The following is a 115,343-nucleotide window of genomic DNA, read 5'->3' as shown; positions in this document are numbered from 1 at the left end:
TAGAATAAAAAATAACGCTGTGCCATCGGCAAAACCTTGGCAGGCTCGCATGTGATAGCAGCTCCATCCACCTTGACCTCATAGGTTTCAGGATTTACATCAATCCGCGGTGTCTCTCCATTATGGATCATATCTTTTTTGGTGATCGACCGGCAATTTTTCACAGGCTCTATCCTTTTTTGCAGTCCCAGCTGTGTGTGAACACCAAGGTCAAAGGCCGCCTGAGATACAAAGGTAATACATTGATTCAACGCACGCCCATAAGCACCGAACATCGGACGACTCATGACTGGCTGTGGTGTTGGAATCGAAGCATTGGGGTCCCCCATCTGCGCATAGGCGATCATCCCGCCCTTCAATACGGTTTCCGGCTTCACACCAAAAAACATCGGATTCCAGAGCACAAGATCAGCCAGCTTGCCTACTTCCACTGAACCTATCAAATGAGAAACACCATGTGTAATTGCCGGGTTGATCGTATATTTGGCAATATAGCGCTTAATACGAAAATTATCCTGATCGTCCGCAGTAACCCCAGCTTGCCGCGGCAGTTCATCCGGAGCAGGTAAATATCCACGCTGCTGCTTCATTTTATCTGCTGTCTGCCACGTTCTTATGATCACTTCCCCAATCCGTCCCATCGCTTGCGAATCGGAGCTCAGCATGCTGAACACGCCCAAATCATGCAATATATCCTCGGCAGCAATCGTTTCCGGACGAATTCTGGAGTCAGCAAAAGCTACATCCTCAGGGATTCGACTATCCAAATGATGACATACCATCAGCATATCGAGATGCTCTTCGATTGTGTTCACCGTGTAAGGTCGGGTCGGATTCGTGGAGGATGGAAGCACGTTCAGCTCAGCGGAAGCTTTAATAATATCCGGTGCATGCCCTCCACCCGCACCCTCAGTATGATAAGTGTGAATTGTTCTGCCGCCAATAGCAGCCAATGTGTCCTCCACAAAGCCGGACTCGTTCAATGTATCCGTGTGGATCGCCACCTGCACATCGTACCGATCCGCCACCTGCAAGCACGTATCAATAGCAGCCGGAGTCGTTCCCCAATCCTCATGAAGCTTTAGTCCAATCGCTCCTGCCTCTACCTGTTCGATAAGCGGTTCTGGAAATGATGCATTTCCTTTACCCGTAAAGCCCAGGTTCATCGGAAAAGCCTCCGCCGCCTCCAACATACGGTGCATATGCCATATACCTGGTGTACAAGTAGTCGCGCTTGTTCCTGCAGCCGGACCCGTACCGCCACCGATCATCGTCGTGACGCCGGAAGCCAATGCGGTTTCTATCTGCTGTGGACATATATAATGAATATGAGTATCAATACCACCGGCCGTTATGATCTTGCCTTCACCGGCGATAACTTCCGTTCCTGCACCAACGATCATATTAGGTTGTACGCCATCCATCAGATCGGGATTGCCCGCTTTACCTATTCCTACTATAATACCGTCCTTAATCCCGATATCCGCTTTAACAATTCCCCAATGATCTATAATAATCGCATTGGTAATCAATGTATCCAGAACGCCCTGATCCCGCGTATGACGACTGGATTGTCCCATCCCATCGCGTATAACCTTGCCGCCGCCAAACTTGCATTCTTCTCCATATACAGTGTAGTCCTGCTCAATCTCTGCCCATAGCTGCGTATCCGCCAAACGAATGGCATCGCCTGTAGTCGGGCCGAACATTTGTGCATAAGCCTTACGATCCATCTTTGCCATAAAAGACCGGACCCTCCTTCCATACATCCAATCGCTGCTTGGTCGCCTCCGTCATCTGCCCGTGCGCAGCTTCGCCCTGAGATAAATGATTGAGGCCAAAGGACAGCTTCGCTCCGCCTAATTCAACAAGCTCCACCGGTTTCTCCTCTCCGGGTTCAAAGCGTACAGCTGTGCCCGCAGCGATACTGAGTCGCATACCAAAGGCAGTCTCTCTGTCAAAATGAAGCCCGCGGTTCACCTCAAAAAAATGAAAATGCGACCCAACCTGAATCGGCCGGTCTCCCATATTCGTTACCAATATACGTATCGTACGTTTTCCTTTATTTAATTCAATCTCGCCCGCCTTGATGCGATATTCACCAGGAATCATGGCAGCTCACTCCTTTATCAGAAAATCAGAATGGTTGAACTTAACCATGACCAATAGGCTGATGCACCGTAACCAGCTTGGTCCCATCGGGAAAGGTTGCTTCAACTTGTACCTCATGGATCATTTCAGGCACACCTTTCATCACTTGATCCACTTTCAATACCTTCGTGCCAAATTGCATCAGCTCCGCAACCGTCATTCCGTCTCGGGCACCTTCCATAATTTCCGATGTAATCAAAGCTATGCTCTCTGGATAATTCAACTTAAGCCCCCGATTCAATCGCCTTCGGGCAAGATCTGCCGCTACCGTTATCAGCAGCTTTTCCTTTTCTCTTTCCGTTAAATGCATTCCAGGTGAACCTCCTTCACACAAAACCTCGATGTGGAAAATAACATAACACGATAAAGGCGAATAATTAACATTTAATACGTTTATTATATTCGCAATCTAATCTGCTGTAAATCATCAACATCGATTTTTTTATGTACTCAATGATCAATCTTCCGTATTTTAAAGGTTTTTACGAACCATTTTAGCGAAAAAGTCGAATTATGTAAGATAATTTATCCAATTTATTCAAGTTATTTTATGTTATTTATATTGACATATATATCACATTTAAATTATGATGATAAACGTGAACTAACATCAATTGCATCGATTAGACAGAAAAATTCTGGTTTCAGATCAGAAATCATGTTACATGTTAGTATTCATCACATTCAGTATATTTAAAAGGAGTGGATGGAATGTTGGCAAAGAGAAAAGGGATCAACGTTTTAATGGCGGTAAGTATATCGCTCACCGTATTACTGGCAGGATGTGCTACTCAGACACAGCCGGCAGCAGCTCCAGCAGCAGCGGCAAGTACTACGGCCGAAGCCAAACCGGAAGCAGGTAAAGATGAAGCGATCCCTGTAGGCATTCTACATTCACTCACCGGAACGATGTCCATCAGTGAAGTATCCGTTAAAGATGCGGAAATGATGGCGATTGAAGAGATTAACAAAGCTGGGGGCGTACTTGGAAAACAATTAAAACCGATTGTCGAGGATGGGGCATCCGATTGGCCGACATTCGCAGAGAAAACGAAAAAATTACTGCAAAAAGACAAGGCAGCCGTTATTTTTGGAGGCTGGACCTCCTCCAGCCGCAAGGCCGTGCTTCCTGTCGTTGAACAAAACAAAGGACTTTTCTTCTACCCGGTTCAATATGAAGGCTTGGAATCATCCCCTTACATCTTCTACACAGGTGCAACAACTAACCAGCAAATCGTACCCGCAGTAACCTGGCTGCTGCAAAACAAGGGCAAGAAGTTTTTCCTCTTAGGCTCTGACTACGTATTCCCAAGAACCGCCAATAAAATCATCAAGGAACAGCTGAAAGCTGAAGGCGGCGAAACGGTTGCCGAAGAGTACACTCCACTCGGACATACCGACTACAATACAATTATTAGTAAAATCAAAAAAGATAAACCCGACGTCATTTTCAATACCCTGAATGGTGATAGCAACGTAGCTTTCTTCAAGCAATTGAAGGATGCCGGGATCAGCGCCAAGGATTTGACTACGTTATCGGTCAGTATCGCCGAAGAAGAAATTCGCGGCATCGGCGCTTCCGTATTGGAAGGGCACTATGCAGCATGGAACTATTATCAAACAACCGATACACCGGAGAACAAAAAATTCGTTGAAGCCTACAAAGCCAAATACGGCAAAGACCGCGTGACCGATGATCCGATTGAAGCAGGTTACTTTGGTGTTTACTTATGGGCTGAGGCTGTGAAAAAAGCCGGCTCCTTCGATGTGGAAAAAGTAAAGACCGCAGCTAAAGGTCTTGAATTTAATGCTCCTGGCGGTAAAGTCATGATCGATGGCGACAATCAGCACGTATACAAAACTGTTCGAATCGGTCAGGTTCAAGCTGACGGGCAATTTAAAGAAGTATGGAACTCTGGCAAGCCTGTCAAACCTGATCCATTCCTTAAAACTTACCCATGGGGCGCAGAGGTTACCAAGAAATAGTGAAACATGCTCCAGCCATCATGGACTAACCGGGTACACATTCTAAATTAGGACTGCCCGCTTAGGGCAGTCCTGCATTTTATAAGGGAGGCTGACTCCGATGGGCTTGTTACTGCTCCAACTTTTTAACGGTATTAGCTTGAGCTCCATTCTCCTGCTCATTGCGCTCGGACTCGCGATTACGTTCGGACTTATGAATGTCATTAATATGGCCCATGGGGAGTTTATCATGATTGGCGCCTATATGGCTTATACGATCCAGCAAATCTTTCAGAAATATGTGCCTGCATCAGCGTTCGGCTGGTATTTTATCATTTCGATCTTTGTTGCCTTTGGTGTGGCGTTTGTAATTGGTTGGCTGCTCGAAGTGACGCTCATTCGTTTTCTGTACGGCAGACCACTCGACAGCCTGCTCGCAACCTGGGGCGTCAGCCTCGTCCTGCAGCAGCTGGCAAGGCAGATTTTTGGCGCTCCCAACGTGGCTGTCAAAGCTCCTCAATGGCTCGAAGGCGGTCTTGCACTCGGTACGGACCTGATGCTTCCCTACAAAAGATTGTTCATCATCGGACTTGTTATCGTCTGCATTACCATTATTTATTTGTATCAGTACCACAGCCGCGGCGGACGCAATATGCAGGCCGTTATGCAAAATCGCAGTATGGCTTCCTGCCTAGGAATCTCAACCCGACGCATCGACGGTCAGGCGTTCGCTTTTGGCTCCGGTATGGCGGGGATCGCCGGCTGCGCACTCACCTTGGTTGGACCTATAGGACCTACTATCGGCACTTATTATATTGTCGACGCCTTTATGGTTGTTGTTCTTGGTGGTATCGGCAAAATCATTGGTACCATTGCCGGCGCTCTGGGCATCGGTGTGCTAAGCACCGTATTCGAGTATACAACCAGCGCTACCTTAGGCAAGGTTATTGTCTTCACTCTCATTATTGCATTCCTGCAATGGAAGCCTTCAGGTCTGGTTACGATAAAATCGCGGGCTTTGGATTAGAGGTTACGGTGAATAAGTGCCGCTGCGTGGTTAATGTATGAACTAGAGAATGTCCAAAAAAGTGGGTCGCTATAGAGAAGGGGTATGCCTCCAAGCATATGCTTCCGAAGCCAGTTTGCTTTTGCAAACTCTTAGCTGTTGAATTCGTGAAAATTGATTATATTAGGTGGTATATTCACGATTTCAAAGGCGAACGCTGCGCTCCTACTCCACACCCCTATCTCCTCTGCTAATTTTTTGAACACACTCTAATACATTGACTACTCCGCTTTTTTATCACCGGGTTTTGGAGGATGAAACGAAGTCAGTTTTGCTACGCAAAACTCAGTTTATGCTTTCGAAGTAAGCTTCCTAAAGGAAGCTCAGCTTATGCTTACGAAGTCAGTTTTGCTACGCAAAACTCTTAGGAGTTGATAAAATGGCCATCACCAACACGAAGATGAAAATCGTATTTACCGTCATCCTGCTCGCCGTGATGCTGGCGGCGCCGATGTTTTTATCAGAGTTCAGACTCTCACTCTTGGGCAAATTTCTGTGCTACGCCATTATCGCCATGGGACTTGATCTGATTTGGGGCTATACGGGCATTCTTAGTTTAGGGCACGGTGTTTATTTTGGACTTGGCGCTTATTGTATGGCGATGCACTTGAAGCTCGTTGCTTCGCATGGAGAGCTTCCTGACTTCATGTCGTGGAGCGGAGTGGATAAGCTTCCGTGGTTCTGGGCGCCATTTCAATCGGCTGGAGTTACCCTGTTACTCGCGATTTTGGTTCCAGTAGCCGTAGCGTTCGTCCTTGGCTATTTGACCTTTCGCAATCGAATTAAAGGCTCTTTTTTCGCTATCCTCTCACAAGCTCTTGTTATCATTACCGTTACCTTGTTTGTCGGTCAGCAGGGCTATACCGGCGGGACGAACGGCTTAACCAACTTTGAAACGTTTCTCGGGATGAATGTTGGTGAGCCGTCGACAAAATTGATTTTTTACTACATTACCGCCTTCGTCGTCATCGGAACTCTGATCCTGTGTCAATGGATGGTCTCCAGTCGTCTTGGCAAAATTCTCGTCGCCATTCGCGATGCCGAGAACCGTGTACGCTTTATCGGCTACAATCCGGTTACGTACAAGGTGTTCATTTACTGCTTTTCCGCTGCACTCTCCGGATTGGCAGGCATCCTGTTTGTCTTACAGGAAGGCATTGTCTCCCCGGCCCAGATGGGCATCGTACCATCGATTGAAATGGTGCTGTGGGTAGCTATTGGAGGACGCGGCACGGTATACGGTGCTGTACTGGGTGCTGTGATTACCAACTCGGCGAAAACCTCTTTCAGCGAAGCTTATCCCGAGTGGTGGCCGATTATTCTCGGCGCGATGTTCATCGTTGCCGTACTCTTTTTCCCAAAAGGACTTGTCGGTACCATTCAAGACTATTGTGAAAAATGGGGCTTATATCCGTTCAAAAAATCGAATCTGCTGAAACCGCCCTCTTCCTTGGCCAAATATTCAGAGCTGCAAAGCGATAAAGAGCCCGCCCACACGACCAAGTAAAATGATAAAAACTCCAAGGAGGTTGTTCCCAGGATGGAAACATCACCAAGAAAAGAAACAGCTGGCGAATTGGTCCGTATTGAACAGTTAGAGGTAGATTTCGATGGCTTCAAAGCCATTCGTGGACTAGACTTCTCTCTCTCATCCGGTGAGCTGCGTTTCCTGATCGGACCCAACGGCGCCGGCAAAACGACATTGCTTGACGTTTTATGCGGCAAGGTTAAGCCTTCAAAAGGGAAAGTCATGTTTCGCAACCACGTGGATCTGACTAAACATCAGGAGCACCAGATCGCACAGCTTGGAATCGGGCGTAAATTCCAGGCTCCTTCCATCTTCGTTACGTTAACGGTATTGGAAAATCTGCTTTTGTCCATGCGGCAAAAACGCGGTTTGCTCAGTTCTCTTATTGCTCAAACGACTGTCGAGCAGCGCGATCGCATGAAATATTACTTGCATATGATCGGATTGGAGAAAAAGTCCAAGGATAAAGCAGGCTCACTCTCCCATGGTGAGAAGCAGTGGCTGGAGATCGGGATGCTGCTCATTCAGCAGCCTGAGCTTCTGCTGCTTGATGAGCCAGCCGCCGGAATGACAGACAGTGAGACCGAGAAAACAGGTGAGCTGCTGCACAAGATCAGCGACCAACAAACCATTATCGTTGTCGAGCACGACATGGACTTTGTCCGGCAATTTGCCAAAACCGTTACGGTCATGCATGAAGGCTCTGTACTGTGTGAAGGTACGATGCAGGAAGTTCAAAATGATGATAAGGTCGCCGAAGTTTATTTGGGAAGACGGGGTGAGCGATAATGCTGAGTATACATGAACTGGAGGCGGGTTACGGGGAAAGCATGATTCTGCGGAACGTTACGATGAAGGTTGAGCCAGGGCAAGTGATCTGCCTGATGGGTCGTAATGGCGTCGGCAAAACAACATTAATGAAGACCATTATGGGCCTTATCAAACCCAAAAAAGGATCGATCCATTATGGGCCGAACGATATGACTCCATTCCCTCCGGATCGCAGAGCCAAAAGTGGCATTGGCTATGTCCCTCAAGGACGCGATATTTTTCCACAGCTGACTGTAGAGGAGAACCTGATGCTCGGTCTGGAAGCAAGCCGTATACGCAAGAGCAAGGTTCCTGACAACGTATATGAGATGTTTCCTGTACTCAAGGAAATGATACGCCGCAAAGGCGGGGACCTCAGTGGAGGACAGCAGCAGCAGCTATCCATCGCACGCGCCTTAGTGTCTGAACCTGAGCTGCTGCTGCTCGACGAACCCATGGAGGGTATTCAGCCTTCGATCGTTATGGAAATTGAGCACGTCATCGAAACGATCAAAGCAAGCAAACAAATGTCGGTGCTTCTTGTCGAACAAAGCTTATCCTTTGCCACAAGCATTGCTGATTACTATTACGTTCTGGATAAAGGCGTAATCGTCGCCGAAGGAAGCTCCTCCACACTCAGCGAGGAGCAGGTAAAGAAACATCTTGCCGTATAACTCATACAGAAGAAAATTACAGCCGCGGTACACGCGAGCTGTTTTTCTTTTGTGCCTTTTATCCAAATTTCAGTGAACACTTGGGTTACAGTAGAATTTTCCATTCACGGTGCGCAGTGTTATAATGAGAACCGGCAGAAGATTCAGAAAATAAAATTCTGCTTAGCGAACAAAACTTTTGGAGGGAATGAATACGATGACTGTATCTATTACGGAGAGCGTAGAGTTACATAATGGAATCAAAATGCCGCTTCTAGGCTTGGGCGTTTGGAAAACCAAGGATGGCGACGAGGTCATTAATGCCGTGAAGTCCTCTATTCAAGCAGGTTATCGCAGCATCGATACCGCAGCCGCCTATGGCAACGAGGATGGTGTCGGTATTGGCATCAAGGAAAGCGGAATCGCACGCGAAGAGCTGTTCATTACCACTAAAGTCTGGAACGCCTCGCAGGGCTATGATTCTACTCTACAAGCATTTGATGAAAGCCGCAAAAAACTCGGTCTGGACGTAATCGATCTATATCTGATTCACTGGCCGGTAAAAGGCAAATATAAAGACACCTGGCGCGCCTTGGAAAAGCTCTATAAAGACGGCGCTGTCAGAGCTATTGGTGTCAGCAATTTCCAGGTGCATCATTTGGAGGATGTGATCAAGGGGAGCGAAATCGTCCCGATGGTCAACCAAATCGAGCTGCATCCCCGCCTGACTCAGCTGGAGCTGCGCAGCTTCTGCCAATCTCATAAGATTCAGGTTGAAGCCTGGAGCCCATTAATGCAAGGGAATCTGGATATTCCCGTGCTTGCCAAGCTTGCTGACAAATATAACAAATCTGCGGCGCAAATTATTCTCCGCTGGGGACTTCAGCATGGTATTGTCGTGATTCCCAAATCCGTCAATCCCAAACGAATCCAGGAAAATGCGGCGATCTTTGATTTCACTTTATCCGCTGAGGACTCTGCTCTGCTCGATGGCTTGAACGAGAATCATCGCTTCGGACCTGATCCGGACAATTTCAATTTCTAACCATTTTGATTATCACAACTCATGTAAGTAGAGAGTCAACATTCACCTTTTATAAAAGGTGGCGTTGGCTCTTTTCTTGCTGCTGCAGTCTCAGAAACAGTCGGACTGCTGTGATACAACTGTCTCAAAAAAGCATGTTTTTTTTCGCCAACTAGTACTAATCGTCCAAGCCGTAATAATACTTATAAATATAGAAGAGGCATGAGCCATATGAAGGAGGAATACGTTAATGATTAACTACCCATATCGAAGCGGCACACCACCGTACACCGGTTATCCTGGATATGTTCAAATGCCTATGGGGACACCACAAGGCCAGATGGGCCAGTTCCCCCCTGCCGGACCCAGTGGTTCTTTCATCCCCAGCGCACCCACTACTCCGTCACAGGGGGCGCCAACTGTCCCCGGGCTGCTGCCTCTGGAGCAGTCCTTCATCGAGAATATTTTACGATTAAACCTGGGCAAGACAGCCACAATCTACATGACCTACGAGAACAACAGCGAATGGAATGCCAAAATATTCAAAGGCAGACTGGAAGCAGCCGGACGAGATCATATCATCATCAGTGATCCCAAAACTGGAATGAGGTATTTGCTGTTAATGGTCAATCTCGACTACATCACATTCGACGAGGAATTGAACTATACATATCCTTATGGAAATCCTATGCCAGCACGTTGATCATTTCAGACATGGCCTAGGTCTGTATTTCCCATTCAAAGGCTTTATCCCGAAATGGTTTGGGGATAAGGCTTTTTTTCGTCGAGCGGAAGCCAGAGACTGGATACTTGTCTAACCCCATACTTGGGTGCGTTGAGGAGGACATGGGTATGGGGTTCCAGACTTTGTTGCATCAAAAAAAGAACCTTCCGTTTGAAGGTTCTTCGGTATCCACTTTGGGTATTTGAACTAGGCTTATCCAAGCTGACTTTCGCGCAGCTTTCTGGCAATTTCGATATTATCATAAAAGTCACGGCTTGCGCTGATGATCCAATTGCGATGCAATACTGCGGTCTCATCCTTTTCGATCTCGCCATAAGGCCATGCATTCATGACACCCACCGCATAGTCCTTCATAAGCATGAGCAGCGCTATGCTCCATTGACGGGTTCCGCGAATACCGGGAACGAGTGGATAATATTGGTCGTAAGCGGATCGAATCAAGGCATGCACGACCTCTTGAAGCACACTTGGAACGTCCGCTTGCTCCAGCTTGTCAGCGAGCTCGGCTGGAAGCTCCACTTCGTCTGTAGAAGCGTGTTGTTCATACTCCTCTTCCGTGACGACACCCTGCTGCTTCGCAATCCAAAGCTTCATACGGTCCAGCACAGGCTTGTAGGCAGCAGGAACTGATACCGTCAATTCAGGTACGGGATTGTCAAGATTGATAACGAACGATTCTTCCATCTTATGTATGCGAGCGTTGCCTCGTACACCGAGCCACCGAAGTGCGAGCAGCGCATGGGTTCTTGTTTTGCCATCCACTTCTTCATTACGGCATACTCTGCGCAGCAGCTTTTCACTACGCACATCCGGCATCATACACAGCATTCTAACCGCGGATAACACCGATTCCGGGTCTTCCAGCCATGTTTGAATCACTCCGTATACCGTATCAATCGGCTCTGACATCAACCAGTCCAGCTCGATTCTGCGGTCCGCAAACTCTTCCAGGCTGAACATACCCTGCTCCTTTAATACCTCTTCCCCATGGCGTGATACCAAATCAGTGTAATTAAGCTCCAAATCATCAGCCATTTGTGTAAAAGCTTCCCGCTCCTGAGCATTGACGCCAAACCTTACTGACATCGCGCGTACCCACTCCGACATCGCCAATGGGCTTTGCTGATACATCATCAAGGCAAAGGTAACCATATCCTTGTCATAAGGCAATGGGTGCCGGGCAAATCGGGCCAAAATCGTCTGCGCATCATTTTCCCGACGCATTAAGCTGAGTGAAAGCACAAGTCCATTCCAGGCGCTGCCATTGTTAGGATCCTCAAGAATGGCTCGATAAAAACAGAATGCAGAAGCACCATAAGACTCTGCTTGTAAATAATGACGGCCCAAGCCGTTGACGTCTTGACTCATTGTAAGTTCAACCCCCGTGTCATGTTACCAACAAGTATACAATACTCGCCAGATCAATCAAAATCTTTTATTTGCTGTCCACAAGATATTCGGCATTAATTGACACATTTCCTGCTTATCCTTCTTTTCCTATGTTGTCTATGTTGGCGGATTTCCCGGTTCGCCCAATATACAGCAGCATCAGGACGGCACTCCATATAAATGCGGCGATAATAAGGATAAAAGGAAGCCTCGGATCAATCGAATAGGTCCAGCCGCCGATCAAACCTGCGGGTGAAATAAAGATCAGAATCAGTACGGATAAAATCGAAAAAATACTCGCTCGCTTATCATCATCAATTGCATTCTGTACAGCTGCCTCCAAGTTCGGGTACACAATAATACTGCCTGCTGCCGTGAGCACCGTGCTGAACAGGATCGGCATGACTGCGCCGGGCGGCGTCGCAATCTGTATAAGATAGGCGGCTGTACAAATGAACAGACCGACCAGCATATACGCATTCATGCGATCCCGATTCAATCTCGGAATATAGAAGAACAGCAGCAGCAGCGTCGCTACAGATGTCACAGCAGGCAGCCAGGCGATCCACACCGCATCGAATTCCAGTGATTGCACCAGATAAATCGATAAATACGTGTTGCGCATCGTCAGCTGAAATTGATACAGCACGTAAATACCGAATACAAGCAGCAGCGGCTTGTTGGTGACGATCGCCCTCAATACACCAATGTACTCCTGTAAAAGCGCTTTCCATTGAAAAGAAGCATGCTCCTTCATTTTCCTGATCCCGATTTCGGTCTCATAGGTCGCAAAATGACGGCAAAAGAACATCGCTGTCATACTGACAAAGGCTAATCCATACATCATTCGCTCGGCAGAAACCAACGTGTAACGCTCTACCAGAAGTCCTCCCAGCGGTGCGAATAGCCCACTTGCCACACTAATAAATTGCAGCGTTGAGAAAATATAAGCACGATCCTTGGGATGCGTTCCTTCAACGAGCAGACAATACCACGCGGTATTGGGTACCTTTTGAAAGCTGTTGAACGCTGCGGCTATCACAAAAAACCAGACGTTGTGGGCAGTCATCCACAGCAGCGTAGCCACACTCCAGCTAACCAAATCATAGATCAATAATGCGCGCCTGCGTCCCATGCGATCCGTTAAATAGCCGCTGATTAATGAAGTGAATATTTGCAGCACCAGCCCCAGTGAAGTCACGAGCCCGATTTGGGTCTCTGTAAGTCCAAGCTCCAGCATGTAGATGGAAGCATAGGTGAGATACAGGCTATAGGGAATAATAAACATCGGCTCATAAATCATACATCCGCGGGCGTTCCCTTGCAGTTTATTGAACAACGTGCTCGCCTCTTTTACATTCAGACTAACAACCAACTGAATCGTTGCCTATTCCCAATTGAAGGATTTAATAATATTTCCGATTTGATATCATTTTGACTTAAAAATTTCATTAAATCATTACTCAGCTGCACAATCTCATTGTAAGCATTATTCGCATAATCCGGCAACATCATATCCCTAACCATTTTTGTTCGTAGCCATGTCATAAAGAAAAGGTCCAAAAATAAGTTTGGGAATTTAAGCACCAGTTTAAGCATTGGTGGATCAATTGAAACGCCAGCTTTTTGTATTGCCCTTAGATACGCTTTTAAAGTGACTGTTATTTTTCGTGCCTCTTTCTGGTTCTGACTGTTTTTTTGTCAATTATCTTATTCTCAGAATGCAAAACGCTCAACATGGCAATGTCTGATACGGAATGTGTGATTAGATACGCTTGCATATCCTTTTTAATAACGTAGGGAAGCTTTGCTGTTTTAAATAATTTTGCGAGGTTTTCTATGCGTTCTGTCACTACACCATTAATTTCTCCAAATGCAGTTGCCGCTATAATCTTTGGTAGAAATCGAGCATGCAATACTCCATCTTTAATCTGTCCGCCGAAGCCGGGAAAAGCTGATAAAAGTCTATCACCTACGATAAGCCACGAAGAAAATCCAATTGAATTACTAGTCATCGTAACTATATTTTTGCTCTGATTATCTTTTAGCGCTAACAACGCTGATTCGGACCGATCATAACGAACGGTAACGAAAATAAAATCGTATACATCGTCATTTTCGAGCGTATCAATGACATTCACTTGTATCGATCTAACTGTACCTTTTTCTTTATATTGCAGGCCATTTTCTCTTAATGATTTAAATCTATTAGAATGTGCAAACAGGCTAACGTCATTTTTGATTATCAAACAACATGTTGTATGATGTGATTATAAATCTTCATTATTCCTTGATCAACCATCAGTATTTTAGTATTTGTCGGATGATATTCTTATTCGCTAGTAGGAGGGAAACATGAAAAAGCAACCCCAAATTACGGAGAAAACAAGACAAAAGTTTGTAGAAGTTTTTTGTGAGTTATATAGCCAAAAGCCGATTGAGAAAATTTCGGTTCAGGAAATTGCGAATAAGTCAGGATATAACCGCAGCACCTTTTATCAATACTTTACTGACATTTACGAATTGTTAGACTCTGTTGAAAATGACTTATTGAATGACATGAAAAAAGAATTGGCGAATAAAGAGCTATCGATGCATACGGTTCAAGATACGCTCTATTGTCTGGACAAAAGAGAACATCTCCTGGTTCTTAATGCCCTTTTGGGTGATTATGGAAGTGCCCGTTTTTTAAAACGCTTAAAAAAAGAAATCACTTTGGATCAATTAGAATTAAACGTTCCGCAAAACCATTCCTTAACGCCATACTTAATTGAGTTTTACCTGACAACTTCCCTTTCTTTATTTCGTCTTTGGCTCCAGCGTCAACAGGATTTATCGTCAGAAGAATTTTTCAAGTTAGTGGAGAACCTGTATTCAAGAGGGATTACGCCCTATTTTAAAGAATAAACTTTATTTTCTCCTTACAGTATTCAGCTCCGCTGAAAGCCATGTATCCTGATATTAACACCAAAGACCCGCCTTTCGGCAGGTCTGAATAATACGATATGATTGCAGCCTCTTCTACAGCCGCTTTGCCCCTATGTATCTGGAACCCCAGTAACCGCTGTTCAAGCTGGCTACCGTGACACCACCATAGGTAGTGGCCGAGATGAATTGGTCATTGCCAATATAAATGCCGACATGGGAGGTTCTTCGGCCTTCAGCAAAAAACACCAGGTCACCTTCTTGAATATCCATAACCCGAGTACCTGCCGAGCTGTACATTTCTGCCGATGTTCGGGGTAACTGAACTCCGCTTAATTGAAAAATATATCCTACATATCCTGAGCAATCAAATCCATTCGGCGTGCTGCCTCCCCACACATAAGGAACACCCAAATAGTTATATGCTGATTGCAAAATCGATGCCTTGGGCTTAGGGGCGTACCAGACCGGAGCATGGTACTGACCATCCGCATCTATGATCGCAAGCTTATTGACCGCATCCCATTGAATTTGATAACCAAACGTATCCGATACGAATCGGAGGGGAACATACACCGTTTGCTGAGACAACAGCGGGGGTGATTCCAACGTAACGGCCTTTTCATTCACAAGCGCTTGACGGTCTCCCGTTTGAAATACGACCTTCTGCTGCTTGCTGCTTAGCGTAACCTGTATCGCCTGTTCATTCTTGCTCCATTCCATCTGATACCCTAATTGTTCAATCAGTACTCTTAGAGGCACCTGCAAATTATTGCTGCTATCGATGTAGGGCTTGGCGTCTGGGAAGGTCACCAGGTAATCGTTAATTTGTATCCTGACTTCATCTGACGCTGCCTGAGCAGTTCCTGCCTGCATAACAGCCAACAAACCAAACGCAAAAAAAGCACAAAACCAAATAAACTTCTTCCGTAATAATATCAAGTTGTTCCTCCTGCGGCCTTCGAGGTTAGTTGACGGATTCGGGAAGAGGTTTTCCCTAGTTCAAGACAGAACATTCACCCCATGTAAAGAATCCCCCGTACCAGCTCTTGTGATGAACTGGATTCGGCCTTTTTTTAACAGAGTAGCACACCCTCTACCCAAATTTCAAATTTTCAAACCGATCAATTTGAATTATTATCCAATTAATTACATGTTTATTTTGTTTTTCGACAAACTTTTACCATTTAATTAGCAATTAAAGGCCGGCTGCTGCTCCATTGATATCATCCAAAACCTGTTGGGTCAAAGGGAAAACAAGCTGCTCTTCCTTAGCCAAATGCTCCTGTAAAATATGACAAGCTTGAACCAGATAGGCAGCGGCCTGATTGTAGCCCATAGCACCCGGATTTGCTTTTAACAAATGAACCGATCTCAGAAAGGCCTGCATATGCTCATCAGCCAGCTCATGATCTTTCTCTAGCGACCAGAAGGAAGGCAGTATGGAAGGAGCCATTTTCCGCTCTATATAAGTGCTCAGGAAGGGAAACAATTCTTGCTCCTCCCAATTGGAATGCCGTTCAAGCTCTTCCTGAAATGCAAGTGCCCATAGTCTTAGATTCAGCAGCGACTGCAGCGCTCCCAAGCTCTCTGGTGCGGACTCAACCTGCTTCGCTTGTTTTTCCATTTCCATTAAAACCTGCTTGAGCTCCCCATGCTCTTGCTTCAAGCGCTCCAGTCCTTCTGATATGGCTGTCATCGGTGCCTTAGTCATCTCTACTCGCGGCTTTTGATACATGTTCATTGTTGATTCCTCCTAAGGTTTTTGCTTTAGCGAAAACCAGCATCGTAAGCATAATCTTTGGGTTTCACTTTAGTAAAACCAGCATCGTAAGCGTGGTCATGAAAATTCGCTTTCACTTTTACTAACATGTATATTTATCCGGACCGCACCTTAGTCTTCTCCAGATACTGTTGCGCAAGAAAGTAATCATCCCTTGTCTTAATCGTGTTGACAAAGCTGCAATCGATGCCAGCTGATTGAAACTCGGACTCCACTGCTTCCTGCCATAATAAACCCTTCCTCAGAGAGGATAATTCTGTATCCTGGTGTTTCAATAATGTCCAAATGTGTCCCGCACAGTCCCTGTCATAAACAGCATGCAGAGGATGCATGACACCTTGAAGCCAGGGGATGATTGCGTCCAGGCCACTCCTTTTTTTGCGCAGCATCAGCTCAGCCGCAGCGGGCGATAGAAATGGCATGTCGCAGCCAACTACCCATGCGCTTCGGTTGCGGGATAAGGTAAGACCAGCATGCATTCCGCTTAAAGGTCCTTTTCCCGGTATATAATCCGTTATGATTCTCACCGAGGTATCCACCAACCGCAGGAATAGCTTTGGCGTGTTGGTCACAATAATGACCTCACTGCACAGCTCCCGCATAATTCGGATCTGGCGCAGAACCAAGGTTTCATTGTCCAGGCTGAGCAAGCTTTTATTTTCACCGTTCATACGCAAGCTGTCTCCGCCTGCCAAAATAATTCCTGACAGCATATCCATCCTCTCCTTTCGAAGGTGGCCCGTTTATACAAAGAGACTGGAAGCACAGCCAAGCTCGACTGTACTCCAGCTCTTATATGTGTCCATTCAACCATGAGCAGTTAAGCATGCGCTCGTTTGTGCGTTCTCCCGGCTGTTGGATGAACTGGTCTGTCTTTTTTGTATTTGTCGATGAGCTTACGGGCCATTGGTGCCAGATAATGGTCAATACCGAACCGCCCTGCATTCGTGCCAGCCATAAAAATAATCCCACCGAGCAGGATTAACCACGGGTTGGTGCTAACCGTTCCTGCAAACATAAACATAAAGTTCATGAGCAGCCCGAAAAATGCAGCTGCAGTCGTCAGCGCACCGACGATAAGTCCCACTCCGACCAGCAGCTCCCCAATAGGGATTACCACATTGAATACCGCTGCATTCGGCAGTGCAAAATGCTCAAGAAATGCCGTAAAGGTCGGATATATCAGCTCATTGGTCGCCTTATCGATGACTGGCTTGGTCACAGCCCCTTTGATAAATCCGGTAGCGTCAAACCTGCCTGTCAGCTTATGCAAACCTGCTGTCGCCCATTCCCAGCCCAGGTAAATCCGAAGCAAACATAAAATTCCTGCCGCGTATACATTTTCCCTCATCCATTTCATCATCTTAACCATCTCCTAATTGGTAGTGAATGACATTCTGCTGATACTTGATTCACTGCTTAGGTTTATTTGTTCTCCATGGCTATAATTTACTACTCCGAGGTAACCAACGCTGTTAAATAGATCACAGTGATATAAGAAATATATTATATAATCAAATAATTATATAATGATTTACAATATAAGTTGAATATGCGAAAATGATAAATGATTATTGCTGGAAAGGAGCACATATGAGTCAAATTCAAGAAATAGCAGACGTTTTAAAGCTGCTGGGAGATAAGAACCGATTAACGATCATCGCCTTGCTGAAGGAAAGGGAATTATGTGTATGTGAAATTGTCGAATTTTTGCAAACCAGCCAGCCCAACATCAGTCAGCATATGCGCAAATTAAAAGATGGCGGTCTCGTCAAGGAGACGAAAAAAGGCCAATGGGTTTACTATTCGTTATATGTTCAAGACAAGCCTTATGTGTCCGAAATTCTTAAGCATATCCCTTCACAGAAAGAACAGCTTAAGCCGCTGGGATGTGAAGATAACGAGTGCTGCACTTAAGCTCAGGAGGTTGGTATGGCTTACATAGCTTTTCTTATTTTTGTGGTCACCCTGGTTTTTGTCATCTGGCAGCCTAAGGGGCTAAGCATCGGGTGGTCTGCCGTAGGAGGAGCGGTCCTTGCGCTGCTGTGCGGAGTCGTCAGCTTCATGGACGTGAGGGATGTAACGCTAATCGTGTGGAATGCTACGCTCGCATTTGTCGGAATTATTCTCTTTTCTATTATTCTTGATGAGATTGGTTTCTTCGAATGGGCAGCGCTGCATGTCGTGAGGATGGCCAAAGGGAACGGTATGGTCATGTTCGTGTATGTGGTTTTGCTCGGGGCTGCTGTATCCGCATTGTTCGCTAATGATGGGGCCGCACTGATCCTGACCCCTATCGTGCTTGCCATGGTCCGGGCGCTGAAATTCGAGGACCGGAAGATTCTGCCGTTCATTATGGCCAGCGGCTTTATCGCAGACACTACCTCATTGCCTCTGGTCGTAAGCAATCTGGTGAATATCGTCTCGGCTGATTATTTTGGCATTGGCTTTGTGGAGTATGCAAGCCGGATGATCGTTCCTAATTTCTTTTCTCTAACTGCGAGTACACTTGTGCTATACCTGGTATTTCGCAAAGGTATTCCCAAGCATTACGATGCACAACAGCTGAAGCAACCCCGTGAAGCAATCAAAGATATCCGCCTGTTTCGTATATCCTGGATCATTCTGGCGGTGCTTCTGTTCGGTTATCTGCTCAGTGAATTTCTCCATGTGCCCGTCTCGATCATTGCCGGCATTGCCGCTGTTTCATTTGTTATTGCTGCTCATCGAAGTCCGGCGATTGACACCAAGCGGGTCATTCATCAGGCTCCATGGTCTGTCGTTGTATTCTCCATCGGGATGTATGTTGTCGTCTATGGTCTGCGTAACGCAGGTCTCACAGATCAATTGGGAGCACTCATCCAGGCGATTGCGGATCAAGGGTTGCTTACGGCTACACTGGGTATGGGATTTATTGCGGCCCTGCTGTCATCTGTGATGAACAACCTGCCGACAGTGATGATTGATGCGCTGGCAATTAAAGGTACGAACACAGGAGGGGTTACGCGCGAAGCTTTAATTTATGCCAATGTGATCGGTTCCGATCTGGGCCCCAAAATTACTCCCATCGGTTCATTGGCTACGCTCCTATGGCTGCATGTGCTGGCTCGAAAAGGTGTTACCATCACATGGGGCTACTATTTTAAAATCGGTGTTATCCTTACGATTCCTACACTTTTGATTACGTTAATCGGGCTGTATGGTTGGCTTTGGCTAATCTCATGATCCCATCACTTAACTGAACCCACTTCACGGATACGGGACTACCAATAGTACACGAGTCCCCTCTCCGGGTTCCGAATGAATTGTTAACTGACCTCCTACAGCACGGGCACGTTCTTCCATACTAAATAAACCGACACCTCGGGTCACCACCTCGCGCACAAAACCTTTCCCTGCATCGACGATTTCAACTCTTAAGCTGTTGTCAACAAGCACCTGCAGACTGACCCTGACCTCATCGACATCCGCATATTTTCCTACATTGGTCAAGGCCTCTTGTATAGTTCGATAAATAGTCGTTTCTTCCGGCGCTCCCAGCCTTTTGCGCAGATTGGTGTCAAAGCTGACCTTGATTCCATAATGCTCGGAAAAATTATCGATATACGTGCGAATCGCCGGCACGACGCCGAGATCATCCAGTACCGAGGGTCTCAATTCCCAGGCCAGTTCACGTACGTCCTCAATAATATGCGAGACATGCGTGCGAATGGCTCCCAGATCGGAATGAACATCCTCCCCAATCAACCGATCCATCTGAATGATCAGCGAAAACAAGCTTTGACCGATACCATCATGAAGCTCTCGGGAAAACCGCCGCCGTTCCTCCTCCTGTATGTGCATAACCTGCTTCATCATCTGCTGCAATTCTTCCTGCACCCGCTTCAGCTCGGTCACTTCATTACGAATCGCCCAATACTGATAAGGCTTCCCCTGCTCGCCGATAAAAGGAACAATCGTCGTATTTACCCAATAAAAGCTGCCATCCTTGGACCGATTCTTGATGTCGCCGCGCCAGACCCTACCTGCAGTTATCGTACCCCATAAATCATTCATAAAAGCTTTATCATGATAACCTGAGTTGATAATCCGATGATCCCGCCCAATCAGTTCTTCCCGATCATATTTGGAAATCTTACAAAATTTATCGTTCACATAGCGAATAATACCCTTGTCGTCTGTCATGGCTACAATCGACGATTCATCCAGAGCAAATTTTAGATCAGCCAGCTGTTTCAAAGCATCCGTATGCAGCTCCATCATGTTGGGCGTATTTCCTTGTTCCGGATAACCGGGATCAGGCTTGTTATTCAAAATTCAGCAGCCCCTTTTTCATTGCATATTTAACAAGCTCCGGCCTTGTCTTGAGACCGAGCTTTTCCATCACGTTCGCTTTATGCGATTCAACGGTTTTCACACTGATCACAAGCTGCTCCGCCACTTCCTTGTTACTGTAGCCCTTGGCGACCAGAGATACCACTTCCGTTTCACGCTCCGAGAGTGTCTCCATACTGCTGCCATCTCCATCACGAAGTCGATCTACATATTCAATCATTAATCGCTTGGTTGCTGTCGGATATAAATACGCGTTACCCGCGGCAACCGAACGGATTGCCGTTAACAGCTCGTCGTGTGGGGCTGTTTTGAGAATATATCCTGAAGCTCCGGCATGAATCGCCCGGAATAAATATTCGTCATCATCATGCATCGTCAATATAAGAACAGCTATGTCAGGTAACACCTGCTTCAATTCCTTGGCTGCCGTTAGCCCGTCCTTGCCGTGAGGCATACTTAAATCCATCAGCACGACATCCGGACGCAAGCTCAATGCCAATTCAATAGCCTCATTCCCTTCGGACGCTTCCCCGATGACCTCCATATCTTCCTTGGTATTCAAGAGCATCATGAGTCCGGAACGAACGACCGCATGGTCATCGACAATACATAGCTTGATCATGTTATCCTCCTTAGAGTTTGCAGAGCAAACTTACTTCGTAAGCTTCATCCCTGAGTTTGCGAAGCAAACTTTCTTCGTAAGCTTCATCCTTAGAGTTTGCGTAGCAAACTTCTTCCTTTAATTATCGTAACAAAAAAAACGAACCCCTACAACGATGCAGCCAGCTCCAGCAACAATTTATTATTTATCGGGCAGGCACTGTGCGTAATGCATTGACAATATTAGTTGCCTTAAATATAATTGTTTAAACAACTATATGGCGATTACAACAGAAAAGGAAGGATTACAATGACAACTAACTATAACGGTTTAGATCGTTCAGTCGGCTTCATCATGGGCATGACCTATCGTAAATTAACGAATCTCCTGCAGCACAGACTAAAAGAGTATGACATTACGCCTGAGCAATGGTCTGTATTGTACCAGATCGACAAAACTAACGGCATGATCCAAAAGGATATTGCCATGCTTTCAGGAAAAGATAAACCGACGACAACCCGCATTCTCGATCATTTGGAGGGCAAGGGCTTGATCTATAAGAAAATCGGCGAAAACGATCGACGCTCGTTTCTCGTTCATATCACGGATAAAGGCAAATCGGTGATCCTGAAGACGACCCCGATCGAGCATAAAGTCTCTGAGGATGTCAAGCAATGTGTATCGGATGACGAATATGATCTGCTTATTGAGCTTCTTCTTCGAATTAACAATCACGCAAACGAATTAACAGAAAGAAAGTAGGCGCCACCGCTATGCCGAATCCTGTTCAACCACAAAAATTATGGACAAAATCGTTTATTTCTTTAACCATCTGCTCGTTGCTATTATTTTTAAATCTGCAAATGATGCTTTCTTCTTTCCCCGCGTATGTCAAAAATGAATTTCATGTAGGCGACCTATCCGTCAGCCTTGTGACCAGCGTGTTTGCGATAACTGCCATCCTGTCGCGCTTTTTGAGTGCGGTATTAATGCGCAGGATACATCGTAATGTGATTTTGTTTGCCGGACTGGCCATTGCTTCCGTGATGACCGGCATTACGATATGGGCTGGCTCTATAGGTTCGATGCTTGTTATGCGCGTAGGCTTCGGCATCGGTTTCGGGATAGTGAGCACGATTATCCCTACATTAGTATCGCAAATTATTCCATCGAAAAGAATCGGAGAAGGTATCGGCTATTTTGGCCTTTCTACCAGCCTCGCCATGTCGATAGGACCGATGATTGGATTAAATGTGATGAAGCATTATGGTTTCAGTATGTTGGCTGTCATCAGCACCGCTGCCATTATTTTGATTTTCCCGATCATTCTGCTGTCCCGCGCGATTCCACCTGCTCCCAGCACGAATCGTGCCACAGGTGAAGGCTCGCAATCCAAACCAGCTTTTAACACGAAGCTGTTGTTTCCCTCACTGCTGAACGTCATACTGGCAGTGACCTACAGCGGTCTACTTAGCTTTATTGCCTTGTACGGCGAAATGAGGCATCTCGATCAGGTTGGTTTGTTTTTCTTGTTTAATGCCTTTACGATTATTTTGATCCGCCCTATTTCCGGTAAAGTTTTTGACAGAAAAGGACCTGCGGCTGTTCTTATTCCAGCGGCTACCAGTGTCGTGGCAAGCTTGACAGTGCTTTCCTATACGACATCGATGTCCATGCTCATCGTGTCTGCTCTATTATATGGACTCGGCTTTGGTGCGATCCAGCCAACCCTTCAAGCCTGGATGCTCCGGTCCTCAACCAAGGAGCAGTATGGAATGGCAAACAGTATGTTCTATAACACCACTGACTTTGGTATTGCAATAGGTGCGTTAATTCTCGGGGCCATCTCGTCCATGTCCGATTACGCGATCATGTATCGTTATTCGGCAGGATTCATGATCTTGTTTCTTATTGTGTATGTGGTGGTTCAATGGGTATCCGCTACAAAAAGAACTCAGCCGGCTGTTACCAAATAACCTACTCATTATGGCTACCAACCATTTTCTAAATAGGTCCAGTCTCAAAAGCGGATGACTGTTGAGTACCGCCCTGTTCCGTAGGGACTCCATGATTGTGAAGCTGAATAGCACGACCAACCTCAATGGCGCAGGAATCCAGGTATTGCAGCTCGGTTGTCGTGTACAGCCGGGCTTGACGGGCTCCTACCATAATAATTCCGTTCGGGGCTGCTAACGGACCTATCGGTACGGCTGCTGCAGCGTGCAGTCCTTCCGCAGTCATTAAAGCACAATTCAGCTTCTCTCCACCTGTATTTCTTGATGAGGAATCGCTAATAACGGCTTCACCAAGCCTCAAAGCTAGACCTGGAAGCCCTTTTCCCCGTTTCACGACCATCCCCTTATAGCGATGATTCATATTACCGCTGGCGTAATACCAGGCATAGGTTCGTCCGTCCTCCCGCGGGAGCGCCAAAGCTGCAAAGTCATGGGACGAGCTGATTCGCAGATGATCGATAAGTCTTCTCATAGGATCCTCTTCGTATTCCACCATGCCGCCGCCCCCTTAAAAGTGATGTCCTTCGTTGTGCTGTCCGATACCATTCCCTGCGTGTTGTTCTATTGTAACGCTGTGGCCCTTCCTTGTATGTCAGGGAATTCCCTGAAAACGTGTAAGGGAGTATCATGGGGGTATATTGGGCTTTAACATAGCACATTCACGGTTATCCCTGAGCTGTCTTGTGATTTTCCTCACAGTAAAAGGTCATTTTCCCCTTTCCAAAAATCAGGAGATCCCCCGATGCCTTTTTACGAGCGTTCGCGCTATGATAAGAATATCCAAAACGGAGAGGGGATGGCTGGAATGGCCATTGATGAATATATGCAAACAGCTTCCATAGAAGGAAATACGAAAGAGGGAATTTCCAATTTCTTTTCACCCGAAAATATGGAGAGACTGCACAGCATTATGTACACCAAGCACGCCAAGGCAGATACCTTGCTGTTCTGGGAGGGTGACCCCGCTGATTACCTGTATTACATTAAAAAAGGTCTCGTCAAGCTGACGAAGACTACGGATGCTGGCACAAAGGTTACGCTTTATCTGCATCATACCGATGATATGTTCGGACAGATTGATCCTTTTCAGGAATCTGCGCATACCTTTAATGCAGAGGTCATGGAGGACGCAGAGTTCGGCATCATCCAGCAAAAGGATTTGGAAACCTTGCTGTGGCAGCATGGTGATCTCGCCATTGAGTTTATGAAGTGGATGGGCATGATGCATCGGATGACGCAAACCAAATTCCGTGATCTCATGCTGTACGGAAAACCAGGCGCACTCTGCTCGCTGCTCATCCGGTTAAGCAATTCCTATGGTGTCGCTGCAGGGGATTGCATCAAGATCACCAAAAAAATTAACAATTCAGAAATGGCCGAAATGATAGGCGCAACCCGTGAAAGTGTGAACCGGATGCTGAGTGACCTGCGTAAACAAGAAGCGATCTCAATGGAAAACGGTACGCTCACGATCAATGATGTCCACTATCTTCAGGATATTTGCAAATGTGAAAATTGCCCTAAGGAAATTTGCCGCGTGTAAGGGGCTTGCATACACAACAAATAAACCTCCTACGAATTTAAGGAGGTTATTTGCCCTAGCGGCTGTTATTCAATTGCACTCAATTTCCTGCTTATTCAGCCTCGGACACTACCGTAAATCGCTGATTGACATGCTGAGGCTTTTCAATTTCATCTACAACTGCAATCGCATAATCGGCATAGCTGATATAGCTGTCTCCTTTAGAATTAACCAGCAGGTGATCCTGACCTTTTTGATAGGCTCCTGTGCGTTTGCCCTCTGGTGAGAAGAAAGCAGACGGACTAATAAATGTCCACTGAATCGAATCGGTTTGCTGCAAAATTCTTAAGTTTTCTCCTTGATTCCTGGCAGTAGGTAAATATTGTGCTGGAAACTCCGGTGTATTGTACAGTTGCAGCTTTTTATCCGGATCAACGAACAAGCTTCCCGCACCTCCTACTACGATCAAACGGGTGTTAGGTGCTTGCTTTAAAGCTTCAATTAACACATTGCCTGCTTCTACATGAAGATGTTCTTTCCCGGCTGGTGCGCCAAACGCATTCACCACGACATCAAATGACAACAGATCTTCAGAAGTAAGCTCGAACACTTCTTTTTGCAAAACCATGACATGGTCAGTCTACGGAAATTTTTGATGCATTTCTGACAATAGCTGTTACCTGATGTCCTCTGTCCACAGCTTCTTTAGCAATAAGACTGCCTGCTTTACCGCTGGCCCCAACAATTCCGATTCTCATCATGATCCCATCCTTCTTGTCTTTATTTATTTACAACTAATCTGATTTCAATACCGGTAGGGTCCTTCAGCGCCCAGGCTCCGTTAGCCTCGGTCACGGCAATACCTGCTTGGTTAACCCGCTCAATGACAGCTTGCAGCTCGGCCTGATTCGGAACAACGATGGTGAAGTAAGCCAATCCGGTCCCTTCTGCAGGTGCCAGAGGTGCGCCGACACCCGCCCAAATATTCAGTCCGATATGATGGTGGTAACCTCCCGCTGCTATAAATAATGCTCCCATGTTGGCCGCCCCATTCAGTTCGACCGTAAACCCGAGGACGTCGATATAAAAGGCTTTCGACTGCTGCAAATCGCTCACATGCAGATGAATATGCCCGATAATAGTGCCAGGCGGCAGCCCTGTCCAAGACTCGTCACCTGCTTCGGCAAGCAAGCCGTCCCAATCAATCGGGTCTGTTGCCATCTTATAATTCCCCTGCGCATCACGTTTCCAGCTCTCGCGAGGACGGTCTCTGTAAATTTCAATACCGTTGTTATCCGGGTCAGCAATATATAATGCCTCACTCACCAGATGATCCGCCTGCCCGATATGAATACCGGACTGAATCAGGTTTCTTAATGATAACCCCAGAGTCTTACGATCCGGAACGAGAATTGCAAAATGATACAGACCTGCCGAGGATCTGCGCGGTACTATAGCGCCTGTTACTTCTTGAATCGCTAACAAGACCTGATGCCCATCTACAGTAAATCTTGCACGGTCAGCCGTTTGATCCAATACCTGTAAACCGACAACTTCCTTATAAAACTGAATAGAGCTTGCCAGATTGCTAACCTTTAAATGAACCTCGCCGAGTACCGTATTAGGATGAATGGAATCTTTCATTGTGCAGCTCCCCTTTAAGAATAGAATCACGCATATAAGTTACTTTTCGTAACTAAATATACAATTATAACTTTTTAATGTCAAGTTTAATATTTACTTTTTGTAACTTAATAATAAATAGTATATAATAAAAGAAAATCTACAACAATGCGAGGTGATCATACCTATGAATACGCCTGTGATTCCATTTTCATTATGTCCGAGAGTCGAAAAAGGAATGCAGTTGTTAAGCAAACGCTGGTCAATCCTCATTATTTATCAATTGATGAGCGGCACCCAGCGATTTCACTCCCTAGAGACTGCGCTTCCTGTTAGCGGTAGACTGCTGTCAGAACGTCTTAAAGAATTAGAGCAGGAGGGGATCGTCCTGAGAGAAGTGTTTCCGGAAACCCCTGTACGCATCCAATATTCATTAACAGACAAGGGACATGCTTTAGCCCCGTTGATCAAAGAAATCGAAATATGGTCGGAGAATTGGATTCAAGTTGTAGCCGATGATGAGACAATGCTTGAATAATGCAAAAGAAGAACCTTCAGACCCACTATTGTGACAGGCTGAAGGTTCTTTTTTATCTAATTCATGCTTATCTATGCTGCTCAGCCTTTGGTAGCTCCTGATGCGATGCCTTTGACAAAGTACTGCTGCAAGAACAGAAACGCTGCCAGCACCGGGATCATGGAAATGATCGTTCCGGCAAATACCATATCCCACCGAGTCGAAAATTCGCCTACATAAGTGAAGATTTCCACCGTTACCGTCTTCGGCTGGTCTGAAGGCAATACGAGCATCGGCATCAGAAAATCGTTCCAGATCCCCAACCCATTCAACACGACCATGCTGACCGTACAAGGCCCAAGCAGTGGAAAGACGATTTTCCAAAAGATGCCGTACTTGGTGCAGCCGTCGATTTCTGCCGCTTCCTCAATCTCACGTGGAATGCCCTTGAGAAAGCTCGTATAGAGCAGCACCCCAAAGCTTACCGAGCCCGCTACATAAATGACAATCGGTCCCAGCAGCGAGCCATACAGACCTAACAGCTTTAACTCCTTGAATAAGGGAATCATATACACCTGAAACGGGATCATAATACCAGCTAGAAAAAAGCCATACATCCAGCTTGTCCAAGCCTTGTTCGTTCTTTCCAACGCATAAGCTGCCATTGGAATGACCACGATCATCATCACGGTACCACCTATCGTCAAAATCGCCGAGTTCATCGTAGCCGTTGGAAAGTCCGTTTTGGCCCACAGGAACTTGAAGCTCTCCAAATAAAAGGTTTTCGGAAATGAAACCGCATCCCGCAAAATTTGCCCGTTGCTTTTGAAAGCAGAAATCAGACTGAAATAAAATGGAAACAAAAATATTACAGCCAAAATGATCGTTACAGCCAGAAGCAGCAGTTCAAAAATCAGCTGTTGTTTGCGCATTACAACTGCACCTCTCTTTTACGCAGCAGGGCCACCTGAATCAATGACACGACCAGAATCAATCCGAATAAAGCCAGTGCAAGGGCAGTTCCATAGCCTTGACGCATTTCCCCGAATCCAACCTTGTAAACGATATAGGTTAAGGTTTCTGTTGCGAAGCCTGGGCCTCCGTCCGTCATAACCGCAATCTGATCGAACACCTTCAATGAATTAATCATCGATAATGTCATACATACCGTCACGGCTCCAGCCAACAACGGGAAAGTAATATGACAGAACTGCTGCCAGCGGTTAGCTCCATCGATCCGGGCAGCCTCTATCAGTTCCTGTGGTACGCTTTGCAGCGCGGCCAAATAAATGATCATATAATAGCCGGCTGACTTCCATACAATCGAGACAATGATCGCAATCATCGTATAACGGGTATCGCCGAGCCAATCTATTTTTAATGCTGCCAGTCCCCAGCTGTCGAACAGTTGATTCAGCACACCGAAATTATAATTGTAGATGACAGTCCATATAAAGCTCATGACCACACCGCTTAACAGCACCGGCAAGTAAAAGGCACTGCGAAAAAAATTACGAAACCAACGAACCTGATCAACCAGCATGGCGAGTACGATCGCTGCGGCATTTTCCAGAATGACCAGAGCTACCGATAGCAACAAGGTATTCTTCAACGCATTATGAACCCGCTCACTCTTCCACAGCTCCACGAAATTATCCAGACCAATGAACCGGATATCGGGACTGACGCCATCCCAGGAGGTGAGGCTGAGGTAAACGCTGCTGAGCGTCGGAACCACAACGAACAGCACATAAAAGATAAATGCAGGCAGTATGAATATGAGCGAATACGAGATTCGGAATTTTCTTGGTTTAGTTGACAGTGCAGCAGACATAAGCTCTACTCCTTTATACAACGGAACCCCCTTGCGGGGGTCCAATTATGCTTTATTTTTTCAGTGCTTTAACCTCGGTGTTCCACTCTTCATCAGACTTCTTCATAGCCTCTTCCACCGTTAATTTACCGCTTGCCCAGTCTTGTGACAGCTTGTAGAACCAGTTGCGGAAGGAAGCCGGCATCGTATTGTCTCCCCAGAAGCCGTTAATTTGCATCGAATGCCCGGTATTCGGGTCACTCACAACCTTCAAAACGGTTTGCAGCGGCTCTATGGCTTTATAAGTAATGTTTTCCTTGGTAGTCGGGATGCCGCTAACAAGCTCCAGATAATGAGCGTACTGCTCCTTGGCGAAGAAGAACTGAATGAACTGCTTCATAGCAGCTGCTTTTTCCGGATTTTTGGCCGCTTCCGTGGTCATCGACCAGCCCTGCTGGTTAGGCAATGTAGCCAGATTGATTTTACCGTCAGTGCCGGGAAGTGCATAGAAGCCCAGTTCAAAGGAAGGGTCGGCATCAAGAATCTGCTTGAACATCCAAGGTCCTGAATACAGCATGGCTGCTTTATTCGTAACGAGCAGGGACGTTGTCTGATTATCCGCAGTGCTCAGGAAGCCTTTTTCCACATAGCCTTTTTCGAACAGCTGCGTGAAGTCCTTCATTGCTTTGGTAGGTCCTGCATCCGTGAAGCTGACCTCTCCTTTATTGCGCTTGGCGTTCCAGTTCGGGTCCTTGATGAACACATCATCGATCAGAAACTTATTGATCAGAAAACCCATATGCCAGATGTCCTTGCCGCCAACGACCAGCGGTGCAATCCCTTTGGCTTTCAGCTTTTCGCAAATTTCCAGAAATTCGGCATATGTCTTGGGCTCCTGTGTGATACCGGCATCCTTATACATTTTCTTGTTGTAAATAATGCCCTGCGGGGCAGAGCCTGCAATCGGCGCGGTGTAGAATTTGCCATTCACCTGTGCGGTGAGCTTGAACAAATCCTTGAGGTCGGCTGGCAGCTCAGCCAGCTTGCCTGCATCCGCATATAATTGGGTATCACGCATCTCCACAAAATCCGGAAACTCGCCAACAGCATCCTTGGTTTTCAAATACTCCAGATAAGTCGCCGATGAGTTATTTGATACATCAACAATCTTGATATTTGGATTCGCTTTGTTAAAGGCGGCAATGGTGTCCACAACGCCCTGCTTATGGGCAGGATCTCCTGCGGCGTACGCCAGTGTGAAGGAAACCGGCTTCTTGGCTTCCATCTGCGCTGCCGGCGCTGCTCCGGCTCCTGCTGTCTTGTCAGCAGGCTTCTGCTCCTGAGAACAAGCAGCAAGTGCCGGAATTATTGCCATGCTTAGTGCCAACAGTCCACCTAATGTTTGCTTTTTCAATAATATGACCCCCTGTTTATCATTCATTTCATCGGATTGAAGCTTGCAATGAAAGTGCTTTCTTCCATATATTAAGACTAACATACGGCTTAAAAGCAGAGAATGAAGTTTTTTAAGCGAGTTATGACCCTTTTTTAAGATGTTTATTTATGGGCTTTGTACTCCTGTGGAAGCTTGCCGAATTGCTTTTTGAACATATCACTGAAATGTCTGGGGTTATTGTAGCCAACCCGCTCGGCAATTTCATATACGAGCAGATCTGTATGAAGAAGCAGCTTGACCGCGTGCTTCATGCGAATATCCGTGATGTAATGCTTGAAATTGACATGCGTATGCTTTTTGAAAAAGCTGCTGAAATAGTAAGGGTTCATATACAGCATAGCAGCCATGCTTTCCAGAGTAATATTTTCATTGAAATGCTGCTCAATGTAATCCTTAACCTGCTTTAGCTGCTGGCCTTCCTTGCCCATAAACAGCAGTTTGTCCGCCAGCTCCCTCACTCTTCCTGCCACATAGTGCTTCAATTCATCGAAATTATGAATTTGCTGCATCTCCAATAGCCACATCTGCTGCTCCTGCTCCAACTCCTGCATCGCCATGCTGATTCCATTGATTTCCTCTATGAGTTCACGGATCATGGCAAAGCAGGTTGTAACCGCGATTTCCTTGCTTCCTTGCGAGGTCGCAGCGATCATCAGGAACAGCTCCTCCAGCTCATCATTCAGCCTGACATCATCCCTAATAAGCATGGCCTGAAATAAAGCGGCTACCCGTTCCTTCAGCTTTCTTTCGGTAACCGGGTGATGGTGCAAATTGAACGTCCACGGAATAACAGACTGCTTGCCGGTAAAATATTGATTCTTGAGCGCATCTATCGCCGACATGTACGAGGTTCTCAGTTGTTCGAGCTGGTGTACAGGACATCCGTTACCTATGGAAATATGTATTTTCAAATAATAATAAATTTGCTTCACTATATCTTCTGCCAACGCTTGCATCCATTGCCCATCCGAATGATTGACTATGACACACAGACTGTCATGCTTGCGCATTACGAAGCCGCCTGCCTGCTGCTGAAGCATTTCTTCAATTACATTCGTGATCGCGAACATGACCAATCGATTCTCATGATCGCCCCAACGACCGTCGTCTTCCTGCTTGACGAAGCTTACCGCCATTACGGTTACTAATAGCTCACGAGAAACCTGAAGGCTCAGCTCCTGCAGCTTACGGGTCGCTTCATGACCGCGAATATCGCCTTCCAGCAACCGATCCAGCAGCTCCTCAATTTGCGTTGTACGATCCTTCTGCTCATAAACCGCCAGCTTATGCTTAGAGGATTGTTCTTCATGATGCTCCCGAAGCAGCAGCAGCGCTTTGTTCACGGCATCGATCAGCAGACCTTTATCAATCGGCTTCACCAAATATTCGACAGCACCATAAGCAAGGGCATCCTTGGCATAGGAAAACTCCTGATAAGCACTAATAAAAATGACCCGCGTCCGTAGATCGCGCTTTTCAATCTCCTTAATGACATCAATTCCACTGCCGTCCGGCATGCTGATATCCGTGATCACGAGGTCTGGCTGATGCTCTTCAATCTGCTGCAGCAACCCGCTGCCTGTCCAGGCCTCGCCCACAATTTGAACCCCCATTGCTTCCCATGGGATCAGTTTTTTCAAGCCTTTAATAATGATCGGTTCATCATCGGCTATTACGGCTTTCAGCAAGGCTGTTCAACTCCCTTATGAGTGGAATGGTCATTCGTACAGAGGTTCCAATCGACGGTTTACTGTTCATTTCAAGGCCGTACTCATCGCCATACAACGCTACAATACGGTCATGAACATTTTTCATGCCGATGCTGGTAGCCGCTTGCTCTTGATCAACCTGCCCCGCAAGCTTCTGTCTGATCGATAGCAGCCTATCCTCAGCTATGCCAACTCCGTCATCATCTACGATAATCGCAATCTTGTCCTTGGCGACCAGCTCCACCGATATTCGAATTTTACCTTTACCTGCTTTGGGCATGATGCCATGATAAACGGCGTTCTCAACTATTGGCTGCAAAGACAGCTTAGGCATGCTGCAGTTCAAATAATCCGGGTCGATTCGAAACTCGATTTCGAGCTTATGCTCGCCATAGCGCATGACCATCAAGCGAAAATATTGCTCGATGTTCGTTTTTTCGTCAAGCACGGTTACACTTTCTTCACCTGAATTCAATACATATTTGAGCTGATTGGACAACGAATGAATCATATCGCCAACCTCGTTATCATCATTAGCAACAGCACTCATTCGAATCACTTCCAAGGTGTTGTATAAATAATGAGGGCGAATCTGGCTTTTCAATGCATTCAGCTCTGCCTGCTTCTGCTTGATTTGGGCCACATATACTTCATCAATGAAGCTTCGCAGTCGAATGACCATTTTGTTGAAGCCGCGGGCCAGCAGCCCCATCTCATCATTGCTCAACACCGTCACCTGAATATCCATATTACCCGACTCCATCTTGGCCATTTGCCGCGTAAGCATCCGAATCGGGATAGAGAATCGGTTAGAGAACCAGATAGCAACGGCAATCAGAGATATCATGCATATACAAATGACAATTGTAATGGATCGTATTATACGTTCCACAGCCAAAAACATTTCCTGTTTATAAAAATCGCCAACGACAAGCCAGCCGGTGCTCGCAATCTCGCGCTGCAAATGGAGATAACCATTGGAATCCTTCGCTATATAGTGACTGCCAATCTTGTCGGGTTGATTGCTGTATAAGCAGATGCCTTCATTATTCACCACATAAATCTCATCCTTGGCACCGAGCACCATTCGATTAAACACCTCGTCAAACGCACCGCTATTAACATCCATGTACATAGTGCCCAATACATGCGCTTGTGCATTAACAGGTCCGGTCACATCAAGCAAATTTCGTCCGAACGTCATCACATTGCGGCTGGAGCCGATAATGTACCTTTCCGGATGTGTTGGAATAAACAGAAGTCCTTTGGGATTATCGCTTAAACGTGCTTGCCAAGCCTCAGGCGGGAACATATATTGCGTGTCCAAGGTACGGCTCTCCCGATTCAGCATTTGAACTTGCCCGTTAGGCAGCACAAACAATACATTATTTAAATAGGGATCGGAATACAGAATCGAGAGGACAAAATCACTCAGGGTGTTACGCAAACGACGATCCTCCATCCTGCTCTGCACCATAATCGCCTCACCAAGTGGACCATATCCATCAACCGCATACGTATACATCCCTTTGGAGATGTTATTGTATCGCGTGTGCATATCCTCAACATTTTTGTTTGCGAACAACAGCATCTGTTCAAAATTACTGACAGCATAACGCTCCATATAACCGGAAAAAGTCGTTAGTGACATATAGCTGATAATGAGCAGCGGAATCAATCCAACCGTGATAAACGAAAACGTGAATTTGGCAAAAATGCTATTTTTCAAGCGAAACAGTTTGGTGCTCGCCATACCGTTCTCCGCCTCCAAGGTTATGATGATAAGTAATTATAGTTGTTACAGGATAAAGCCTGTCATTATCATACCAGCACCTATTGCAAAAACAAATCCCCGCATCCGAATCGGATACAGGGACGATCTCTTCATTATATAGGGTTGTACATGCCATTGAGAATGAAGCTATTTAAGGAAAAAGTCTGCTTTTTAAGATTGATTATACATGAGCCAGAATGTTAACCACCCTGCCAAATGGATCGCGAACGTAGAAGCGCCGCACGCCCCATGGCTCATCAACCGGCCCATATTGTATTGGAAAACCAGCCTTCTTCATGCGTTCAAGCGCATCATCGACATCATCAACCTCGATTGATAGGTCAGGCACAGGTGTCCCGCTGCCCCCCTGTGAGGCAAAGCTGATTTGAATGCTCATCTCCTCATCAGAGCCGTAGGTTCCAATCCAGCCATGGTCCATCAATAGCTCAAGTCCGAGCACATCCTGATAAAAGGATTTTGCCGCTGTAATATCCTTCGTTTCTATATTGGTGACGATGCGCTTTACCTTCATTTTTCCAGCCTCCAATCAATAACTTTTTTCATTTGATATAGTTAACATTCAGTATATAACAAATATCTCCTCTTCCTATCTACTAATCCATCTCCTTTTTTTGTGCATCCGTTTGTTTTGCAGCTATTCAGACAGAAAAAACCGCCGTTCATAACGGCGGCTTGCAATTTAGGTAACTCAGGCTTTCAGCTGCACTGGATTTGTATTCAATCCGACGACGATGCAAGATCGGTTCTGTATAGCCATTCGGCTGATGATATCCCTCAAATACGAGCTCACATGCGGCCTGAAAGGAAATCGACCGATCGAAATCCGCGGCCATCGGACGATAAACCGGATCGGCAGCATTTTGTCCATCAACTACAGCGGCCATCCGCTTCAGCGTTTCCTGAACCTGCTCCTTCGTACATATACCATGGTGCAGCCAATTGGCGATGTGCTGGCTGGAAATACGCAGCGTAGCGCGATCTTCCATCAGACCTATATTGTTAATATCCGGTACCTTGGAGCAGCCGATTCCCTGTTCGACCCAGCGAACCACGTAGCCCAATATCCCCTGAGCGTTATTATCCAACTCCTGTTGAATTTGTTCAGCGCTCCATTGCGGGTTATTTTCCAGTGGAATGTGCAAAATATCGTCGCGTAAATCGCTGATCGATTGCTTGAGGTGATCCTGAACCTGCTGCACATCGACCTGATGATAATGCAGTGCATGAAGGGCAGCCGCTGTTGGTGAAGGAACCCATGCCGTATTGGCACCTGCTTGTGGATGCCCGATCTTTTGCTTTAGCATATCGCTCATCAAATCCGGCATCGCCCACATCCCTTTACCAATCTGGGCGCGACCCTGAAGACCGCAATCCAAACCGACATTGACGTTCGATTTCTCGTAGCTTTGCAGCCACCGGGAAGTTTTCATTTCGCTTTTACGGATCATGGGGCCTGCTTCCATGGAAGTGTGCATTTCATCACCTGTACGGTCAAGGAAACCGGTATTGATGAAGACGATCCGTTCCTTGACTTCACGAATGCAATTTTTCAGATTCAATGAAGTGCGACGTTCTTCGTCCATCACCCCTATTTTAAGCGTGTTCCGCTTCAAGCCAAGCATATCCTCGACACGATCAAACAATTCATTGGCAAAAGCCGCTTCCGCCGAACCATGCATTTTGGGCTTCACGATATAGACGGATCCCTTCGCAGAATTCTGGTAAGGGCCGTTCCCGAGTAACGTATGCTTGGCAATCAAGCTGGTCATCACCGCATCCATAATGCCTTCGGGAATCTCCTGACCATCCTGATCAAGAATGGCATTGATCGTCATCAAGTGTCCCACATTCCGAACAAATAACAGGGAACGTCCGGGCAGGCTGATCGCTTCACCAGTTGGTGATGTATAGCTGCGGTCCGGGTTCATCGATCGTGTCACCGTGCTGCTGCCTTTGGTAAAAACCGCCTGCAGATCACCCTTCATCAGTCCCAGCCAGCTGCTGTATACAAGCACCTTATCCTCAGCATCGACCGCAGTTACCGAATCCTCACAGTCCATGATCGTGGTTAGCGCAGCTTCCATGACGATATCCTTCACTCCTGCACCATCCGTCCGGCCAATGGCATGAGTACGATCAATCTGAATTTCAAAATGAAGTCCATTATTGCGAAGCAGCACTGCAGAAGGACTTGCTGCTTGTCCTTGGTAGCCTGTAAATTGGGCAGCCTTGTGCAGTCCCGTTACCGTTCCATCCTTAAGCGATACCGATAATTGGCCATCTGCAACTGTGTAAGCAACCGCATCCTGATGAGAGCCTTCGCTGAGCGGTGCCGACTGATCGAGAAAATTTTTGGCAAAGGCAATAACTTTATCCCCACGTACCGGATTATAGGCAGCTTGACGTTCAGCTCCGCCCTCATCACTGATCGCATCTGTTCCATAAAGCGCATCATACAGGCTGCCCCAGCGAGCGTTCGCCGCATTCAGCGCATAACGGGCATTATTGACAGGTACAACCAGCTGAGGTCCGGCCTGTACGGCAATTTCATCATCGACATTTTCGGTTGTCACTTTGAAATCTGCTGCTATCGGCTCCAAATACCCGATTTCCTGCAAATAAGCCTTGTAGGCATCAAAATCAAAGTTGTTCTTATTATTGATATGCCAAACATTCAACAGCTGCTGAATCTCATCCCGTCTGACCAAAAGAGCCTTGTTCTTGGGGGCCAATTCATGGACTAATGTATCCAGCTCAGACCAAAAAAACGCACCATCTACACCTGTCCCGGGAAGCGCTTGCGAATTGATAAAATTATAAAGTACCGTAGCAACCTGAAGCTTTCCAACTTGAGTATAGTCTGCCATTGTTATTCCTCCTAAGGGCTTTTTTGTAGATAAACCAGTATTGCATTGTAGTTCATTATAATGAACTACGTTCATGAAATATTATAAACTCATTGTAGCACCAAATCACTTCAATGGTCAATTTAAAAGTATCTGATCTTCTTCATCCTACGGTGCTCAACATTATGTTACAATCAGAGAACATGAATTTTTATGGCTGGGGGATTTGTATGGGTGAGTTACTTGCGATCGGCGCGCTGCTGCTCTTTTCCTTAAATGTGATCATTACCAAGGTCGCCAGCGGCAGACTTGATTTAAATACCGGTTTTTTGATTTCCATTTCGATGAATGTGCTGTTTGCCGGTCTGATTTTTCTTGGACAGTGGGTCTATAACGGTTATTCGATCGAGTTTCACGGATGGGGCTTTTTCATGTTCATGTTATCCGGCTTATTTGCCTCCTATCTTGGCCGTTACCTGTACTTCGATTCGATTGCGAAATTGGGACCAGCCAAAGCCAGTACATTTATGATCAGTAATCCACTCTTCACCGTGATCATATCGTGGCTGTTTCTGCATGAACAGCTGCACGCTCTGGAACTGGCCGCGATGTTCGTCGTTTTGTTGGGGTTATTTATCGTAAGCTATAAGCCTGCCCAAGCAGGACAGGCTGTTAAGGCAGTATCAGCAGGAGGGGCTAACGCCACCTCAACCGACTCTATACAACATGCAGAGCAATCTGTCAAAAAACGTTGGGGCAGTCTCATTCACCCTGGAGTTTGGTTAGCCTTGATGGGCTCGATATCATATGCACTGGGTAACATTACAAGAGGAACGGCCATTCACGATTGGAATGAGCCTGTATTGGGAGGTTTTGTTGGGGCTTTAACCGGATTGCTGCTGCAGTTGCTGCTGAACAAAACAACAAGAACCTTCCTATCCGACCTGCGAGCCGCGGACAGAAAGGGTATATGGCTATATGCTGTGAGCGGGGTATTGACGATATCGGCACAGATCGGGCACATGGCAGCTATGCATTACATTCCGATTTCGGTCGCCACTTTGATCACCAACTCCCAGCCGCTGCTGGTCATACCACTCAGTTATTTTCTGCTCAAAAACCAAGAGGGCATTAACCTTCGTACGATAATGGGGAGCTTGCTCGTGCTGCTCGGGATTTCTGCTATTATTATGAATTAAGAATGGAATCCTCCCTGGATATGTCAATAATCATCTCCAAAGAAATTAAAAAAAGTGTAGCTGCATTCCCTGAATTTATCTTAATTTCACGCTAACTCCTAAGTCGAAGAATTTTTTATTTAACCGGTATCTGCACCGTATCACCCGTTTTCTTTAGGATAAGCTGCAAAGATTGAAGATTTTCCGGGAGGGCATCATACGCCAATGAAAAAGCTCCGGTCTGGGGATGCCATGAGCTGCTGAATAAAGATACCGAATCTTCATTGGCGATCAGATTCATTCCGTTCAGAACGGTTTGATTCAGTTGTTCATTTTCCGCTTGAAGTGTGCCTTTAATCAAAGTCATCGTCGGAGTTGCGGTAATCGTGCCGATGGTTATCGTTTGGCCATTAACGGTAACATTTACGGATTGTTTGATCTTGGTAGGCATCGCTTCATCCGGCCGGTAAGGGAACGTAATTTCCCCCTCTCGTAGTTGATTGCTTTCCGGCAGCTTATACCAATACGAAAGCGTTAATTTCTTGGCAAGCGGGCTGACAGGATCGAAAGCCACGTATCCTTTGGTCTTGGTAACCCCTCCGGTTGGCCCAGACGTTGCTCCACCTAGTATATTCTGGGAATCCGTTTGAAAACCTCTAATCCCAATAGGATCAAAACCGTCGCGACTCCGAAGCCCATTCGGGTTGCTCAAGGTATAGTACAAGATAAACTGATTTTCATCCGACATAAGGCCGTTGATGGTAAGCATAGTACCGTCCTCAAGTTGGAACCGCTCGTTAAGAGCCTGCCCCTTCCCCTGATTGTCTAGTTCACTAAGAGTGTCGTATACGGCTTCTTCAAAGCCGAGCAGCATTTTGCCGTAATAGGCTAACGCATGGTATTGATTACCCGCGAACAGCATAACCGCAAGGACAACTGCCGCGCTTGTCCAACTTCTTTTTACATTCCATTTCGCATTTCTTCTGGGGACTGCGGTGTTTAACGCCTTTCTTAATCTTGCTTCCAACTCTTCTGGGGCGGATAGTTCACTTAACCGCACTTTCTCTTCCAACAACCGATCTTCAATGTTGTTCACCTGAATTCCTCCCGTATAACGCTCTCAGTTTCTGAAGCCCTTGATAAATTCTTGATTTGACCGTTCCCGTCGAAACGCGGGTCATCGCAGCAATCGAACCATAATCCAGATCATGATAATATTTGAGTTGAATGGCTTCGCGTTGGTCAGCGTTTAGATGGGTCAGTAGCGCTTGCAGATCCATCTGCTCTTCCACTTGGCGGTAATCGGATATTCCGGTAGAGCTGATGTGCCCCTTATTCACATCTGGGTCTCCTAGTGGGATTACCTTATTTTTTCTTTTCAACGAGCGTTTGCATTGATTGACCAGGATGGTCTTACTCCAGGTGTAAAAGGACTCTTCTTTCTTCAATTGGCCGATTCGCTCATATAGCCTTACGATCATTTCCTCCAAGACATCCATAGCATCCGCTTCATTCTTCATGTAGGAATAAGCTAGCCGATAATACGCTTCTTTTTCTGCTAATATCAATTGAAGTAAGGCTTCCTTGTCCCCCTTTTTGGCTTTCTTAACTGCATTAACTACATCCATGTCTTCACCTCTATTACTAAGAGTCTCGAGCAGCTCAAAAGGTTCATTCCATCGCAAAACAAAAAGACACTCCAAAGCCCTTCATCAATGGTAAACACCACATGACGATGATTGACTTGGAAGACATCTTCCATTAATACTCGGCTCCATTCTTCCGTTTCGCCACAGGAGCAGGTTGTACAGAAGCGTCCTTTGCAGCGATACGGCACTCTCTTTATATCGTGGCAACCTTCGCAGACTAGAATTTTGAATCCATTTCTAGGATCCCCACAACCACGGAATTTTTGTACCTCTTTGAGGACATTGGGCCGGATATGTTCACTATGCTTTTGCACAAACGCATCCCAGTGTTGATGTCTATCGAAAAGATTTGTTTTAATATGTTCGAGTCCATTTCTGCATTTTACCAAAAATTTAAATAAGGGGTAAGCTTCGCTTACCCCAAAACCCAAAAACATATAAATTCTGCACAAAAACCGCCTATCAGCGGCTTTTATATCTACCATGTGTAAACTTCATCTATGAAATAAATTCCTGAACCCATTCCCCATTGTAATAACCAACACCAATTTTCGTATACGTATTATTCAAAATATTAGCTCGATGGCCTGGGCTGTTCATCCACTCATTCATAACTTGCTCGGGGCTGGTTTGGCCCTTGGCGATATTTTCACCTGCAGTGTTGTAAGAGATCTGGAACTTATCCATCATCTGAAACGGTGATCCGTATGTTGGAGAATTATGATCGAAGTAATTATTGTTGTACATATCTTGTGCTTTGGCGAGAGCCATTTGAGACAGCTTGTTGTCCATCATAAGTGCACCGAGTCCCGCATCTGTTCTTTGCTTATTTACTAGCTGCAATACTTGCTGCTCATACGGGCTTGATGCCGGTGTTTTATCTGCTGGGTTTGCTCCAGGATTTGTGATTGGGTTCGTCCCTGGGTTTGTTGTTGGACTTGCTCCTGGGTTCGTTATCGGATTTGTTATCGGATTTGTCCTTAGGTTTGCTTCTGGATTCGTTACTGGGCTAGTCCCCGGATTTGTCGTTGGGCTTGTACCTGGATTTGTTACCGGGTTTGTTCCTGTTCCTGGTACTTGTCCGCCTGCAAGCCATTGGGGAAGTGTAAATGGGTCCTGCTTCACGGTAATCGTGGAATGCTGGGCTTCCGTTGTAGATATGGATGATGCATGTGTAATGGCTTCTTTAGGGGTGGTCTGCTGTATACGTGTCATGCCGTCATTCTTCGCGCAGCCTGCTGCCAATATAATAGTAGCTATTATAAAAAATGTTTTCAATAATGTCCCCTCCATATGTTAGGTGGTAACGGTGACAGCACATTTGTAATATCACTCGTTACCTGCTTAACATACCCAATGGAGAGTCGCGTTAATGCTGGTAATTCCTAATCAATAACGAATAATTCAATCCATTCTAGATATCATTTAAATTCAGTGGTTTGTCTTCCTTACCCTCATTAAGATCATCCTTCATTAAATTTATCGAAGTTGCGCTTTTGGCATTTTCCAAGGTGTCATTCACAAAAGCCATATCCTGGTTGTCTACTTGTGTATTCGTAGTGCCTACGTAGTTATTTTTATGCTTCTTATTTTCCATTGTCAAATTCTCCTCTTAAGGTTGATTGTCAGTCCTAATGATAGGATGCCCAATTTTGCAAGCAACATTAAAAAAAGCACAACCTTTATGGCTGCGCTGCATTTTGGATCCTATTGACCCTGAATTGATCAGGATTTTACTTGTCAAATGTGTATCAGAATGCCCAATTCCCCTTTTGAAATACAGGCTCTCTGCTGCCTTCAGCTGTTACACCATAAATGTCCATCTCGGCGGAACCGATCATAAAGTCCACATGGGTAATGCTGGTGTTAAGTCCTTGAGCTTTCAGCTCATCCTGCGACATCTTTTTGCCATCCTTGAGACAAAAGGCATAAGCACTGCCAATGGCCAAGTGATTGGAGGCATTTTCGTCAAAAAGTGTATTGAAATAAAGGATATTCGACTCCGATATGGGAGAAGCATGGGGAACCAGGGCAACCTCGCCCAAATAATGCGATCCTTCATCCATATTAATCAAGTCCTTCAATGTGTCTTCACCCTGAGAAGCGGTACAATCAATAATGCGCCCATTCTCAAAGGTAATAGTAAATCCATCAATGAGCTGACCGCCATAGCTTAGAGGCTTTGTACTGGACACCTTGCCGTTAACCCCGCCAGCGTAAGGTGCAGTAAATACTTCCTCTGTTGGCATATTGGCCACAAATGCATTCCCGCGCTCGTCGATGCTGTCAGCAGCAACCCAGATGTGACCCTCTGGCAGTTCAATGGTCAGATCCGTTCCCGGGGCCAGATAGTGCAGTTTTTTGTACTTTTTAGCATTGAGATAGTCCGATTTTTGGTTCAATTTACTCACATGCTCTTCCCACGCCTTGACCGGATTCTCCCGATCAACACGTACGGTTTTGAAAATCGCTTCCCATAGCTTAGCTACCTGCTCATGCTCTGGCAGTTCAGGAAATACCTTAGCTGCCCAGTTTTTCGAAGGAGCCGCAATGACACACCAGCTGAATTTATCGGATTGCAAGTACTGCCGATACTTCGCCATCGCTTTGCCGTATGTTTTTTGATGATTGACAATACGTTCCTGAGATATTCCTTTGAGCAGGTCAGGGTCCGACGATACGACACTGATCACCGCGGCACCTTTCTCAACAAGCTCCAGCATTTCGCCGGCATACCATTTGGGTTCTTCCAAAAACGATTCGTCTGCCGCCAATTCGTATCGTAGACGGGATAGCGTATCATCGGTCCAATTAACCTTAACCGTGTGGGCTCCTGCTTCATAAGCCTTTTTTGCGATAATTCGAATCAACTCGGCTGCCTCAATTGTACCGTTAATAACGAGCGTTTGTCCCTTTTGAATATTCACACCGATCTTGACGACGAGCTCGGCATAGCTGCTTAGCTGTTGTTGGAATTCCAGCATTGAGGTTCCTCCTATGAATTCATGGTTTCACTATCCATTTTAATGTAAAAAAACAGAAAAGCAAAAAATTCATCCACAAAGGCTACGAATTCTATTCTTCATACATCAACAAAACGGATTACCCACAGTAGAGCAAAATCCGCTAATTCCTTACATTAGAGCTTACTATTCCTTACTTACCTTATTAATCAGCTTGCCAATTTGACTAACCTCGACTTCAACAACATCGCCCTGTTTCATATACACAGCGGGATTTCTTTTGGAGCCTACACCTCCCGGAGTTCCCGTAACAATGACATCTCCAGGCTCCAATTGGGTAAAGGTAGACACATAGCTGATTAGCTCTGGAATCGAAAACAACAGCATCTCCGTCGTTGCATGCTGCATCACTTCACCATTTAAACGAGTTTCCAACGTTAATTCCTGGCCATCGCCAATCTCCCCGCGAGTTACCATCCACGGACCGAAAGCGCCTGTACCAACGAAGTTTTTCCCTGGGCCCCATTGATGTGTATGCTGCTGCCAGTCTCTGACGGATCCATCGTTATAGCAAGAATATCCAGCCACGTACTCATATGCGTGCTCCTCAGCAATTCTTCTTCCCGAACGGCCAATAATGACAGCAATTTCTCCTTCATAATCAAGTTTAGCAGATTCATTGGGAATGATCATATCTTCCAGATGACCAATCTGGGAATTAGCAAATCTGAAAAAAATGGTCGGTTGAGCGGCTACTGCACGGTTAGCTTCAATACGGTGTTCATCATAATTGAGACCGATGCAAATAATTTTATCGGGATTCACAATGACCGGCAAATAAGTAATATTGGAGAGTGCGTAATCTATTTCATTGTATGTAAGATCAGACTCCAGCTTTTGAAGATCATGATTGGCAATAAAGGACTTTAAATCGTGAAATTGATTGTTGAAACGCTTTTTTAAATCAATGACCCCATTTTCCGTAATGACTCCATAAGATTGCGTATCTTTATACTTGTAACTTGCTAATTTCATTCCAACACTCCTCTACGAATGCTTATGCATGCTGCTTTCCGAGAAACTGATTCACAGGTCTTGCAAGCCCTAAATTTTCGCGTAATGTATGACCCTCGTATTCGGTGCGGAACAATCCTCGACTTTGAAGTATCGGTACGACTAAATCAACAAAGTCATCTATTCCTCCCGGAAAATAAGGCGGCATAATGTTAAAGCCATCTGCGCCACCCTGAACAAACCATTCCTCCAGTCGATCCGCTATTTCTTCTGCACTCCCAATCATGATGTGATGCCCTTTCGATCCGGCAACCTCTAAAGCAAGCTCACGAACGGTTAGCTGTTTTGTTCTGGCCAGATTAAGGACTAATTGTGCTCGACTCTTTAAGCCATTCGTCTCAGGAAATTCGGGGAGCAGCTCATCTAATGGGAAGGTAGACACATCCACTCCCAAAATAGCAGAAATGATGCGAAGCGCTTGTTCAATATGAATTAAGTCCTGAAGCTTTTGGTACTTACTTAATGCTTCTTCCCTTGTCTTTCCAATAATAGGCACAACACCCGGCATTACCTTTACGGCTTCCGGATCACGTCCTGCCAATCGCACTTTTTCTTTTACGCTTTTATAAAACTCAATCGCGCTCTCTAAATTATTCTGTGCAGTAAAAATAATCTCTGCAATATCGGCAGCAAAGGATTGCCCATCTTCAGATGAACCTGCTTGAATTAAAACAGGATAGCCCTGTGGAGATCTGGAGACATTAAGCGGCCCTTGTACTGAAAAGTATTTGCCCTTATGCTCCAGTGCATGGACCTTACTTGTATCTAAGTATTGGCCCGTCGCTTTATTCCGAATAAATGTATCTTCTTCCCAGCTATCCCACAATCCCTTTGCCACTTCAACAAATTCTTTGGCACGCTCGTATCTTTGAGGATGAGCCAAATGCACGTCCTGACTAAAATTCAATGCTGCCCTTGCGGCAGATGTAGTTACAATATTCCAGCCTGCTCTGCCTGAGCTTAAGTGGTCAAGTGAGGCGAATATTCGTGCTAAATGAAAAGGTTCACTGTATGTGGTTGATGCTGTGGCTATAAGTCCAATATGATGGGTAACCGTTGATATAGCCGTCAGTAGAGTTAAAGGTTCAAAACGAACGATATCTGAAGGTGGGGCAACTGCAGAACTGTCGAGAGCATCGCCTAAAAAGAACAAATCAAATTTCCCTGATTCCGCTTTTTTCACCATATTCTGAATAAATTTCAGATTTTCATTTGCACTTGCTTCTGCACTTGGATGTCTCCAACCTGCTATATGATGGCCAGCTGCTGCCCAAAACAAACCCAGTTTCATTGTTCTTGCCATGTTGTCTCCTCCATCTAAAATACCTGTTGTTCATTTACAGACGTTTGTCCAGTTTTCGAACGAAATAATTCCCAATAAATTGAAAGCCCTGCACAAAAAAAACAATGACAACAATAGTAAATCCCATCACATAGGTTTGATAACGATTATATCCATATTTAATAGCAAAATCCCCTAATCCGCCTCCACCAACAAGCCCTGCCATCGATGAATATGAAAAAAAGCTAACCGTGATAATGGTGATCGAGTTTGCAATACCTACTCGCCCTTCGGAATATAAAACTTTCCAGATCACTTGAAATTTATTTGCTCCCATAGCTTCAGCTGCTTCAATTAACCCACGATTGACCTCGAGTAAGGTCTGCTCAACAAAGCGGGCAAAATAGGGAATAGCATTGATCGTCAGTGGAACTATGACTGCAGTCGTCCCTAATGCTGTTCCGACAATGAGTCTGGTCAGTGGAATAATAGCAATCAGCAAGATGATAAATGGAAAGGACCTTATCAAATTAACGATACCATTTAAAATAAGGTACGTACGAGGAGCGTGTAAAGACGACCCTGGTCTAGTGTAATAAAGAAGTGTTCCTAAAGGGATTCCCAATAAAATAGTAAGAGGTATGGTAACAAGCAGCATATATAATGACTCACCCAACGCTACCCAAAAATCTGGAAGTGCCGCTACAATTTGTTCATACATAATGAGTTTCCCTGCTTTCCATGGTATCCTCTTGTTTATATAAATATTTTGCAATATTCGACTTAGGTATATATCCCGGATGATTCAAGCTGAAGTTTTCAACAACAGCGCCTTGCTCCATGACGGCTACATGGTTACATATTGATTTAATAACATCCATCTCATGTGTAACAATGACTATCGTAATACCTAATTGTGTATTAATTCCTTTTAAATAGTTTAATATACTCTCTGTTGTTTGCGGGTCTACGGAGGATGTCGGCTCATCACACAAAAGCACCTTTGGATTATTGGCAATAGCTCGTGCGATGGCCACTCTCTGCTTTTGCCCACCACTAAGTTTAGTTGGATAGGCATTCGATTTATCCTCCAACTCGAGAATTCGAAGACAATTATCTATGATAGGCTTGCGCTCTTTTTTACTAATACCAGCAATTTCAAGAGGAAACGAAATGTTTTCATAGACAGTTCGATTCGTTAATAACTGAAAATGTTGAAAAATCATCCCGATCGCTTGTCTTTCCTTAAGCAGTTCTTTTCTTGATAAAGAGGTAAAATCTTTTCCATCCACGATAACTTTACCGTGATCAGGCCTCTCTAATAAATTGATCGTCCGAAGCAATGTTGATTTACCTGCACCACTAAACCCTATTATCCCGAAAATATCCCCTTTTTCAATTTCTAAAGATGCAGACTTAACAGCATGCAGAGGTCCCGATGGAGTTGAATAAGTTTTATCAATTTCCTGTAGTGAAATCATCTTGTTCCCCCAATTTCTTATGACTCCCAAACCATCATTAAGCAGCTTAGGATTTATTTGATAAAATCCTAAGCTTGTCTAGTAAACTATGAGATGGTTTACCCTTGCTTTGTGTAACGGTTAACTGGAATCGGCAAATTTAAGTTCTCGTGAAATGTATCCGCCGCATAATCGGTTCTAAAAAGACCCCGTTCTTGTAAAATAGGAATCACGTAATCAACAAAATCAAAAAGTCCTTCAGGAGCAATCGGCCCAGTCCCAACAATAAACCCGTCTGCTGCTTCTGCTTCAAACCATTCCTGTAACTGATCGGCAACTTTATGTGGGGAGCCTATAAATAAACTATCTTTAGGCAGGATGTTCCACAATGCTACCTCTCGCAGCGTCATTGAATGTTCTCTAGCTACTTTATTTAACACCTCTGCTCTACCACGAAATGCATTATATCCGGTATCCCCCATATCCGGGAACGCTTCGTCTAAAGGATATGTGCCAAAATCAGTATTATCGTAATACTTGCTGAGATCTAAAAGAGCTTTATGAATGTCAATTAAATCTGTGAGCTCCTTATATTTGCGATCCGCATCGGCATCTGTTTCGCCAACAATGACTTTAATGCCAGGAAGAATGAGAATATCATCACGAGAACGTCCATTAGCTACAGATCTAGCCTTCACATCTTGATAAAACTCTTGAGATGAAGTCAAACTGTAAGCATGAGTAAACATAGCATCTGCCACTTTGGAAGCTAATTCCCTTGCAGCATCTGATGAGCCTGCCTGAAACAAAACAGGGCGACCTTGCCTGGATCTTGCAATCGGAATGGGTCCTTGAACAGAGAAAAACTCTCCCTTATGATTTAACTTATGTAATTTCTCACGATCAAAAAATATCCCTGTTTCTTTATCAACAATAAAAGCATCTTCTTCCCAAGAGTCCCATAACCCTTTAGCAACCTCAACAAATTCTTCTGCTAAATCATAACGACGATCATGCTCCAAATGCTCATCTTTGCTAAAGTTTGAGTTGGTTGCTGAAAAGGCCGATGTAACAATGTTCCAGCCTGCTCTACCATTACTAATATGATCCAATGAGGAAAATTGCCTAGCGACATTAAAAGGCTCACTGTACGTGGTTGAAGCTGTCCCAACTAAACCGATATGTGATGTAACTCCTGCTAAGCTGGATAGAACAGTTACGGGTTCAAGACGATTAAGAAGATTGGGATGGGAGTTTTCATTAACAAATAAGGTGTCTCCTAAAAATATAAAGTCCAATTTCCCTTCTTCAGCTTTGATGGCTGTTGTTTTATAGTAGTCCAGACTGATGTTGGAATTTGCCCAATTACGCGGATGCCTCCAGCTGGAATGATCAGCAGATCCATTACTTAAGCCAACACCAATAGTCAACTTTCTCCTTGTCACAACGCACTCCCCCTTCCCATGATGTCATGTTACCAAGCGAAACTTACGTCATCTTTTCCAAACTTTTTAATAAAGAAATCTTTAACCGTTTGACTATAATATGCTTTTTTCAGCGCTTCTGCTTTTGATGTATTTAATAATTCCGGGCGCGCTGCCGCTACAATCCAAAAACCCTTCGTCTTCGGTGATTCAACTGCCAAAGCATCTTTAAGTGTGAATTTAGCTGCATCACGTTGGGATGAATACAGTAATCCGGCATCAACATCATCTAGAGCTCTAAGAAGAAGTTTATAATTCACTTCTTTAAATTTGAAGTTTTTTGGGTTTTCAATAATATCCTTTGGTTTGGCACCATTTACAGAAAGCCCCTCCTTAAATTTAAGTAAACCGGCATCCTGCAGAATGAACAATGCGCGACCTCCATTCCTATCATCATCGGGAATACTAATTGTTGCGCCATTAGGCAAATCCGCAAGAGATTTATATTTATGAGAATAGACCCCGATAGGAGCAAATATTGTCGTAAAAGCTTCTCTTAAATCCGTTTTATTTTCCTTATTGTATTCCTTCAATGCAATCTCATGCATATTAATGACGAAATCATAGTTTTTTTCAAGAACCTCTTTATTGGCAATAATGCCGTCTTCAATAGCCTTTGCTTCTAATTGGAAACCAGACTTTTCAACCTCAGCCTTCAGGACAGGTAGAAGTTCATCATGAAAATTTGAGCTTGTAACAATAAGCTTGATATTTTTATCTTCCTTACTTGCAGTACTTTTTGCGGTAGGCGCCCCTTGGTTTGTGGCACTGCCATTTGCGGAGGCCCCTCCTTGCCCTTGACTAGCTGTTCCGCAAGCAGCAAGAACAAGTATAAATAAACTGATAATGATTACATAAAAACCTCTCATACGGCTCTCTCCCTTAGATTCATTTTCAACTATTCCGTCACACCTGGTCTATCACAGCTTACAGTATTGGTTCATATCAAGTTTGCGAACAAATACCCCCTTATTTAAAAAACCATTTTCATATTATCAAGTTTGTGTTTCCAGCAGCCTGGTCAACAGCTTAGAATTCATACTCAATTTCAAATTTATTCCATTAGTTTTAAGGTTAATTTTATATCCGACTATTCCAATGTGTTTTAAAAAATAACATGTTTTTTTAAGAAAGTCAAACATTATTGGACTTCTATTATACTGTCATACATATTCTTACAATCTGATAAAAATAAGGAAATTATCTGAGAAAAGGTCAAACTCATTATTATGCCATTATTGGATGATGCAAAGCTCTTTTCAGTCTTCTCTTTGCTTCTATACTTCTCGAAATGTTAAGCATCTTGAATCACGATCTCAAGCCCAGCTCCTTTTGAGTGATAAAAGAAACATATAAGCAACGATCAGTAGAAAACTAGGAACATTTCGTGGTACCATTATTTGGTAAACCCAATTAAATTTTAGATAGGAGCTGAACACATGACATCAAAAAAAGTATATGCCATTCTTATTGCTGGTCTCCTTAGCTTAACTCCAAACCTTCAGCTGCCTGTTTCTGCACAATCGCTAACGGATATGTCCCCCATCCAGATTAGCCATATGGAAGACATCCACATCGAAAAGTATGAGAACATGCGTAACTTCCCTAACCCATACTCGGATGAGGGAAAAGAGTGGCTGGAGAAAACGCTCGCTCCAAAAACGGAACAAAACGAAATCCAACTGCTCGATTATGATTATAGAGAGGACATTTATGAACAACTCGTTCAATACGAAGAAGAACATCCTTCTGCACATCCAAGGGAAGTGTACGATTTCTTTATTCAGTTGTGTAAACTGTACAATCGTCAGCACATGCAGCATCCCTTAAAGCAAGCTTCCCCGATAAAGTCTGATGGGTCTGATGGGTTCTACCCCATAGATCATGGAAGGATAAAGCTGGATGCCGATTTAACCCGCTTATATAATAGCGATCCGGTTACAGGATTCAAATCGCTGTTGGCCCGAGAAGAGGCTGTGAAGACGACAATATCGCTGTTCAAGCAAATCGGACATCAGGATCATACCGAGGCTTTTCTGGAAATGGCAACCAACGTATATTTAATCCGTTACACGAATAGTTACTTGTGGGCGAAGTATTGGACGAAGTATCCGGCCTTATCTGGAGATGAGAAAAATTCGGTGCACCGAAACCAGCAGCTTCAAGCGATGAATGCCAATAATGCATTGGTGGGAAGATTGGCGGCTTCCAATGCTAATATCACGATAAAAAGTACCCCCAATGAAATCAAAACTTTGCTGTTCCATATCTATTATAGCGGCGAATTGATGAAGCTCTACAAAAGCGATGTAGACGGTGAGGATTATGCTAAAACCTTTACCGGACATTTTGAGGATATTCCGTCAACGCGGAAGGTAACGAATTAGGTATACACTCTCCATCCACAGAAATACTGGACATCAAACTAAACATTCTTACAATATGTGAAAATGACAAAGGAGCTGCAACGGCAGCTCCTTTGTCCATACTTATGATCTGTTACCTCGCAGTCAGCAGAGGCTTTTGCTCTTTAAATTGCAGTTCATACAATCGGTGATAGTAGCCGCGCTGTGCCAATAATTGATAATGATTGCCGATTTCCCTTAGCTTGCCCTTATGCATTACGATAATTTGATCCGCATGCTGTATCGTTGACAAGCGGTGGGCAACAATGACGGTTGTACGACCAGCGGATATATTATGCAGCGCATCCTGCACGACCAGCTCGGTCTCGGTATCGATATTGGAGGTTGCCTCATCTAGGATCAATATTTGCGGTTTGAAGGCAATAGCCCGAGCGAACGATAACAGCTGCCGCTGTCCGAGTGATAGATTGATACCCCGCTCACCCAGTATCGTCTCATAGCCGTTGGGCAAGGTTTGAATATAATCATCCATATGAACCATCTTCGCTGCTTGGACAATCTGTTCTTGCGTAATGCTTGTATTGTTCAGACGAATATTCGATGAGATATCTCCAGTGAACAGGAAAACATCCTGCTGTACGATACTGATACAGTGGCGAAGCTCATCCAAAGGAATATCGCGAATGTCGATACCGTCCAGAAGGATACGACCTTTTTGAATATCGTAGAAGCGATTGATCAACTGGATAATAGAGCTTTTGCCTGCACCGGTTGCACCTACAAAGGCAATGGTTTGTCCAGGATAGATCGTGAAGCTGACGTCCTTCAGCACCCAATCCTCATTATTGTAAGCAAACCACACATGCTCGAACGTAATTTCACCGCGAACCGCTGCAGGCAGACTGGTCGTCTTCACAGCATCGACGATGGACGGTTTCTCATCCAGCATCTCAAAGATCCGCTCCGCACCTACCATAGCGGTCTGGATTTGGTTATATTTCTCGGCAAGACTTAACAAGGGCTGAAAGAACTGGCGAACATAGTGCGTAAATGCGTACACGATACCAAACGTAATGCTGCCGTCAATCACACTGCCGCCTCCGTACCAGAGGAGCAAGGCGATCGATAAATTCCCCATAAATCCAATGGACGGCTGAAATATCGAGTTGATTACTGTTCCGCGCATGCCTGCACGATAATAATCATTATTATGTTTATCGAACTGTTCACCCTGCCGCTCTTCACGGATGAACAGCTGAGTTATACGAATACCTGACAGGTTCTCAGCCAAAAATGAATTCAATCGGGACAAAATAACCCGGCTTGTTCGCTGCGCTTCCCGCATCATTCGGCGGAACCAGAAGGTCATTACAGCCAGCACCGGGATGACTGCAAAGGAAAGCAGCGCCAGCTTCATGCTCATCTGCATCATAATCAGGACAATGCCCATCAGAGTAATAACATCTTTAATCAGATTGACGATAACCTGAGAGTACAGCTGGTTTAATGCCTCTGTATCCTGCGTGACCCTGACCACAAGCCGACCTACCGGATTTCTGTCAAAATAGGACATCGACATCCGGCTCAGATGTTTGAACAGCATGTCACGGATGTTAAAAATAATTCGCTGGCCCGTATACTGCAGCAGGTTGCTTTGCAAATAGCTAAGCAGGGCTGCAGCTGTTACCGTGAGTAAAAATAGGACGCCAATTTTGGCAAATCCTATATAATCCTGCTTACGAAACAGCCCCATCGTAGCTTCATCAAGCGGAATGGCTGTGTAGATCTGATTTTCAGCTGAAATTGTTACCTTACCGGTCCCATCCTCAGGCAGCAGTCTGGCTTCACTCTCCTGAGTGGTTTTCCAGCCCTCTATCATATAATCCTTGTTGTCCACACTTACAATCTGAGCCTTCACTGCACCCTGCGGAAACTTTCCCGCTTCAACAGCCGAAGGTTCAATTCTTACATAATCGCGCCCATTCCATGACGTGACCGAATCGAATATTTGCAGCTGCTGTCCCTGCGTGCTTTCCATCGACAACATCGGCTTATTTAATCCATTAATATGTCCATCAATAGCTATTTTCATTAAATAAGGTCTTGCCAAATCGGAAACGACAATCAAAAAGGCCAGCACGATACAGAATACAATCATTTTCCAGTATGGCTTGGCGTAAGACATCAATCTGGAAAAAAGCTGGCTATCCTTCATTTGCTTGAGATCCTGCTCTGTATGGATATTCATTGGCTGACCCCTTCCTGAAGCACTGCAGCTTGCAGCCGTTCCATATCCTGTCCATCCTGACGCTCGGCTTCCTGATCCAGCTGCTGCTTATGATATAAGTCTGCATACAGCCCATTGCGACGGAGCAGCTGTTCATGTGTACCGCGCTCTATAATTTTCCCTTCGTCCATGACAACAATCTGATCGGCTCCCTGAACCGATGAAATCCGGTGTCCAATAATGATCGTTGTCCGTTTATTCATCACCGATTTCAAGCCTTCCAGTATCAAATCCTCCGTAATCGTATCAACAGCCGACAAGCTGTCATCAAAGATGAGAATCGACGGTTTTTTAATAATTGCCCTGGCAATACTTACCCGTTGGCGCTGTCCTCCTGACAATGACACTCCGCGTTCCCCAAGCGTCGTATCAAATTGATCCGGAAACTCTACAATATTGTCATACACCTGAGCCACCTTGGACGCTTCGACAACCTGCTCGTCCGTATAAGGTTTCGGGTCAAAGCCAATATTATCGCGAATCGTCGAGGAGAACAGAAATTGATCCTGCGGTACGATACCGATCTGTCCGCGGAGCGTGGTCAGAGGAATTTCGTGAATATCATGACCGTCTATGAATAAGGTTCCCACGGGTGGATTATGCAATCTGACCAATAAATTGGTTAGTGTGCTTTTTCCGCTGCCCACTCGGCCTACGATAGCGAGACTGCTGCCCTTTGGCACTTTTAAAGATATATTTTTCAGCATAGGCCGATCTTCTTCCTCGGGATATGCAAAGGTCAAATCGCGAAATTCAATTTCGCCCTCGATATGCTGAATATTCGGATTAGCAACCATATCATCAATAACCTGCGGCTGAGTATTAAATATTTCCATAATACGTACTTCCGACGCCTTGCCGCGCTGCATCAGGTTCACAACCTTGCCCAGGTTCTCAATCGGCCCCATCAACAGTGACAGATAAGTGTTAAAAGCAACGAATTGTCCGAGCGTTATTACATGATTGAGCACCATCACCCCACCCATGACAACCGATACCAAAAAGCTGAATCCGACTATACCTGTACTCAAAGAGCCAAATAATGAGTTGGTCCTAACAAAAATACGATTCATTTTGACAGCGTGTTCATTATCCTTTTCGAACAGCTTTTGTTCTTCTCTTTCTTGGACATAAGCCTTTACGACCCTAATACCTGCCGTAAACTCCTGCACGCGGCTCGTTAAATCGGAGATCGCACTTTGCATATCAGCCGATTGCTTTTGAATGCGGCCATTAAAGCGATATGCCAGAATGCTAAGCAGCGGCAAAGGAAGCATGGTTACCAGTGTCAGCCAAGGGTTAACTGTCGTTACCATTGCAACAACCGAGACGGCGATCAGCAGAATCGCTTCCATAATATTAAAGTACCCTTGCATCGTTACCTCGCGAATGACGCCAACATCACTGATCGCATGTGACATCAAATCACCGATTCGCTGATTATTGAAATATTGGGCCGACAGCTTTTCCCAATGCTTGAACAAATCGCCGCGAACACGTGTCTCCAGCATTCTTGACAAACGAAACAAATAAATACGGCTCGTGGAGCGAAAGAAGGCGATCCCGAGCCCGATTACGACCATCCAGACAGCAAATTGAATCGATTGCTGAACATTCAAAAGCGAGCTCTGCAGCTTATCGGTAAACTGCCCCAAAAGCACAGGGATCAATAATTGCAATAAGCTTGAAATGGACAATAATGCAAATCCGATCAGGTAGGACCATCGGTAATTCTTAATATGATTCCAAAAAATACTCGTTCTTTCCATCTTTATCCCCCCGCGTGTTCCCACTATTGTCAGCTATTTTAACCGATCCAATAATTAACTATAGTAAGATTACCGCGATTAATATAAAGTTACCATGGATTTATTGATCTCATATTATGGACTATCTAACTTTTTCAAAATGCCAAATATTTATTTTGGATACGCCCCCTTGAACCCAGGGATCCAGGCAGTGCCATTCAATCGTACGATATTGGGCTGTCTCCACTTTCCCCATATCTGTGGATGGATTCGGATTATTCCTTCTCATTGGCTTCATTTGTAAGTAGGTTTCGCGTGTCCAGCCACTCCAAACCTCAATAAACAAGCCTGGCTGATCCACACCTTCGAGCAGTTCCAGCTCTGGGCACTTGTCCCTGACAATTTGAATCCACTGTGAATAAACTGACCTGTGTTGGGGTAATATTTGATATTCAACAAAAACTTTGGACATTTTTTCACCTTCCAAGCTTTATTTTAAATCAAAAAATGATACACTAAAATGAAACCATTGTTAACGAAGCTAGTGTTCCATAAGGAACACTCAGCCCATGCTTACGAAGTTAGTTTTGCATACGCAAAACTCGGCTTATGCTTACGATGTTAGTTTTGCATACGCAAAACTCTTAGGAGGAAACCCCATGGATAGTGGAACACATCTAGTGATTGGATTCGGGTTGGCCGGACTGGCTTATATTGATCCTGTTGTAGCGGCAAATCCTGTGCTTTCCACAGCCATCCTCATCGGGACTGTTGTCGGGTCGCAAGCACCCGATATGGACACGCTCTTGCGTTTCAAAAGTAATGCCGCCTATATCAAAAATCACCGCGGACGCTCACACTCCATCCCTGCTGTGCTCATTTGGACGGCTCTGATTACGCTCGTATTAATGCTTTTGTTCGATGGCTTGCCTTTGGCTCATGTTGCCCTGTGGGTATTCATCGCCGTTGCCTTCCATGTGTTTACGGATTTATTCAATACATATGGGACTCAGGCATTCAGGCCATTTACGGAAAAATGGATTGCCTGGAACATTATCCATATTTTTGATCCGTTTATTTTCATCTCTCATATCGTAGCGATTTTATTATGGGCTGTCCATCTGGCTGCGCCCCAGATTATTTTTCCTATTTTATATGCATGCCTGGCAGTGTATTATATATGGAGATCGTGGTGGCATTATCGGCTGGAATCCAACCTGTATCATAAGGACCCCGATTATCATCCGGGTGACCGGTATATTTTGATTCCAACCTTTAACCTGAACTTTTGGCAAATTGTCAAAACAAAGAGCGATGGACGTTTTGCACTTGGTGAATACAAGAACAACCGGATCAAATGGATTGATGAGGTGTCCTGCACCTCACACCCTGCCGTTGAGGCATCCAGAGCGCACAGTGACATCGCCGCCTTTCTGTATTTTACTTCGTTCGCCTGCTCGGATTTACGCAGTCATGACTGGGGCTATGAGGTACGATGGGCCGATGTGCGCTATCGTCACCGCAAGCAATATCCTTTCGTCGCTGTATTACTGATGGATAACGAATTAAAGCCGATTGATTCGTATGTGGGCTGGGTCAATGACACACGTCTGGAGAAAAAGCTGCGGGTCAACACCTGATAGCTGGTTAACAGCTATCATTATCACCTGGACTTAATAACTTCCGGGCTGCTGCGGCAGCCCTTTCGTTATGAGGGTCGTCGCTATTCATGGCTTATGAAACGTTAAAAAGCCCAAGGATACAAGATCCTTGAGCTTCTATTGAAATTCAATGCCTTATTAGCGAGTTTGTCCGCCTGCCAAAGATTGCTCTGCAATCTGTACCAGACGACGAGTAATATGACCACCGATTGCGCCTGTATCACGAGTCGCCATGTATCCGTAATAGCCATCCTGAGGAATTTGGATACCCAACTCTTGCGCAACCTCATACTTCAATTGCTCTAGTGCAGAAGATGCCTGCGGTACCACTAATACATTACTGTTACGGGATTGTCCTTGTGCCATGATAATCAGCACTCCTCTCAAATCTGAATGAATAGCTTTGATGTATTTGCAAGCTTGCAAACTTATTATGTGACATCTGACAAAAAGTATACGCACCTGCTGAAAAATGTTTTTTAGATTTTCAAATATTCATAAAAGAGGCGGAATTCCAACAATGAACAAAGGCTTGGCACTCGTTTTTGCCGTGATCGGCACCCTGCTACTAACCGCAATCAGCTACGCCATGAGTATAGGCAATGTATGGCTTGTGGGGCTGTTTTCAATTCTCTCAATTGGCTTTATCGGCTTCGGCTTTGTGGTGAAGGCCAAATTAAGAAAACGCAATGGAGGCTGAGGTTCAGCACCATTGCGTTTTTTTGAGCTTGCTACGAAGAGTTCCCCTGTACAAGTTTTAGAGCACAAGAAAGCCCATTCTTTCTTTGGCGATTCGCAAGTTTTTCTCGGCCTGCTCTGCCGCTCGCTCTGCGCCTTGCCGCAGGATGTCATACAGCTCACCGGATTCACGAATCTCACGGTAACGCTGCTGCAGAGGCTCCAGCAAAGCAACTACACGCTCAGCCAGCTCCTTTTTGAATGGACCATAGCCTTGGCCCTCATATAGGGCTTCAATCTCGGCAATGGTCAAATCCGAGCAATTCGCATAGATACTGATTAAATTACTGACCTCTGGCTTCGCCTGAGGATCAAATTTCACTTCACGACCGGAGTCGGTAACCGCACGGCTTATTTTTTTGCGTATCACATCAGGCGAGTCCAACAAAGTAATGAAGCTGCCCGCATTCGTACTGCTTTTACTCATCTTTTTGGAAGCATCGTCCAATGACATGATCCTTGCACCGACTTGCGGAATATACGGCTCAGGAATCGTGAAGGTATCACCATACCGCTGATTAAAGCGCTGAGCCAGATCACGAGTCAGCTCCAAATGCTGCTTTTGGTCATCGCCAACAGGTACCAGGTCCGCATTGTACAGCAAGATATCAGCTGCCATCAACGAAGGATACGTAAACAAACCGGCTCCTACGGAATCCTTGCCTTCCGATTTGTCCTTGAACTGCGTCATCCGTTCCAGCTCGCCCATATACGTTAAAGTAGTGAACAACCAGCCCAGCTCAGCGTGCTGTCTGACGTGTGACTGCATGAATACTGTCGCCTTGGCCGGATCAATACCCGCCGCGATATACAGTGCCGTTACCGATTCACTTTGCTCTTTTAAAGCTGCCGGCTCCTGAGGTACCGTAATTGCATGTAGATCCACTACCATAAAGTAACAATCGTGCGTGTGCTGCAGAGTCACATAATTTTTCAAAGCCCCGATATAATTGCCCAATGTCAATTGACCGCTGGGCTGCATACCCGATAATACACGTTTCATTTGATTTCCCCCTCATTTATCTTCCATAATCTTTCCATGCCGCATTTGTTCCAGAAACGCAAAAAAGCCCCATTGTCAGGGACGGATAACCGTGGTGCCACCCTATTTCGCTGATAACCGACCTGCAGGTCGCGTACGTCATCAAGCCTTTATCTTCTGTAACGGGAAGTGCCCGGACCAGCGTTGGACTCCGAATGGCACACCTGCATCACACAGGTCTTCCTTCAAGTCGTTCAGCCGTCAGCTCAAGGATCCATTCAACGCAAGCTGTCTACCGGTTCACAGCGGCCACCGGCTTTCTGAAAGACATCACTGTCGTTTACTTGTTCCTGTCATTGCCTGTACCTCATTTGCCAACCATCAGGTATGCTTTGAAATGAGACAACATACTTTTGTACAGTATAAGATTTCAATATAGGAATGTCAACAAGCCAACTATTTACGTAATATGAAGATTTTTTTGCGCGCGGCATGTCCTATATACTAGCTTTGCTTCATAAGTTATAATAATAATTACGATTTAGAAAGGGAGATATGTCCATTGCAAACGCCATTACTTCGATGGAGCACGAATGTGCTCACGCTCATTTGCCTGGTTATGCTGTTTCTCATTTTCACACAAAAACAAACGCCAGATCTCTCCTTCCTGGACAGCACAACCGTGCAAAGCTTCAAAACGATATTTTTAAGTATTATTCTGGAGGCCTTTCCTTTTGTTCTGCTGGGGGTGCTCGTTTCCGGATTGCTTCAGATGTTCGTCAGCGAGCAGACAATCCGCCGTTTAATTCCCAAAAATCCGGTGCTTGGTATTTTGTTTGCCTGCCTGGTCGGTATTATTTTTCCATTATGTGAATGCGGTATGATTCCGGTTATTCGGCGTTTAATGAGAAAAGGCATGCCTGTTTATGTAGCTATCGTCTTTATTCTGGTAGGTCCGATTATTAATCCGGTCGTCTATGCTTCCACCTATATGGCCTTTCGCAGCCGCCCGGAAATCGCTTATTCCCGTATGGCACTGGCCTTTATTGTAGCGCTCGTTATGGGCCTGATCATTTACAAGTTTTTCAAAAGCAATCCATTGCGTGACCTGTCCTATCTAAGGACCTCAGATGATATGCATCACCATGAGCATCATGTTGTACATAAGCATGATCACCAGCACAGCCATCAACACGATGAGCATAAGCATGAACCTCATAACCACGGACCAGGCAGTCATGAGCATAAACACGATCACAGTCACACCCATAACCACGACCACGATCACGCTCATCCTGCTCCAACCACGATTGTCGGCCGTATTTTTGGTGTATTGGGTCATGCATCCGATGAGTTTTTCGATATGGGTAAATACTTATTATTCGGTGCCATCATTACGGCTGTTATTCAGACACTCGTGAACAGGGACAGCCTTGTTTCCATAGGTCAGGGAGAATTTTCGTCTCATTTGTTCATGATGGCGCTTGGTTTCGTGCTCTCGTTATGCTCCACATCGGATGCCTTTGTCGCTTCATCGTTCACTACGACCTTTTCTACAGGTTCATTACTAACGTTTCTCGTCTTTGGGCCTATGCTGGATATTAAGAGCCTGCTGATGCTGCTGTCTGCGTTCCGTACCCGATTTGTATTGGCTTTATCTGCGCTGATTATCGTTGTTGTCCTTGTATGCTCGCTTATTTTCGAAAAAATCGTGTTTCCATAGGAGTGTGCTGATGTGAGTACAAAATGGTTAAGCCTGCATCATTTCATTAAAGCGTCGATCTTATTCGGGTTTGCGATGTATATTGCCTATCTGGTCAAAACCGACAATATTTTATATTATATCGCTCCCCGCATGGTGGACTATGTGAAGTGGTCAGCCGTCGGCTTCTATGCGATAGCCGTTTATCAAGTTTACCAAGCGATTCGTGCCTTTACCGGCTCTGTCGCTGCATGCGATTGCGATCATGATCATACCCCGTCGCCCTCGGTATTAAAAAACACCTTGATCTACGGTTTGTTTTGCTTCCCTCTGCTGCTTGGCTTCCTGCTTCCTGACGCATCTATGGGCAGCAGTCTTGCAGCTAAAAAGGGGATGAATCTGAGCAGCGCAACAGCGGTCAAGAAAGATACAACGTCCACCCAGACTGCGCCGCCTGCTGCTGCCACATCACCTGCTCCAAGCAGTACTACAGGAGCTGGGACTGGCAGTGCAGCTGCCACTCCAAATCCAACAAGCAATACAGGTGCCGCTGGCTCCGCAGCAGCAACTCCTAAAGCGGGCGCTGCACCGGTCGATAAGCAGGATGAAATGTTTCCATCCGATAAATTCACCAAGCATTACGCTGCTTATGCCAAGGAGCTGTATCAGGAAAGTGTGATTCCTGTAAAAGAGGATTTGTATATGGAAACCTTGACTACCGTGGATCTGTATCTCGACAAATTTGTCGGTAAAAAAATGCAGCTCACCGGCTTCGTATATCGTCAGGATGATATGAAGCCAAGTCAATTCGTCGTCGGACGTTTTGCCATTCAGTGCTGCTCCGCTGATGCTGCTCCTTACGGCGTTCTCGTTGACTACGAGCGTGCCCAGCAATTTCCGAGTGATTCCTGGGTAACCGTAACAGGTACGATTCAGCAAACCAAATTCAATGATATGGATATTATGCTTTTGAAGGTCGAGAAAATCAGCAAAGCAGAGCCTGCAAAGGCACAGTATGTGTATCCAAATTTTGATTTTGGAGTTTAAATACGTATACCACTGCAAGCTTCCTTGTCCCTGCCATCGCACTTTATGCTACAATATAGCTGCAACAGGTCGCAAACGGGTGACCTTATCATCTATTAGCCATCACATTCATCCCAAATAAGGAGCTGATCCCATGATTAAACAAATCGACTGGCAGGGTACGCCTGCCCATGTACTGGAAAATGACTTTCTGATCGTCTCCATCTGCCCTGGAATTGGCAACAATGTATACAGCATCTGGGACAAGAAGCTCCAGCGGGAAATGCTGCGCACTCCTGAGGGTCCTGCAGCCTTATCCGAGCAGTTCGTGCAATTTGGAACACCAATTCTGATGCCGCCTAACCGTATCGATAAGGGGCAGTTTACCTTCGAAGGCCGCAGCTACCAATTTGATATCACCCAGCCTGCCACTGGCAATCATATTCACGGACTGGTCCGCCAGCAGCCTTGGGTCGTAAAGCAAGCAGGAGAAAAGGAAAACGGGCAATTATTCATCACTTCTACTATTAATCTGGCTGAGGATGAGCAGGTACAGCGCCAATACCCGCATGCCTTGGAGCTGGAGATTACTTATGTACTGGATGGCAGCAAGTTGACCCAAACGTTGAAGGCTACGAATAATGGAAACGATTCGGCTCCATTTGGTTATGGCCTGCATACCTGGTTTCTGCTTGACGGCAAACCTGAAAGCTGGAAGCTTCAACTGCCTGTAGAAGGCATCTGGGAGCTGAATGAAGTGAATATCCCGGTTGGCCATATAGGTCCGCTCGGTCGCTACGAAGCACTTATTAAGGGAGATTCACTGAAAGGCCACAATATGGATACCGTTTTTCAGATTGGCAGCAATCCGTGCACAGCCATCTTATCCAATGACCAGGTAGAGATTCGTTACAGCGGCTCTGATTTGTTCAAGCAGTGGGTGATCTTCACTAAAGGTGAAGCCCATGATTTTATTTGTCTGGAGCCTTACACCTGGGTCACCAATGCACCCAATATCGATCAGCCTGCCGAAGTGACAGGACTACAGGGCATCAAGCCCGGAGATACGCTGCAATTGGAAGTCACCCTGGAAATCAATCATTTCTAGAAGACCGGTGAATAAGTCCCGCTGCACGATCAAATATCCTTCCGATCGCTGTTGAAATCGTGAAATTGGATGAGAATAAGAGGTTTATTCACGATTTCAAAGGCGAACGCATACGCTTCTCCAGGATCATTTGGCCGCTCCGCTCTTTATTCACCGGTCTTCTAGAACAGCAACGATTCCAACCTCCTGAAGCTGCACGGCGGCTCAGGAGGTTTTTTGCTTCCTGTTTGCTTGATGACAGGAAGAAGCCGGATTGACTCCTGCATACCCCGATGCTAAGATAGCCTCATGCTTATGTAGCCTATTGAACTTATTTCCATATACGATATACGCAGGAGTGGAGTAATTATGGACAAAAAATACTGGGTGCCCGCTCTTGAAAAAGCGCATGCCGTCATCCGCCTTGTTGCCGAGGAGCCCTCAAGGCTCAAGCTGACCGAGCTATGCAAACGATTGGAAATCAGCAAAAGCTCGATGTTCTCTTTGCTGCAAACGATGGAAGCCTTGCAATGGATTACTCGCGATCGCTCAGATGCCTACACACTGGGTATGCATTTTGGCCGGATGGGTCATGCATTTTTCAGTCAGTATGATTTAATTGATGCCTTTCGGGCAGAGGCGCCTGCCTTTATGCAAGAAATCAATGAATCGATTCAACTGGCCAACAGGGATGGCAGCGAGATCGTGTATCTCGCCAAGGAAGCAGCCCCTTCGCTCGTTCAAATGGTTTCGGGTCCAGGCACACGTCTGCCAGCTCATGCGACTGGACTTGGCAAGATGCTGCTGTCGGGTCTCGAGGACTCAGAGCTGCAGCTATTGTATACCGAAGAGAATTTATCCAGTCTGACCCCTTTTACACTTCGAACTAAACGCGAGCTGCTTGAACAATTGGACATCATTCGCAAGCAAGGGTATGCAATCGATCTGCAGGAAGGCGTGATGGGCTTCAATTGTCTTGCAGCGCCGATCTATCACAGCGATGGTCACATGGTTGCCGCAGTCAGCTTCTCGATGCCGCTTCATCATTGGGAGGAAAAACGGGAGAAAGCGCTGAATGGCGTGCTTGCTTTGGCTAACAAGCTGTCGTTCAGCTCCCCTGTTTAAAACAACTGCCTGTCTACCAACCCCGCCCTTTATTCCCTATTGGAATGGAGGGCCTTTTTGCTTACATGCATGGGACGCATGCAATTATACATTGACCGATTTTTTATGAGGTGATACAATTAATTTATAATTAATGAACTTGGTTCATTATATTGAACTAATTTTAATCATTTTATAATCGGATAAGGAGTCAATTCCAATGAAATTTGCACGCTTTGCCTTAAAAGCCGACGGTTCGATTAAACAAGCTGTTCTAAGAGAACAGACCCTTTATGTAATTGAAGGAGATATTTTTGGACTTTGGAAATACAAAGGTTCCTCTTACGATCTAAACGAAGTTACACTGCTTGCTCCCCTTGAACCGCATTCCATTATCGGAGTAGGCAAAAATTACATCGCCGCTGGGGAAACCAAACCTGAGCAGCTGCCAAAGGTCCCGGTTTTTTTCTATAAGCCTGTTACTTCAGTCATTGGTACTGAAGCGGATATTGTCATTCCTTCAGGTGTCACCGAAGTTAAATTTGAATCCGAGCTTGCAGTCGTCATCGGTAAACAAGCCCGTAACATTCAGGAGCAGGAAGCACTGGATTATGTGTTTGGCTATACGATTGCCAATGATGTGACGGCACCACAGTTTAATCACCCTGACGGTCATTGGACGGTTAGCAAATCATTCGATACGTTTACACCGCTCGGACCTTATCTGGAAACCGAGCTGGATCTACAGCAGCTCCGAGTTCAAGCCCAGCATAATGGAGCACGTAAGCAGGACAGCGGTCTGGAATTGATGATTTTATCCATTCCGTTTTTGATTTCTTACTTATCTCGCGTACTAACTTTACAGCCGGGCGACGTCATTTTATCCGGTTCTCCTGCAGGAGCTGAATTCATGGCGGCTGGTGAGCAGATTGAATGCCAGATCGACGGAATCGGTATTTTGAGAAATTCAACGGTAGCGCCACCGCAGTCTTAATGGAAACATGCGATTAGTGACAGAACCAATAAGAAAAACCGTCCGAAAGAGTATCCGACACTCCTTTTATGTGCTGACCCCTACCTTTGAGCGTTGACGAGGACATGGGTATGGGGTTCCAGCCGCTGTTGAAGTTCGTGTTCTATTGAATATTTGAATCGGTAACAACACGTACTTCAAAGGCGGACGCTATCGCTCTTCCACACCACACCCATATCCTCTTTCATTCTTGTTTAGCCGCCTTCCACTTCTTTAACTCCAAGTCGATCTTGGACCCGGTATTCATAACTATGAACACCTTTATAGTATTCAGGATAGGATACATACCCCCTCCGCAGCTTTCGCAGGTGAATTGGGGGGGACTGCGGGATCTCCGGCGTCAATCCTGTCAAAATTACGTACCACTTGGAGTGGAATGGGTTCGGTTCCCGCCCTGTTGTTTGCTGCTTTTTCTCCCTCCAGCTTCTTCGTTTTAGTTCTCTCTGCGCTTTTACAATCCATTTCCGCGCTTCCTTCTGCCATGCTGTTACCATTTTTTTACATAGATTTTTGAGCCTACGTGAATAGACACCGTAATACCGAATCGTTTTAAATTTTCATCCAGAATATGGCGTATAACAAGAGCAATAGACTCTTCTACCGTTACCTTCTCTGTTTTTTCTTCCCCACTCATTTTATCGTGGTAACTAAATACCACGTGTTCCCCCGTCATACGTCTTGATCCTCCTCAGCGCAAGCGCGGGTCGTTTCATGTATCTCCCGATGTATCCCAGTTGCTGCTTTACATTCCCCTTTTGCTTCGGTGCATGCACGTAGAAGCCTTCTCCATTCGCGGAATAGGCCTTCTGTATTCTCGGTTGCACTTGCTTCTTCTCTTCCTCATTCAAGCTTGCCCGTATGAGCTTCAATACCACTTATCGAAAAATATTTGCTTGAGTAGGTTCGTCTCCATATTTCTATTTCATCAAAAATTTTAAATAAGGGGCAACCCTTCGGTCGCCCCTAGCCCAAAAACATATAAATTCTGGCGTGTAAATAAAGCCTGCCATCGAGGCAGGCCTAATACAGCTTGGCATTTTGACGTTAGCGCTTCACTTTTGTAATCTCATTACCCTCTTGATCCATAGAGCCGTGTAGCGTCGAAAGAAGGGGATTGCGATGAAATCGCTGCTATTCGGCCTTGAGCGACTCCGGCTTCGCTTCCAAAACCTCACCGTTCTTCAAATGTACGACTGCCTTCCATTCCCGGTCGCCGGGGCGCACCTTCCAAGCTAGTTGCCTCCAGTTATCGACGAAATAGACAGTGAACGGTTCCACGTAGCAGGTGTATACCTGTTCGCCATTACAATAAAAATCCACATAGTCGATGGTCTCTGGATACAGGCTGGCGAGGCGAATCCAACGCTGATCTTCAAATTCCATCTCTGGCTCCAGACCTTGCAGATAGAATCGATCTTCTTCTGGAATCTCCGGGACTCTGATGCCGAGACCCTCGGCCATCCGGTAAGCGAAAAATTGGTCTTCTCCACGGGTGATCCCCCAATCGCAAGGCGGCTCCTGCTTTGTAATATTGTTATAGTAGCCCCAAGAGGTACCGGTACGGTAAGCCACGCCCATATTGCCTATGGCCTGTGAATCCTCGTTGCAGACGACCGGTTTACCCGGTGCCCATTCGCGCACCTGACGAATGTGATTATAATAGTCTTGTCTAGTTAAATGGTTGCCATGAATAAGAATAACATCACTTTCTTTACACACCTCTTCATGGATGAACGGTCCTGTACCGCTGCTTCCGACCGGCAATCCACCGGACTCCTTCCGAGCTAAATCCATGAGTGCAACGATGCCTTCGGGCGTATAGATCAACGGATGCGGCTTCGCGATGTCGTGCTCATTGCATACCTCAATGATGACGTTGGTATATCCACCGTCCTTCAGGAATTTCGAAGCAACGCGTACTGCGTTAAGCACCGCACGGGCGTCCTTGAGTTGGAAAACTTGTCCAGGATAGAAATAGCTGACGATTACGATCATTCCCAGCTCATCGGCGGCACGAATCAAGCGATCCATACGTGCGGCATAGGCTGGATCGAGCTCGCTGCCGTCCGGACCGAATGGATTGTTGATAATGGTCTTGTTGTCCACCGTAAAGCAGGGACCTCCGCCTTGAAAGCCAACGGTAAACGCTCGTAGTCCGTATGCATACCATTGCGGCAATGCGGAAATTAAGTCGTCCGTATTCCGCTCGGGGTTGAATTCTCGCCCAAACCGGTTGTATCGGCTGCGATCGGCTTTATCGTCGAAGATACCCTGAATAAATCGGGCGTTCATCAATAGCCCATGCGCTTCAGGACGGCTTCCCGGAATTTCGGCGTATATCTTTTGCCCATTTATCATAAAATGCTCGCCTTGGATACTTAATACTGTTTTACTCATCCAACTCACTCCTTTAGTATGCTACTATTTTATCCTTTAATTGCTCCGGCAGCCATGCCGTTAATCAAACGTTCCTTAATCAACAGGTAAAAAATAATCATCGGAGTTATGGCAAAGATGATTGAGGCAGACATCATACCATAATCCACCGTATATTCGTCCTTAGCAAAAGCCAACGCTACTGTTAAAGTTCGAAATTCCGGGATAAGAATCAGCGCTTGAAGATAGTCATTCCAGTTAGCTACAAAAGATAGGATAAGGATCGTGATAATAGCGTTATTGGATAGTGGAACAATAATTCGGCTAAAGATGTTCCAAGTGCTGCAACCGTCGATAATGGCTGCTTCCTCCAATTCCCGCGGAATCCCTCTCATAAAAGTGACCAAGAGAAATATCGAAATAGGCAGCTGCTCTACCACATAGGCAAAAACGATCGGATACTTTTGTCCAAGAAAGCCAAGTTGGTTATATAACTTGTACAGCATCGGGAGCACCGTTATGGACGGAACGAATAACGCAAGTGACAAGAACATGTAAATAAAATGAGCTCCTCGAAAGCGGAACCGGGAAATGACGAAGGCTGCGGGCAATACCACGCATAACAGCAGCGTCAGACTCACAAGCGTAATACTCAACGAATGATAGAACGCAAGCGGAATGTTAGAAACAGTCAATACTTTGATGTAATTGGTAAGTTGAAAGCTCTCCGGGATCAATCGGATGTTTGTGAAAATTTGATCGTTATTCCTAAAGGAATTGCTCAATATCCATACGAGCGGAAGAATGGTGACCACGGAATGAAGAACTAGAACCATATATCGGATTATATTTATAATTGTTAACTTTAAGGATTTACCAGGCCGATGTACAACAGTTGACATTATAGTTTTCAACTCCTTTCCCATTCCCCGAGTTCATTTATTCGGGATGGTAATTTGTCAACTTTCGGAAAAGAAATACAATCATTAATGTGAATAGGAAGATTGTAAACGATATTGCCGTTCCGTAGCCGAACTTGAAGGCTGTAAAGATCGTATCGTACATATAGGTTGCCGGAACTTGAGTGGAAGTTCCAGGGCCTCCCTTGGTCATAATAAAGACATAATCGAAGTTCTTCATGGCTCCGGTAATCGCCAAAATAATGCAAAGCTGAAGCACCGGCCATATAAGAGGGAATGTAATACGACTGAACAATATCCAAGGATTGGCGCCGTCCATAATGGCTGCCTCGTAAATTTCCTCCGAGATATTCTTCATCCCTGCAAGCAGAATGACGAAGAAATAACCGATCGTATGGAAAATGGGTACCGCCACGACAGCGTAAAAGGCCGTATTCGCATCCCCGAGCCATGCTCGCGTCCAGCTATCGAGACCCACCACACGCAACAGCCAGTTGATGGTACCCACATCTTTGTCGTACATCAGAGTAAACATCAAGCAAAGTGCAGCCGTTGATAAAACCACCGGCATGAAAAACGCCGAAGTGAAGAATTTGGCCCCCTTCAATTGGGCACGCAACAAGGTTGCTAGCAATAATGAAATGCCAACTTTAAATATAATAGCTAACAACGCCCAAATGATAACCCGCCCAATTCCTTGTGTAAAAAATTCGTCCCGTACCAGCTCCAGGTAATTGCGAAATCCGACGAATTTAGGGATACCGAATCCGCTCCATTCGAACAAACTGTAGTAAAAGGTTTGGAGAAAGGGGACGACAAAAAACAAGCAATACAATAATAAAGCCGGAAGCAGATACAGCGTCAAAAGCGGTTTGAACTTAAGCTCCCCCATTGTTACCCTCCTTCAATACGTGCGACTGGAAATCGTATGCCCATCCCGCTATTAGAAAGGGCATCCCTTCCGTTCGAAGTTACTTTTTCTCGATGAACAGATCATCTAATTGCTTGGCAAATTGCTCCGGCGTAAATTGACCGTTGAGGAAACCGGCCAGCAGCGGTTCGAACTTCTTCCTTTTTTCCGCCTCCATAACCTTCAGAAGCCAACGATTAGCTTGAGCCTTCAAAGCAAGCTCCTGTGTCTCAAAAGCGAGTCGTCCAATGACCTTCGGATCGATGGTGAGTCCCTGAGTCGGCATGGGAACCTTAAGATCGGTCATTTCCTTGCTGGCTTCACGATTGGTCATACGCTTCATAAGTTCCTCAATATAAGTACGCTTATTTTTGTCCTTCCAGGATTCAGCGCTTGCATAAATTAGAGAGGTAAGGTCCTTCTCCACACGTTTCTCTTTTTGTGCGCCACCGGTAATTAACGGGAAATCGATGACCTCCATTTTATCAGCTAACTTGGCATCCACCTTATTGATGTTAAATGATCCGTCGATAATCAAAGCGGCTTTTTCCGTATTAATGTATTTCGCATACATCGGATCTCCATCGATTGCAATTGCATCCTCGGGAATGTTCCCAACGACTAATTTTTTCAGGTTGTCAAGAGCTTTGACCATATCCGGGACATTGATGGGCTCTTTACCTGCAAACATATTCATTGCCCGTTCATTAGTTAAAGTGCGTGCGATGACCAGATCGAACAGCCTCACTCCATGGTCCCCCTTCAAGCTTGCGCCCCAAGGGATAACTCCAGCCTTCTTCAGTGAAGGCATCGCAGCTAACCAATCTTCCCACGTCTTCGGAATTTGCACTCCTGCTTTGGCGAATGCGTCCTTATTGGCTAAAATGTGGATATAAAACATTTTGTATGGAATACCATAGACCTTACCGTTACGGGATGCTGTGTCCCATTCGCTCGGGGCGAACAGCTCTTTTACTTTCTGGTCGTTGGTCATTTCCGTAAGATCCGCTACCAAGCCGCTATCGATCATTTTATCGAGTCCATACGCAGGGTCGGGACGCCAATAACTGAATATGTCAGGCAAACGGTTACTCGTCGCATCCATCTGCATTTTCGTTTGCAGGTCGTACCCTGGGCTAACCTCAACTTTTATTGTAACGTTGGGATAATCCTCTTGAAACTTCTTGAAAATTTTCTCCACAACCGGATATTCGGGACTAGCCTCGGTTGCATTCGTGGCGTAACGCAGCACAATTTTCTTACCGTCTTTCGGCGGTTCCGCAGCTGTTTGTTGCGTACTGGAACAACCCGCTATGAGTACAATTACCAAGCTTAAAAACAACGCAATCCATTTTTTCATACCTTACCCCTCCTATTTTCATAATGAGACATCCCTGTGCTTAAAGCTGGATAATGCGATTATATTTCACCAGTGCGGCTGCTGGGCTGGCAACGGTACATTCCCCCTTTCACCATGTACTCGGAATAACTTACTTATGATCGATTACTGAAAGGAAACGCTTTCAGCAAAGTCATGTTCAAGCGCTACATTGCGCTTGACTGCATGGATTCATAACATGAGAATAGAATCCGCATATTAGTCAAATAATCCAACCCGGAAGTCTCAAATCCTCCTCCTAACGGAAGGCAGTTAACAAAGTGTTGCTGAGTGGCGATCGCGCTGCCTCCTTTATAGCCTCCGCCTATTTCATAAACATACTCTTGCTCTACGCCACCTCTATTTGTTAAGAATAGGCGTCCTTCCTCATCAAGCCGAAGCTTTCCTTCCGTGCCTTCGATCATCATGCAACCATAGGTTGGAGATCGGTTATTCGTTGTATAGGCAACGCGATTGGCATCGTAAACTGCGAGCATCCCATTTTTAAAATTAGCGAACATAATGGCCAAATCTTCTCCACTAATAACCGGATTAATCCTGCGGGATTGACAATATACACTGTTCATTTCTCCGAACAAAAACCGAAAAGTATCAATAAAATGGATTCCCGTTTCGAACATCAGAAACTTTTCCATTTTTTTAAAGTAAGGTTGAACAGGATATGGATCGTTTCCCCAACCATCACCAGGACGCATATTGAAATAGGCATAATAGACGTCGCCGAGATGTCTCTCATCCATAATTTTTTTGATATGACGATACCATGGCTGCCACCGCCAATTTTCGTTTATCATCAGAGGAACATTGCGTTCTGTGGCATAACGGACTAATTCCTCACTTTCCTCCAGCGTTGGCGCAAGAGGCTTTTGACACAAAATGGGCAGTCCCAAATCAGCTGCGTATCGAACATATTCAAAATGAGAAGCAGGCGGTGTACAAATATCTATAAAATCCGGATTAGCTTCCGATATCATCTGATAAAAATCATCAAAACTCCGAATGCCATATTTACCCGCAAGATGATCCGCTTTCGCAGCATTAATGTCATAAACCGCAACGATTTTCGCTCCGATAACGGACTGCCAAGCTTCCAGCTGTACATCAGAAAAGTGACCTGCTCCAATAATAACCCCTCGGTATGTCGGTTTCCTTTCCATCATTCCAATCACTTCCCCAATCGTTCGTTAACTGTGTACAATGCCCTGCGTGGCTTATAACCCGCATTATTCAAGAAATCTGCCGCCACATCAGAAGATAATGTTTGCAGGGAAAGACCACCTGTACGTGCCATAATGATCATTCGACTTGCCATCTCCAAGGTCTCAAGCGCCATTCTCGCTTCCTTGATGCTCGTATCGAAGACGATCACTCCATGGTTTCTTAAAATGATAATATGGGCCTCTTTACTTTTCTCACCGACAGCCGTCCCCAGCATTTGAGATCCCGGATGAAAATAATCAACGTAAGTTACCCGTTCCAAATAATACATAGACTCTACGAAAAGCTCAGACGCATAAGGTATATTCGTACAAGACATCATAGTAGACCAGAAAGGAGACGCATGAAGAATGACATTGGCATCCGGGCGATGCTTATAAATCTCGGAATGCATCGGAATTTCTTTGGACGGCTTCAGAGTCCCCTCCCATTCCATCTTCTCTATGTCCACTTGAACAAGGTCCGATGGAGAAAGCTGCCCCAAATCTGTGCCAGAACCCGTAATTATCATTTTGTTTTCTGACAATCGAGCGCTAATATTACCTGAGTTTCCCCACGCAAGCTGCCTATCTAGCATATATTCGCCCAAGCTGCATAGATTCTGCCTTAATTCAAGCTCTTTGCTTTTGAAATCATTCATTTAAAAGCCACTCCTTCCGACTGCCACCCTCATGAAATAATCCGGCTGTCCCAGCTGCCCGCCCTTCAGGGCGATTTGAATCCCATTTATCACCGGATCTTTAGAATATCCGCGGCATAAGGGTGCGCCAGGCGCAGTCCGCTGCAGTAATTCAAGCGCCTCTATCCCCATGGATAGCGCTGCAAATCCCGAAGTATCTCCGCCTGCCACAACAACCCGCCGAATACCAAGCATCTCTGCTAGGCGTTTCCCGAGTTCACCCAGTTTGCGCCCAATCAATTCACCTGTACTTGAAATGGGGACGCCTTGCCTGGAGAGCTTGTCGTGTAGCAATCGAATACTGCCGTCCTCCGGTCCGTCCGCGGTGTACAAGATCAAGCTTCTGCCTTCCGCCCACAATTGTTTAGCTTCCTGCAAAATACGATTACAAACGTCCTCGCTTTCACTGGCTTCCAACCAATGCAAAGCATCTACTTTGATTTTGCGAAATCCATGTTCTATGGCTTGGTCGATTTGAATATTGGTAACTGGCGAACAGCTTCCAGACAATACGAGAGTTTGCTGCTGTTCGAGGTCCGGCTCCTCACGATTTTCAAGGGAGTATCGAGCTTTCCAATAAGAACCAAGAGCTAGCGACATGCCTGAAGATCCGATAATAAACATCGGCTGCTGTTCCGCTGCTTCTCCAATCAGTTGGCCGATTGCGTCCGTATGCCCTTCATGTACCGAATCTAGCAGCAAGGTATTTTTCTCTTTCTGGAGCAAGCTCTCCCACCTGGCTGTTCGTTCATCTGCAGCAAGTTCAAGGTCCGTTAGCGAAAATAGAGATATCGTGCCCTTCATTTGTAGGGAAAAATGGCGCAGTAAATCGGCTTCCTTCATCGGTGTTACCGGATGTCTAGACATGGATGGATGTCGGTCTAAGCGATAAACATCCCCCTGGAATGCAGCAAAATGATTCCCGTATACCGTATACCTTTGCAATTGCGGCGCCGCCACTAAAATGGGGACCGCAGCTTGTTCACGGTACATCTCCTTGCCGAGTTCTACCACCTTCCCGATACTTCCAATCTCGGGCGAGGAATCGGCTGTAGAGCACATTTTATAGTGCAATACTTGCGCATTCAATTGTTTTAATTGGTGAAGGATCAGGCTTAAATCCTTATCCATAGCAGCCGGGCTCATGGTACGAGCAGTACCGGCTACACCTATGCACTGAACATGAGAAAAGACCTTCAGCATATCGTTTGTGGGAGGCTGTATAAACAAAACCGATTTGACGCCTTGCCCTTCTAATACTTCCATCGCATCCGTCGAACCGGTAAAGTCATCTCCGTAGAAGGCCATTAATAAGGGAGGAGCCGTCATTAATTACAATCCCTACTTTCACAAAGGAATTCGCGCCATGCCTGTTGCAGCGTTCTCTTGGCATTCGCAATGAGATCGGACGGTCTTTCTGTGGACGCGCAAATCAATTCGAAGCTTATCGAAGAAGCTCGGGTTTCATGAATATATCCCGCTCGCAAGAGTGAATGAAAATAAATTACAAGCTGCTCCCTATCATTCTCTCCTAAAGGATATCCGAAATAAGGATGAGAATCCCCATATCTGAAGTCGGCTGTCTGCATGACCGTGTTGCCGACATGCACATGACCAATCCATGGACTCAGCTCATGGACGGCAGCTGCGATATCAGCCCTTACCATTGGGATATGGCTTAAATCCAATAAGAGCTTTACATTGTCCGTTGGTTTTATCAATTGAAATAAACGAATCGTATCCTCCACAGAGCCAATCAGACGCTTCTTATCCACATCATAGTCGAACATTTCCACAAGAAGCTTTATATTGCGCGCTTGCGCTTGCTCGCCGAGATAGAGGGCTGATTCAGCGAATCGTTCAATAGCCAGGCTTCGATTTTCTTCGATATTCGGGCCGCTAATGATTTCAAACATATCGGCTCCGACGGCTTCCGCTTCGGCCAGGCCGTTCAGCATGTGTTCTAAAGCCTTCGAACGGACAGCTTCATCAAGGCTCCCCAAATCCAGTTGCTCTCGAAATATCGCCGGCTGCGCCAAATAGCTGTTTTTCATACGGCAGATGTCGAGTCGCTGTTTTAATTTAGCTCGGGAATCGGGATTACGAATACCTGAGACTTCAATTCTCTGAAAGTACATGTCATGCAAGATATGATCAACCGCTTGCAGCAAGGTTTCATCTTCTTGAACGGCATCCGGATACATTGCATTAATGACGATACCCATCTCTAAATGATCTTCAATCCTCGGCGTAAACATTATTTCGCCCACTCGCTCACAGAATGAATCAATGAGTCAACAACCGCATTACCGACATCAGATGTGCTGTTCTTCCCGCCGATGTCCGCAGTCTTCGCCCCGCCGTTTGCCAAAACACGTTTTACAGCCTGCTCCATTCCTTGGCCCGCAGCAATAAGGCTCTTATCCGCATGTTTATCTCCGAGCCAATCCAGCATCATGGAGAGAGACAGGATCATGGCGTACGGGTTGGCGATATTTTTACCGGCAATGGATGGCGCTGTGCCGTGAGCCGGTTGAAACAAGGCATGCCGATCACCGATATCGCCGGACGGAGCCATCCCAAGTCCCCCGACTGTAGCCGATGAAAGATCCGAGATGATATCGGCAAACATGTTTTCCGCTACAACGACATCAAACATTTGCGGATTCATAACTTGATACAAAGTCATAGCATCGACATACACATAATCCCGCCCGATATGCGGAAATTGATCTCCGACAGTATCATAAATTTTTCTGAAATAGGCATAGGAGCTCAGGACGTTTGCTTTATCCACGCATGTTACCATGGATGCTCCGTCTGAAATGCGTCCTTTTCTTTTCTCTGCCAGCCGAAACGCGTACCGCGATATTTTCTCAATACCTGTTTTGGTCATGATGATCGTATCCGTCGCCACCTCACCTCGAACATTGCAGCCGCCTGTGCGGGAAGCATAAAGACCCTCAATGTTCTCTCTTACGATGACGTAATCAATGCCCTGGCTCACATCTCGAAGCGGACTAAGGACGCCCTCGTAAAGCTTAACCGGTCTCACACCCGCGAACAAATCCAAGTCAAAACGCAAGCGGAAGATAACGTCTCCGTTCACTTCCCTGCCATCCGGATGACGTGCTTCCGGTAATCCGATTGCCCCCATAAGAATCGCATCCGCATCCTTACAGTGATCGAATGTGTCTTCCGGCATCGTGACCCCTGACCGCAAAAATCTTTCCGCACCGGCGTCGAACGACTCTAACTCAAACCGTACGTCGCTTAGATGTGATTCTACCGTTTTTAACACTTTTAAAGCCTCGTTGGTAATTTCCGTTCCGATTCCATCGCCCGGAAGGACCGCTATTTTATAAACCTTCATTTCATTCGCTCCTCACTTATAATTTAAAAATTCGCTTGGCATTGTTATGAAAAATATCGTCAAGTTGGACATCTGAAATACCGATAGAACGATATTTCATAATTTCCACAGGTAAATTCGTAACATGGTCCGACCCCATGATCATTCTATGGTCGCCTATCGCTTTAATCATTTTCACAACTGTATATGTAGGACACCAGGACGGCTCAAGAATTATATTGTCGCACGTTTTGGCAGCTACGATGGCTTCATCGGTGTATATCGCAAAGCCGGCATGCGCAAGAACGAAGGTCACATCCGGAAAATTTCGAGCTGGCTCAATTAATAAAGACGGTAAGGAAGATGGCGTACCAAGACCTGTATGAACGATTACCGGAATGTTCAACCTTCTTGCTGACTCATATATTTTATTGCAGCGATCCGACAACGGAGAGATGTTATGCCCGTAAGGATGCAGCTTCACCGCTATAAATCCAAGCTCCTTCACGCATTTTTCAAGCCGCAGGACATAGGGCTCCTCCTTCATCCATGGGTCCAAACTCGCGATCCCATAAAATTTCCCAGGATGTTCTATGGCCAGTCGGCCGATATTTTCATGAACATCATCGATATTTTCTAGCGTCGGTTGTGGCATAACCAAGCTCGTCGCGACGCCATTGCTTTCCATCGATTCCAGCAATTCTGTTTCTGTTGTCGTTACACCTGAAAATTTGGAGGTGCCTAAATGAACATGTGTATCGATGATGGGTAACATACGAATTCCTCCATTCATAGCAATCGCTTTCAAAATTTGTATTCGGTACACCGTATACGGTCGATGTTAAATTAAAATTCACCTATTGTTTTTCACAGCTTCTATGGATCGACGGATATGCGCGATAGCTGCCCGTTCGGCTTCATCCTCTGACCGATTTTTAATCGCTTGAATGATGTCCATATGATCGTTAATGGTTTCATGGGGCGGACGCATTAATCCTTTTAAATAGGTGATGCTCAAAACTTGATACTGATTAAGAATGCCTGAAAGCATAACACTGTTGGCATGCTTGGAAATCTGGTTATGAAACTCTCGATCAGCTTCACGATAGGCTGACCAATCTGTTTCCGTTATTTTCGTCATAGCTTCCTTAAACAGATTCTCCAATGCTTGAATATCTTCATCGGACATATATCGTACGCAAAGACGACTTGCTAAGCCTTCAAGTACAGCTCGGATTTCAAAAGCAGCAATCATCTCTTCAGTGGTGTATTGCTTAACGTATGTCCCTCTCCCGTTGGTTTCTAGTAGACACTCCTGGGTAAGCTGAGCAATCGCCTTGCGAAGCGGTGTTCTACTTACACCTAGAAGCTCGGCAAGATTGTCTTGAACGATCTTTTCTCCTTGTTTCAATTGGCCGTCAAGAATCATCTTTTTTATGGTCTTATATGTCAATTGGTCCAAATCTTCATACTCGATTTTTAGAATACTCAATTATGATGCCCCTCCTTTTTTTTCGATCACCCGCTTTTTCGTATACGGTGTACGACTGGTCGATTGATTAGAATTATATCTTTGTGCCCATAAAATTGCAAGCGTTATTTATGATGCCCTAAAATGCTTCCAATACAATATCATTAGCTATCAGCAATTCGTTTCCTTATCGACATTGCCAGCCTGCATCAAATTGATCTGCTGATAAGAAAAACCGTCCGAAAGTGAATTGCACCTCCAATTGTTAGACATCATCTAACAGTTGGAGGTGCAGTTCACTCGCCGGACGGCTTTTTGTGCTTCCAATCATCAGACAGGCTATCGGGAATACAAGTTCCACCAAGCCTGTCCTCTTTTAATAATAAGGGGAAATCAGCAAGTACACGATCACACCTGTCAAACTCACATATAACCAGATCGGCATAGTCCAACGGGCAATTTTTCGGTGACGTTCAATCTGCATATTCAATCCGCGGGTTACCGATAAAAGCGCCAGCGGCACATTCACAATCGCTAGAGTGACATGTGTGATCAGAATGAAGAAGTACACATACCGCATCATTTCACTTCCACCAAACTTGGCTGGCTCGGTCAGAAAGTGATAAATAACATAAGAAATCAAAAAAAGCGTCGTCGATCCAAAGGCTGCCATAATAAAGCTTTTATGCAGTGGAATGTTTCTTTTTTTGATGGCCACCAAAGCCAATACCAAAACAATAAACGTAAAACAATTGAAGATGGCATTCAGTAAGGGGAAAATCGTAACGTCAAAATCGAGATGCCCGTCATACCCCGGCAAGAAAAACAATAAAGCTATAATCGACACCAGCACAAACGAAAAAATCAGAATAAACGGTGTATAGTTTCGCTCTTTTACGAGCTTGTTGCGATTGTATTGCTCGCTCATTCATGAACCTCCACAGCAGCTATATTTTGGTTAAAAGAAATTTATCCAACGCGGTCTAGCTATACCATAAAGGATACTGAGGCCGACAACAAGTAGCTACGTTTCATTTTTATAACAATATTCCGAACTATTTGATCAATCCTCGATTTGCTTCAGCAGTCGCTCAACTACCTGGACCGTATCTGCATAATAGGGCCGATAATCGAGTCCCTGAATATGGGAAAGAAACTGCCTGGCCATCATCACAACCTCTGTCCGGTATCGTTGTAATGCGATTGTGTATGAACTATGCTCTCTCGGCTCCCCATGCTCCCGCTCCTCCAGCTCTGTTAGCTCCAGGCTCTCCTGATGACGATGACGGACTCGAAATGAAAAAGCTCTGCATTCCGGGTCACCGCATCCACAGCAAAAAAAGGGCATCCGCTCCCACTCATCAACCTTTCCCCAGCGGTTCGGCTCCACATCATGAGTCACACTGTACAGCAAAGCCGGAAGACCTACATCCACACAAAGCGGCTCGTCGATCAGGACATCTCCATCTATGTTCAGCAGTACATCCGCATGAATAATTTGCAAATCGGCATCCCAGGACCAGTTGGTGCAGCTTAAAGTAAACAATTTACTCCCCCCTTACTTCCCCAGTAGATCTGTTTCATGTTTTAATTATAAAGATTCTGAGGTGTGAAGTATACATGTTAACCCATAAATTTCCAATCATGTGCAGGTGTAGGATTTTGAAATTGTCACATACTACCTGTATGAACGGAGGTGATATCAATGGCACAAGGACAATCCAGCAACAGCAACACCTTAGTCGTACCTCAAGCCTCTCAAGCTTTAGAACAATTGAAGTATGAGGTGGCTCAAGAATTGGGTATTCAAATTCCTCAGGATGGTTACTACGGTTTCATGGCATCTCGCGACACCGGAGCAATCGGGGGACACATCACGCGCCGTCTGGTTCAAATCGCTGAGCAACAACTGGCAGGCAAATTTTCCAGATAATGAGTCGCTCCATATACTTAGATTAAGGTGATTCCGAGAGGAATCGCCTTTTTATTTGGTTTGCAGAAAAATAGGAATATTTGATGAGACAACGCGGAAATCTATGGTTGGAACAACCTGATGGCAGGAGCTGCCAAATACGGATTACCATATGATTACAATCCAGGAGGGCTATGGAATGACCAATGATCCGTCTAATCGTAATAAGCAGCAGTCAATTACCGAGGACACTAACACGTTGACAAACCGGCAAGGTCACCCTGTTACCAACAATCAGAGCATAAGAACAGTAGGTAATCGGGGTCCAGCTACTTTGGAAAATTACGATTTTATCGAAAAAATCAGCCACTTTGATCGGGAACGGATTCCAGAACGTGTCGTTCATGCGCGGGGTGCGGGTGCGCACGGCTATTTCGAAGCTTATGGAACTGTAGGCAACGAGCCGGTATCCAAATATACGCGTGCCAAATTGTTTCAGGAAAAAGGAAAACAGACACCTGTTTTTGTCCACTTTTCATCGGTTATTCATGGTGGTCATTCTCCGGAAACCCTTCGTGATCCCCGTGGTTTTGCTGTGAAATTTTATACGGAGGACGGAAACTGGGATTTGGTCGGGAACAACCTGAAAATTTTCTTTATACGCGATGCCATTAAGTTCCCAGACATGATTCACGCTTTTAAACCGGACCCGGTTACGAACATTCAGGATGCAGAACGTTTCTTCGACTTTTGTGCCAGCTCCCCTGAATCCTTTCACATGGTTACCTTTGTTTATTCACCCTGGGGCATTCCAGCCAACTATCGCATGATGCAGGGCTCTGGCGTTAATACATATAAATGGGTGAACAGCGACGGTCAAGCGGTGCTGGTTAAATATCATTGGGAACCGAAGCAGGGCATCAAAAATTTAACGCAAAAGGAAGCCAGCGAGATTCAGGCAACCAATTTTAATCATGCAACCCAAGACTTATATCAAGCCATAGAACGCAGTGATTATCCGGAATGGGAGCTGCTTGTCCAAATCCTCAGTGATGATGAGCATCCTGAGCTGGATTTCGATCCCCTTGACGATACCAAGCTATGGCCGGAGGAGCAGTTCCCATGGCTGCCGGTCGGAAAAATGATTTTAAACCGAAATCCGGTCAATTATTTCACTGAAGTGGAACAGGTAGCCTTCGGCACAGGTGTGCTAGTCGATGGTCTCGATTTTTCAGATGACAAAATGCTGCAGGGCCGAACGTTTTCTTACTCAGATACACAGCGTCATCGGGTAGGCGCCAATTATTTGCAATTGCCGATTAACGCTCCCAAAAAACGGGTTGCCACGAACCAAAGCGGCGGCCAAATGGAATATTATGTCGATAGGTCACCGAGCCACAATCCTCATATCAACTATGAGCCTTCCCTGCTGGGCGGCTTAATTGAAGCACAGCAAGCCGGAAAGGAATACACACCGCTCATTGAAGGAAGGCTCGTGCGTCAATCCATTGATAGATCGAACAATACGCAGCAAGCAGGCGATACTTATCGACGGTTCAAGGATTGGGAGCGTGATGAATTGATTTCCAATCTGGTGGGCGATCTCTCGCAGTGCGACGTCCGTATCCGTGATGCCATGATCGCACTTGCTGCAGAAGCCGACGAGGAATACGGGCGCCGATTACGAGAAGGTCTTGAAAATTCGCCCAAGGGTGGAACCGGCCAAAAACCGCTTGGCAATAAAAACGGTGATCAGGCACCAGATAAAGCCGTAAACATCGCTCACGGTGCAGAGCCTTATTAACATGTGAATAATCAGGGATTTGATGGGGAATTTATAGCCATCGAGTCGAAAAAAGGAGGAAGCTTTATGCCTAAGAAAGTACAGCATTCATTGGTCGATAAGATAGCCGATTTCGTAGAGAAAACAGTTGAAGATACCGTTGAGGATACGATAAATATGGCCAACCGTGCCGAAAAAGCGATGGGCAGGAGCAATAAAAGCAAAAAATTAGTTAGCCAAAAGCCTGCCATACAAGTCCGACAATATGACTGGTTCCATGTTGATTTGAAAAGCCCATTAGGGCTTTTTTCGTTTATAAACAAATTCATAGGCAAGCCTGGCAAATCATACTTATAAGAGAAAATCCCCCGGAAGGATGTGTTTTCTCTATATGCAACACTTATTTTCTCAGCGCGTAGAACTGTTGCTGCTGCTTGGAATGGCCTTTTTTTGGACAATCACCTACATACTTGTGATTTATAAAAGCTATCAGGATCGTACTAGCGGTATGCCAACCGCCGCCATTTGTGCCAATATCACTTGGGAGTTTTTATTTTCCTTCATCCTCCCCTTTGATCCGCTGCAACAAATCATAACCGTGATCTGGTTCTTCTTGGACTGTATCATTCTTCTGCAATGCTTGTACTACTCCAAGAAACAAAATCCCGGTTTTCCCGCCAAAGCCGTTATCTTTTCTTTAATGGCCATTGCCCTTCTACTGCACTATGGAATCGCGCAAGAATTTCATGATCTTGAGGGCAAATATTCAGCATTTGGCATCAACCTCATGATGTCCATCCTGTTTATCCGCATGCTGATGATAAAAAACTTCCAAGGCCAGTCCATATCCATCGCTTATTTTAAAATGATTGGTACGCTGTGCATCTCCGTTTTGTGTTATTCCCAATACCCGCACTCCCTTTTGCTAACGATGCTGTACATCCTCATTTTTATTGTTGATGTCGTTTACATCGTATTGATTACCCACAAGTCGGCAAATCTCATATACAAGCCCAACAAAATCATCGCAAAATAACATTAGGTGTTTTCTGGATAATCTGTTATTAACGTTTAAGCCTTAAAGGGTTTGAGGTAAAATGGTAGTATCGATATTCACAGGGGGGTTCTCAATGTGTGGAAGATACACGATCACCGTTACCGAGGAAGAATTGATGCTGCGATTTATGCTTGAAAGCTCAACACCCTTTTATGAGCCGCGGTACAATGTTGCGCCCGGACAAATGGTTCCAGCCATTATTAACAATGGAGTACAGAACAAGTTAGGCCAGCTGCGCTGGGGGCTAATCCCCTCTTGGGCCAAAGATGCCAAGATTGGTTATACCATGATCAACGCCCGGGTGGAAACCATTGCAGACAAGCCTGCATTTCGAACATCATTAAAGAGCAAGCGCTGCATCATTCCTGCAGATGGTTTTTATGAGTGGAAAGTAACTGAGGATGGTAAGCAACCGATGCGGATTGTGCAAAGAACCGGACAATTGTTTGCGATGGCGGGCCTTTATGATACCTGGATAAATCCAGAGGGTGACAAGATCAGCAGTTGTACGATTATTACGACAGTACCGAATAAGACGATGGCGGGCATTCACGATCGGATGCCGATCATTCTGAGGAAACAAGATGAGGCAGCATGGCTGGACCGCAGCATTCAGGATATTAGCCTGCTGCAATCTTTGATTGGAGAACCATATCCCGATGAGGAGCTGCGGGTGTACCCGGTGACCAAAGCTGTAGGGAATGTTAAGAATGATTCTCCAGATAATATAAAAGAGGTATCCTGATAAGCAATGGATGTTCCTCCCCGAATAGTAAGCTTGCTTACTGGGATACTAAATGGGACAGGAGGTGAGTTCTTATCATGGATGTTACCAAACCCGATTCGCCCAAAAGTCGAGACTTTAAAGAAAATAAATTTATAGAAGAAGAGGCTGAGCTTCGAGCTAATACGGCCGCAAAACGACCACCGAGTTTAAATGGAATTCCGAAACAAAATAATCCACAATAAACCGTAAGCAGCCCTCATTCCTTAATAAAGGTACGAGGGCTTTTGATATTTCCATATATACAATTTTTTGAAAGTCGAATCTTCCTTTACTTTGTGGGGAACCTAATTATAAACCACAAAAGGAGAATTCATGATGACCACTAAATTAGATCAGCTTATCGAGCGCATTGAGGAGCTTAGGCAGGAGCTAAATCGACTTTCCAGGAACAAGGACTTGGCGGACCCAGAACTGCTCACGGCAAGCAGAATGATGGATGCTGTATTGAATGAATATAACCGTCTGTTAATAGACAAGGCTAAGGAATAAAAAGAATCTACACCCTAAAATGGACAAGGTGATACAATGAGAATACAGTTGAAAGAGACACTGCTGCAGCAATTACATCCGCTATATGCTAAAGGAGATTGATCTTTATGACGAAAATCACGACGTTTTTAATGTTCGATGGTAAGGCTGAAGAAGCGATGAATTTGTATATCTCCTTATTCGATAAGTCAGAAATAACAAGTATTACACGTTATGGCGCGAATGAAGCTGGAGCTGAGGGCACAGTAGTACATGCTACCTTCTCTCTTAACGGACAAGAGTTTATGTGTATCGATAGCAACACACAGCATGCATTTACCTTTACTCCTTCAATGTCCTTGTATGTAACTTGTGATACCGAAGAAGATGTTAGTAGGGTCTTTGAGAAATTATCTCTGGAAGGATCTGTATTAATGCCTTTAGGAGCGTATCCTTTTAGTAAAAAATTTGGTTGGGTAGCAGATAAATTCGGGGTTTCGTGGCAGCTAAGCCTTGCTTCACAGGAATAGTTGAGGGGGAATTTGTAATGTCAAATAACAATTTTCAGGAAGAATCAGCGAGTGATCTTCCCATCAATTTGTCGAATCCGGCAAAACGAGCACTCATTGGGGTCGGCTATACGCGACTTGAACAGTTGACCAGGCTCACTGAAACAGAGGTTTTGAAGCTGCATGGTATGGGCCCGAAGGCAATTGACCAGCTCAAGCAAGCTCTTGCCGCAAAAGGAATGTCTTTTGCCAATAAATCTTAAGCCAGTTGGAGTAAAGCTTTTTTTGACTGACCCCATCTTGTTGCAATTACATAAGGAACGACCCATCATTACTGTGTTTCCACAAACCAAAAGGTTTTACCTGTTATTTTTACATTCATTAAAGACATACCCTTCTTGACCTTAAAAGATAGGATACCCTTCGATAGTATATTGCGTAATACGGACTTTTCCTGCTTGATTCGTTGTAATACGCTCCATAAATTGATGCCACTTATCCAAATTCGTCATTTTGAAGTTGTGGGGGTTTTGGTTTTGGAATTCTACGGGTGAAATTCTTGTTCTCTTTATTCTATTGGTTATTATTAGTCGTGCCTTTATCTAAATAAAGTTTTCAGCTCAAGTTGAAGATACTTACAACCTCTTCTGTAAAAAATAAAGCCCTCCTTCCTTTCGGACTGAGGGCTTTGATATCCAACGCATTTGTTGACTCAACGAAAATAAGCCACGGGATTATCTCCCCGGCTTTTTATCTTGTCCCAGCTGTAACGATTCGATCTCCAGACAGATTTCGTGCTGCCACTCCACATCTGCTGTTAACGATGCCATCATCGACACATTCTCCAAGTACGCCATATCCCAGCAAAGCTTGGCATTGAGCTTGAGGCACTGGTCCATTTCAATCTTTTCGTCGGCTGTGAGTTGTCGCTGCTGCTTTACCGTCCACAACTCTGCAAGCCTCTGATACATAGGCAAGAACGCCATAGCTGCCACCACCCTATACTCGCCAGTATAGCCAAGTTATTAACGAACTCATACGTTTGTTGTAAGTACGCCAAAATCAAATTATAATAGCTCTTGTGTAACCTCAACAGGAGAGGAGAATTATTGTGCTCGTAGCCACACACATGGCAGCAGCTTCCGCTATGTATATGCTATCTTCAGTCAAAAACACTTCCGGCATCCAAAAGGCAGTTGCGCTGCCAGCTATATTAGCATTATCCTTGTGCTCGCATTTTGCTTTAGATGCAGTACCCCATTTTGAGCTGCAAATGTTGAGCAATGTGCTCATCGGCTCCCTGATCATCTTGTTTTTGCTATACATAGCCTGGCGTGATAAAGATGTACTTGTCCTGGTAACGGCTTTCCTGGGCGCACTTCCAGATGTCATGTGGGTGCTTAAAATAAGTCCCAAGTTTGATGAAATGCACAGTTTTTTACATTCCACAGTGACGAATGCGCCGCCTTATTCAATCCTCTTTGAGTTGTTGGCATTAGCTAGTATTGTTTTTATCATTTACAAGGTACCGAGAAAAATCTAGGATTCAACTATATCCGTCATTCAACAAAACTACTATGTCACTACCTTGAAGTTATACCACAACCAGTTAATAAGCAGAAAAAGCCTTGGGGTTGGTTCCAGGCTTTTTCTACTTAATCAATTAGTTCCAGCGTGAGCTTCGTCGGGTATAGATACAATACTGATCCACGACCTCACTAAATCACGCATGACGACAAAAGGATATTCGCAGCTGCGTAATATGTAGGTCATCATCCCTGCTCTTCCTCTGTTGGTTGCTTGCTATACGTGCTTTATTGCTGAAGTACTCACGCTCACGCTGTCACTCTCCCTGCTAACAATTGTACCGCGAGTGTGTTGTCGATACTAAATACTCTCGTCGCTTTCTGTTATAGGCATTAGACAATTAACAATTTACTGTATTGCCATCATTTCCATTTCAGAAATACCAAAATAATTTCCATTTCCATGATTGTCTATTAAATATATTCTCCAATATTTGAAACTATTTGTAGGAGTCCAGGTAAACTCTTGAATCGATGAGTTTGGTAATGCTATTCCAGTATACTGATCTATCCATGATGTGTTATCCGATGAGGCTTGTACTTTAAAGTTTTTCATTCCTACACGGTAGTTATCAAATATAGCTGCTTGATAACGCAATTTCGCAATAGCCTTATCGCTGCCAAAATCAACCTTAATCCATTCATTAGTAAGATGGCCTGAGCTTGTAAAGTATGCATTGACATCATTACCTGCATTCCACACATTATTAAATGCTTTTTCAGGACCTTGTGTGCTCCAATTGGTACTGCTGGAGAATGCAGAGGAAGGCAATCCATCAGTCAAGTCAATAGAATAAGTCTGAGCTAATGTTTTAGCATTAGGGCTATTCGATATGATTGAAATATTAGGAATTTCATCACTTGTTTTAATTGCAAAATAATAAGTTGTATTTGGGTTTAATCCTGTGATCTCCATAGATTGATTGGTACCAGCAATAGCAGGAGCAGGCTCACCACTTACTTGTGTTGCAGTTGCCCAGTTCGCTTCAGTTATGGGCGAGGTACTGTAACGAATATCGTAGTAAGTAGCCGTTCCTACCGTTCCATCGTTACCTGGAGCAGTCCAGTTTAAAGTGATAGAAGTTAAAGTCGGGCTTCCAGCAGTCAGGTTCATCACGGCAGCGGGCGCAGTTGTGTCAGCAGGCGGACGAGATGTACCCAGGTCATCTTTAACAATGACTCTCTCCGTACCATGCTTACTATCTACCCAACCTCTCGCTAGAATAGTAGAAGTTCCAGATTCGGATACTAATTTTCCTGAATACACTCGTTCCGAACAACTCTGCTGGCTTCCATAATTAATATGATACAATCCCGCTGCATTCTTAGTAAGGGTAGAGATGGTACCCGGTGTCACTGTAGATTCGATCCCATCATATGAAGTTCCGGTTGATGTAAATTCTGTTCCATCCTTTTTATATAAGTGCAAAGTTACATTAGCCGAGGTATCCTTTGTATTAACAAATTCAAAAGAAAACTCAATGGGATTATTTGGACCGCAGTATGTATTCATGGGAACTTGAAAAGTTAATTCAGTTTGTATTGCCGCTTCAGCACCTACAACTGTGAATGGTAACGATGTACCAACTAAGCTTAACAAAACTAGTGATTTTGTTATTATTGATTTCACTATAATCGCTCCTTTAATATGCATATATTTGGGATGTAATACTTATGGCGCTGGTGTATACTCATTAACTTCATATAGCTCGATCTTATTAAATGCGATATTATCTTTGCGTGTTAGGAAGCTAGCTTTGTTGAACGATTTATTGATCGTGTAGACTTCAGCTCCAGTTCCCGCAGCACGTGCAGCATACCAGGTTGTGAAGCTGTTTACTTCGGTCATGGATAGATCATATTCTTTTTCAAGACCGCTAACGAGGGTGATAACGAGTAATGCTCTGTTCGTAGCTGCTGGTGCCGTTGGTGTAGCTGATGCTTCGTTTGAATTGGTGCTCTCTCCGCCTGTATTAACCGCTGTAACTACATAATAATAAGTTGTGCCATTAGTGACTGTAGTATCAGTATAAGGGGAGCCATACACGTTGGTAGCAACTGTAGTGTAAGGTCCACCGGCAGTTGTGGAACGTTTGATATTGTATCCCGTTGCCCCTGTAACAGCAGGCCATGTTAGGGTAATTTGAGCATTGCCAGCAACCACTGATAATGTTGTAGCATCAGGAACGGTATTTATCTTCTCCATCATGGCAATTTCATGCACGGTAAGATTTACAGTACCGTTTGATGTTCCATTTTTTTCTGAAATATTAATTCTATAGCGCTTATACGGAGTATTATTAATAAAAGTAAATGCCTTTTCTTGGCCAGTTATCCAACTTGTAATATTTGTTTGTGTATCTAAAACGACCCAGTTGTTACCATCAATGGTTCCCTCAAATGTCCAATTTTTAGGGTTGATCGCATTAACATAGCCGTTGGCATTTTGAGTTCCATAATAAATTACATACTTGGAGATGATTTTCGCTGTGGGAAATTCGTAAGCAATCCAACCTGTCGAAGAATTTGTACCCCATGCTCTGTATGTACTACCATCATAATATAATTTATTCCCGTCGAAAGCTTTCCAAGCAGGCGTTCCAGAGTACTCGGTGCTAGACGTCACAATACCAGATGGTGTTGTAGCCGAAGTCATGACCGGAATAAGATTTCCAGAATACTGATCTTCTGCAGACGCAGAAGAAATTATGGAAACCATACTCACCATCACCAAAGCAAAAAATAAAACCAACATTTTCTTCAAACAAATCTCTCCCTTATTTTCCAATTTATTATGTATAAGACAAATAGTAGATTACAATAACTTCCATGGATTGTCTAAACAAATAAAACCATATATTGTAATTAAAGGTTCGAGAACGGTGACGATTTTGTAAAGTCTTGGAAACGATAGAAACTCTCAATCCCGAAGAATGAGGGCTTTTTTTGTATTTTATGGAACCTGTACAAACACAATTATTGCTTTCCAATTATATCCTGATAGGATTTCGGACATAATATCTCTCAAGACAAATACTCTTATGAGGTGTAAGAATATGAATAAAGTTGATGAGCCTTTTGATAAAGCAATTGCGCAGGAGAAGCTTATGAGAAGAGTGTTGAATAACCCACTAAAAAACCTTGATTCTTTCGTAGAATTTGCTCAGAGCCCCTCGATAGTGCGACTCCCGCAGAATGATTCTTACATAAGTTTTCAAAATTTAGCCGCTGCTATTAATGATTTTGACAATAAATTAGGGGATAGCCATGAAACTCTAATCGTAATTAACGGTATGATGGTAAAGCTTGAACGAGTTACATGGTTAGCACCATCGTTCGTAAGATTAGGAGGAAATTTGGACGGTAAACACTTAGAACTAATACAAAACGCAAATAGTTTCAGCCTCATATTAGTTGCGAATCCCAAGACGGTAGAGGAATCTCCTCGACAACCCATAGGGTTCTTTTCGGAAAGTACAGATCTTATCGAACAAACTTTGCAGTGAGGTATGTCCTGCCAAATAGCTATATACTAATAGATAAGATACTTTTTATGTATTAATACACGGAAAAGGATTTTCTAAATAAAACAAGAAGCCCCCAATCCCTAAGGAGTGAGGGCTAACGTATCAGTTAAAATCTTCGGAATCATAGGAAGAAATTTTATCAAATATCACGACTTCATGCCTAGCTAAGAATGGACCTTTTTTCAACGGATTTTCAAATGTGTAATGAGCTGGACCCGTACCAGCAGATTTTGCATCATGCCAAGCAACGAAAGCATTATAGTCAGCTGTAGATAGGATAAACTCCTCTACCTTGCCGTCTGTTAAGGTAATACTTAAAGCAGTTCCAGCAGTCACTTCTGCTACTTCAGTAGGTGTGCCACTGCCGCTAATACTATACTCATCGTAATTGAATTTTAAAATCTTGTCGAAGATTAGGCTATTTTTGCGTGCTAAGAAAGAACCTTTCAGGTGCTGATTTGTAAATGTATACTTGGCCGGACCTGTGCCAGCTGCTTTGGCATCGAACCATGCAAGGAACGTGGTTAATTCAGCTTTGGAGATGTTGTGTTCAAATATGTCTCCATTCGTCATTGTTGTGGTAAGGATTACTCTGCTTGTACCCATAGGTGTAGCTGAAGCTTCGTTTGAATTTCCACTTTCTCCTCCAGCATTTAGCGCCGTTACAACATAGTAGTAAGTTATGCCGTTGGTGACTGTAGTGTCAGTATAGGGCGATCCATAAACGTTATTGGCAACTGTTGTATATGGACCACCGGCAATTGTGGAGCGTTTGACGTTATAGCCATTAGCGCCAGTGACTGCATTCCAGTTGAGGGTGACTTGGGAGTCCCCTGCTGTGGCAACCAAATTTGATATTCCAGGTATGGAGGGAACCGCCTTTTCCATCATTTCCAATTCGTGGATATCAAGATTTACATGATCGCCAGTTGAACCGTTATTGGCACTTATATTAATTCTGTACTTTTTAAATGCTGTGTTGTTTTCAAATGTAAAAGCTTTTGAATCGCCATCTACCCAGTGAGTTATATTATCTCTTGAATCGAGTACTGTCCAATTCACATTGTCGTTAGTTCCTTCAAACGTCCACTTTTTCGGTGTATCGTTATTATAGGATGCATTTGAATAAAAACCGAAATAAAGCACATACCGAACTACAGTTTTGGGTAAAGGAAATTCATAGGCCAACCAGCCTTGTATTGCACTTGTTCCCCAAGCATTATAATTACCAGCTGAAGAAGAATATTTTTTTATACCATCAAAAGCTTTCCAGGCAGGTAAAGTACCGTCTCGTCCGGAATATTCATCACTTGCCGTCACTATTCCGCCTGAGGAATTGTATGTTGTCATAACTGGAATAATATTCGCCGAATATTGATCTGAAGGCGTTTGAGGGAATGCATACACTTTGTTAGAGTCTCCACTTTCACCGCCTGTATTAACTGCGGTAATAATATAATAGTACTCCACACCATTAAGTACAGAGGTATCCAAAAAGGAATTTAAAGTGACATTGGAAGAAATTTTAGTATAAACTCCACTTATGGTATTTGATTTATAGATGTTGTAACCTGTCGCACCTGATACCACGTTCCATGATAAATTTACTTGAGCATTACCTGAAGTTGCAGCTACATTGTAAGGAACAACTGGTGCGACACTTGTTAAATTAAAGGTATAGTTAGAAAATCCCGAACCAAAGGTATATGTAGCAAATTGATTCCACTGTACATTATTTCTCAACGGATCGCTATTAGTTATTAGACTAAACAACTGTACATCTTTGGCGGCATATGACCCTTGACTATCATTATATATTTTAACATTATCAAAAACTTGGGTGCTTTTTACGATAACATATTTGGGATACGCACCTACAAAACTAGTTCCGCGACCAGTAGGATAAGATTGCGTCGTTCCATCGATCAATTTATCAGGTAACCAAGACAAACTAGTATCCGTAGCTGAATTACTTACGATAGATAAATTGGATTTGTCAATTTTATTTCCATTGTAATAAAACTCCAGCTCTGATATTTGTGTTTCATTAGCATCATACCCAGACAAGATCTCTAATTTAAAATAAAAATTATTCCCTTGAGCAAATACACTTGATGCCCCAAGTATTGTTAACAATAAAAATGCAAATAAACTTAAAACACATCTCTTCAAACAAATCTCTCCCTTATATTCCAATTTATTATGTATAAGACAAATAGTAGATTACAATAACTTCCATGGATTGTCTAAACTTATAATACCAATTATTGTAATTTAAGGTTCGAAAACGGTAACGATTTTGTAAAGTCATGAAATAAAGGAAAAGCTCTCAATCCAGAAGAAAGAGAGCCTTTCCTTTGTTTCTCATTCAATTCTAATTAGACATTAGTTAAAATCTTCGGAATCATAGGAAGAAATCTTATCAAAAATCACGACTTCATGCCGGGCTAAAAAAGGACCTTTTTTCAACGGGTTTTCAAATGTGTAACGTGCTGGACCCGTACCAGCCGATTTTGCATCATACCAAGCAACGAAAGCATTGTAGTCAGCTGCTGATAGGATAAACTCCTCTACCTTGCCGTCTGTCAGGATAATACTCAAAGCAGTTCCAGCTGTAATCTCTGCTACTTCAGTAGGTGCTCCACTGCCGCTAATACTGTACTCATCGTAATTGAGTTTTAAGATCTTGTCGAAGATCAGGCTATTTTTACGAGCTAAGAAAGAACCCTTCAAGTGCTGATTCGTAAATGTATACTTGGCCGGACCTGTCCCAGCTGCTTTGGCATCGAACCATGCAAGGAACGTGGTTAATTCAGCTTTGGAGATGTTGTGTTCAAATATGTCTCCATTCGTCATTGTTGTGGTAAGGATTACTCTGCTTGAACCCATAGGTGTAGCTGAAGCTTCGTTTGAATTTCCACTTTCTCCTCCAGCATTTAGCGCCGTTACAACATAGTAATAAGTTATGCCGTTGGTGACTGTAGTGTCAGTATAGGGCGATCCATAAACGTTATTGGCAACTGTGATATAAGGCCCGCTTGGTGTCGTCGAACGCTTGATATTGTATCCGGTTGTTCCGGTTACGGTTGACCAAGTAAGATCAACCTGTGCGTTTTCAGGTATAGCAGTTAACGCCAAAGGTGCAGAGGGGATTGGATCTGCACTCGAAACATACCACTCTTTTACTTTTGCATCACTTTCTACATGCACACCTATGATTTTTACGTTGGGCACATTTATTGAATGATATGTAGAGTCATTTGCAGCAATTGAATATGTATATAGTCTGGTATTATTGGTTCCATCATAAAATGTAAATGTTACGGCCTGTGAAGCGAAGAAGCGTATGCTCTTTATTGTCACCGAAGTGCTGCTAATTTTAGCATAATAATAATAAGCAGTATCAAAATTTGTTGTTGTTGTTTCATTACCATCAACATCAGCTTTGGTACCTAGAATTGAAGTACTATAACTCACTGAATTCGGAGCATCTGGTGTTCTAATCCAACCATAAGTGCTTCCAACCAACATATTACCTTGGACTGGATCAGCTGAGACAGATGAGCTTGATGCTAATAAAAATAAAAATATAACTAACAATAATCCTGACAGATACTTTTTCAAAACAAATCTCTCCCTTACTTCCCATAATTTTATGTATCTAACATTTGATAGATTACAATAACTTCCATAGGATGTCTAAACAATAAAAACCATATATTGTAAATATAAGTCGATATTTGCATAATTCTTATAGGTGAGGGGATAGGAGCCTTCGCTATAAGGAGATTGATTTCAATACTGAATACAGTAAATAACAAGGATCTACTTGAATACTACAACCTGGCGATTGAACATAGAGTCGATAAAGCATTTATTGAATTACTGGAAATGGTACCTGTTCAATTGGATATATTCTTTCGTCGATAGCAAGGGAAAGCCAGGAGTAATAGTCAACAAAATATGAGCGAATGGCTTCTAGCCTTCACCTATTGGACCACGTTAGCGATGCTGGTGAGGTAAAAATCAATTCAAAAATCAGTACAATAAAATAAAAACAAAAAATGAATTAAAAACAAAATTGGAGTATTATGGTAGTAAAGGTTATACGCTTCAAAAAGGGGGTTTAAAACAATGTCAGAAGAATTGAACAAAGAAATACTTGATGAACTTAAGAAAATAAATCAGAAATTAGATGCAATTAGCGAGCAAAGAGGAATATCAACACCTCTTAAATTTATTGCAGTAATAATTGGGTTTATCATTATTGGACCGCTGATTTTATGGTCAATTGGGATTATTGGCAGTTTTTTCAAATGAGCAAAGTTCTTTTCCAGGCGATTGCTTCATGCCCCATGCAAAGGAAAAACCACCAACAGCAGCTGTCAGCGGTTCAACGATTTCGATGAAAACCCGAATAAGAAATACAAATAGTAAATTAATAAAGTGCTGTATGATATATACGAAATCGTGGCCAAACTTTCTGTCTAAGGAGACCGTTTAATCCTTTTTTTTGTTTGGATTCAGCTCTTCCATCAGGCTGGACATATTATAATTAGATTCAAACGCAACACTCGTGCACAGCTTGTTCTGGCGCATGGCAAATTCGAACGAAATTTCACCATGCGTCCAGCGCTTGAGCTTTAACGATTCCATTGCGGTATGCCGGAATGTTTGAAGCTCCTCCTCCGACAATCCCAGCCCCATCTTCTGCAGCTGGTTCCCCTTGCTCTCTAAAGGAAACGCCCTAACTCCAAATTTCCCAATAACATTGTTGCGAATTTGGACAAAGACCGTTCCTGAAGTGAGAAGAGCCAACTCCTCCTTAATTTCCCGAAACACGATATCAATCTGCCTTGCCAAAGTCACATTTTCTAAAATCATTAACATCCTCCTACCTAATCGGTGTTGTCAGCGTGGTGCTGCAGTCCTATTATATGAAGGATTTGCGAATTAATCAACAATATTTTACATTTATATATTTATTACCCATATGTCGTCAGCATACAACAAAAAACGACAAATACCCCCTTGGGAAAACCTTTTTGATTCCCCCCTTACCCGTCATAAACATCGGCATTCAGCTCGATAATATTGCAATCCGGGTCCAAAATATAGATCTGCGGGAATCCTGCCTTGGCATGAGGGCGGGCATCATAGGGAATCCCCTTCTCATCCAGCCATTTTCTTGTATGCTCATAGCTGCTGACACGCAAGGCCAAATGCCCATCTCTTGAGTCTATTTTCCCATCCCGAAGTGTTTGTCCTTCATGGACAATCAGGTGCAACTGCTGCCCGCCTTCTGCAACCGCATACCATGCACCCTCAAAATCAAATGGCGGCCGTTCCAGCTCCTTCAGACCGAGAACCTCTGTATAAAAAGCTTTCGAGCGCTCCAAATCACGGGTAACCAGGCTAACATGATGTATTCCTTCATAGGCGATCACTTCATCTTCTCCTCTTCATTTAGCATTTACTTGCTTTACGTTACTATATCGATTATTATCACAATTTGGCAACCTTCGAATACGACCAAAGAACTATTTTCGACAGTTATCCCTGTTTTTTACGCTGGAATTGATTTGAAGTATAGACCCTGTTACTTTGGGATGATATAATTTGCTCGTAAGTAAGATATTAACATCTGAAGGAGATATGCTAATGAATTGGTTACAGGGCTTATCGTTTAAAAAGAAACTTCAGTTCGGCTGCTACCTGCTGGTGGCTGTTTACTCCATTGCACTTCTGATCATTAGCTTGGAATCACAGAGAAGCTTGATTCTGGGAGTTATCTTCTTAATTGTCATGATCGGGCTAAGCTTTCCCTTTATCAACTGGTTTGAGAGAACGCTTACAGAACCGATTAACAACATCTCACGCGTCGCACTCAGCATCTCCAAAGGCGACTTCTCCCAAAAGGTAGAAGTACAGTCCGATGATGCGCTCGGTGAGCTTGGAACTGCTTTTAATAAAATGATGGAACGCCTTCGCGAAATTTTACAGGATACAGGCAGTATGTCCAAGCATGTATTCGATTCCAGCCGAGATATTTTTTTCAAAAATGAAAACTTGAAAAATATCCTTGAGCAGGTTGCTGTTTCTTCCAATGAACTGGCTTCCGGTGCCAACCAGATATCCGAAGAAATATCTGATATTTCCGTGTCCACCAAAGAAATTGAAAATAAAGTAACTACCTTTACCGCTTCCACTCAGGAAATGAATTCACGATCCGGACATATGTTAGCCTTGGTTCAAAATGGTCTGCAGGCTGTTGAAACGCAAAGCGCAGGCATGAAACGCAATGTTGAGGCTACCGCGAATGTATCAAGAACAATCGACCAGCTGGCTGAGCAGGCTAACGGGATTTCCCAGATCACACGGACGATATCTGAGATTGCCGAGCAAACCAACCTGTTGTCCTTGAATGCATCCATTGAAGCAGCTCGTGCAGGTGAGCATGGCAAAGGGTTTGCTGTCGTTGCACAAGAGGTTCGCAAGCTCGCTGAAGAATCCACTACCTCTACCAAAGAAGTATTCCATCTCGTCAAATCGATCGAGGGCGGTATTCACCAAGCACTCACACACATAGCGCAAAATGAAGAAATTGTTAACAAGCAAACTCAATTAATCACGGAAACTGAGAACATATTTGCCGACATCGTCAGCAGCGTTACCTTTATTTCCGAGCAGATTGCCACCTTTGCGAGCGACAGCCAGATGATGCTGGACAGCGCACAACGCATATCGGGCACAATGGAAAGTATATCAGCTATTACCCAGCAATCCGCGGCCGGAACCGAGGAAGTGTCGGCCTCGATGAACGAGCAAATTGTTGCCGTTCAAGAGATCGTCGACAAGTCGGAGCAAATGACCAAGCTGGTTTCGAAGTTGCAGCAAACGATGCAGCTCTTCAAGCTGTAACCAATTTTACGCGTTTAAACCCTACAATTCCACATACGTGGCTTCCATACCAAGAAAAATTAAACCGTTACATGCTTGACTCGCAATTACGCTGTAATGATCGCTCCAAAAAAAGCCGGAGTGACGCACAACATGGTGCGGTCACCCGGCTTTTTGCATTTATTCCGTCAGCTTCAGAAATTCACGCACATCCTGAACAGATAAATCCATTGCATTTTGCCAAAAATCTGCTTGTCGCAGATCAACGCCAAGGTGCTTCTCCGCAAGCTCCTCCACGGTCATTCTCCCCGTATCGCGCAGCAGTGCAATATATTTATCCTCAAAGGCAGCCCCTTGACGAACTGCTTCCGCATAGATGCCAGCACTAAACATGTAGCCGAAGGTATACGGGAAGTTATAGAACGGCACCTCTGTAATATAAAAGTGCAGCTTGGACGCCCAAAAATGCGGGTGATATTCCGCGAGCGAATCCCTGTAGCCCTGCTTTTGCGCCTCCACCATAAGCTCATTAAGCCGCTCGACACTGACCAAGCCTCTGCTGCGTTCCTCATAAAACTTCGTTTCAAATAGAAAACGCGCATGAATATTCATATAAAAGGCTACCGAGCGCTGAATTTTGTCCTCCAGCAGAGTTAGACGCTCTTCAGCGTTTACTGCGCTTTGCATAGCTGCATCCGACACAATCAGCTCCGCAAACGTTGAAGCCGTTTCCGCCACATTCATCGCATAATCCTGCGCCAGCGCCGGCAAATCATTCATCACATGCTGATGATAGCCATGACCCAGCTCATGCGCCAGCGTGGATACATTCGAGGCTGTGCCCGCATACGTCATGAAAATCCGCGTTTGCTCGGCAATCGGGAAGGAGGTGCAGAATCCACCCGGTCTTTTGCCCGGCCGATCCTCAGCTTCAATCCATCCCTTGTCAAAGGCCTGGGCCGAGAAGTCAGCCAGCTTGGGACTAAAGCGTCGAAATTGATCAACGATCAGCTGCGCGCCTTCATCATATGTGAAATGCTTGCTGCCTTGACCTACAGGAGCCTCGACATCGTACCAGCTTAGGCGCTCTACCCCGAGCAACTTCGCCTTGCGCTGTAAATATTCGACAAACACATCCTTGCTCTTTTCAATCACGCCCCACATCGCATCCAGTGTCCCCTTGGACATCCGGTTGATGGACAAAGGCTCTTTATGTATGCCTTCCCAGCCGCGGCGCTCATACAGCTTCAAACGGAATCCGGCCAAATGATTCAGGGCATCCGCGCAATAGTCGGCATGCTCGCCCCATTGCTTCTCCCATAAATCGAATAACTGCTGACGTACGGTACGATCGGGATGATGCATTTTATTCGCCGCCTGACCGGCAGACAGCTCCAGCACTTCCCCGTTTTCTTCGAACTTGATGCGAAATTTACTTACCGTTGTGTTATAGGCTTCGCCCCAGCCATGATAACCGTCAATGGCCAGATCATTGATCAGTGCTTCCTGCTCAGGTGGCAGCTTCTCTGCTGCAAGTGCCCGGCGTTCTGTCAACGGATAGGCGATTTCCTGCAGCTCTGGACTCGACAGCAGCCTTTCCCAATCCACCTCGCTGATCTCTGCCAAATACTGATCGAATCGTGTCATGACGGACGCATAGGTCGCGTACGACGTTTTCACACGATCAGCCAAACCGATAGCAGCCTTATCCGCCTGATTCTCGGCAGCAAGGCAGGCTACAAATGAATCAGACTCCCGTAATTTCTTGGCAATGGATTGCAGAAGGTCCAGAACCGGCAGTAATGCTGTTGTATCGACAGGTGTTTGTATGGATTGTAAGCCATCCAGTTGAGCCTCCAATTGGGTAATCTCGGTACGCATACCCTCCAAGAAAGCCAAGAAAGTCGTTGAACTGCTGCCTCCACTGAAAAATGTTTCCAAATCCCATGTTTGCTGTAACGGTTTCAGCATATGAACATCACACCTTTCCTTAAAATTGAAGTATCTTTACCATTAAACCATATTTATGGCCGCAGCCAAAATAGTCTGTCCCCAGATTTTGGTTGAATTGTTACGTACGTTATGTTTAAATGGTGACTATAGATCTATTGACAGGAGTTGACCACAGCATGAAACCTTTACAGATCTCTGCCGAAACGGCACAAAAGCTTGCCAAACAGTTAAACATTCCGTTGGAGCACCTGATGCACATGCCGCAGCATATTTTATTGCAAAAGATGGCCGAGCTTGCCAAGCAAATACCAGACCCGGCTTCTGATTCCGAAGCAGCAGACAGCAAGAAGCAGGAACCTCATTCATGATTCCTTTTCACAATACCTGGCCTTATGAGTTGATCCAACAGGATGTATATTTTCAAGACTGCCCGCTTTGTGGTAAATCCAATGTATTACTGCCATTCAAAAGAAAAGACCTTCCCGAACTTATCAGTGGCGTCAAAAAACTTTTGGTGCTCCCCTGCTGCCTGAACAAGCTCATGATTGTGGGAGCCGATCGAGATTATTTACTTGCTAACCAACCTTTAAGAAATCAACGCTGACAAGCCCCTCAAAGCGATTGCCGGCTCTGTTCAGGAGTGTAAATAAGCATGAACCCTATCGCCTTTACCGATGCTTGCGTACTGATTGCTTTAAGCTATGCCGCATTAAAATTAAAGCATCGTTTATTTATGGAGCGCTATGAGCTGTGGAGCGCTCCCTTGTTGACGGGGCTCGCCTGCATTATTGTTATGCTTCAGCCCCATTTTGGCGATCCTTTTGCGGCTGTGCTGTATTGTATCCCAATTATTATGGCCGGCCTGCGCTTTGGTTGGATCATCTCTTTGCTGTCTACCCTGCCGCCAATCATTTTCCTGCTCATGAGTGAGCCCTTCGAAGAAAGCAGCTTCCTTCGAATCCTTCAGGAGCTGTTGGCTCCAGCCCTTGTAAGCTCATGGTTTCACAAAAAAGAGAGCGCTTCCGCTTATGCTGAAATTCCTTTTATGGATGGTCTCAAAATTTGTGGAATTCTCGGTCTGTCCCGATTCCTGTTTGGGGGTTACCTGTATACGAATACGCATATCGCTGATTATTTCAGCCAGCTGCTGCTGCTGCTGCTCTTCGCACTCGTGATTATCGTGCTGATCGCGATGTACAACGATGATAATCGGTCCTGGGTGCTTTATCACCAATTGGAGATTCAAGCCAACCAGGATAAACTGACAGGACTTCCCAATCTGCGCAGCTTTATGAATATCGCTCAAAATACAGCCAGACGCCGACCGCTTTCGATCATGATGATCGATATTGATAATTTCAAGCGTTTCAATGACACCTACGGGCATTTGCACGGCGATCTTCTGCTGTGCGAGGTTGGACAGCTGTTAAGCTCCATTATTCATGAGCATGACTACGCTGCCCGCTATGGGGGCGAGGAGTTTATTCTGCTAAGCCACATCACCGATAACGCTCAATTGTCCGCTTATGCCCATAAGCTGTGTCATGCTGTCTCTTCCCATCAATCTCGCAGCCTCGAAGGAATTGGCGTTACGATCTCCATTGGGATTTCGGTTTCCTTCAATCCACAGTCCGATCTGCTGCGAATTATTTCGGAGGCCGATGAAGCCCTATATGCTTCCAAGCATGGCGGCAAAAATCGGTTTACGCTGCACCCTTCGATGATGGGGATCACAACAAAAAACGCTTAGTGCCAGGGTTTCCATAATAGACCCGTGTACTAGGCGTTTTGATCATAATAGCATTATAGATACAGCGATTCTGATTAATCCACACTTCCAAGCTCGGCAAGCTCGACCTTATCAGCCAGCATGTCCTCTCTTGTAACCGCCCACTGCTCACGGGATGCACGGATCATGCCTGCATCATTAATCCGTTTATCGTTGATAACTCTTCCAAACCATTTGACAGCTTCACCATAATGCTTCATTCTACGATTTAATTCTCCAATCAAATACATAAGCCGGGCATTATTTAACTCGCCTGATTCAGTCTCCAATACACTCGTGTAGGCATCCAGCGCAAATTGTAAAAAGCGTTTTTCCTGCTGTTCATCGTTCTTGTAACGGTACAGCCAGGCAATGTGGTGGAGCAAGCCTGCAATCACGCGGCCCTTCTCATTGCGCAGCTGCGCGCATACCAAGGCCAGCTTGTACGTATACATCGCATCCTCCCAGCTGCGCTCCATGCCATAATCCTTGTAAGTCCAATTATGGACAATTCTCTCCATCAACACCCGACGCTGCTCATCCGTAAACTTCGTGGTGGAATTCTCCGTACTGGCGTAACCGCAAAACGGACAAACTCTTACGACGTAGTAGTCAGGATTCGTTTCTTTGTAATGAATACAAAAATCGGTATCCGTTTTAGTCGCCTTTTTAAAGCTCGGCCTTACTCTTGACGTTTGGAAGGAGTTCTCACAATTAGCGCAATCCACCTTGACCTGAAATAAAGGTTCAACCATAAATACACTTCCTTTTATGCATTCGTATTTATAAAATGGTGGGCAGGTCCGCTCAGCCTCTCCAGCATAAAGGATTGCAGCTCCGGCTTTAATCCTGTTTGTTGCATCGCCTGCTTCATACAGCCAAGCCAGGCCTCAGCCCGCTGCGGTGTGATTTCAAAAGGCAGGTGCCGGGCACGCATCATCGGATGACCGTATTGATCGGAATAGAGCGGCGGTCCTCCAAAAAACTGAGTCAAAAACAAAATTTGTTTTTCCATCACCGGTTCAATATCAGCTGGAAATAAAGGCCCAATTAAAGGATTAGCCAGTACCAACGGATAAAAAGCTTCCACAAGACGGCGTATGGCCGCTTCTCCTCCAATGGCTTGATATGGCGTCATGGATGGTTGTGAATCCTGCTGTTCAGTCATAGTGCTTCTCACCTATCTATTGTGTCATTATGTACAGACAAAAAAAGATGCTAACGCCCAGGCAATTAGCATCCGTTACCTAATAAGGAACCGCTGCATAGTAGGCTAGCTTTCCAAATCCTCTTCGTTGGAAGCCATTAAGGTTTCCTTGATTACAAAAGTAAACGCACATACGAGAATTCCAGCAATAATGCTCATCATGAGAATCAGCTCCCAGTCTCATAGTAGTACAATTGTACCATATTTTTTTTGAAAATTCAGCAATTTAGCTGACTATTGTATTTTTTTTATGATAGTTTGTCCCCAAATTGCAGGCATGTCTACCTATTTGATTACATATGGATAAGAGATGCAGCCTCATAAGCGGGAGGGTTATTAAATGAAGGTAAACAATTTCGCGTTTAATTACGTGATTGGCGTCATGGCAGTTGTCTTATTGGTCTCCATGCTCTTCTTTCCTGCGCAAGCTCTGCACGCCTCGCTGAAAGGTTTATCGATATGGTGGGACATTTTGTTTCCGGCATTATTACCTTTTCTTGTCATTTCTGAAATGATGCTCGGCCTCGGTATCGTCCATTTCTTCGGCATGCTGCTGGATCCGATCATGCGTCCCGTGTTTCGCATTCCGGGGATAGGCGGATTTGTGATGGCTATGGGCTTCGCTGCCGGTTATCCGGTCGCTGCCAGACTTACCTCTCAGCTATGGGAACAACGGCTGATTAGCCGTGAAGAAGGAGAAAGGCTTGTAGCATTCACGACCACGTCTGATCCTATATTTCTGATCGGAGCCGTTTCGGTCGGATTTTTCCACGATGCGAGCCTTGCCGGTATTTTGGCTGCCGCTCATTATGGTACGGCTGTCATCGTTGGCTTAATCATGAGGTTTCACGGAGGCGCAGCTTCCAAGCAGATTACGGAGGCAGCACCTCCAGCCACTGGCATTACGTCCTCTCGGAGACTCTTAACCCGCGCCTTCAAGGCCATGCATCGCGCGCGATTGCTTGACGGAAGAAGTCTTGGCGAAATGCTGACACAAGCCGTTCAATCATCGCTGCAGATGGTAATGGTTATTGGTGGTCTTGTCGTGTTTTTTGCTGTTGTCATAGAAATTATGACCTCTATGCAGGTAATGCCGATTGTATATAAAGGGATTAACGCCGTGCTTCAATTATTTGGTGTGCCAACCGCGCTTTCCGAAGCGGTAGCTGGAGGACTATTCGAGGTCACACTTGGAGCCAAGGCCGCCGGCAGTGCGCCCGCATCGATCAGTCTGATGCACAAGGCAGCTATCGCCGCATTTATCCTGTCATGGGCTGGATTATCTGTACATGCACAAATCGTTTCCATTTTGCATCACACGAACCTGCGCTATTTTCCATTTATTACTGCCAGACTTGTGCATGGGTTATTGGCCGCCACTGCTGTAATTCTGTTATGGGAGCCCATGCAGTCGTTCCGTGGAGCCACAGCCCTCTCAATGCCTGTGATAAGTTTAACAGCCGCATTACCAACCAAGCCCAATTCTGTGCTAACATGGATAGCAGGAGCGTGTATAGGTGTGCTTTTGGGCCTGCTCATGTTTTATGCTTTGCATCTTGCGGTTAAACAATGTATGAAGTGGTTAAAATGACCAATACCATTACAATTTTGGGAAGGTAGGCTAAACGATGAATACCAAGAATCCATATTCAACTATCGGGTTGCCGCTGGAAATCGAGCGTTTAAGCGAGCTTGCTTATAATTTGTGGTTTAGCTGGAACGATGAGGCCAAGACCCTATTTTCCCTTATTGATCCTACGCGATGGGAGCAGACTCTGCATAATCCCGTACGCCTGCTGTTGGAAACCGATTCCGAGGCTTGGAGCGAATTAAGCAAGGATCGTCCTTTTCTGGAGCAATATGAGCGTGTATGCCAGCAGTGGGATACCTATCTTAGTGAAACCACCTGGTTTCAAAAAAGCTACCCCGAGCATCTCCAGCACCGCATCGCTTACTTTTCCGCCGAGTTCGGTTTTCATGAATCCTTGCAGATTTACTCCGGTGGTCTTGGCATCTTGGCTGGAGATCATTGCAAATCGTCAAGCGATCTGGGTATTCCGTTAGTCGGTATTGGACTTCTATATAAACGTGGTTACTTTTTGCAAAAAATCAATCAGGATGGCCAGCAGCAGGCTGAACAGATCGTCTATGATTTTAACCATCTGCCCATCCTTCCCGTATCCAATAACAACGGTGAACAGCTCAGCATCACCGTTTCCATTGCTGACCGTACAGTCCAGCTTCGAATCTGGCAAGCCCGGATTGGACGCAATTCCGTGTATCTTCTCGATTCTGATGTGGAAGGCAACAGTCCCTGGGATCGTGAATTAACCGCTCAGCTGTATGGGGGCGACCAGGATATTCGCATTGCGCAGGAGCTGCTGCTTGGAATGGGAGGCGTTAGGGCACTGCGGGCACTTGAGCTGCCAACAGCGGTTTATCATATTAATGAGGGCCACGCAGCCTTTCAGGCTTTTGAAAGAATTCGTGAGCAGCTCGATAATGGCATCCCCTTCCATATTGCCCTGGAGGTGATTCGCTCCAGCTCCATTTTTACAACGCATACACCTGTTCCTGCTGGCCACGATGCGTTTACCCAAAGTATGGTTGAATACTATTGCAGCAGCTTGTTGAATCGCTGGAATGATCACAGACAAGAATTTTTGCAGCTCGGTATGGACGAAGCCAAGCAGCTGTTCAACATGACGCACCTTGCCCTCAATACAGCTGCGTTGCGCAATGGCGTTAGTAAGCTGCACGGTGAAGTGTCGCGGGATATGTTCCGCTCGTTTCACAACAACATTGGCGTTCAGGAGGTACCGATCCATCATATTACCAATGGTGTCCACATGCCGACCTGGCTCGCACCGGAGCTGAAGGAGCTGTACAGCCGGTTTCTGCCTGGAAGATGGATGGAGGATCAAACGAGCGGCAATCTCTGGAAGTCCTTAGAGCTAATTCCTGCCGAGTCCTTGTGGGAGACTCATGTGGTGCTCAAGGAGCGTATGATCCGGTTTGCCCGCAGCAATCTCCGTGAACAGTTTACTAGAAACGGCCAGCCTGCCGCGATCATTGAAGGTGTACATAACTATCTGTCTGCACGAGCGCTAACTATCGGCTTCGCACGCCGATTTGCCACGTACAAACGGGCTAATCTTATATTTAGCGATTTGGATCGTTTGGACAGGCTGGTCAATGATCCCGAACGTCCGGTGCAATTTCTGTTTGCAGGTAAAGCCCACCCTGCTGATCAGCCTGGCCAGGACATGATTCGTGATATTTATCGTGTGTCCCAAATGAATCGTTTTCGCGGCAAAATTATTTTGCTTGAAAATTACGATATGAATATGGCCCGTCACCTGGTTCAAGGTGTGGACGTATGGCTCAACAATCCGCGCCGCCCTTACGAGGCAAGCGGCACCAGCGGTCAGAAAGCAGCCATGAACGGGGTCATCAACTTCAGTATACTGGATGGCTGGTGGGAAGAAGGCTATAACGGCACCAATGGCTGGAGCATTGAAGGTAATAATGAGGCGGATTGGCATACTCAGGAGCTTGAGAACACCGAATCCATCTACCGTCAGCTTGAGCAGGAAATTGTTCCTCTCTATTACAATGAAGGCAAGCTTCCTACCAAGTGGGTTGACCGGATGAAGCAATCGATTCAGACCCTTGCTCCCATATACAATACCGACCGTATGGTGATGGACTATACCAATAAAGCTTATATGCCTTCTCTCAAACGAACGCTGCAATTTTTGGATAATGACTACGATCTGGTCACCAAGGTCGCGGATTATAAAAGGTTTATCATTTCCAATTGGCACCATGTCCGGTTTATTGAGATTCGTGATGATATCAATGGACAATCTGCCGAATTCACTGCCAAAGCGTCCAATGACAAGACACAGGGCTTGAAGGAAGTAACGGCAACCCTCTCGTTCGGACCCATTTGGTACAAGGATACGGTCGTTGAAATTGTATATTATGAGCAGCGCGGCAAGGATTGGTATCCCGTTGTGATTCAGATGGAGCCAAGCCGGGAGCTTGATAACCGTGTTGTCCAGTACAAGGCTGTCATTGCTTCGCATCTGCAGCATCTGACCCACTATACGATACGGATCAGACCAATCAGCCCAAGCTTCGTCAGCTCCTTTGAACTGCCATTGGTCACAACAACTTAATTAGCTAAGCACCTATATTTTCGCCTGCATCGCCCTTCAATCGGCATTAACCTGCTGACCTGAGGGGCGTTTGTACTTTCATCGCTTGCCGCCATTGTGTTATCCGCCAATATTGATTATGATGGAATTAACGTTTTCACAAATAACTGATTAATGGTGATTGAATGAATTGGGATCAAGCTTTAGCGCTGGAAATCGTTGTCCCCAATATGAGCATAAGTCTTATTATCGTAGGTAAGACCAAGGAAGGCCTGCCCTTCTGCTATGAGGACAATTTTACTTTGCAACAAGTCAATACTGAACAGCTGGTCGCCACTATAGAGTTTCATACCTGGAACCCGCTAGAACAGCTGCAGGATATTGGTTTTATCGAAATCTCGTTCCGTGAACGAGGTATTTTGTATTATGCTTTTGTGGAACTGCTCCACCAATCCGTAAGTCAGGCTGTATGCTCACTGACCTTATCCGCACCTCATGAATTCCGTACCTTTCAGAATCGCAGAGCTAACCGGATTCAGCTTGATACCCGTACCCCTCTGACCTGTAGAGTGATCGGAGTACGCAAAACCGCTTCGTACCAAGGTGAAGCCTTTTCCGGATTTATTCATGATATCTCTGCAGGCGGACTTTCTTTTGTAACCAATACGCGAATATTTTATCCTTTATTTCTTGAGCTCAGCTTTACACTGCCTGATGATCCACATGCCTATGTACTGCATGGTGAAATCGTCAGGGTATCCAATTATGCCCATGACTCCTATCGGTTTGCTGTTGAATTCCGTAATATCCCTGAGGCCACAGCACAGCTCATTAATGAATATTGCTCACGACCCCAGCTGTAAAAGGCTTGCCCTTAGGACAAGCCCATAGAATATGCAGGAAATGCTAATGAAGTCGGCTTTCCATTCGGAAAGCCCTTAGGGTATGCTTACGAAGTCGGCTTTCCATTCGGAAAGCCCTTAGGATATGCTTACGAAGTCGGCTTTCCATTCGGAAAGCCCTTAGGATATGCTTACGAAGTCGGCTTTCCATTCGGAAAGCCCTTAGGATATGCTTACGAAGTCGGCTTTCCATTCGGAAAGCCCTTAGGAGGAAATGATTTGAAATACAATGTTATACATCGCGGTGATGATATCTCGTTCCGCCTTATGCAGACGTTCCATCAATTGGTCGAGAAATATGACCTTGTTCATGAAGAGAAAAATCCTGATCTGGTGCTCTCTATCGGAGGCGACGGTACTCTTCTCCACGCTTTTCATCAATATAAGGATCAATTGGAAACGACGGCATTTGTAGGTATACATACGGGCAGGCTTGGTTTTTTTGCCGATTGGAAGCCGGACGAGGTCGAATTATTAGCCGAGCTGATTGGCCAAAGTGCGGAGCAAAACGATCTTCGTATCGTCAAATATCCGTTGGTAGAAATCCAGATTACGACTCCTCTTGGAATCGAAACGCAGCTGGCGCTGAACGAATTCACGTTGAAGGGCATTGACGCTACACTGACCGCTCAGCTGCATATCAATGACGAACCGTTGGAAACCTTCCGTGGAGACGGCATCTGTATTTCGACCCCAGCAGGCAGCACGGCGTATAATAAAAGCTTGGGCGGAGCTATTGTCCACCCTTCTCTGGATGCTATTCAGATTGCCGAGATTGCGTCGATCAACAACCGTGTGTATCGTACGTTGGGGTCTGCCATTATTTTGCCGAAGCATCATCACTGCGATATTTACCCTCGGGCGAGCCAAAATATACTGCTTTCACTCGATCATGTGTATACCCAGCGCAATGATATTTTATCGATCAGAAGCATGGTAGCGGCAGGCAAAAAGGTCAAGTTCGCACGTTTTCGTCCGTTCCCTTTCTGGAGCCGTGTCCGTGAAGCATTTATTGGCTACGAATCGGTTCAATAAAAAGGTTACAACAACTACTCATAACTCCGCTATTTTTTGTGAAGTGTCCGATAATGGTGCGGGGTTATGCCCTCATGCTTTTTGAACAGGCGAATAAAGGTCGTTCTGCTGTAAATGCCAACCTTCTGCGAGATGTCGCTGATCGTCCAATTCGTTGACAGCAGCAGCTCCTTGGCTTTGGTCATGCGGAATTGACTGATGTACGTCGAGAGATGAACGCCTGTTTTTTCATGGAATGCCCGCGAAATATATTTCGTGGAAACCCCCATTTCATTAGCTATTTTCTCCAAATACAAATCATGATGATAATTGTCCTCAATATAGTGCTTGATCATTGCGGCGAGCGAACTGGATTTTCCCTGCTCCTGATCCTCGGTATACTCAATTACGTTCTCAAAAAAATGAAGCAGCAGCCGTTTCTTTTCTTCAACCCCCAAATAAAGATCAGACTTTTTATCCAATGCCGCATGCTCCTGCTCCGTAATCAAATCATGTGCATTCAAACCGTTTTCCCCCAGAAAGCGGCATCCCGTATAGTAAATAGCCGATAAAAGTGAAGATACAGAAGCATGTGAAGCGTTCAATCTATTCTTGTGAAGCAGTTCATCGATTTTGTTCGTCAGACTTTCAAGATTCCGTGTCTTCAGGTAGTTGAGGATCATGTTCTCATCAATGAAGGAATACGCATACTGCGTAACCGCAGGCGGCAGCTGCTGCGCATCGATCATTTGAAAATCCTTCTGCGGGTCCACTGCCTCCAAGGCATGCACCGCATCCGTATAAGATTTGACCAGTCCCTGCATCCCGGTATGAACGGTTCCTATGCCGATATGAATGTAGCAATACTGCGAATCATAACGGAACGTATCCAGCAGCTGCTTCAGCCCGTCCTTGACCTGCTGCAAACTGTCCTTCATGTCCCGCACATTGATGGCGCAAGTATACAGACACTCCCGCTCCTCCAAAATATAGGCGTTCACATGCGGCTGGATCAGCCCCCATACGATCTTCTTGAGCTTATCCAAAATAATCAGCCGTTCCGTATCCTGAATATCATCATAAAAAGCCGGCTTCAACCCAAACTGGATGTAACAGCACATGTATGCCGGATGAATGAACTGAACCTGCTCGGCCAGCATTTTATGAAGCTCCTTCTCATTGATTGCTGTACTGCCCTGTACATAATTCAGCAGCGATTGATCCATGTATTCCGTGGACTTGAGCTCAAGCTCATTTTTGAATTTGTGGTTATATTCGATCAATTGATGAATACCTCTGCCGATCTGCTCGAACTCGTTGGCCGTCCCCGCTCGGCCTGTCGGTTCTTCTGCAAGCTCACTCTTGCTCATTAAAATATCACGGATGCGTTGAATCGGATTGTACAGGTTAAAGGTGAAAATGAATGAAAACAGGATGCCCACCACAACCAGAACGAAACAGATCGTCACAATTAAAGTTACAAAATAGTTGATCTGCTCCTTAAAATCGGATACCGGGGTCATCGCGTAATAGTTCCAGCCGTAGCTTTCAGACTTGATATAATTGACGATATAATGTGTGCTGCCCAGCTTGAATTCGCCATATTTGGCGTTGCCGGAGCCGAAATAACCGTTGAGCTCACTAAGCATACCGGAGTCCTGCATGCTTTTGTCACTGCTTAGAATGACATTGCCGTTATGGTCGCTCAGGATGAACGAGGTTGAAGGCGTCACAGCATGGTTCAGAATCGTCCTCTGCAGCATATCGACCGAAAGCGTTGTGACCAGAATCGCTTTATGACCGTTGACCGTATTCATAAAAACGAGCGGAATTACGCTTGTTTGCACACCATTATTCAGCTTTACCTCGGAAACCTGAAGAATCTCAATCGATTTTTCCGTGAGCAGCTTTTGCTTCCAGAATTGTTTATTGTACATCTGAAAGGAATACCTCTTATCAAAGTAATAATCAAAATCATCCAGACCTGCTGCGGTGTACACCTTCTGATTGTCCGCGAACAAAAACAGATTAACACTCAGGGCGCTGAGGTTGCCGGAGATTTTGGACAGTGTGTCTGGTATTTCCGCAATACGTACACGCTCCTGCAAATTGTATTCGTCGTAAGGCAGCAGCAGCGGCCTTTTTTCATAAAAGAAGTTAATGCTCGTTTCCTGAATGGTACGCATATAAATTTCGATCGTATTGGCCGACGATTGCAAATTCATTTGCACCTTCTGGGTAAATTCATCCTGTAAGCGGTTACTGATATTGATATAAAAAACCGCTCCAATAATAATAATCGGGAGCAGCAGGGAGAGAAAATACAACAAAATGCGAAAAAATAATCGGTTTAATCTGGGCATGCGTCTAGTCATCCATCGCATTCGTATCTTCCCCTCCCGCTGCCAAGCAGCCATTCATGATGATTCATATCCGTCAAGCTTATACTAATGCATCCTGAGCACGAAAGTAAATGCCTAAAGCTGAACCGGCTGACGAATGATCCAGATTTCGGCAACGTTCAATCGCTTGAACCCTCTTATACGCTGGAACGTCAATTTAATTTGTCCGTCGGCTAACGCCTCCTGCGGGATGGATGACTCATGAATCGTTACCATGCCTTCCCGGACATGTATATCATCCTGAAGTACGTAATGATCGTTGACTGTCAAGCGTACCCAGCAATCCCGGGACAGCTCGGCGTCTACCGTATCGCCCACATAGGCGACTTTGACGGTATAGGCGGAATCCGGGTCCAGATGCTGATAGGTGGCATGAATAGGGGTATCCGCCAGCGCATTCACATGCTGCGCCCAGGCAAGCGGTACGCCGCCTAACGCGTGCTTTTTCTCTTCGTTCATTCTCAGCAAATAAATCGACGGTGCAACCCGTGGTGAGTACAAATATCCGGGGTCTTCATAACCGCCCATACCCGGATCTACCCGGCCTGCACTGCGGTATGAGCCCAAATTGTCGTAGCTGCCGCCGGGACCCGGATTCGTCCGACTCAAGGCCTGCCGGATATGAAGCAGCCTTGCCTGCTCATCATCCAGCCCGCGGATAAGTCTGAATTGCGTACGCAGCCAATTGGCATCGTTCAGCGGGGCATCGATCGTATCCATGAATGCTCCCCGATCAACCGCAATCGCAAAATGACGTTCGACGGTAAGCTGGGAGCCGATATTGGCGAACAACTCATCGGCCAGCTCGCAGCAGCGCTGCTTGTAGCCTTGAGCAACCGGAGCCGTGTTGGCCTGCTCTAGAACCCGCTCGGCTTGCTCCACGGCATTCAGGCTTCCCAATCTGCCAGCGTCGCGCAGCAGATCCTTGGCTTTATGCTCCAGCTCCGTTTCATAAATGAGCCGCCGCTTCACGTAAGCATCATAATAGGCACGGATCAAGCCCATTTGAAAGCGGTACTGGTTCAGCACCTGCGGCCCCCCCTCCTGCTCCATCTGCATCCACTGCTGTAAGGTCACCTCCACCTGATCATTAATTATGAGCGGTCCGACCCAATTCTGCTCCAAAGCAAGCAGTCCCTGAGCCACACCCTCAGCAACCTCGCTGCCAATGAACAGACGGGCAAAGTCGCGAAGCGTTTCAATCACAGGTGTGTCCGGATTCCAGTCCTGGTCGCTCCACACAAATTTGTTCACATCATCGTTAATCCCTTCCGAGTACGATATGTTGCCATCGGCGTATGCAGCAAACTGGTTATGGATATGCTTCTCTGCCAAGGGGCGCGGATTATACGATTCGCGGGCCGCTGTCATCGCCAATGCCAAATCCCAATCCGCGACCGGGTACTGGCAGTGGTAATTATGCGTAATATCCTCATAACGGCGAATCCGGTATTTCTGTGGGATCCGTTCCCGGTAAACGGGCAGCAGCTCATCGATATGCGGTCCGTACACAACGCCTCCAAGCCATTCAGGCTCTTGATTTACCTGCTCATAAAAGGCCTCGAGCCAAGGTCTTGGCTCATATTTCATTACCTGCGGAGACAGCCAAATGCGCGCCTGCGGATGGTAGCGCTGCAGCAGCTCCGACAGTTCCCCGGACCATTCGAACAGCGGAACCGGATGCATTCCACCCGGATCGCTGCCAGGAATCATCACGGCGTCAATTCGCGAAAGCTTGCTGAAAATCTCCTCCCGCTCCGCCAGCTCTTCTCTGCGAACTTCGGGATCTGAATAATCCTCTGCCATATTGGGATACCAGATCCATACTTTCAAGCCATACGAATCAATAATCGCTGACAGCTGGATCATCATCTGGAGTGGATCTACCTTCATCAACGGACCTGTCGCATCATCATCGGTGCGCGGGGGTAAAATTTCGATGCTATTTGCTCCGAACAACGCCAGCTCACGGATGTACTGCTCATACTGCTCAACGCTCCAGGCGTCATAAGCGTTCGTCTTCGGACGATAGCCAAGCTGGTGGCCGCGGATCGGAAAGCTTGGGGAGCTCACGATGTGCGTCTGGACGCTCATGCCAATCGACTGCTCCCTCATCACCGCTTTGCGCAGAAACCTCCCTACGCCGTACAGAACCCCGCGAGCATCCTTGCCGATGATATAGATAATCGGCGTTCCCGCTTGTGCTGCTGCATGCAGAATGAAGCCTTCAGGCTGAAGTCTGCCGATATCGGCCTCCAGCTCGCTCCTATGGAGGATAAGGCTAGCCAGGCCTGCGACTGTGCCCGCGATAATCAGCGGCTGCTGCTGAAGCTCGGATGGCAAGCTGTCCAACTGTGTCCAGGTTATTCCAGTACGCTTCGCTACCTCCTCAATCAATACCTGTATCGCTTTGGCTTCAGGTCCGCGGGCTTCCGAGGAAGCAACAACGCGGGCTGCGGATAATTCAATAACCGCTTTCATTTATATCCCCTTCTTTTCCTATTGGATTTGTATTTTTGAGTGCCTTCTAGTGTTAGGGATTACTCTTTTTGTAACGATCATTGGCCTCGTTGTAGATTTTTTCGATCTCGCTCGCACCGCTTTCCTTCAGCTTCTGTGCAAAGCTGTCGAATTCGCTCATTGGGCGTGCTCCCATTACGAACTTGTCAATCTCCTGATTAACGATGGTATCCACCTTGGAGAGAATCGTTTTCAGCTTGTCAATTTCGGAATCGGTAAACGGTGGAGGGGCAACCTCGGATACATAGCCATTTTTTGTCGTAATCATCTCGCTCCATCTAACAAGATCAGGCGATGACATGATTGCCATCGGATGCTCATCAACATTTAAGGTAAACGTTTGGAAGCCGATTCCAAGCGCATTTTGCATGTTGCGGAAAGGGTCCTTCGCATTGGCAAATTGCTTCATAATACTGTCCATAATGACCGGCTTGCCACCCTCCAGCTTGAAATGCTCACCCTCGATACCGTAATTGGTAATCAAAGTGCCTTCATCGCTATACATCCAATCGAGGAATTTCACTGCCGCTTGTGGATTTTTTATTTTGGCATTAATCGTAAAGTGGTGCAGCCAATCCTTTTTGTACATAATATTTCGAGTTTGACCTAAATCATTTTTGAGCGGCAGAAGCAGCTCGAATTGCGCCTTCGGACTAACTGGCTTCAATGATGCATTGAACTGATCGCCAAAGCTGTTATTGTCATAGTAGAACAAGGCTCTTCCCGAGCTGAGCTTTTCCTTCATATTGTCAACGGTATTGACGGCGTAATCGGGATCCAGCAGCTTTTCCTTGTACAGCTTATTGAGATATTCGAGCGGTGCCTTGAACTCTGGACGAGACGGTCCATATACATATTTTCCGCCTTCGACATTCGGATCATAATAAATTTTGAAGCCCGAGCCCATGCCAAAGCCCATTGAGGTCAGCAGATTCGCCGCACCCTCACGATTCGTAAATGGAATTTTATCCGGGTACGCCTCTTTTAATTTTTTAAGCACCTTGTATAGATCGTCGAAGGTTTTGGGAACCTCCAGATTTTGCTCCTTCAAGAGATCCATCCGAATCATTGGAGCCTGCGCCAATTGCAGCTTCCATTGGCCGAGCAGCGGGAACCCGTAGAGCTTGCCGTTGACTTCGCCTTTGCCGATCTCCTTATTTTCCTTCATCAGCCGTTTAATGTTGGGAGCATAATCCAGATAATCCGAAATCGGCAGAAACATCCCGTTTTTGGCCGCTTCGTTGAAGTATGGCTTTCCGTTAGGAATACGTGTGATGTCAGGCAGGTTATTAGTGGCGATCAGCGTCTGGGCTTTCTGATCATAATTGGCACTTGGCACTGGCTCCAGCTCGATTTTGACATTCGTTTTATCGAATATATGCTTGAACACTGGCGCATCCTTGACGATTTGCGGTGAGGAATCCACGGTCATTACCTTAAACGTGATCGGCTCGGCCAGCAGCTTACCGCCAGCCTTTTCCCCGCCAGTTCCGGCCGGCGTATTGCCGTTTGCCTGTTTGCCTCCTTGATTGGATGAGCAAGCCGCCGCCCCCAATAGCGTGATACAAAGGCAGGACATCAACATAATTTTCTTTTTGGAATGAAGCTTATTGGATTGCATAGGAACCCCTCCTGATTAATGGTCAAAACCTTCTGTGAAACCGCCAGCAGCTGTCTGCTGTTATCCTTTGAGCGACCCGACCATCGCCCCTTGCACAAAATATTTTTGTATAAACGGATATACCATAATAATGGGAAGAATGGTAACGATGATGACCGCATATTTCATATTCGTCTGGATGGTCGTCAAATCACGGGCCGGATCATTGTTGCCCACACTGCCATCAATCAGCATGCTGCGCATAATAATCTGTACCGGATACAGCTCACTGTCAAACAAATAGATCATCGCCGGGAAAAAGCTGTTCCAATGCCACACCGCATAAAACATCGTCATGGTCGCAATCACCGGCATGGATAATGGTAGCACAATCCGCACAAACACCAGTAAATCATTTGCCCCGTCTATAAAAGCGGATTCATGAATCTCATTCGGGATATTTTGAAAAAAGGTTCTCATGATGATCATATACCACACGTTAATCGCCGGAGGAATCACAATCGCCCAAATGCTGTTGGTCATGTTCAAGGTGTTCACAACCAGATACGAGGGAATCATCCCACCGTGAAATAGCATCGTGATAATGATCAGCAATGTGAACAGGCCTCTTCCATACAGCTTGCTGCGTGATAGCGGGTAGGCGCATAAAGCCGTCGCTGCGACATTGATAAACGTTCCAACCGATGTATACAGCAGGGTATTACCATAGGAACGAATAATCGATTTGTCGGAAAGAATCATTTTGTAGGCTTCCAGATTGAAGCCAATTGGAAACCACTTAACCTCTCCCCTGATCACATTCATCCCGTTGCTGACCGATACGACTGCCATGTAATAGATCGGGTAGAGAAAAACGAGAATCATGGCCAGCAGCAGCGCGTAGATGACGCAATCGAACAGCAGTGAGCCTGCCGACAGCTGCTTGAGACCACTCTTTCTGAAGGATGACAATCCCGCTTTCCCGCCATGCCCCGAATTTGTATTTACCATAAGCTTGTTTCACTCACCTTTCGGGCAAACCGGTTGGCCAGCACGACGAAGCACAGTGCGATCACCGACTGGAACAGCTCAACCGCCGTTGCATAGCTAAAATCATTGCCCAGCAGCCCTCTTCTGTACACATAAGTCGAGATCACATCCGCGGTTTCATAGGTCGGACCTGTGTACAGCAGCAAAATTTTCTCGTACCCAATCGACATTACGTTGCCGAGATTTAGCAGGAACATGACAGTAATGACGGAGGCAATTCCAGGCAGCGTAATATGGCGGATTTGCTGGATACGGCTGGCACCATCCATAGTAGCCGCTTCATAGAGCTGAGGGTCCACGGCAGTTAACGCAGCCAAATATATAATCGAGCCCCAGCCGATACCTTGCCATATTTCAGAGCCGATATAGATGCTGCGGAACCAGTTGGCATCCATCAGGAATGAATACGGTTCCAGACCAACAAGCCCAAGAAGACGATTGATCATTCCTTCGTTGGACAAAAAGTTGATCACCATCCCGCACACGACCACTGTGGACAGAAAATGCGGCAGGTAGCTGACGGTCTGGGCAAACTTCTTGAACAGCCCGATTCTTGCCTCATTCAACAGCAGAGCGAGCAAAATCGGAGTCGGAAAGTAAAAGACCATCATCCATACATTCAGCAGCACCGTATTGCGCACCAGCTTCCAAAAGTAAGGATCCGACATAAAATCGCGAAAATGCAGCAGTCCGACCCACTCGCTTCCAAACACCCCCTTGACGAAATTATAGTTTTCAAAAGCAATCAATAAACCAAACATCGAGCCGTACTTGAATACGATAAAATATACCGCCGGCAGCAGCAGCATTGCATATAAGTACTTGCCCTGCCCGATCAGCTTCAGCCGATCCATAATCAGAGCCGAAACTGTTTTTCTGCCTGACTTGTTAACCTTAACCGTCTCTGATAATGCTTTTCCCGCCACTTGTCTTTCCTCCTTTGTCCTTGTTGTGGTGCGGCTGTGCTTTTATACTAACAGCCGTCTGCACCGCTCTGATACATCCATTCCATGCCCAAAAGTTTCATTTTTCTACCCTGCTCCGACTGTTTCAAAAATCCACCTTGTTTCGTTTATCGCCCTTGCGGCAGAGGACGAAATCTGAAACAGTCTGGAAAATTGGACGATTGACGCCACAAGGACACGAATCTACAATCAAGCTATCTTCCGAAGGAGGTTTACTTTTATGAATGCTGTGGAACTGCAAGAGGCTCTGTCCCGTGGAACACGGGTATATGGCACCCTGATTACCTCAAACTCTCCAAAGCTGCCTGGGCACATCGGCAGTCTGGGCATGGATTTTGTATTTATCGATACCGAACATATCAGTATCGACCGGCATGAGCTGTCATGGATGTGCCAGGCTTATAAAGCGCTCGGACTTGCTCCGATCGTACGCATTCCTTCTCCTGATCCGTACGCTGCGACGATGGTGCTGGACGGAGGCGCTAACGGCGTTATCGTTCCTTATGTAGAAACGGTAGAACAGGTCCAAGCCTTGCGCGGCGCTGTCAAATACCGTCCGCTGCGTGGGCAAAAGCTGGAAAACATCCTTAACGGGACCGAAGCCTGCGATGGGGAACTGGAACGTTATATTCAGGATTACAACAAGCATAACCTGTTGATCATTAATATTGAGAGCAAGCCCGCCATGGAGGCTCTGGACGACATTCTCCAGGTACCGGATATCGATGCGGTTCTGATTGGTCCTCATGATCTGTCCTGCAATCTGAATGTGCCGGAGCAATATGACAATCCTGTTTTCCTGAAGGCCGTCGAAGAAATTATCGACAAGGCGCGAAGCCGCGGAATTGGAGCGGGTATTCATTACTGGATCGGAACGGAGCGGCAAATCGAATGGGCTCGACGTGGGTTGAACCTGATCATTCAAAGCTCGGATATCACCACATTTATTGAGTATTTGGGCAAGGATCTGAGCACGATCAAAGCGGCGCTCGGCGATCAGCCGACAGGCGAGACCGAGAGTATTTCTATTTAAAGATGAACAGAGGAGAACGATACGATGATATTCGATAAAATGAGCCGCGCAGCAAGCTACTACGGGTTGAATCCAGGAATAACCAAGGCGCTGGAATTTCTTCAAAGTGAAGAGGCAGCGGCTTTGAAGCCGGGCAAGTATGAGTTTGAGGGTGAACAGATGTTTGTACTTGTACAGGAATATGACAGCAGACCGCTTGATGCGGGAGTGTGGGAAGCACATCTCCGTTACATCGATGTCCAGTATGTAACCCGCGGTACTGAGCTTATGGGTGTATCACCGATAGATCGCATGGAGGTATCCCAAGCCTATGACGAGAAGCTGGACTATGCCTTATACAGCGGGGATGGCAGCTTTTTCGAGCTGTCTGAGGGCTACTTTACCATTTTGGCACCGCAGGACGTCCATATGGCCTGCATATCAGTGCAGGATTCTCTCCCGGTGAGGAAGCTCGTCGTGAAGGTCGCGCTCGATTGGCTATGACACACAAAGCAAAAGGCCATCCATTTATAGATAACGGATTCCCCTTTGGGGTGCAATGCCCTTGATTGACGATAAAAGAGACATTCAAACTGACCATAGTTTGAATGTCTCTTTTATCCTTATTTATAATCAATCTTTGCAAGACGTTTAAATATGCTCATTTTCCGTCACCTCAGATGCCTTTTCAGAAAACAACTGTTACATTATCACGCCTGTTGATTAACCATTTAGTGGAAAACCAACCTATGTCCCAAATGGCTTGGAAAGTATCCACTGAATGTGAACCTTCCATTCATCAGGAAGGTTATCGAGTCCAAGCAACCGTGTAAAACGA

The 115,343-nt window shown here is 45.3% G+C and carries 112 protein-coding genes, 3 pseudogenes, 1 riboswitch and 1 other annotated feature (1 of these 117 running past the window's edge); of the genes and pseudogenes, 46 read left to right on the top strand and 69 right to left on the bottom strand.

Annotated elements, in window-relative coordinates; translation table 11 throughout:
• The 3 genes in view from ureC to LRL21_RS29160 are tightly spaced (at most 40 nt apart) and all read right to left on the bottom strand, a layout consistent with a single transcriptional unit that may run on beyond the window.
• On the bottom strand, positions 1 to 1,742 hold the 5' portion of the coding sequence (gene ureC / locus LRL21_RS29170; protein WP_240419288.1) for an urease subunit alpha. The gene continues 1 nt to the left of window position 1, outside the view; 1,742 of the gene's 1,743 nt are visible here — the first part of the coding sequence; the start codon lies at positions 1,740 to 1,742; its stop codon straddles the left edge of the window (only 2 of its three bases are visible, at positions 1 to 2).
• Positions 1,723 to 2,112, bottom strand: a complete 390-nt coding sequence (locus tag LRL21_RS29165) for an urease subunit beta (protein ID WP_240419287.1) — start codon at positions 2,110 to 2,112, stop codon at positions 1,723 to 1,725. The genes ureC and LRL21_RS29165 overlap by 20 nt, the downstream gene beginning before the upstream one ends.
• 40 nt (positions 2,113 to 2,152) lie before the next feature.
• The gene (locus tag LRL21_RS29160; protein ID WP_240419286.1) at positions 2,153 to 2,461 is read right to left on the bottom strand and encodes an urease subunit gamma; all 309 of its coding nucleotides are present in this window, start codon (positions 2,459 to 2,461) and stop codon (positions 2,153 to 2,155) included.
• A 401-nt stretch (positions 2,462 to 2,862) separates the two neighbouring features.
• Between LRL21_RS29160 and urtA the strand changes: the two genes are divergently transcribed.
• The 7 genes from urtA to gerQ all read left to right on the top strand — a co-directional run bounded on the left by urtA (position 2,863) and on the right by gerQ (position 9,900).
• Positions 2,863 to 4,137 carry an urea ABC transporter substrate-binding protein gene (urtA, locus tag LRL21_RS29155; RefSeq protein ID WP_240419285.1) on the top strand — a complete coding sequence of 425 codons (1,275 nt, stop codon included), beginning with the start codon at positions 2,863 to 2,865 and terminating at the stop codon, positions 4,135 to 4,137.
• Between the two features lie 100 nt (positions 4,138 to 4,237).
• On the top strand, positions 4,238 to 5,143 hold the full coding sequence (gene urtB, locus LRL21_RS29150) for an urea ABC transporter permease subunit UrtB (RefSeq protein WP_240419284.1): 906 nt from the start codon (positions 4,238 to 4,240) through the stop codon (positions 5,141 to 5,143).
• 418 nt (positions 5,144 to 5,561) lie between these two features.
• Positions 5,562 to 6,689: an urea ABC transporter permease subunit UrtC gene (urtC, locus tag LRL21_RS29145; protein ID WP_240419283.1), complete on the top strand. Its 1,128-nt coding sequence runs from the start codon at positions 5,562 to 5,564 to the stop codon at positions 6,687 to 6,689.
• Between the two features lie 33 nt (positions 6,690 to 6,722).
• Positions 6,723 to 7,499 carry an urea ABC transporter ATP-binding protein UrtD gene (gene urtD, locus LRL21_RS29140; RefSeq protein WP_240419282.1) on the top strand — a complete coding sequence of 259 codons (777 nt, stop codon included), beginning with the start codon at positions 6,723 to 6,725 and terminating at the stop codon, positions 7,497 to 7,499.
• Positions 7,499 to 8,194: an urea ABC transporter ATP-binding subunit UrtE gene (urtE, locus tag LRL21_RS29135; RefSeq protein ID WP_240419281.1), complete on the top strand. Its 696-nt coding sequence runs from the start codon at positions 7,499 to 7,501 to the stop codon at positions 8,192 to 8,194. The genes urtD and urtE overlap by 1 nt, the downstream gene beginning before the upstream one ends.
• 196 nt (positions 8,195 to 8,390) lie before the next feature.
• On the top strand, positions 8,391 to 9,218 hold the full coding sequence (locus tag LRL21_RS29130; RefSeq protein ID WP_240419280.1) for an aldo/keto reductase: 828 nt from the start codon (positions 8,391 to 8,393) through the stop codon (positions 9,216 to 9,218).
• Between the two features lie 229 nt (positions 9,219 to 9,447).
• Positions 9,448 to 9,900 (top strand): spore coat protein GerQ, encoded by a 453-nt coding sequence (gerQ, locus tag LRL21_RS29125; RefSeq protein ID WP_240419279.1) that lies wholly within the window; start codon positions 9,448 to 9,450, stop codon positions 9,898 to 9,900.
• A gap of 234 nt (positions 9,901 to 10,134) precedes the next feature.
• Here the strand turns inward: gerQ and LRL21_RS29120 are convergent, their stop codons facing one another.
• The 3 genes from LRL21_RS29120 to LRL21_RS29110 all read right to left on the bottom strand — a co-directional run bounded on the left by LRL21_RS29120 (position 10,135) and on the right by LRL21_RS29110 (position 13,580).
• On the bottom strand, positions 10,135 to 11,310 hold the full coding sequence (locus tag LRL21_RS29120; RefSeq protein ID WP_240419278.1) for a HEAT repeat domain-containing protein: 1,176 nt from the start codon (positions 11,308 to 11,310) through the stop codon (positions 10,135 to 10,137).
• A gap of 115 nt (positions 11,311 to 11,425) precedes the next feature.
• Positions 11,426 to 12,670, bottom strand: a complete 1,245-nt coding sequence (locus LRL21_RS29115; RefSeq protein ID WP_240419277.1) for an MFS transporter — start codon at positions 12,668 to 12,670, stop codon at positions 11,426 to 11,428.
• A 322-nt stretch (positions 12,671 to 12,992) separates the two neighbouring features.
• A complete protein-coding gene (locus LRL21_RS29110; RefSeq protein ID WP_240419276.1) occupies positions 12,993 to 13,580 on the bottom strand; it encodes a ketopantoate reductase family protein in 588 nt (195 codons plus the stop codon).
• Positions 13,581 to 13,686: 106 nt separating this feature from the next.
• Here LRL21_RS29110 and LRL21_RS29105 point away from each other — a divergent pair, with 106 nt between their 5' ends.
• A complete protein-coding gene (locus LRL21_RS29105) occupies positions 13,687 to 14,238 on the top strand; it encodes a TetR/AcrR family transcriptional regulator (protein WP_240419275.1) in 552 nt (183 codons plus the stop codon).
• A 114-nt stretch (positions 14,239 to 14,352) separates the two neighbouring features.
• Here the strand turns inward: LRL21_RS29105 and LRL21_RS29100 are convergent, their stop codons facing one another.
• The 4 genes from LRL21_RS29100 to LRL21_RS29085 form a co-directional block, all read right to left on the bottom strand.
• Positions 14,353 to 15,198 (bottom strand): C40 family peptidase, encoded by an 846-nt coding sequence (locus tag LRL21_RS29100; protein ID WP_240419274.1) that lies wholly within the window; start codon positions 15,196 to 15,198, stop codon positions 14,353 to 14,355.
• Positions 15,198 to 15,337: riboswitch (cyclic di-AMP (ydaO/yuaA leader) on the bottom strand. (Overlaps the previous gene by 1 nt.)
• A 117-nt stretch (positions 15,338 to 15,454) precedes the next feature.
• A complete protein-coding gene (locus tag LRL21_RS29095) occupies positions 15,455 to 16,000 on the bottom strand; it encodes a hemerythrin domain-containing protein (RefSeq protein ID WP_240419273.1) in 546 nt (181 codons plus the stop codon).
• A gap of 134 nt (positions 16,001 to 16,134) precedes the next feature.
• Entirely contained in the window at positions 16,135 to 16,752 is a 618-nt protein-coding gene (gene mobA / locus LRL21_RS29090) for a molybdenum cofactor guanylyltransferase (RefSeq protein ID WP_240419272.1), read from the bottom strand.
• Between the two features lie 107 nt (positions 16,753 to 16,859).
• Positions 16,860 to 17,402: a DoxX family protein gene (locus LRL21_RS29085; RefSeq protein WP_240419271.1), complete on the bottom strand. Its 543-nt coding sequence runs from the start codon at positions 17,400 to 17,402 to the stop codon at positions 16,860 to 16,862.
• Between the two features lie 230 nt (positions 17,403 to 17,632).
• Between LRL21_RS29085 and LRL21_RS29080 the strand changes: the two genes are divergently transcribed.
• Both LRL21_RS29080 and LRL21_RS29075 read left to right on the top strand, forming a co-directional pair.
• Positions 17,633 to 17,956 (top strand): ArsR/SmtB family transcription factor, encoded by a 324-nt coding sequence (locus LRL21_RS29080; RefSeq protein WP_240419270.1) that lies wholly within the window; start codon positions 17,633 to 17,635, stop codon positions 17,954 to 17,956.
• Between the two features lie 15 nt (positions 17,957 to 17,971).
• Positions 17,972 to 19,264 (top strand): arsenic transporter, encoded by a 1,293-nt coding sequence (locus LRL21_RS29075; protein WP_240419269.1) that lies wholly within the window; start codon positions 17,972 to 17,974, stop codon positions 19,262 to 19,264.
• 24 nt (positions 19,265 to 19,288) lie between these two features.
• On the opposite strand, the gene LRL21_RS29070 is transcribed toward LRL21_RS29075, so the two are convergent.
• Positions 19,289 to 20,302, bottom strand: coding sequence for a PAS domain-containing sensor histidine kinase (locus tag LRL21_RS29070; protein WP_240419361.1), 1,014 nt, complete (start codon positions 20,300 to 20,302; stop codon positions 19,289 to 19,291).
• Positions 20,303 to 20,345: 43 nt separating this feature from the next.
• A complete protein-coding gene (locus LRL21_RS29065; protein ID WP_275900953.1) occupies positions 20,346 to 20,996 on the bottom strand; it encodes a response regulator in 651 nt (216 codons plus the stop codon).
• Positions 20,997 to 21,284: 288 nt separating this feature from the next.
• On the opposite strand from LRL21_RS29065, the gene LRL21_RS29060 reads away from it, so the two are divergent.
• Both LRL21_RS29060 and LRL21_RS29055 read left to right on the top strand, forming a co-directional pair.
• A complete protein-coding gene (locus tag LRL21_RS29060; protein WP_240419268.1) occupies positions 21,285 to 21,737 on the top strand; it encodes a MarR family winged helix-turn-helix transcriptional regulator in 453 nt (150 codons plus the stop codon).
• A gap of 11 nt (positions 21,738 to 21,748) precedes the next feature.
• A complete protein-coding gene (locus LRL21_RS29055; RefSeq protein ID WP_240419267.1) occupies positions 21,749 to 22,951 on the top strand; it encodes an MFS transporter in 1,203 nt (400 codons plus the stop codon).
• A 28-nt stretch (positions 22,952 to 22,979) separates the two neighbouring features.
• On the opposite strand, the gene LRL21_RS29050 is transcribed toward LRL21_RS29055, so the two are convergent.
• A complete protein-coding gene (locus LRL21_RS29050; protein WP_240419266.1) occupies positions 22,980 to 23,486 on the bottom strand; it encodes a GAF domain-containing protein in 507 nt (168 codons plus the stop codon).
• Between the two features lie 309 nt (positions 23,487 to 23,795).
• Between LRL21_RS29050 and LRL21_RS29045 the strand changes: the two genes are divergently transcribed.
• The gene (locus LRL21_RS29045; protein ID WP_420832500.1) at positions 23,796 to 24,533 is read left to right on the top strand and encodes a Crp/Fnr family transcriptional regulator; all 738 of its coding nucleotides are present in this window, start codon (positions 23,796 to 23,798) and stop codon (positions 24,531 to 24,533) included.
• A gap of 91 nt (positions 24,534 to 24,624) precedes the next feature.
• On the opposite strand, the pseudogene LRL21_RS29040 reads toward LRL21_RS29045, so the two are convergent.
• Positions 24,625 to 25,270 (bottom strand): annotated as a pseudogene (locus LRL21_RS29040) (NAD(P)-dependent oxidoreductase).
• Positions 25,271 to 25,292: 22 nt separating this feature from the next.
• Entirely contained in the window at positions 25,293 to 26,156 is an 864-nt protein-coding gene (locus tag LRL21_RS29035) for a VOC family protein (protein ID WP_240419265.1), read from the bottom strand.
• A 166-nt stretch (positions 26,157 to 26,322) separates the two neighbouring features.
• Between LRL21_RS29035 and LRL21_RS29030 the strand changes: the two genes are divergently transcribed.
• The gene (locus LRL21_RS29030) at positions 26,323 to 26,673 is read left to right on the top strand and encodes a winged helix-turn-helix transcriptional regulator (protein WP_240419264.1); all 351 of its coding nucleotides are present in this window, start codon (positions 26,323 to 26,325) and stop codon (positions 26,671 to 26,673) included.
• An 80-nt stretch (positions 26,674 to 26,753) separates the two neighbouring features.
• Here the strand turns inward: LRL21_RS29030 and LRL21_RS29025 are convergent, their stop codons facing one another.
• The 7 genes from LRL21_RS29025 to LRL21_RS28995 form a co-directional block, all read right to left on the bottom strand.
• Complete coding sequence (locus LRL21_RS29025) at positions 26,754 to 27,584, bottom strand: carbohydrate ABC transporter permease (protein WP_240419263.1); 831 nt, start codon at positions 27,582 to 27,584, stop codon at positions 26,754 to 26,756.
• Positions 27,584 to 28,486, bottom strand: a complete 903-nt coding sequence (locus LRL21_RS29020; protein WP_240419262.1) for a carbohydrate ABC transporter permease — start codon at positions 28,484 to 28,486, stop codon at positions 27,584 to 27,586. The genes LRL21_RS29025 and LRL21_RS29020 overlap by 1 nt, the downstream gene beginning before the upstream one ends.
• 52 nt (positions 28,487 to 28,538) lie before the next feature.
• The gene (locus tag LRL21_RS29015) at positions 28,539 to 29,879 is read right to left on the bottom strand and encodes an ABC transporter substrate-binding protein (RefSeq protein WP_240419261.1); all 1,341 of its coding nucleotides are present in this window, start codon (positions 29,877 to 29,879) and stop codon (positions 28,539 to 28,541) included.
• Positions 29,880 to 30,022: 143 nt separating this feature from the next.
• Positions 30,023 to 31,609 carry a response regulator gene (locus LRL21_RS29010; protein WP_240419260.1) on the bottom strand — a complete coding sequence of 529 codons (1,587 nt, stop codon included), beginning with the start codon at positions 31,607 to 31,609 and terminating at the stop codon, positions 30,023 to 30,025.
• Positions 31,584 to 33,383: a cache domain-containing sensor histidine kinase gene (locus LRL21_RS29005; protein WP_240419259.1), complete on the bottom strand. Its 1,800-nt coding sequence runs from the start codon at positions 33,381 to 33,383 to the stop codon at positions 31,584 to 31,586. Before LRL21_RS29005 ends, LRL21_RS29010 begins: the two co-directional genes overlap by 26 nt.
• A 202-nt stretch (positions 33,384 to 33,585) precedes the next feature.
• Positions 33,586 to 33,936 carry a VOC family protein gene (locus LRL21_RS29000; RefSeq protein WP_240419258.1) on the bottom strand — a complete coding sequence of 117 codons (351 nt, stop codon included), beginning with the start codon at positions 33,934 to 33,936 and terminating at the stop codon, positions 33,586 to 33,588.
• A 148-nt stretch (positions 33,937 to 34,084) separates the two neighbouring features.
• Positions 34,085 to 36,292, bottom strand: a complete 2,208-nt coding sequence (locus LRL21_RS28995) for a malate synthase G (protein ID WP_240419257.1) — start codon at positions 36,290 to 36,292, stop codon at positions 34,085 to 34,087.
• A gap of 209 nt (positions 36,293 to 36,501) precedes the next feature.
• Between LRL21_RS28995 and LRL21_RS28990 the strand changes: the two genes are divergently transcribed.
• Complete coding sequence (locus LRL21_RS28990; protein ID WP_240419256.1) at positions 36,502 to 37,470, top strand: DMT family transporter; 969 nt, start codon at positions 36,502 to 36,504, stop codon at positions 37,468 to 37,470.
• Between the two features lie 115 nt (positions 37,471 to 37,585).
• Here the strand turns inward: LRL21_RS28990 and LRL21_RS28985 are convergent, their stop codons facing one another.
• The 12 genes and pseudogenes from LRL21_RS28985 to LRL21_RS28930 form a co-directional block, all read right to left on the bottom strand.
• The gene (locus LRL21_RS28985) at positions 37,586 to 38,545 is read right to left on the bottom strand and encodes a DUF4179 domain-containing protein (RefSeq protein WP_240419255.1); all 960 of its coding nucleotides are present in this window, start codon (positions 38,543 to 38,545) and stop codon (positions 37,586 to 37,588) included.
• A complete protein-coding gene (locus tag LRL21_RS28980; RefSeq protein WP_240419254.1) occupies positions 38,532 to 39,077 on the bottom strand; it encodes a sigma-70 family RNA polymerase sigma factor in 546 nt (181 codons plus the stop codon). Before LRL21_RS28980 ends, LRL21_RS28985 begins: the two co-directional genes overlap by 14 nt.
• Positions 39,078 to 39,136: 59 nt before the next feature.
• Positions 39,137 to 39,471: pseudogene (locus LRL21_RS46880) on the bottom strand (transposase zinc-binding domain-containing protein); the annotation flags it as partial.
• Between the two features lie 125 nt (positions 39,472 to 39,596).
• Positions 39,597 to 40,376 carry a CAP domain-containing protein gene (locus tag LRL21_RS28970; protein ID WP_240419252.1) on the bottom strand — a complete coding sequence of 260 codons (780 nt, stop codon included), beginning with the start codon at positions 40,374 to 40,376 and terminating at the stop codon, positions 39,597 to 39,599.
• Between the two features lie 136 nt (positions 40,377 to 40,512).
• Positions 40,513 to 40,695 (bottom strand): hypothetical protein, encoded by a 183-nt coding sequence (locus LRL21_RS28965; protein WP_240419251.1) that lies wholly within the window; start codon positions 40,693 to 40,695, stop codon positions 40,513 to 40,515.
• Positions 40,696 to 40,849: 154 nt separating this feature from the next.
• Positions 40,850 to 42,082 (bottom strand): aminopeptidase, encoded by a 1,233-nt coding sequence (locus tag LRL21_RS28960; RefSeq protein WP_240419250.1) that lies wholly within the window; start codon positions 42,080 to 42,082, stop codon positions 40,850 to 40,852.
• 165 nt (positions 42,083 to 42,247) lie between these two features.
• Positions 42,248 to 43,096 carry a fumarylacetoacetate hydrolase family protein gene (locus LRL21_RS28955; protein ID WP_240419249.1) on the bottom strand — a complete coding sequence of 283 codons (849 nt, stop codon included), beginning with the start codon at positions 43,094 to 43,096 and terminating at the stop codon, positions 42,248 to 42,250.
• A gap of 22 nt (positions 43,097 to 43,118) precedes the next feature.
• Positions 43,119 to 44,438, bottom strand: a complete 1,320-nt coding sequence (locus LRL21_RS28950; protein WP_240419248.1) for an LLM class flavin-dependent oxidoreductase — start codon at positions 44,436 to 44,438, stop codon at positions 43,119 to 43,121.
• A gap of 34 nt (positions 44,439 to 44,472) precedes the next feature.
• Positions 44,473 to 45,138, bottom strand: a complete 666-nt coding sequence (locus tag LRL21_RS28945; protein ID WP_240419247.1) for a methionine ABC transporter permease — start codon at positions 45,136 to 45,138, stop codon at positions 44,473 to 44,475.
• The gene (locus LRL21_RS28940) at positions 45,131 to 45,898 is read right to left on the bottom strand and encodes a methionine ABC transporter ATP-binding protein (protein ID WP_240419246.1); all 768 of its coding nucleotides are present in this window, start codon (positions 45,896 to 45,898) and stop codon (positions 45,131 to 45,133) included. The genes LRL21_RS28945 and LRL21_RS28940 overlap by 8 nt, the downstream gene beginning before the upstream one ends.
• Positions 45,899 to 45,996: 98 nt before the next feature.
• Entirely contained in the window at positions 45,997 to 47,322 is a 1,326-nt protein-coding gene (locus LRL21_RS28935; RefSeq protein WP_240419245.1) for an LLM class flavin-dependent oxidoreductase, read from the bottom strand.
• A gap of 29 nt (positions 47,323 to 47,351) precedes the next feature.
• A complete protein-coding gene (locus tag LRL21_RS28930; RefSeq protein WP_240419244.1) occupies positions 47,352 to 48,230 on the bottom strand; it encodes a MetQ/NlpA family ABC transporter substrate-binding protein in 879 nt (292 codons plus the stop codon).
• Between the two features lie 570 nt (positions 48,231 to 48,800).
• On the opposite strand from LRL21_RS28930, the gene LRL21_RS28925 reads away from it, so the two are divergent.
• The gene (locus LRL21_RS28925) at positions 48,801 to 49,748 is read left to right on the top strand and encodes a hypothetical protein (protein ID WP_240419243.1); all 948 of its coding nucleotides are present in this window, start codon (positions 48,801 to 48,803) and stop codon (positions 49,746 to 49,748) included.
• Positions 49,749 to 49,860: 112 nt separating this feature from the next.
• Here the strand turns inward: LRL21_RS28925 and LRL21_RS28920 are convergent, their stop codons facing one another.
• From LRL21_RS28920 to LRL21_RS28910, 3 genes are all read right to left on the bottom strand, one after another.
• Complete coding sequence (locus LRL21_RS28920; RefSeq protein WP_240419242.1) at positions 49,861 to 51,975, bottom strand: ABC transporter ATP-binding protein; 2,115 nt, start codon at positions 51,973 to 51,975, stop codon at positions 49,861 to 49,863.
• Complete coding sequence (locus LRL21_RS28915) at positions 51,972 to 53,783, bottom strand: ABC transporter ATP-binding protein (RefSeq protein ID WP_240419241.1); 1,812 nt, start codon at positions 53,781 to 53,783, stop codon at positions 51,972 to 51,974. The genes LRL21_RS28920 and LRL21_RS28915 overlap by 4 nt, the downstream gene beginning before the upstream one ends.
• A 121-nt stretch (positions 53,784 to 53,904) precedes the next feature.
• Entirely contained in the window at positions 53,905 to 54,234 is a 330-nt protein-coding gene (locus LRL21_RS28910; protein ID WP_240419240.1) for a hypothetical protein, read from the bottom strand.
• A gap of 187 nt (positions 54,235 to 54,421) precedes the next feature.
• Between LRL21_RS28910 and LRL21_RS28905 the strand changes: the two genes are divergently transcribed.
• On the top strand, positions 54,422 to 55,402 hold the full coding sequence (locus tag LRL21_RS28905; RefSeq protein ID WP_240419239.1) for a metal-dependent hydrolase: 981 nt from the start codon (positions 54,422 to 54,424) through the stop codon (positions 55,400 to 55,402).
• A 159-nt stretch (positions 55,403 to 55,561) separates the two neighbouring features.
• Here the strand turns inward: LRL21_RS28905 and LRL21_RS28900 are convergent, their stop codons facing one another.
• A complete protein-coding gene (locus LRL21_RS28900; RefSeq protein WP_240419238.1) occupies positions 55,562 to 55,789 on the bottom strand; it encodes an alpha/beta-type small acid-soluble spore protein in 228 nt (75 codons plus the stop codon).
• Positions 55,790 to 55,943: 154 nt separating this feature from the next.
• Between LRL21_RS28900 and LRL21_RS28895 the strand changes: the two genes are divergently transcribed.
• On the top strand, positions 55,944 to 56,123 hold the full coding sequence (locus LRL21_RS28895; RefSeq protein ID WP_240419237.1) for a hypothetical protein: 180 nt from the start codon (positions 55,944 to 55,946) through the stop codon (positions 56,121 to 56,123).
• Between the two features lie 57 nt (positions 56,124 to 56,180).
• On the opposite strand, the gene trpS is transcribed toward LRL21_RS28895, so the two are convergent.
• On the bottom strand, positions 56,181 to 57,164 hold the full coding sequence (gene trpS / locus LRL21_RS28890) for a tryptophan--tRNA ligase (RefSeq protein WP_240419236.1): 984 nt from the start codon (positions 57,162 to 57,164) through the stop codon (positions 56,181 to 56,183).
• Between the two features lie 74 nt (positions 57,165 to 57,238).
• Positions 57,239 to 57,509: a binding site (T-box leader), on the bottom strand.
• 196 nt (positions 57,510 to 57,705) lie between these two features.
• On the opposite strand from trpS, the gene LRL21_RS28885 reads away from it, so the two are divergent.
• The 5 genes from LRL21_RS28885 (at position 57,706) to LRL21_RS28865 (ending at position 63,056) form a co-directional block, all read left to right on the top strand.
• Positions 57,706 to 58,866: a permease gene (locus LRL21_RS28885; RefSeq protein ID WP_240419235.1), complete on the top strand. Its 1,161-nt coding sequence runs from the start codon at positions 57,706 to 57,708 to the stop codon at positions 58,864 to 58,866.
• A 12-nt stretch (positions 58,867 to 58,878) separates the two neighbouring features.
• Complete coding sequence (locus LRL21_RS28880; RefSeq protein ID WP_240419234.1) at positions 58,879 to 59,892, top strand: TIGR03943 family putative permease subunit; 1,014 nt, start codon at positions 58,879 to 58,881, stop codon at positions 59,890 to 59,892.
• A gap of 133 nt (positions 59,893 to 60,025) precedes the next feature.
• A complete protein-coding gene (locus LRL21_RS28875) occupies positions 60,026 to 60,979 on the top strand; it encodes an aldose 1-epimerase (RefSeq protein ID WP_240419233.1) in 954 nt (317 codons plus the stop codon).
• Positions 60,980 to 61,327: 348 nt separating this feature from the next.
• Positions 61,328 to 62,083: an IclR family transcriptional regulator gene (locus LRL21_RS28870; RefSeq protein ID WP_240419232.1), complete on the top strand. Its 756-nt coding sequence runs from the start codon at positions 61,328 to 61,330 to the stop codon at positions 62,081 to 62,083.
• 199 nt (positions 62,084 to 62,282) lie between these two features.
• Entirely contained in the window at positions 62,283 to 63,056 is a 774-nt protein-coding gene (locus LRL21_RS28865) for a fumarylacetoacetate hydrolase family protein (protein WP_240419231.1), read from the top strand.
• Positions 63,057 to 63,478: 422 nt separating this feature from the next.
• Here the strand turns inward: LRL21_RS28865 and LRL21_RS46875 are convergent.
• From LRL21_RS46875 to LRL21_RS28790, 14 genes and pseudogenes are all read right to left on the bottom strand, one after another.
• Positions 63,479 to 63,970, bottom strand: a pseudogene (locus LRL21_RS46875) (transposase); the annotation flags it as partial.
• 256 nt (positions 63,971 to 64,226) lie between these two features.
• On the bottom strand, positions 64,227 to 65,492 hold the full coding sequence (locus LRL21_RS28850) for an amidohydrolase family protein (RefSeq protein ID WP_240419228.1): 1,266 nt from the start codon (positions 65,490 to 65,492) through the stop codon (positions 64,227 to 64,229).
• 29 nt (positions 65,493 to 65,521) lie between these two features.
• Positions 65,522 to 66,373, bottom strand: a complete 852-nt coding sequence (locus tag LRL21_RS28845; protein ID WP_240419227.1) for a carbohydrate ABC transporter permease — start codon at positions 66,371 to 66,373, stop codon at positions 65,522 to 65,524.
• 37 nt (positions 66,374 to 66,410) lie between these two features.
• Complete coding sequence (locus tag LRL21_RS28840; RefSeq protein ID WP_240419226.1) at positions 66,411 to 67,283, bottom strand: carbohydrate ABC transporter permease; 873 nt, start codon at positions 67,281 to 67,283, stop codon at positions 66,411 to 66,413.
• Between the two features lie 79 nt (positions 67,284 to 67,362).
• Complete coding sequence (locus LRL21_RS28835; protein WP_240419225.1) at positions 67,363 to 68,661, bottom strand: ABC transporter substrate-binding protein; 1,299 nt, start codon at positions 68,659 to 68,661, stop codon at positions 67,363 to 67,365.
• A gap of 185 nt (positions 68,662 to 68,846) precedes the next feature.
• Positions 68,847 to 69,860: a Gfo/Idh/MocA family protein gene (locus LRL21_RS28830; RefSeq protein ID WP_240419224.1), complete on the bottom strand. Its 1,014-nt coding sequence runs from the start codon at positions 69,858 to 69,860 to the stop codon at positions 68,847 to 68,849.
• 5 nt (positions 69,861 to 69,865) lie between these two features.
• On the bottom strand, positions 69,866 to 70,558 hold the full coding sequence (locus LRL21_RS28825; protein ID WP_240419223.1) for a class II aldolase/adducin family protein: 693 nt from the start codon (positions 70,556 to 70,558) through the stop codon (positions 69,866 to 69,868).
• Entirely contained in the window at positions 70,559 to 71,926 is a 1,368-nt protein-coding gene (locus LRL21_RS28820; protein WP_240419222.1) for a four-carbon acid sugar kinase family protein, read from the bottom strand. It lies immediately after the preceding gene.
• The gene (locus LRL21_RS28815; protein ID WP_240419221.1) at positions 71,926 to 72,855 is read right to left on the bottom strand and encodes a sugar phosphate isomerase/epimerase family protein; all 930 of its coding nucleotides are present in this window, start codon (positions 72,853 to 72,855) and stop codon (positions 71,926 to 71,928) included. The genes LRL21_RS28820 and LRL21_RS28815 overlap by 1 nt, the downstream gene beginning before the upstream one ends.
• Positions 72,855 to 73,970, bottom strand: coding sequence for an isocitrate/isopropylmalate dehydrogenase family protein (locus LRL21_RS28810; protein WP_240419220.1), 1,116 nt, complete (start codon positions 73,968 to 73,970; stop codon positions 72,855 to 72,857). Before LRL21_RS28810 ends, LRL21_RS28815 begins: the two co-directional genes overlap by 1 nt.
• 16 nt (positions 73,971 to 73,986) lie before the next feature.
• Positions 73,987 to 74,724, bottom strand: a complete 738-nt coding sequence (locus tag LRL21_RS28805; protein ID WP_240419219.1) for an amidohydrolase family protein — start codon at positions 74,722 to 74,724, stop codon at positions 73,987 to 73,989.
• 78 nt (positions 74,725 to 74,802) lie between these two features.
• The gene (locus tag LRL21_RS28800; protein ID WP_240419218.1) at positions 74,803 to 75,441 is read right to left on the bottom strand and encodes a GntR family transcriptional regulator; all 639 of its coding nucleotides are present in this window, start codon (positions 75,439 to 75,441) and stop codon (positions 74,803 to 74,805) included.
• A gap of 355 nt (positions 75,442 to 75,796) precedes the next feature.
• Positions 75,797 to 76,348, bottom strand: coding sequence for a DUF420 domain-containing protein (locus LRL21_RS28795; RefSeq protein WP_240419217.1), 552 nt, complete (start codon positions 76,346 to 76,348; stop codon positions 75,797 to 75,799).
• A 135-nt stretch (positions 76,349 to 76,483) separates the two neighbouring features.
• Positions 76,484 to 76,966 carry a hypothetical protein gene (locus LRL21_RS28790; protein WP_240419216.1) on the bottom strand — a complete coding sequence of 161 codons (483 nt, stop codon included), beginning with the start codon at positions 76,964 to 76,966 and terminating at the stop codon, positions 76,484 to 76,486.
• Between the two features lie 159 nt (positions 76,967 to 77,125).
• Between LRL21_RS28790 and LRL21_RS28785 the strand changes: the two genes are divergently transcribed.
• The 9 genes from LRL21_RS28785 to LRL21_RS28745 all read left to right on the top strand — a co-directional run bounded on the left by LRL21_RS28785 (position 77,126) and on the right by LRL21_RS28745 (position 82,199).
• The gene (locus LRL21_RS28785; protein ID WP_076236594.1) at positions 77,126 to 77,353 is read left to right on the top strand and encodes an alpha/beta-type small acid-soluble spore protein; all 228 of its coding nucleotides are present in this window, start codon (positions 77,126 to 77,128) and stop codon (positions 77,351 to 77,353) included.
• A gap of 178 nt (positions 77,354 to 77,531) precedes the next feature.
• Complete coding sequence (locus LRL21_RS28780; RefSeq protein WP_240419358.1) at positions 77,532 to 79,136, top strand: catalase; 1,605 nt, start codon at positions 77,532 to 77,534, stop codon at positions 79,134 to 79,136.
• 66 nt (positions 79,137 to 79,202) lie between these two features.
• Complete coding sequence (locus LRL21_RS28775) at positions 79,203 to 79,472, top strand: hypothetical protein (RefSeq protein WP_240419215.1); 270 nt, start codon at positions 79,203 to 79,205, stop codon at positions 79,470 to 79,472.
• A 34-nt stretch (positions 79,473 to 79,506) separates the two neighbouring features.
• A complete protein-coding gene (locus tag LRL21_RS28770) occupies positions 79,507 to 80,151 on the top strand; it encodes a transmembrane-type terpene cyclase (protein ID WP_240419214.1) in 645 nt (214 codons plus the stop codon).
• Positions 80,152 to 80,245: 94 nt separating this feature from the next.
• A complete protein-coding gene (locus LRL21_RS28765; protein WP_240419213.1) occupies positions 80,246 to 80,917 on the top strand; it encodes an SOS response-associated peptidase in 672 nt (223 codons plus the stop codon).
• A 77-nt stretch (positions 80,918 to 80,994) separates the two neighbouring features.
• Positions 80,995 to 81,141: a hypothetical protein gene (locus tag LRL21_RS28760; protein WP_240419212.1), complete on the top strand. Its 147-nt coding sequence runs from the start codon at positions 80,995 to 80,997 to the stop codon at positions 81,139 to 81,141.
• A gap of 130 nt (positions 81,142 to 81,271) precedes the next feature.
• Entirely contained in the window at positions 81,272 to 81,448 is a 177-nt protein-coding gene (locus LRL21_RS28755) for an aspartyl-phosphate phosphatase Spo0E family protein (RefSeq protein WP_240419211.1), read from the top strand.
• A gap of 107 nt (positions 81,449 to 81,555) precedes the next feature.
• Complete coding sequence (locus LRL21_RS28750; RefSeq protein ID WP_240419210.1) at positions 81,556 to 81,957, top strand: VOC family protein; 402 nt, start codon at positions 81,556 to 81,558, stop codon at positions 81,955 to 81,957.
• Positions 81,958 to 81,974: 17 nt separating this feature from the next.
• Positions 81,975 to 82,199 (top strand): helix-hairpin-helix domain-containing protein, encoded by a 225-nt coding sequence (locus LRL21_RS28745; RefSeq protein ID WP_240419209.1) that lies wholly within the window; start codon positions 81,975 to 81,977, stop codon positions 82,197 to 82,199.
• Positions 82,200 to 82,340: 141 nt separating this feature from the next.
• On the opposite strand, the gene LRL21_RS46870 is transcribed toward LRL21_RS28745, so the two are convergent.
• Positions 82,341 to 82,448 carry a DUF4362 domain-containing protein gene (locus LRL21_RS46870; RefSeq protein WP_420832498.1) on the bottom strand — a complete coding sequence of 36 codons (108 nt, stop codon included), beginning with the start codon at positions 82,446 to 82,448 and terminating at the stop codon, positions 82,341 to 82,343.
• On the opposite strand from LRL21_RS46870, the gene LRL21_RS28740 reads away from it, so the two are divergent.
• Entirely contained in the window at positions 82,447 to 82,542 is a 96-nt protein-coding gene (locus LRL21_RS28740) for a YjcZ family sporulation protein (RefSeq protein WP_240419357.1), read from the top strand. The genes LRL21_RS46870 and LRL21_RS28740 overlap by 2 nt on opposite strands.
• 128 nt (positions 82,543 to 82,670) lie before the next feature.
• Here LRL21_RS28740 and LRL21_RS28735 read toward each other — a convergent pair whose 3' ends face one another.
• Positions 82,671 to 82,922: a DUF7667 family protein gene (locus tag LRL21_RS28735; RefSeq protein ID WP_240419208.1), complete on the bottom strand. Its 252-nt coding sequence runs from the start codon at positions 82,920 to 82,922 to the stop codon at positions 82,671 to 82,673.
• 125 nt (positions 82,923 to 83,047) lie between these two features.
• On the opposite strand from LRL21_RS28735, the gene LRL21_RS28730 reads away from it, so the two are divergent.
• Positions 83,048 to 83,479 (top strand): hypothetical protein, encoded by a 432-nt coding sequence (locus LRL21_RS28730; RefSeq protein WP_240419207.1) that lies wholly within the window; start codon positions 83,048 to 83,050, stop codon positions 83,477 to 83,479.
• 392 nt (positions 83,480 to 83,871) lie between these two features.
• Here the strand turns inward: LRL21_RS28730 and LRL21_RS46390 are convergent, their stop codons facing one another.
• Positions 83,872 to 85,152 (bottom strand): discoidin domain-containing protein, encoded by a 1,281-nt coding sequence (locus LRL21_RS46390; RefSeq protein ID WP_240419206.1) that lies wholly within the window; start codon positions 85,150 to 85,152, stop codon positions 83,872 to 83,874.
• A gap of 42 nt (positions 85,153 to 85,194) precedes the next feature.
• Positions 85,195 to 86,286 carry a fibronectin type III domain-containing protein gene (locus tag LRL21_RS28720; RefSeq protein ID WP_240419205.1) on the bottom strand — a complete coding sequence of 364 codons (1,092 nt, stop codon included), beginning with the start codon at positions 86,284 to 86,286 and terminating at the stop codon, positions 85,195 to 85,197.
• 292 nt (positions 86,287 to 86,578) lie between these two features.
• Here LRL21_RS28720 and LRL21_RS28715 point away from each other — a divergent pair, with 292 nt between their 5' ends.
• Complete coding sequence (locus LRL21_RS28715) at positions 86,579 to 87,028, top strand: hypothetical protein (protein ID WP_240419204.1); 450 nt, start codon at positions 86,579 to 86,581, stop codon at positions 87,026 to 87,028.
• 123 nt (positions 87,029 to 87,151) lie between these two features.
• Here the strand turns inward: LRL21_RS28715 and LRL21_RS28710 are convergent, their stop codons facing one another.
• Complete coding sequence (locus tag LRL21_RS28710; protein WP_240419203.1) at positions 87,152 to 89,221, bottom strand: hypothetical protein; 2,070 nt, start codon at positions 89,219 to 89,221, stop codon at positions 87,152 to 87,154.
• Positions 89,222 to 89,434: 213 nt separating this feature from the next.
• Positions 89,435 to 90,673: a fibronectin type III domain-containing protein gene (locus LRL21_RS28705; RefSeq protein ID WP_240419202.1), complete on the bottom strand. Its 1,239-nt coding sequence runs from the start codon at positions 90,671 to 90,673 to the stop codon at positions 89,435 to 89,437.
• Between the two features lie 510 nt (positions 90,674 to 91,183).
• Between LRL21_RS28705 and LRL21_RS28700 the strand changes: the two genes are divergently transcribed.
• Positions 91,184 to 91,369, top strand: a complete 186-nt coding sequence (locus LRL21_RS28700) for a hypothetical protein (protein WP_240419201.1) — start codon at positions 91,184 to 91,186, stop codon at positions 91,367 to 91,369.
• 180 nt (positions 91,370 to 91,549) lie between these two features.
• Here LRL21_RS28700 and LRL21_RS28695 read toward each other — a convergent pair whose 3' ends face one another.
• Together LRL21_RS28695 and LRL21_RS28690 are read right to left on the bottom strand one after the other, a co-directional pair.
• Positions 91,550 to 91,933, bottom strand: coding sequence for an NUDIX hydrolase (locus tag LRL21_RS28695; protein WP_240419200.1), 384 nt, complete (start codon positions 91,931 to 91,933; stop codon positions 91,550 to 91,552).
• A 173-nt stretch (positions 91,934 to 92,106) separates the two neighbouring features.
• Positions 92,107 to 92,496, bottom strand: a complete 390-nt coding sequence (locus LRL21_RS28690) for a VOC family protein (protein ID WP_240419199.1) — start codon at positions 92,494 to 92,496, stop codon at positions 92,107 to 92,109.
• Between the two features lie 214 nt (positions 92,497 to 92,710).
• Here LRL21_RS28690 and LRL21_RS28685 point away from each other — a divergent pair, with 214 nt between their 5' ends.
• Positions 92,711 to 93,970, top strand: coding sequence for a methyl-accepting chemotaxis protein (locus LRL21_RS28685; RefSeq protein ID WP_240419198.1), 1,260 nt, complete (start codon positions 92,711 to 92,713; stop codon positions 93,968 to 93,970).
• A 159-nt stretch (positions 93,971 to 94,129) separates the two neighbouring features.
• Here the strand turns inward: LRL21_RS28685 and LRL21_RS28680 are convergent, their stop codons facing one another.
• Complete coding sequence (locus LRL21_RS28680; protein WP_240419197.1) at positions 94,130 to 95,920, bottom strand: M3 family oligoendopeptidase; 1,791 nt, start codon at positions 95,918 to 95,920, stop codon at positions 94,130 to 94,132.
• Between the two features lie 158 nt (positions 95,921 to 96,078).
• On the opposite strand from LRL21_RS28680, the gene LRL21_RS28675 reads away from it, so the two are divergent.
• The 3 genes from LRL21_RS28675 to LRL21_RS28665 are packed head-to-tail and all read left to right on the top strand — an operon-like array spanning position 96,079 to position 97,652.
• Positions 96,079 to 96,270 (top strand): YycC family protein, encoded by a 192-nt coding sequence (locus LRL21_RS28675; protein ID WP_076235551.1) that lies wholly within the window; start codon positions 96,079 to 96,081, stop codon positions 96,268 to 96,270.
• Positions 96,267 to 96,506, top strand: a complete 240-nt coding sequence (locus LRL21_RS28670; RefSeq protein WP_240419196.1) for a hypothetical protein — start codon at positions 96,267 to 96,269, stop codon at positions 96,504 to 96,506. The genes LRL21_RS28675 and LRL21_RS28670 overlap by 4 nt, the downstream gene beginning before the upstream one ends.
• A 48-nt stretch (positions 96,507 to 96,554) precedes the next feature.
• On the top strand, positions 96,555 to 97,652 hold the full coding sequence (locus LRL21_RS28665; protein WP_240419195.1) for a GGDEF domain-containing protein: 1,098 nt from the start codon (positions 96,555 to 96,557) through the stop codon (positions 97,650 to 97,652).
• Between the two features lie 74 nt (positions 97,653 to 97,726).
• On the opposite strand, the gene LRL21_RS28660 is transcribed toward LRL21_RS28665, so the two are convergent.
• Together LRL21_RS28660 and LRL21_RS28655 are read right to left on the bottom strand one after the other, a co-directional pair.
• Positions 97,727 to 98,425 carry a DUF2225 domain-containing protein gene (locus LRL21_RS28660; RefSeq protein ID WP_240419194.1) on the bottom strand — a complete coding sequence of 233 codons (699 nt, stop codon included), beginning with the start codon at positions 98,423 to 98,425 and terminating at the stop codon, positions 97,727 to 97,729.
• A 14-nt stretch (positions 98,426 to 98,439) separates the two neighbouring features.
• Positions 98,440 to 98,838, bottom strand: coding sequence for a globin domain-containing protein (locus LRL21_RS28655; RefSeq protein ID WP_240419193.1), 399 nt, complete (start codon positions 98,836 to 98,838; stop codon positions 98,440 to 98,442).
• A 379-nt stretch (positions 98,839 to 99,217) separates the two neighbouring features.
• Here LRL21_RS28655 and ylbJ point away from each other — a divergent pair, with 379 nt between their 5' ends.
• The 4 genes from ylbJ (at position 99,218) to LRL21_RS28635 (ending at position 104,977) form a co-directional block, all read left to right on the top strand.
• Positions 99,218 to 100,468, top strand: a complete 1,251-nt coding sequence (gene ylbJ / locus LRL21_RS28650; protein WP_240419192.1) for a sporulation integral membrane protein YlbJ — start codon at positions 99,218 to 99,220, stop codon at positions 100,466 to 100,468.
• 37 nt (positions 100,469 to 100,505) lie between these two features.
• Positions 100,506 to 103,061, top strand: coding sequence for an alpha-glucan family phosphorylase (gene glgP, locus LRL21_RS28645; protein WP_240419191.1), 2,556 nt, complete (start codon positions 100,506 to 100,508; stop codon positions 103,059 to 103,061).
• 164 nt (positions 103,062 to 103,225) lie between these two features.
• Entirely contained in the window at positions 103,226 to 103,903 is a 678-nt protein-coding gene (locus tag LRL21_RS28640) for a PilZ domain-containing protein (RefSeq protein WP_240419190.1), read from the top strand.
• A gap of 258 nt (positions 103,904 to 104,161) precedes the next feature.
• Positions 104,162 to 104,977, top strand: a complete 816-nt coding sequence (locus LRL21_RS28635) for an NAD kinase (protein WP_240419189.1) — start codon at positions 104,162 to 104,164, stop codon at positions 104,975 to 104,977.
• Positions 104,978 to 105,006: 29 nt separating this feature from the next.
• Here the strand turns inward: LRL21_RS28635 and LRL21_RS28630 are convergent, their stop codons facing one another.
• From LRL21_RS28630 to LRL21_RS28610, 5 genes are all read right to left on the bottom strand, one after another.
• Positions 105,007 to 107,331, bottom strand: a complete 2,325-nt coding sequence (locus LRL21_RS28630) for a helix-turn-helix domain-containing protein (protein WP_240419188.1) — start codon at positions 107,329 to 107,331, stop codon at positions 105,007 to 105,009.
• 102 nt (positions 107,332 to 107,433) lie between these two features.
• Entirely contained in the window at positions 107,434 to 109,839 is a 2,406-nt protein-coding gene (locus LRL21_RS28625) for an alpha-glucuronidase family glycosyl hydrolase (RefSeq protein ID WP_240419187.1), read from the bottom strand.
• A 52-nt stretch (positions 109,840 to 109,891) separates the two neighbouring features.
• Positions 109,892 to 111,499, bottom strand: a complete 1,608-nt coding sequence (locus LRL21_RS28620; RefSeq protein WP_240419186.1) for an extracellular solute-binding protein — start codon at positions 111,497 to 111,499, stop codon at positions 109,892 to 109,894.
• Between the two features lie 60 nt (positions 111,500 to 111,559).
• On the bottom strand, positions 111,560 to 112,489 hold the full coding sequence (locus tag LRL21_RS28615; protein ID WP_240419185.1) for a carbohydrate ABC transporter permease: 930 nt from the start codon (positions 112,487 to 112,489) through the stop codon (positions 111,560 to 111,562).
• Positions 112,483 to 113,454, bottom strand: a complete 972-nt coding sequence (locus tag LRL21_RS28610; RefSeq protein ID WP_240419184.1) for an ABC transporter permease — start codon at positions 113,452 to 113,454, stop codon at positions 112,483 to 112,485. The genes LRL21_RS28615 and LRL21_RS28610 overlap by 7 nt, the downstream gene beginning before the upstream one ends.
• Before the next feature lie 259 nt (positions 113,455 to 113,713).
• Between LRL21_RS28610 and LRL21_RS28605 the strand changes: the two genes are divergently transcribed.
• Positions 113,714 to 114,526, top strand: a complete 813-nt coding sequence (locus LRL21_RS28605; protein ID WP_240419183.1) for an HpcH/HpaI aldolase family protein — start codon at positions 113,714 to 113,716, stop codon at positions 114,524 to 114,526.
• Between the two features lie 24 nt (positions 114,527 to 114,550).
• Complete coding sequence (locus tag LRL21_RS28600; protein ID WP_240419182.1) at positions 114,551 to 115,009, top strand: NanQ anomerase/TabA/YiaL family protein; 459 nt, start codon at positions 114,551 to 114,553, stop codon at positions 115,007 to 115,009.
• Positions 115,010 to 115,343: the final 334 nt, after the last annotated feature.

The organism is Paenibacillus periandrae (genome assembly GCF_022458865.1).
Taxonomy (GTDB): domain Bacteria; phylum Bacillota; class Bacilli; order Paenibacillales; family NBRC-103111; genus Paenibacillus_S; species Paenibacillus_S periandrae.
The sequence above is the reverse complement of the archived record's forward strand: the minus strand, read 5'-3'. Positions and strand labels throughout refer to the sequence as shown.

What these genes read in the sequence shown, in the direction of transcription:
- LRL21_RS29105 (WP_240419275.1), top strand. Translation starts at nt 13,687, where the DNA reads ATGAAAAAGCAACCCCAAATTACGGAGAAAACAAGACAAAAGTTTGTA.
- LRL21_RS28760 (WP_240419212.1), top strand. Translation starts at nt 80,995, where the DNA reads ATGGATGTTACCAAACCCGATTCGCCCAAAAGTCGAGACTTTAAAGAA.
- LRL21_RS29035 (WP_240419265.1), bottom strand. Translation starts at nt 26,156, where the DNA reads ATGAAAGATTCCATTCATCCTAATACGGTACTCGGCGAGGTTCATTTA.
- LRL21_RS28845 (WP_240419227.1), bottom strand. Translation starts at nt 66,373, where the DNA reads ATGTCAACTGTTGTACATCGGCCTGGTAAATCCTTAAAGTTAACAATT.
- urtC (WP_240419283.1), top strand. Translation starts at nt 5,562, where the DNA reads ATGGCCATCACCAACACGAAGATGAAAATCGTATTTACCGTCATCCTG.
- ylbJ (WP_240419192.1), top strand. Translation starts at nt 99,218, where the DNA reads ATGAAGGTAAACAATTTCGCGTTTAATTACGTGATTGGCGTCATGGCA.
- LRL21_RS28910 (WP_240419240.1), bottom strand. Translation starts at nt 54,234, where the DNA reads ATGTCCAAAGTTTTTGTTGAATATCAAATATTACCCCAACACAGGTCA.
- urtE (WP_240419281.1), top strand. Translation starts at nt 7,499, where the DNA reads ATGCTGAGTATACATGAACTGGAGGCGGGTTACGGGGAAAGCATGATT.
- LRL21_RS28605 (WP_240419183.1), top strand. Translation starts at nt 113,714, where the DNA reads ATGAATGCTGTGGAACTGCAAGAGGCTCTGTCCCGTGGAACACGGGTA.
- LRL21_RS29165 (WP_240419287.1), bottom strand. Translation starts at nt 2,112, where the DNA reads ATGATTCCTGGTGAATATCGCATCAAGGCGGGCGAGATTGAATTAAAT.
- LRL21_RS28785 (WP_076236594.1), top strand. Translation starts at nt 77,126, where the DNA reads ATGGCACAAGGACAATCCAGCAACAGCAACACCTTAGTCGTACCTCAA.
- LRL21_RS28670 (WP_240419196.1), top strand. Translation starts at nt 96,267, where the DNA reads ATGATTCCTTTTCACAATACCTGGCCTTATGAGTTGATCCAACAGGAT.
- LRL21_RS28625 (WP_240419187.1), bottom strand. Translation starts at nt 109,839, where the DNA reads ATGAAAGCGGTTATTGAATTATCCGCAGCCCGCGTTGTTGCTTCCTCG.
- LRL21_RS29095 (WP_240419273.1), bottom strand. Translation starts at nt 16,000, where the DNA reads ATGAACATGTATCAAAAGCCGCGAGTAGAGATGACTAAGGCACCGATG.
- LRL21_RS28965 (WP_240419251.1), bottom strand. Translation starts at nt 40,695, where the DNA reads ATGGAAAATAAGAAGCATAAAAATAACTACGTAGGCACTACGAATACA.
- trpS (WP_240419236.1), bottom strand. Translation starts at nt 57,164, where the DNA reads ATGAAACGTGTATTATCGGGTATGCAGCCCAGCGGTCAATTGACATTG.
- LRL21_RS29000 (WP_240419258.1), bottom strand. Translation starts at nt 33,936, where the DNA reads ATGAAGGTAAAGCGCATCGTCACCAATATAGAAACGAAGGATATTACA.
- LRL21_RS28820 (WP_240419222.1), bottom strand. Translation starts at nt 71,926, where the DNA reads ATGACGGCTCCTCCCTTATTAATGGCCTTCTACGGAGATGACTTTACC.
- LRL21_RS28620 (WP_240419186.1), bottom strand. Translation starts at nt 111,499, where the DNA reads ATGCAATCCAATAAGCTTCATTCCAAAAAGAAAATTATGTTGATGTCC.
- LRL21_RS28665 (WP_240419195.1), top strand. Translation starts at nt 96,555, where the DNA reads ATGAACCCTATCGCCTTTACCGATGCTTGCGTACTGATTGCTTTAAGC.
- LRL21_RS28895 (WP_240419237.1), top strand. Translation starts at nt 55,944, where the DNA reads ATGAACAAAGGCTTGGCACTCGTTTTTGCCGTGATCGGCACCCTGCTA.
- LRL21_RS29120 (WP_240419278.1), bottom strand. Translation starts at nt 11,310, where the DNA reads ATGAGTCAAGACGTCAACGGCTTGGGCCGTCATTATTTACAAGCAGAG.
- LRL21_RS28750 (WP_240419210.1), top strand. Translation starts at nt 81,556, where the DNA reads ATGACGAAAATCACGACGTTTTTAATGTTCGATGGTAAGGCTGAAGAA.
- LRL21_RS28870 (WP_240419232.1), top strand. Translation starts at nt 61,328, where the DNA reads ATGGACAAAAAATACTGGGTGCCCGCTCTTGAAAAAGCGCATGCCGTC.
- LRL21_RS29075 (WP_240419269.1), top strand. Translation starts at nt 17,972, where the DNA reads ATGGCTTACATAGCTTTTCTTATTTTTGTGGTCACCCTGGTTTTTGTC.
- LRL21_RS28940 (WP_240419246.1), bottom strand. Translation starts at nt 45,898, where the DNA reads ATGATTTCACTACAGGAAATTGATAAAACTTATTCAACTCCATCGGGA.
- LRL21_RS28680 (WP_240419197.1), bottom strand. Translation starts at nt 95,920, where the DNA reads ATGCTGAAACCGTTACAGCAAACATGGGATTTGGAAACATTTTTCAGT.
- LRL21_RS28795 (WP_240419217.1), bottom strand. Translation starts at nt 76,348, where the DNA reads ATGAGCGAGCAATACAATCGCAACAAGCTCGTAAAAGAGCGAAACTAT.
- LRL21_RS28930 (WP_240419244.1), bottom strand. Translation starts at nt 48,230, where the DNA reads ATGAGAGGTTTTTATGTAATCATTATCAGTTTATTTATACTTGTTCTT.
- LRL21_RS28755 (WP_240419211.1), top strand. Translation starts at nt 81,272, where the DNA reads ATGATGACCACTAAATTAGATCAGCTTATCGAGCGCATTGAGGAGCTT.
- LRL21_RS28775 (WP_240419215.1), top strand. Translation starts at nt 79,203, where the DNA reads ATGCCTAAGAAAGTACAGCATTCATTGGTCGATAAGATAGCCGATTTC.
- LRL21_RS29130 (WP_240419280.1), top strand. Translation starts at nt 8,391, where the DNA reads ATGACTGTATCTATTACGGAGAGCGTAGAGTTACATAATGGAATCAAA.
- LRL21_RS29060 (WP_240419268.1), top strand. Translation starts at nt 21,285, where the DNA reads ATGACAACTAACTATAACGGTTTAGATCGTTCAGTCGGCTTCATCATG.
- LRL21_RS29025 (WP_240419263.1), bottom strand. Translation starts at nt 27,584, where the DNA reads ATGCGCAAACAACAGCTGATTTTTGAACTGCTGCTTCTGGCTGTAACG.
- glgP (WP_240419191.1), top strand. Translation starts at nt 100,506, where the DNA reads ATGAATACCAAGAATCCATATTCAACTATCGGGTTGCCGCTGGAAATC.
- LRL21_RS46870 (WP_420832498.1), bottom strand. Translation starts at nt 82,448, where the DNA reads ATGACGAATTTGGATAAGTGGCATCAATTTATGGAGCGTATTACAACG.
- LRL21_RS28780 (WP_240419358.1), top strand. Translation starts at nt 77,532, where the DNA reads ATGACCAATGATCCGTCTAATCGTAATAAGCAGCAGTCAATTACCGAG.
- LRL21_RS28875 (WP_240419233.1), top strand. Translation starts at nt 60,026, where the DNA reads ATGATTAAACAAATCGACTGGCAGGGTACGCCTGCCCATGTACTGGAA.
- LRL21_RS29055 (WP_240419267.1), top strand. Translation starts at nt 21,749, where the DNA reads ATGCCGAATCCTGTTCAACCACAAAAATTATGGACAAAATCGTTTATT.
- LRL21_RS28700 (WP_240419201.1), top strand. Translation starts at nt 91,184, where the DNA reads ATGTCAGAAGAATTGAACAAAGAAATACTTGATGAACTTAAGAAAATA.
- LRL21_RS28735 (WP_240419208.1), bottom strand. Translation starts at nt 82,922, where the DNA reads ATGGCGTTCTTGCCTATGTATCAGAGGCTTGCAGAGTTGTGGACGGTA.
- LRL21_RS28905 (WP_240419239.1), top strand. Translation starts at nt 54,422, where the DNA reads ATGGATAGTGGAACACATCTAGTGATTGGATTCGGGTTGGCCGGACTG.
- LRL21_RS28655 (WP_240419193.1), bottom strand. Translation starts at nt 98,838, where the DNA reads ATGACTGAACAGCAGGATTCACAACCATCCATGACGCCATATCAAGCC.
- LRL21_RS29080 (WP_240419270.1), top strand. Translation starts at nt 17,633, where the DNA reads ATGAGTCAAATTCAAGAAATAGCAGACGTTTTAAAGCTGCTGGGAGAT.
- LRL21_RS28990 (WP_240419256.1), top strand. Translation starts at nt 36,502, where the DNA reads ATGGGTGAGTTACTTGCGATCGGCGCGCTGCTGCTCTTTTCCTTAAAT.
- LRL21_RS29030 (WP_240419264.1), top strand. Translation starts at nt 26,323, where the DNA reads ATGAATACGCCTGTGATTCCATTTTCATTATGTCCGAGAGTCGAAAAA.
- LRL21_RS28825 (WP_240419223.1), bottom strand. Translation starts at nt 70,558, where the DNA reads ATGAATGATTTCAAAAGCAAAGAGCTTGAATTAAGGCAGAATCTATGC.
- LRL21_RS29070 (WP_240419361.1), bottom strand. Translation starts at nt 20,302, where the DNA reads ATGATGGAGCTGCATACGGATGCTTTGAAACAGCTGGCTGATCTAAAA.
- urtA (WP_240419285.1), top strand. Translation starts at nt 2,863, where the DNA reads ATGTTGGCAAAGAGAAAAGGGATCAACGTTTTAATGGCGGTAAGTATA.
- LRL21_RS28995 (WP_240419257.1), bottom strand. Translation starts at nt 36,292, where the DNA reads ATGGCAGACTATACTCAAGTTGGAAAGCTTCAGGTTGCTACGGTACTT.
- LRL21_RS28840 (WP_240419226.1), bottom strand. Translation starts at nt 67,283, where the DNA reads ATGGGGGAGCTTAAGTTCAAACCGCTTTTGACGCTGTATCTGCTTCCG.
- LRL21_RS28770 (WP_240419214.1), top strand. Translation starts at nt 79,507, where the DNA reads ATGCAACACTTATTTTCTCAGCGCGTAGAACTGTTGCTGCTGCTTGGA.
- LRL21_RS28715 (WP_240419204.1), top strand. Translation starts at nt 86,579, where the DNA reads ATGAATAAAGTTGATGAGCCTTTTGATAAAGCAATTGCGCAGGAGAAG.
- LRL21_RS28850 (WP_240419228.1), bottom strand. Translation starts at nt 65,492, where the DNA reads ATGAGTAAAACAGTATTAAGTATCCAAGGCGAGCATTTTATGATAAAT.
- LRL21_RS28920 (WP_240419242.1), bottom strand. Translation starts at nt 51,975, where the DNA reads ATGAATATCCATACAGAGCAGGATCTCAAGCAAATGAAGGATAGCCAG.
- LRL21_RS28900 (WP_240419238.1), bottom strand. Translation starts at nt 55,789, where the DNA reads ATGGCACAAGGACAATCCCGTAACAGTAATGTATTAGTGGTACCGCAG.
- LRL21_RS28810 (WP_240419220.1), bottom strand. Translation starts at nt 73,970, where the DNA reads ATGAAGGTTTATAAAATAGCGGTCCTTCCGGGCGATGGAATCGGAACG.
- LRL21_RS28955 (WP_240419249.1), bottom strand. Translation starts at nt 43,096, where the DNA reads ATGAAATTAGCAAGTTACAAGTATAAAGATACGCAATCTTATGGAGTC.
- LRL21_RS28805 (WP_240419219.1), bottom strand. Translation starts at nt 74,724, where the DNA reads ATGTTACCCATCATCGATACACATGTTCATTTAGGCACCTCCAAATTT.
- LRL21_RS28960 (WP_240419250.1), bottom strand. Translation starts at nt 42,082, where the DNA reads ATGCTGGAATTCCAACAACAGCTAAGCAGCTATGCCGAGCTCGTCGTC.
- LRL21_RS29160 (WP_240419286.1), bottom strand. Translation starts at nt 2,461, where the DNA reads ATGCATTTAACGGAAAGAGAAAAGGAAAAGCTGCTGATAACGGTAGCG.
- LRL21_RS28745 (WP_240419209.1), top strand. Translation starts at nt 81,975, where the DNA reads ATGTCAAATAACAATTTTCAGGAAGAATCAGCGAGTGATCTTCCCATC.
- LRL21_RS29020 (WP_240419262.1), bottom strand. Translation starts at nt 28,486, where the DNA reads ATGTCTGCTGCACTGTCAACTAAACCAAGAAAATTCCGAATCTCGTAT.
- LRL21_RS28675 (WP_076235551.1), top strand. Translation starts at nt 96,079, where the DNA reads ATGAAACCTTTACAGATCTCTGCCGAAACGGCACAAAAGCTTGCCAAA.
- LRL21_RS29050 (WP_240419266.1), bottom strand. Translation starts at nt 23,486, where the DNA reads ATGGTGGAATACGAAGAGGATCCTATGAGAAGACTTATCGATCATCTG.
- LRL21_RS28695 (WP_240419200.1), bottom strand. Translation starts at nt 91,933, where the DNA reads ATGATTTTAGAAAATGTGACTTTGGCAAGGCAGATTGATATCGTGTTT.
- LRL21_RS28765 (WP_240419213.1), top strand. Translation starts at nt 80,246, where the DNA reads ATGTGTGGAAGATACACGATCACCGTTACCGAGGAAGAATTGATGCTG.
- urtB (WP_240419284.1), top strand. Translation starts at nt 4,238, where the DNA reads ATGGGCTTGTTACTGCTCCAACTTTTTAACGGTATTAGCTTGAGCTCC.
- LRL21_RS28615 (WP_240419185.1), bottom strand. Translation starts at nt 112,489, where the DNA reads ATGGTAAATACAAATTCGGGGCATGGCGGGAAAGCGGGATTGTCATCC.
- LRL21_RS29085 (WP_240419271.1), bottom strand. Translation starts at nt 17,402, where the DNA reads ATGATGAAATGGATGAGGGAAAATGTATACGCGGCAGGAATTTTATGT.
- LRL21_RS28630 (WP_240419188.1), bottom strand. Translation starts at nt 107,331, where the DNA reads ATGACTAGACGCATGCCCAGATTAAACCGATTATTTTTTCGCATTTTG.
- mobA (WP_240419272.1), bottom strand. Translation starts at nt 16,752, where the DNA reads ATGCTGTCAGGAATTATTTTGGCAGGCGGAGACAGCTTGCGTATGAAC.
- LRL21_RS28640 (WP_240419190.1), top strand. Translation starts at nt 103,226, where the DNA reads ATGAATTGGGATCAAGCTTTAGCGCTGGAAATCGTTGTCCCCAATATG.
- LRL21_RS28865 (WP_240419231.1), top strand. Translation starts at nt 62,283, where the DNA reads ATGAAATTTGCACGCTTTGCCTTAAAAGCCGACGGTTCGATTAAACAA.
- LRL21_RS28945 (WP_240419247.1), bottom strand. Translation starts at nt 45,138, where the DNA reads ATGTATGAACAAATTGTAGCGGCACTTCCAGATTTTTGGGTAGCGTTG.
- LRL21_RS28600 (WP_240419182.1), top strand. Translation starts at nt 114,551, where the DNA reads ATGATATTCGATAAAATGAGCCGCGCAGCAAGCTACTACGGGTTGAAT.
- LRL21_RS28815 (WP_240419221.1), bottom strand. Translation starts at nt 72,855, where the DNA reads ATGTTTACGCCGAGGATTGAAGATCATTTAGAGATGGGTATCGTCATT.
- LRL21_RS28685 (WP_240419198.1), top strand. Translation starts at nt 92,711, where the DNA reads ATGAATTGGTTACAGGGCTTATCGTTTAAAAAGAAACTTCAGTTCGGC.
- LRL21_RS28830 (WP_240419224.1), bottom strand. Translation starts at nt 69,860, where the DNA reads ATGATGGAAAGGAAACCGACATACCGAGGGGTTATTATTGGAGCAGGT.
- LRL21_RS29005 (WP_240419259.1), bottom strand. Translation starts at nt 33,383, where the DNA reads ATGGCGAGCACCAAACTGTTTCGCTTGAAAAATAGCATTTTTGCCAAA.
- LRL21_RS28950 (WP_240419248.1), bottom strand. Translation starts at nt 44,438, where the DNA reads ATGGCAAGAACAATGAAACTGGGTTTGTTTTGGGCAGCAGCTGGCCAT.
- LRL21_RS28980 (WP_240419254.1), bottom strand. Translation starts at nt 39,077, where the DNA reads ATGGATGTAGTTAATGCAGTTAAGAAAGCCAAAAAGGGGGACAAGGAA.
- LRL21_RS29045 (WP_420832500.1), top strand. Translation starts at nt 23,796, where the DNA reads ATGGCCATTGATGAATATATGCAAACAGCTTCCATAGAAGGAAATACG.
- LRL21_RS28660 (WP_240419194.1), bottom strand. Translation starts at nt 98,425, where the DNA reads ATGGTTGAACCTTTATTTCAGGTCAAGGTGGATTGCGCTAATTGTGAG.
- LRL21_RS28915 (WP_240419241.1), bottom strand. Translation starts at nt 53,783, where the DNA reads ATGGAAAGAACGAGTATTTTTTGGAATCATATTAAGAATTACCGATGG.
- LRL21_RS28835 (WP_240419225.1), bottom strand. Translation starts at nt 68,661, where the DNA reads ATGAAAAAATGGATTGCGTTGTTTTTAAGCTTGGTAATTGTACTCATA.
- gerQ (WP_240419279.1), top strand. Translation starts at nt 9,448, where the DNA reads ATGATTAACTACCCATATCGAAGCGGCACACCACCGTACACCGGTTAT.
- LRL21_RS28925 (WP_240419243.1), top strand. Translation starts at nt 48,801, where the DNA reads ATGACATCAAAAAAAGTATATGCCATTCTTATTGCTGGTCTCCTTAGC.
- LRL21_RS29065 (WP_275900953.1), bottom strand. Translation starts at nt 20,996, where the DNA reads ATGATCAAGCTATGTATTGTCGATGACCATGCGGTCGTTCGTTCCGGA.
- urtD (WP_240419282.1), top strand. Translation starts at nt 6,723, where the DNA reads ATGGAAACATCACCAAGAAAAGAAACAGCTGGCGAATTGGTCCGTATT.